We start from the raw sequence: 113,535 nt of genomic DNA on the forward strand, positions 1-113,535 counted from the left end.
GCACAGACCCCGGGCGTCAGAACGACACGGTTTTGCCGTACGCTAATAGCACCGGTCGTGTGCGCGACGCCTTCGCTCACAGTTTTGCCGCCCTGCGAGGCCCTTCGCGCCGATGTGACTAGCGTCCACCGCAGCTCACCCCGCGTTCGTGACGATCGCGATACGCCCCTCTGACAGGGACGAGGTGGCGAAGGAATACGCCAAAGCCGAATTTCGGTAAAGCGGAATATTTTTGCGCGAGCGGATTGACCCGTCGTTTGGGTGTTTTGCCCGTCGGGCAACGCAAGGGATTGAAGCCCGGATGGAGCGAAGCGTAATCCGGGACGCCGTATCCGCGGAACGAATCCCGGATTGCGCTTCGCTCCATCCGGGCTACGGGAGTCACCCCCGCGGCGAGCGCGGAGTCCTGCGTTTGACGGCGTGCCGGCGCGGCGAGCGTGTCACGCGGGGGCGCAGGCGGGTTACCGCGGCTTCACGGCGCGGCTTGGCCTGGACTGGGCCGCGGGCGAGATCCATCAGCATGCGCAGCGCCTCGACCACCGAGCGCTGGCGCACGGCGGAACGGCCGATCGCGCCAAAGCGATGCTCGCGGTGAACGATGCGTCCGTCGCGCGCGGCGGCGGCGAAGTGGACGAGGCCAACCGGCTTGCCAGGCGTGGCACCGCCAGGGCCGGCAATGCCGGTGATGGCGACCGCAAGATCGACGCCGGCACGCTCCAGCGCACCGACCGCCATAGCTGTTGCGGTCTCCTTGCTGACGGCGCCGAAATTCGCAAGCGTGCCGGCCTCGACCCCGAGCATGGCGCGCTTGGCATCGTTGGAATAGGTGACGAAGCCGCGATCGATGACGTCTGACGAACCGGGGATGTCGGTCAGCGCGCCCGCGACGAGACCGCCGGTGCAGGACTCCGCGGTCGCGATCGTCAGCTTGCGCATCCGGCACAGATCGAGCAGCGAGCGGGAGAGGGCGCGTGCGTCGCTGCCAGCCATGGCCTAGACACTCCAGGGCAGACGGATGGTGGCGCTCGCGGTGGCCGCGATGCCTTCCTCGCGACCGGTGAAGCCGAGCCGCTCGCTGGTGGTCGCCTTGACCGCGACGCGGGAGATGTCGACGCCGGAAATCTCGGCGATGCGCGCGCGCATGGTGTCGCGCAAGGGACCGATCTTCGGCCGCTCGCAGATCATGGTGACCTCGAGATTGGAGATGCGGCCGCCGCGCTGGGTGACGCGCTCGATGGCGTATTGCAAAAACTGGTCGGAGGAGGCGCCTTTCCACTTCGCGTCGCTGGGCGGAAAGTGCGATCCGATGTCGCCGTCAGCGAGCGCGCCGAGGATGGCGTCGACCAGCGCATGCAGGCCGACATCGCCGTCGGAATGGGCCAGGAAGCCTCTGGTGTGCGGCACGCGCACGCCGCAAATCATGAGATGGTCGCCCTCGCCGAAGGCGTGCACGTCATAGCCCGTGCCGGTCCTGATGTCGCCGAGCAGGCTGGCCAACCGCGCTTCCTCGCGCACGAAATCCTCGGGAGTGGTGAGCTTCATATTGGCAACATCGCCTTCAAAGGTTGCAACCGTCAATCCCGCCCATTCGGCAATCGCGGCATCGTCGGTGAAATCGCTGCGCCCGTCCTTGGCCGCGCGACGATGCGCTTCGAGGATGACGTCGAAGCGAAAGGATTGCGGCGTCTGTGCGATCCGCAACCGCGCCCGGTCCGGCGTGTCCTCGACATTGCCGTTCTCGCCGGTGACCTTGATGGTGTCGGTGACGGGAACGACGGGGATCGCGGCGCCGGTGCGGCTGGCCGCATCGATCGCGCGGGTGATCACGCCTTCCGAAACGAAAGGGCGCGCGGCGTCATGGATCAGGACGATGTCGGGCTTGTGCCTGGCGAGCGCTTCGAGCCCGGCGAGCACCGAGGCTTGCCGGGTCGCGCCGCCATTGACCGGCGCCTCGTGGCTGAGCCCTGCGACCGCTGCCGTGAACATGGCGCTGTCGTCGGGGTTCACGACCGGTTGAACCGCGAACACGTCCGCATGACGGCTGAAGGCCTCCATGGCGCGATAGATCACCGGTACGCCGCCGATCTCGCGATATTGCTTGGGGCCACCGGCGCCTGCGCGCAGGCCGCGTCCGGCCGCGACGAGAACGACCGCCGTGCGCTGTGATTTCGCCATAGGACTCAAATACTCATTTGATGATGAAGAGAGTCGGGGGTGGGGTGATTGCCGCATGCCTCTAGCACGGCAGGCCCGCAAAAAAAGGGGGTTTCCCCGGATTGTGGGAAACAGCATTTTGCTGCACTGCACTTGAAAGATCGGCAGAACTGTCTAAACTGTAGGCATGACGCTTGACTGCACAAGAATTGTGCGCAAGATAGGTCATGGCAGGCGCGATGAGGCGCTGCCAACGCAACGAGACCCCTGTGACCGGCTCGGCAGTATCTGGCTTTAAGCCATTGAAGATAGGCGATATTGATGTCGCCACCCCGGTCTTCCTGGCGCCGATGTCGGGGGTGACTGACTCGCCCGTCCGCCGGCTGGCCGCGGAGCTCGGCGCCGGTCTCGTCGTCTCCGAAATGACGGCCAGCGACGAACTCGCCAATGGCCATCATATGTCCCGGTTGCGCTGCGAAGCCACGGGTATTGGTCCGCACGTGGTCCAGCTCGCCGGCTGTGAGACGCACTGGATGGCAGAGGGCGCCCGGATCGCTGAAGCCGAAGGCGCAGATATCATCGACATCAACATGGGCTGTCCGGCCCGTCACGTCACCGGCGGCCAGTCCGGTTCCGCCTTGATGCGCGACCTCGACCACGCCGTGAGCCTGATCGAAGCGACGATCGCGGCGGTGAAGGTGCCCGTGACGTTGAAGATGCGGCTCGGCTGGGACGACCGCACCCGCAACGCACCGGAACTGGCGCGGCGCGCACAGGCATCAGGCGTCAAGCTCGTCACCGTGCACGGCCGCACCCGCTGCCAATTCTACAAGGGCGAGGCCGATTGGGACGGGATCCGCGCCGTGCGCGACGCCATCTCCATTCCGCTCGTCGTCAATGGCGATATCACGACTTACGAGAAGGCGCTCGCGGCGTTAGAGGCCTCCGGCGCCGATGCCGTGATGATCGGCCGCGGTGCGCAGGGACAGCCCTGGCTGCCCGGTGAGATCGGCCGGCGCCTGAAGGGCGGGGCGGCGGAAGCCACGCCGTCGCTCGAGACGCAGCTGCATTATGTCCGCACGCTCTATGAAGGCGTCTGCGCGCTCTACGGCCTGCGCGTCGGTCTGCGGCACGCACGAAAACATCTCGGCTGGGCCCTCGACGTCGCGGCCGATGTGAGCCGTGCGCCGGCCGAGAAGCTGAAATCCTGGCGCCAGAAAATCCTCACCTCGGAGGATCCGCGCCTTGTCCACCGGTCACTGCAAGATGCCTTCGACGACTTCGCATGGAGCGCCGCTGCATGAGCTCAGCCGCTGAACATCGTCGGCCGTTTCCGTCCGACAGCGATGCCATCCTGGACGCACTGCCCAATCCGACGCTGATGATCGGGCCGGACGGCAAGATCGTCGCCGCCAACATCGCAACCGAAGCCTTCTTCGATATCTCGACGCAGTTCTTGAAGCGGCAGTCGCTGAAAGAGCTGGTGCCGTTCGGCAGCCCCTTGCTGGCGCTGATTGACCAGGTGCGTTCGTCGAACGCACCGGTCAACGAATACAAGGTCGATCTGGGCACGCCACGCATGGGCGGAGACCGCCAGGTCGATCTGCACGTTGCCCCCGTCACGGAACGGCCCGGCCACATCGTGGTGATGCTCCAGGAGCGCTCCATCGCCGACAAGATGGACCGCCAGCTCACCCATCGCAGCGCCGCGCGCTCGGTGATCGCGCTCGCCGCGATGCTGGCGCATGAAATCAAGAACCCGCTCTCCGGCATCCGCGGCGCGGCGCAGCTCCTGGAGCAGCAGGCCTCCTCGGAAGACCGCATGCTGACGCGGCTGATCTGCGACGAGGCCGACCGCATCGTGACTCTGGTCGACCGCATGGAGGTGTTCGGCGACGAGCGCCCCGTGGTGCGCGGCCCCGTCAACATCCATTCGGTGCTCGATCACGTCAAACGGCTGGCGCAGTCCGGCTTTGCCCGCAACATCCGCTTCGTCGAGGACTACGATCCCTCGCTGCCGCCGGTGCTGGCGAACCAGGACCAGCTCATCCAGGTGTTCCTCAACCTCGTGAAGAACGCCGCCGAAGCGCTGATCGACGTTCCCGACGGCGAAATCCAGCTCACCACCGCGTTTCGTCCCGGCGTGCGCCTGTCAGTCCCCGGTCAAAAATCCCGTGTATCCCTGCCGCTCGAATTCTGCGTGAAGGACAACGGACCAGGCGTGCCGGACGATCTCCTGCCAAATCTGTTCGATCCCTTCGTCACCACCAAGCAGACCGGCTCGGGTCTGGGCCTCGCGCTGGTCGCAAAGATCATCGGGGACCACGGGGGCATCATCGAATGCGAATCTCAGCCGCGGAAGACCACCTTCCGCGTGCTGATGCCGATGTATTCCACATCGGTGAAACATGCCGATCAAAGCAGTCGCGACGGCTCTGCCGGGAAGTCGTCGTCTGCGTCACAGGGGGCAAAATGAGGATTAACGATGCCCGCAGGTAGCATTCTCGTTGCTGATGACGACACCGCCATCCGCACCGTTCTCAATCAGGCACTATCCCGCGCCGGCTACGAAGTGCGGCTGACCGGCAATGCCGCGACGCTGTGGCGCTGGGTCAGCCAGGGGGAGGGCGATCTCGTCATCACCGACGTGGTGATGCCCGACGAGAACGCGTTCGACCTGCTGCCGCGGATCAAGAAGATGCGGCCGAATTTGCCGGTCATCGTCATGAGCGCGCAAAATACCTTCATGACGGCGATCCGGGCCTCCGAGCGCGGCGCCTATGAATATCTGCCGAAGCCCTTCGACCTGAAGGAGCTGATCGCCATCGTCGGCCGTGCGCTGGCCGAGCCCAAGGAGCGGGTCGCGACGCCGAACGACGACGCCGAGATGGAGGCGATCCCGCTGGTCGGCCGCTCGCCGGCGATGCAGGAAATCTATCGCGTGCTGGCGCGGTTGATGCAGACCGACCTCACCGTGATGATCACGGGCGAGTCCGGTACCGGCAAGGAGCTGGTGGCGCGCGCGTTGCACGATTACGGCAAGCGCCGCAACGGCCCGTTCGTCGCGGTCAACATGGCGGCGATCCCGCGTGACTTGATCGAGTCCGAACTGTTCGGCCATGAGCGCGGTGCCTTCACCGGCGCCAACACCCGCGCCTCCGGCCGGTTCGAGCAGGCCGAGGGCGGCACGCTGTTCCTGGATGAGATCGGCGACATGCCGATGGAGGCGCAGACCCGCCTGCTGCGCGTGCTTCAGCAGGGCGAATACACCACGGTCGGCGGCCGCACTCCGATCAAGACCGACGTGCGCATCGTCGCGGCTTCCAACAAGGATCTGCGAGTCCTGATCCAGCAGGGCCTGTTCCGCGAAGATCTGTTCTTCCGCCTCAACGTCGTGCCGCTGCGGCTGCCGCCTTTGCGCGAGCGCATCGAGGATCTTCCGGATCTGATCCGTCATTTCTTCGCGCTGGCCGAGAAGGACGGACTGCCGCCGAAAAAGCTCGACACGCTGGCGCTGGAGCGGATGAAGCAGCACCGCTGGCCGGGCAATGTGCGCGAGCTCGAGAACCTCGCCCGCCGCCTCGCGGCGCTCTATCCGCAGGATGTGATCACCGGCTCCGTCATCGACGGCGAGCTGGCGCCACCCACGGTCAGCCCGGGTGCCGCAGTCCAGCATGGCGTCGACAATCTCGGCGGCGCCGTGGAAGCGTATCTCTCCTCGCACTTCCAGGGCTTCCCGAACGGCGTGCCGCCGCCGGGCCTCTATCACCGCATCTTGAAAGAGATCGAGGTGCCGCTGCTGACGGCCGCGCTCGCGGCGACCCGCGGCAACCAGATCCGTGCCGCCGATCTGCTCGGCCTCAACCGCAACACGCTGCGGAAGAAGATTCGGGATCTCGATATCCAGGTGTATCGGAGCGGGGGCTAGCCTTTCCGCAACGGACGGTGGCTCAGCTCCCCCTACCAAGCGGAGCTGAGCCTGTCCGGATCGCGCTGGCCGTTGTGGCTGACGCGGTGAGCAGAAGTCCCGATCGGACTGAAATGTTCCGCCGGAACATTCAAATGGTCATTCAGCCGCGGGACGCGGCCTCACACCTATCTGACAAATCGGCCTGATACCTGTATCGCGCTGGCGACGTTCGCATTGGGCTCCTGCACCCCGACACCATTGACCAGCAGGTCGGCCGCCACGATCAGCAGCAGCACGGCCGACACCATCATTGCGAGAAAGAACCTGTGCATCCCCGTCAAGCCGCTGGGGCCGGGATGCGTTCCCGCCCTCCGGCATGTCGCTGTGGATGCGCGGGTCAGTCGCGGCGTGGGCGCCGCGGAATTGTCGCAATTCGGCAACAATGTGGTACGAATACATCAGTATCCGCCCGCCGCGGACCCCGTTTTCAGCACCCATTGCCGGAATGACCAGCGCAGACACCTCGGCCGCATCCTTTGACACGGCCCCAGCGGAAGAGCCCCGGCGTTGGTCGGCGCGACGCTGGCTGGCGCCGTTCGCCGTGGCGTTGGCCCTGCTGTCGGCCTGCCTGACGTTCCTGGTCCTGACCGGCCTCACGTCGATCGAACCGACCCCTGCGGTTGTCCGCTCGTTCTATCTGATCAATGCGGCCACGATCCTGCTGCTGGTCGGCATCATCATCCGCGAACTCTGGCAGCTGATCCTGGCGCGACGGCGGGGTAGGGCGGCGGCGCGCCTCCATGTCCAGATCGTCAGCCTGTTCTCGATCGTGGCGGTGCTGCCGGCGGTGCTGGTCGCCGTCGTCGCCAACGTCACCATCGAGCGCGGCCTCGACCGCCTGTTCTCCGGCCCGACCAAGGAGGTGATCCAGAATTCGCTGACGATCGCGCGCGCCTACATGCAGGACCACGCTCAGCTGATCCGGGGCGACATTCTCGGCATGGCCAACGACATCGCCCACGCCCGGCCGCTCTACGACCAGGATCGCCGCTCGTTTCGCGAATTGCTGACCTCCAGCGCCGCCTCGCGCAACCTGCCGGGCGCGATGATCATCGACAAGAACACCAACATTCTCGAATCCGCCGACACCGGCATGCGGCTGGCCTATTCGCCGCCGGCACCGGACTTCCTCAGCAACGTCAACGAATCCGAGCCCGAAATCGCGGTGCTGCCCGATGCGAGCTTCGTCGCCGCGGTGGTCCGCTTGCGCGCCTTCAGCGACACTTTCCTCTACGTCGCGCGGCCGCTCGATCCGAATGTCGTCAACCAGCTCAAGCAGACCGAGGTCAGCGTCGCCGAATACGCCCAGATCGAGTCGCGCCGGCTCGGCATCCAGGTCGCGTTCGCGCTGATGTTCGCGGTGATCGCGCTGACCATCCTGATGGCCTCGGTGCTGATCGGCCTCAACTTCGCCAACTCGCTGGTCTCGCCGATCCGGCGGCTGATGAACGCAGCCCAGACGGTGTCGACGGGCGATCTCCACGTGAAAGTGCCGGTGCACCAGTCGGAAGGCGACCTCGCCCAGCTGGGTGAGACCTTCAACAAGATGACGGAGGAGTTGCGCAGCCAGCGCGACGAGCTCGTCAACGCCAGCGACCTCATCGACAGCCGCCGCCGCTTCATCGAGGCGGTGCTGTCGTCCGCGAGCGCCGGCATCATCGGCGTGGATAATTCAAGCAGCGTCGGCATTCTCAACCGTTCCGCCGAAAAGCTGATCGGGCACTCCGAAGCCGAGACGCTCGGCCATCCGCTCTCCGACGTGCTGCCCGAGCTCGAAGAGATGATGAAGAGCGCGCGGGAAGGGACCCAGCGCCTGGTGCAGGGGCAGATCACGATCACGCGGGACGGGCAGGAACGCAATCTGTCGGTTCGCGTCAGCGCCGAGAAGACCAGCCAGCCGCACGACAGCTACATCATCACGCTCGACGACATCACCGAGCTGGTCTCGGCGCAACGCACCTCGGCCTGGGGCGACGTCGCGCGCCGCATCGCGCATGAGATCAAGAACCCGCTGACCCCGATCCAGCTCTCCGCCGAGCGCATTCGCCGCAAATTCGGCAAGGACATCACCGAGGGCAAGGACAAGCAGATCTTCGAACAGTGCACCGATACCATCGTGCGTCAGGTCGACGATATCCGTCGCATGGTCGACGAGTTCTCGCGCTTTGCGCGGATGCCGAAGCCGGTGATGGAGGGTGAGGACGTCGCCGACGCAGTGCGGCAGGCGGTCTTCCTGATGAAGGTCGCCCACCCCGAGATCGATATCGAGGCCGAGTTCAAGGAAGATCCGCTGCGCGCCCAGTTCGACCGGCGGCTGATCTCGCAGGCGGTCACCAACATTGTCAAGAACGCCACCGAGGCGATCGAGCAGGTCCCCCTGGAGGAGCTCGGCAAAGGCCGGATCGACGTCGTGGTCTCGCGCGAGGGCGAGGACGTTCTAATCGACGTCGTCGACAACGGTATCGGCCTGCCCAAGGTTGCGCGCTCGCGCCTGCTCGAGCCCTATGTGACGACACGCGCCAAGGGCACCGGCCTTGGGCTCGCGATCGTCGGGCGCGTGCTGGAAGACCATGGCGGGCGCATCGAACTGAAGGATGCCTCGGATTTCCGCGAGGGCCAGCGTGGCGCCTGGATGCGGATGCGTTTTGCGATCTCCGGCGCTCCCGCGAAAAGCGAGGGGGCCGAACCGGCAGCCGAGGCAACGGCCAAGCCGGACATCGGCGAAACGGCCACGCAATCCGTCAAGGATCCGGAAACAAAACAGGCGGCCGCCGAAACCAAAGAGCCGGCTGAAAAGACCAATGATTCAACGAAGATCGAAGCCTCAACAGGCAGCTGAGAAAACAGGCGACACATGGCAAGTGAAATTCTGATTGTCGATGATGAGGCCGATATTCGGGATCTCGTTGCGGGCATCCTCGAAGACGAGGGCTTCGTGACCCGGACCGCGCGCGACAGCGATACGGCGCTCGCCGAGATCGCCAACCGCAGGCCGCATCTGGTGTTCCTCGACATCTGGCTGCAGGGCTCTAAGCTCGACGGCTTGCAGCTCTTGGAGCAGGTCAAGAAGGACAACCCCGATCTGCCGGTCGTGATGATTTCCGGCCACGGCAACATCGAGACCGCGGTCGCCGCGATCAAGCGTGGCGCCTACGACTTCATCGAGAAGCCGTTCAAGACCGACCGGCTGATCCTGGTCGCCAACCGTGCACTTGAGAACTCGCGGCTCAAGCGCGAGGTCAAGGAGCTGAAGCAGCTCGCGCCGAGCGCAAGCTCGCTGGTCGGCCGCTCGCCCAGCATGAACCAGCTGCGCCAGACCATCGAGCGTGCGGCCAAGGCCAACAGCCGCATCCTGATCGTTGGCCCCGCCGGCGCCGGCAAGGAATTGACCGCCCGCACGTTGCACACGGCCTCGGGCCGCGCCGACGGCCCCTTCGTCGTCATCAACGCCGCTGCGATCACGCCCGAGCGGATGGAGCACGAGCTGTTCGGCATCGAGCAGTCCAACGGCGAGCACGCGCGCAAGCCCGGCGCGCTCGAAGAGGCCCACGGCGGCACGCTGTTCATCGACGAGATCGCGGACATGCCGCGCGAGACCCAGAACAAGATCTTGCGCGTGCTGGTCGAGCAGTCGTTCCAGCGCGTCGGCGGCAACGGCAAGGTGCAGGTCGACGTCCGCATCATTTCCTCCACCGCGCGCAACCTCGAAGAGGAGATCGCGGCCGGCCATTTCCGCGAGGACCTCTATCATCGGCTCTCGGTGGTGCCGATCCGCGTGCCCGCGCTGTCGGAGCGGCGTGAGGACATTCCGGAATTGATCGACTATTTCATGGAGCAGATCTCCGCGGGCAGCGGCCTGCCCAAGCGGCAGATCGGGCAGGACGCGATGGCGGTGCTGCAGTCGCATGTCTGGCCGGGCAATGTGCGCCAGCTCCGCAACAACGTTGAGAGAGTCATGATTCTGGCCGCGGGCGGGCCGGAGGTCATCATCACGGCCGACATGCTGCCGCAGGACGTCGGCTCCATGGTGCCGGCGATGCCGACCAGCAACAATGGCGAGCACATCATGGGCCTGCCGCTGCGCGAAGCGCGCGAAGTGTTCGAGCGCGACTATTTGATTGCACAGATCAGCCGTTTCTCAGGAAATATTTCTCGCACGGCCGAGTTTGTTGGCATGGAACGCTCGGCACTGCACCGGAAGTTGAAGGCGCTCGGCGTCGGCTAACGCTGCGACGTCGTTCGAATAGGCGAGGAAAATCATCGATTTCCCTAGTTTTTCGGGGCAATACGGCATGGGCTGCCGCGTGAAGCGGCTTGCCTAATAAGCCTACCTGTCCTCTAATTGAACCGCTGTCCCTCCGAGGGGGATCTCATGAGGGACGGCAACCGGACGAGGACCCCGAATTTTCAAAAGAGGGCCGCAACCGGCGCAATAAAAAGAAACTCAAAGCGAGAAAAAAACAATGGCGGCAGACCGCGCACAAAACCTGCAGGACACCTTCCTTAATCACGTTCGCAAAACCAAAACGCCACTGACGATCTTTCTGGTCAACGGAGTGAAGCTCCAGGGCATCGTGACCTGGTTCGACAATTTCTGTTTGCTGCTTCGGCGCGACGGTCACTCGCAGCTCGTCTACAAGCATGCGATCTCGACCATCATGCCGGGCGCTCCGATCCAGTTGTTCGAAGGCGGCGAGGACCAGCCGGCTTGAGAGTGATCTGATTGGAACCCCGGAATTTCGACGGGGATGTCGACCGTCCGCGGTCGGCAGGGGATAAGCAGACGGGGCGGGTGCTTGTCATCGGTCCCTATTTGCGGGTGCGCGCAGGCAATGCCGACGCGCAATCGGAAGCTCATGTCCTGCGTGACGCGGAAGCCCGGCTCGACGAAGCCGCCGGCCTCGCACGCGCGATTGATCTCGTCGTTGCCGACGCAATCATCGCGCCGATCAGCCAGATCCGCCCCACGACCTATATCGGCAAGGGCAAGGTCGAGGAGATCGCCGCGCTCGCCAAGGGCCTGGACGTCGAGCTCGTGGTGATGGATTGCGCGCTTGCGCCGATCCAGCAGCGCAATCTCGAGAAGGAGCTGCAGGCAAAGGTGCTCGACCGCACCGGCCTCATCCTGGAAATCTTCGGCCGCCGCGCCAAGACCAAGGAAGGCTCGCTCCAGGTCGAGCTCGCGCATCTCAACTACCAACGTTCGCGCCTGGTGCGCTCATGGACCCATCTCGAACGCCAGCGCGGCGGCTTTGGATTCATGGGCGGTCCCGGCGAGACCCAGATCGAAGCCGACCGCCGCCTGATCCAGGAGCGCATCTCCAAGCTCGAGGGCGAACTGAAGAAGGTGCAGGCTACACGCCGCCTGCATCGCGCAGGCCGCCAGCGCGTCCCGTATCGCGTGGTCGCACTGGTCGGCTACACCAACGCCGGCAAGTCGACGCTGTTCAACCGCCTGACCCGCGCCGACGTGCAGGCCGCCGACATGCTGTTCGCCACGCTCGATCCGACCCTGCGCGCGCTCACCCTGCCGCATGGCGGCAAGGCGATGCTGTCGGACACCGTCGGTTTCATCTCCAATTTGCCGACGCAGCTCGTCGCCGCCTTCCGCGCCACGCTGGAGGAGGTGCTGGAAGCCGACGTCATCCTGCACGTGCGCGACATCTCGCACGACGACGCCGAGGCGCAGCAGAGCGACGTCGACGCCGTGCTGCGCCAGCTCGGCATCAATCCCGATGATTCAGGCCGCATCATCGAGGTCTGGAACAAGATCGACCGTTATGGTCCCGAACAGCGCGAAGAACTTTTGAACATCGCCGCGCGCAGGCCGGAGGATCATCCGGCGATGCTGGTGTCCGCTGTGTCGGGCGAGGGGGTCGACGCACTGCTCGCCGCAATCGAGGAGCGCTTGGCGGCCAAGCGCATCACGCTCGATCTCTCGATCGATGCCTCCGACGGCGCCGGCATCAGCTGGCTGCATCGGAATTCCGAGGTGCTGGCGAAAGAGCTGCACGACGGCCGCTTCGACATGACGGTACGGGTGGACGAGACCAAGCGGGATATCGTGGTGAACAGGTTCGACGCCGTGCCGCGACTGTCCGCGTAGACGCCGTCGCCCGCCAGTGAGTTGAGCTAACTGCTGCCTCAAGCAACGCTGTCGTCCCGGACAAGCGTAAGCGCAGATCCGGGACCCATAACCACAAGCGGCTGGAATTGGCACGCTGGTAGCTCCAGCGTGGTTCAACAATGTGCATTCGGGGTAATGGGTCCTGGCTTTCGCCAGGACGACGCTCGAGCTAGGAGCGGGCTTGGTTGCTTTTCTCCGCCGGCGCAGCGCTTTTCGCCTCACCTTTCGCCTCATTCCACAGCGCGTCCATCTCCGCGAGCGATGCCTGCTCCAGCGTCCGCCCCTGCGCCTCCAGCGCCCGCTCGATATAGGCAAAACGCCGCTCGAACTTCGCGTTGGTCGCGCGGAGCGCGGCTTCCGGATCTGCATCGACATGGCGGGCGAGATTGACCAGCGCGAACATCAGGTCGCCGGTCTCTTCCGCCAGGCCCTCGCTGTCGTTGCGGTCGAGTGCTGCCTCGATCTCATCGGCTTCCTCGCGGATTTTTGCCAGCACCGCGCGCGGATCGTTCCAGTCGAAGCCGACGGTGGAGGCCTTGCGCTGCAGCTCCATGGCGCGCGTCAGGGCGGGCTGGCCGGCCTTGACGCCCGAGAGCAATGATTTGTGCGGCGGCATTTGTTCCGGCGGCCGGCGCGCGGCGCGCTCGGCTTTCTCCTCGGCCTTGATGCGATCCCAGACTTCCTTGACGTGGGAGGAGGCGAGGTTGCCGTCCTTGTCGGCGAAAACGTGAGGATGGCGCCGGATCATTTTTCGCGTGATGGCCTCGACGACATCGCCAAAAGCAAAGGCGTTCTGCTCCGACGCCATCTGGGCGTGGAAGACGACCTGGAGCAGCAGGTCGCCGAGCTCCTCGCAGAGATCGTCGAGATCGCCGCGGCTGATGGCCTCGACTACCTCATAGGCTTCCTCAATCGTATAGGGCGCGATGGTCGCAAAATTCTGCTCGAGGTCCCAGGGGCAGCCGGTCACCGGCGTGCGCAGCGCCGCCATGATCTCGATCAGGCGGGAAATGTCGCGGGAAGGGGTCATTGCGGGGCAGTCTCCTGGCTCTCAAGCCTTATGCCAAAAGCGAGCCCCCGTTCCCAGCGTAGCGCGGCGGAACAGGGTGATTTCCACCGGTTGGCGGGCCGGATTGGCGAGCCGCGTGCGCAATGCTAAAGCGCGGGCCATGAGCGACGCATTTTCATCCGAAACCGCGCTGGTGCTGTTCTCCGGCGGCCAGGATTCCACCACCTGCCTCGCCTGGGCGCTGAATCGTTTTGCGCGCGTGGAGACGCTGGGGTTCGATTACGGCCAGCGCCACGCCATCGAGCTGGCCTGCCGCGACCGGCTGTTCGACGGCATCAAGGGCCTGCGCGCGGATTGGGCTTCCAGGCTCGGCGAGAGCCACACGCTGTCGATCCCGACGCTGGCGGCCGTGTCCGAGACGGCGCTGACGCGCGACGTCGCGATTGCGATGGGCGCCGACGGCCTGCCGAACACGTTCGTGCCCGGCCGCAACCTGGTGTTCCTGACATTCGCCGCGGCGCTGGCTTACCGGCGCGGCATCAGTCACATCGTCGGCGGCATGTGCGAGACCGACTATTCCGGCTATCCCGATTGCCGCGACGACACCATCCGCGCCATGCAGGCCGCGCTGTCGCTCGGCATGGCCCGCAAATTCGAGCTGCATACCCCGCTGATGTGGATCGACAAGGCCGCGACGTGGAGGCTCGCCCATGACCTCGGCGGCGACGGGCTGGTGGACCTCATCCGCGAGCAGTCGCACACCTGCTATCTCGGCGAACGCGGCGCGCAGCATGATTGGGGCTACGGTTGCGGCGAGTGCCCGGCCTGCAGCCTGCGGGCGAAGGGGTGGCGGGAGTATGTGGCGGGGCGGTGACGCCATAGACTCGGTGTCATCACCCGCGAAAGCGGGTGATCCAGTACTCCGAGACGATAGTGATAATCGCGAGGCCGCGGCGTACTGGATTCCCCGCCTTCGCGGGGAATGACAGTGTTGGTTGGGGTGAGGGTGTACCCAAAGCGACTATTGCGCAAAATCCTCAGCCTTCAGCTCGATCGGCTTGCCGTGCGGGGTGCGATCTGCCGCGTGATCCCACGCGTCGCGGTAGCGATGCAACGTCTCCGCAGACGCAACGCCCTTGCGCGCGACGAGACCCTCCAGCGTGGCGAGCCAATGGAGATAGTAGGTCTCGCCCGTATCGGGATCGCCGGCCGCCTGCGCGCGCTTGATCTCGGAGGCCAGGGCTGCCGCCCATTCGGGCCAGGTGAACACGCCGCGCTCGTGCAGCGTCAGCGCCATCGCGAAGGCGTGCGCCTCCCAGGGTGCGCGGAACACCGGACCGTCATCATCGCGCGGAATGCTCGGGATCGCTGCCGTCGCGGCAGCAGCAGCGGTGCTGCTCATCAGGCTGGGTCCAGATACGGCTCGAACGCATCGATCGAGACTTTCGAGGTTGGATCGCCATCCGCACCCCAGAGATCGCGGCCCTCGAACACGACCGTGTAGAGCCATTGCGGATTCTCGCCGAGCTCCATCGCCGCCGAGTCCGGAAACACGTGGCAGCCATGGTTCAGCTCGACAATTCCGACGTGGCCACGCACATAGCGCGGCAGGCGGGTGTGGGTTGCGGGATGAATGTTCTTCGTACGAACCTTGTCGCCGATCTTGAATTTCGCCGGCGCCGGAGCAGGACGGGCGAACTTGCCGCGCACCATGATGCGCTCGACCTGGCCGAGATCGAATTTGCCGTGCTTGAGCGCCTTGGCCGGCTGCATAGCGTGGCCGGCGGCGACTTCCTCCCGGGTGAGATAGCCTTTCTCGATCAGCATCTCCTCGAGCCCGAGAAACCATTTCTTGTAATAGGAGCTCGAGAGATAGACATGCGGCGGGATCGTCTCGCGATAGAAGCGCGAGGTGTCGATGTTGAAGGCGCCGGCCGCGCCCATCGCACGCACCATGGCGAGAACACGCGACTCCCATTCCTCGTGGAACACCGGCTCGTTCGGCTCGGGCTCGACCTTGCCGAAGCCGTCCATGCCGCCCATGTCGTGCACGCCGTTCATGACGGCGCCCCGGGCGCCTTGGGAAAGCCGGTGCCGATCATGGAATCGCGCGTGACCAGCTCGGCGAGCTGCTCCTCGCTCCAGCCGTCTGTGCCCGCGGGGCGCATCGGCAACACAAGAAAGCGCGTTTCGGCGGTCGAATCCCACACCCGGATTTCAACGTCCTTGGCGACCTGCACGCCGAAATCGGCGAGCACGCCGCGCGGGTCCTTCACCGCGCGTGAGCGATAGGGCGCGGCCTTGTACCAGACCGGCGGCAGCCCCAGCATTTCCCAGGGGTAGCAGGAGCACAGCGTGCACACGACCATGTTGTGACGCTGCGGCGTGTTCTCGACCACGACGAGGTGGTCGCCGACGCGGCTGACATGGCCGAGCGTGCCGATCGCCTTCGAGCCGTCCTCCAGCAGTGCCGTCTTGAACGCCGGATCGCTCCAGGCCTTGGCGACGACGCGCGCGCCGTTATGGGGACCGATCCGGGTCTCATAGGCCTGGATGATGGCGTCGAGCGCGGCCGGCTCGACATAGCCTTTTTCGGTCAGGATCGTCTCGAGCGCGCGCACGCGCAGCTCGGTCTCCGACAGCTCGGAATGGTCGTGATCGTGGTGATGATGATGGTCGCTCATGAGGCAAAGATAGTCCCAGAATCCGGGCGTTGTCGAGGCGAAGACTCTGCTAACATCACACCATGGGCTGGGCTGCAAGAACCGGAATAACCGCCGCAATCGCGGCTCTTGGCGCATTCGCGGCGCAGGATGCGCGCGCCGCGAATGGCGCCTATGCGGTCGATGCCGCCGACATTTCCGAGGTCGGCTCCTGCAAGGTGGAGAGCTGGATGTCGACGGCTTCCAACACGGATTTTTCGGCGGTCGCCAATCCCTCCTGTGTTGTCGACCCCTTCCGGCCGATCGAGCTGAGCCTGCAGACCATCCGGGCCCGCAGCGATGGCGACTGGAGCACGACGGTCGCTCCAAAAGCCAAGACGAATTTCATCCCGACCGGGATCGGCCGGTGGGGATTGTCGGCCTATGGCGGCGGATCGTTCGACGCGGCGACCGGCGATGCGCTATCCGCCTTTGCCGTCGTCCCCGCGACCTTCCGCCTGTCGGAGACCATGCGCATCAACGTCAATGGCGGCTGGCTCTGGGATCGCACGGTGGATCGCCACTACCTGACCTACGGCATCGGCTTCGACTGGAAATTCACCGACACCTTGCAATGGACGATCGAGGCTTACGGGCAAGCCGGCGCCTCCGAGATCGCAAGCGCCGTGCAGCCGCGTTTCCAGACCGGTGTCCGCTACCGACCGAACGAGATATTCTCCGTCGATGTGATCTACGGCCGCAACATCACCGGCGAAAATGCCAACTGGATCACCATCGGCACCACGATCCGGTTTCCGGTCCATGGAAGCGAACCCGAACATCGGCGTACCGGGCATCTGTGAGCGCCAGGAAGACCAAGACCAGGGGAGTTTGCGTTGCCTGACTATGTCAAGATCGAGAAGGGCCTCGGGCCGGAGGGGCGGATTGCGGTGGTGCGGTTCGACCGCGGCGATGGCATCAATGCGCTGTCGCCGGAGGCGCTGCGCCAGCTCACCGCGGCCGCGCGCAGTTTTGAGGATGACGCCGCGACCTCCGTCGTGGTGCTGACAGGCAGCGCGGACGCGTTCAGCGCCGGCTTCGACCTCAAGGATGCCGAAGGCCGCTCGCGCAAGGAGATGGACCTCGGCACGCTGCGGCGGCATCTCAAGCTCGGACCGCGCCTGACCCACGCCTGGCAGGAGATGGAGCAGATCACGATCGCCGCCATCGAGGGCTTTTGCGTCGGCGGTGGCGTGGCGCTGGCCGTCGCGCTCGACTTTCGCGTCATGGGACGCGATGCCCATCTGCGCGTGCCCGAGATCGGGCTCGGCATGAACATGAGCTGGCAAAGCATTCCGCGCATGCTGCATCTGATCGGCCCGGCTCGCACCAAGCAGGCGGTGATCCTGGCCGATCAGCGCATCAGCGCGGATGAGGCCTATGCGTGGGGCCTGGTCGAGCAGGTGGTCGATCCCGGCCATGCGTTCGATGCCGCGATGGAGCTTGCGCGCAAGGTGGCAGCGCAGCCGCCGCTCTCCGTCGCCATGACGAAACTCACGGTCAACCGGCTGGCGCACGCGCTGGATAATCTCGCCAGCCACATGGACGTCGACCAGTTCGCCCTGGCAAGCCTCAGCGAGGACCACAAGGAGGGCGTCGAGGCATTCCTGACGCGACGCAAACCGAAGTTCAGAGGGCGGTAGAAACAGGCTGGGGCCATTGATTGCGCCGCGGACTATCCGTATACGCGGCGCTGGGACAAAATAGGCCCGATCAACGGGCCGGCAAACGACAATGACGATCGAGGGGGAGGGCCCATGACCACTAGCTCGCAGGCGCCTGAGGCGAAAGGGTTTCGCTGGAAGCTGATCGCGCCGCTCGCGGTGTGGCTGGTGATCTATCTGTTTCCGGTGCCGGCAGGGCTCAACGTCAATCAGTGGCACTATTTTGCCGTCTTCGCGGCCGTCATCACCGGGCTCATCCTGGAATCGATGCCGGTGGGCGCGGTCGGCCTGATCGGGCTGACGGTTGCCGGCGTCGGCGGTTATATCGATCCCGACCCGACCAAGTCGCTGCGCTGGATGCTGGCGGGCTTTGCCGAGAGCACGGTGTGGCTGATCGTCGGCGCCTTCGTGTTCTCGATCGGCTATCGCAAGAGCCAGCTGGGCCGGCGTATTGCGCTCGTGCTGGTGCAAAAGCTCGGCAGCAACACGCTTGGCCTCGGCTATGCGGTGGCGATATCGGACTTCTTGCTGGCGCCGGCGACGCCGTCCAACACCGCGCGCAGCGGCGGCATCGTCTATCCCATCATCAGCAACATCCCGCGCATCTACGGCTCCGAGCCTGGACCGACCGCCGGCAAGATCGGCACCTACGTGATGTGGACCGCGTTCGCGTCGACTGCCGTCACCAGCTCGTTGTTTTTCACCGCGCTCGCACCCAATGCGGCGGCGCTGGCCATCGCCAAGAAGACCGTCGGAATCGACGTCAGCTGGGCGCAGTGGTTCTTGGGCTTTGCGCCGCTCGGCCTCCTCCTGATGGTGCTGGTCCCGCTGCTCAGCTACGCGGTCTGCCGCCCGGAGGTGAAGAGCAGCCCGGAAATTTCCGAATGGGCATCGAAGGAGCTCGCGGAGATGGGCCCGATGTCGCGCAACGAATGGATCATGCTGACGCTGATCTTGGTCGCGATGTTCCTGTGGATCGCGGGCTCGAGCCCGGACATCCGCGTGCCGCTTCTGGGCTCGAATTTCGTCAACGCCACCACCGTCGTGTTCATCGTGATCTCGCTGATGCTGGTGACGGGCGTGATCGAGTTTGCCGACATCGTCGCGGAGAAGAGCGCCTGGGAGGTGTTCTTCTACTTCACCTCGCTGCTGACGCTGGCCTCGGGTCTCAACGAGATCGGCTTCATCAAATGGTTCGCCACCGAATATGCAAAGCCGCTCGCCGGGCTGTCGCCGTCGACCGCGATGCTCCTGCTGGTCGCGCTGTTCTTCTGGATCCACTACTTCTTCTCGAGCATCACCTCGCATGCCGCCGCCGTGCTGCCCGTGGTGCTCGCGGTCGGATCCGGTATTCCCGACCTGCCGGTCACGACACTCGCCATGCTCTGCATGTATTCGCTCGGCCTGATGGGCGTGATCTCGCCTTACGCCACGGGGCCGGCGCCGATGTATTTCGGCAGCGGCTATATCGGCAAGGGTCAGTTCTGGGGTTTTGGGCTGATCTTCGGGGTGCTCTATTTCGCGGGGCTCCTGCTGATCGTATGGCCCTGGTTGCGGGTCACCTGAGCCGGGCGGGAGGCCCATACGGCGGCAGATGAATTTTCTTCAGCGGGGAGACATTTGGAAAACTTCGTCCAACTCCCCGCCGATATCTGACATTGCCAGAGAGACCTGAAAGGGCGATGGTGCCCGCTGCGGTGCAGCGCGCTCCAGCCGAGTCCTCATCGCGGTTTCACTCTCCGTCGCTTTTGCGACCGGTTCCCGGATGCCCCAGGGGCAAGCGGAACTATTGTGCATGAAGGCCGCCTCCATGAACGTCCACCCGTCGCTCGCGATCGGACAGCCGATCGAACAGCTCGACGCGATCTCACCTGACACGATCCCACCTGCCGCGACTGCGCCTGACGCGATGGTCCGCTTCGAAGGCATCTCGAAAATCTATCCGGCCTATCGCGGCAAGCCCGGCGTCAATGCCCTGCAAAACATCGACTTCGCGATCCCGCGCGGTTCGATCACCGGCGTCATCGGTCGCTCCGGCGCAGGCAAATCGAGCCTGGTCCGGCTCATCAACGGCCTGGAGAGGCCGACCACGGGCCGCGTCGTCGTGGATAACAGAGTCATCTCGGCGCTCTCGGGCCGGGACTTGCGGCTCGCGCAGCGCTCGATCGGCATGATCTTCCAGCACTTCAACCTGCTGTCCTCACGTACCGCAGCCGCCAACATCGCACTGCCGCTCGAGATCGCCGGCTGGGCCAAGGCCGATATCCGTGCCCGCGTGGCCGAGCTGCTGGCGCTGGTGGGCATCGCCGACAAGCACGACCGCTACCCGTCAGAACTCTCCGGCGGCCAGAAGCAGCGCGTCGGCATTGCCCGTGCGCTCGCGACCCGGCCGAGCGTGCTGCTGTCGGACGAGGCGACCTCGGCGCTCGATCCGCAGACCACGCGGGCGATCCTCGATCTGCTCGCGAACATCAACCGCGAACTTGACGTGACCATTGTGCTGATCACCCATGAGATGTCCGTGGTGCGCCAACTTGCGGGGGATGTCGTGGTGCTCGATGCCGGCCACGTCGTCGAGAGCGGCCATGTCGCCGACATCTTCACCCACCCCAGGCATCCGATCACGCAATCCTTCCTGGCCGAAGTGATCGGAGACAGCCTGCCGGTGTCGCTGGCGAGCCGGATTGTTTCGGAGCCGCCAGCGGGCGGACAGGCCGTGATCCGCGTCCAGGTGCGCGGGGCAGGGGCCGGCGACACGCTGGTGGCGCGGCTCGCGCGCGAACTCGGCCTCGACGTGTCGCTGCTGTCGGCCCGCATCGACGAGATCGGCGGCCAGCATGTGGGCTCGCTGACGCTTGGTATCCCTCTCGGCATGTCCAGCGGCGAGGACGCGACGACGCGCACGCTGGCCTGGCTCTCACAATTTCAATTTCCCGCGGAGCGTCTCGGCTATGTCGCCTGAACTCATCAACCTGATCGTCCAGGCGACCGGCGAGAGCCTGTACATGGTCGGGCTCGCGGCGCTGATCGGCACCGCCTTCGGCCTGCCGCTCGGCGTCTTTCTCGCGACCAGCCGGAAAGGCGAGCTGTTCGCGGCGCCCGTCGTCAATCGCGTACTCGGCATCGTCGTCAACGCGACGCGGTCCACGCCTTTCATCATTCTGGTCGTCGCCATCATCCCGTTCACGCGGCTGGTGGCCGGCACCTCGATCGGATCGACGGCCGCGATCGTGCCGTTGACGATCGCATCGGCGCCGTTCATCGCGCGCCTGGTCGAGGCCGCGATCCGCGAGGTCGATGGCGGCCTGATCGAGACCGCATCCTCGTTCGGGGCCTCGCCGATGCAGATCGTGTTCAAGGTGCTGATCCCCGAAGCGCTGCCAGGTCTTCTGCTGGCGCTGACGCTCGCGGTGGTCAGCCTGCTCGGCTATTCCGCCATGGTCGGCGCCGTCGGAGGCGGGGGCCTGGGCGATCTCGGCATCCGCTACGGCTATCAGCGCTTCATGCCGGAGATGATGCTGGCCGTCGTCGTGGTGCTGATCGCGCTGGTGCAGCTCGTGCAGAGCGCCGGCGATTATCTCGCGCGCCGGGTCAATCGCCGTCTGCGACATCACTGACGCCGTTTTAGACATTTCGAACAAGCAGGTTCTTGTCGGTCTGGAAGCATTCCAGACTTCGAGACACGACTGAGCGCATTCGTCGCACGCGTTGCGCACGCGTCTGGAGAAATTCTAACGCAGTTCCTATCGCACTCCGAAATCGCCTGCGTTAGGGCGAGGCATCAAAAACGGTACCGGCGAAGCCGGCAGTGCGTGGGGCCTCGACGTGACCGACTTCCAACTTGTTTCGCGTTCTGACACGCGTCGTCGACAGATACAGATTCTCTTCCTCGGAGCGGCCAGCACATTTGCTCTCGTCATTCCCTTCGGTGCCGTGGAGGCGCAGACGCAGATCCCCGCCGTCACCGTCGAAGCTCCGGCTCAGCGCGCCCGGCCTGCGGCGGTCGCTTCATCGCGAAGGTCAGGCGCGACACGCACCGCGCGCGCCGATCGTCGCTCTCCCGCGCAGCAAGCCGCGCCAACCCAATCGGCATCCTCGAACGGCGTCACGGGTGAACGCGCCAACGGTCCGGTGCGCGGTTTCGTTGCGACGCGCAGCGGCACCGCGACCAAGACGGATACGCCGCTGATCGAAACCCCGCAGTCCGTCTCCGTCGTCACGACCGACCAGGTCAGGAATCAGGGCGCGGTCTCGATCGGTGAGGCGCTGCGCTACACCGCCGGCGTCAGCGGCGACGTCAATGGCGGCTCCGACACTCGCTTCGGCGCCCTCCAGATTCGCGGCTTCGACACCACCATGTCCGGCCTCTACGTCGACGGCTTGCGGATTCCCTCCAGCAATTACGTGCACTTCAACGGTCTCGATCCCTACGGCGCAGAGCGTCTCGAAGTCCTCAAGGGCCCGTCCTCGGCGATGTATGGCGGCAGCGGCACCGGCGGCATCCTCAACTACGTGACCAAGCTGCCGACGGCGCAGCAGTTCGGCGAAGTCTCGATCTCCGGCGGCAGCTTCAACCGCTACCAGGGCCAGTTCGACGTGGGCGGTCCCGCCAACAAGGACGGCACCGTGCTGTGGCGCCTGACCGGCGTGGTGCGCGACGGCGAGACCCAGGTCGACTTCACCAAGGACAACCGCGTCTTCATCGCGCCGGCCGTCACGTTCAAGCCGAACGAGGACACCACTATCACGATCCTCGCCAACTACCAGCGCGACCGGGCAGGGTGGGGCCTTCAGTTTTTGCCGGCCTCGGGCACGGTTTGGCCGAACAACGGCCGCACCATCCCGGTCTCGTTCTTCGCGGGCGTGCCGAGCTTCAACGCGTTCAACACCGAAATCGCGACCGCCGGCTACCAGCTCTCGCACAATTTCACCGACAACATCACGTTCCGGCAGAATTTGCGCTATGCCTATCAGCACAACGAGGAGAAGGTGTTTTCGGCGGAGCCTATACCGACGAGGCCGCGGGACAGCTCGCGCGTTTCGGCAGCTACAGCAACTCCTACATCAACTCCTTCGCGGTGGACAATCAGCTCCAGGGCAAGTTCACCACCGGCTTCCTCAGCCACACCACGCTGGTCGGAATCGACTACCGCAACACCAGCTTCCGCGACACCGCCTTTGGCGTCACGACATCCGCGCCCGAGATCAACGTCTTCAATCCGGTCTACAGCTACGACTGGACCATGGGCGCCATGAGCGACGATACCGGCGTCAAGCAGTCGCAAGTCGGCCTCTACGCCCAGGACCAGATCAAGCTCGGCCGGCTCTCGTTCCAGCTCAGTGGCCGCCAGGATTTCGTCACGACCCAGGTGGACAGCGGCGTCTTCAACACGTCAGTCGCGAAGGATGCATCGGCCTTCACCGGCCGCGCCGCATTGATGTACAATTTCGACAACGGCATCGCGCCTTATTTCAGCTATTCGGAATCGTTCCTGCCGGTGCTCGCCACCGGCCCGAGCGGACAGCTGCTCAATCCCGAGACCGGCGTGCAGTACGAGGTGGGCGTCAAGTATCAGCCGATCGGCTGGAACGCGCTGTTCACCTTCGCCGCCTTCGACCTGACGCGCGACAACGTCGTTACCTTTGCGCCTCCGCTCAACATTGCCGAACAGACCGGGCAAGTAAAATCGCGCGGCCTTGAGCTCGAAGGCACGATGTCGCTCGCCGACGGCTGGAACTTGCGCGCGGCCTATGCCTATGTCGATGCAATGGTCACGCAGGATCCGGTCAATGTCGGCAAGGCGCCGGTCACCGTGCCGCTCAACCGCGCCTCGCTGTGGAACGACTACACGCTTCAGACCGGGCCGCTCGCGGGCCTGCAGTTCGGCGGCGGCGTCCGCTATGTCGGCGCGACCTGGGGCGATGACGCCAACACGTTCAAGGTCGGATCCTCGACCGTGCTGGACGCGCTGCTCGCCTACACAAGGGACAATTGGCGGCTATCGCTGAACGTCACCAACCTCGCCGACACCCGCTATGTCGCCGCCTGCTACAGCCTGTCGGGCTGCTTCTACGCGGAGGGTCGCAAGGCCATCGGCAAGCTGACCTACCGCTGGTGAGTTGGAACGAGGGCGAACGATGAGAGCGATATTCGGCAGGCTGCATCGCTGGGCGGGACTGCTCACGGCCGGGTTCCTGTTCTTCTCCGGCATCACCGGGGCGATCATCTCCTGGGACCATGAGATCGACGAGGTCCTGAACAGCCATCTGTTCGACGTCAGCAGCAAGGGCCCGGCGATTCCCTCGATTGATCTCGCCAAGATGATCGAGCAGCGCGATCCCCGTGCGCGCGTCGTCTACCTGTTCATGACACCGGAGGAGGGCCACTCGCTGTGGTTCTTTGTCATGCCGCGGATCGATCCCGCGACCGGCAAGCGCTACGCGCTCGACTACAATCAGATCTTCCTCGATCCCAACACCGGCGTCGAGCTCGGCCGCCGCTACTGGGGCGCAGTGTGGCCGGTGACGCGCGAAAACTTCGTCTCGTTCCTCTACAAGCTGCACTACACCATGCACATCCCGGAATTCTGGGGCAGCGACCGCTGGGGTATGCGCCTGCTCGGGATCATCGCGATCATCTGGACCATCGACTGCTTCGTCGGCTTCTACCTGACGCTGCCCTCGCGGCGGCGCGCCAGGGCGGCGCGGGCGCCTCAGGTCACGCGCCAGCTCGAACGCGGCTTCTGGGCGCGCTGGGCGCCGGCATGGACCATCAAGCCGTCAGGCAGCGCCTACCGGATCAATTTCGACATCCACCGCGCTTTCAGCCTGTGGACCTGGGGCGTGCTGTTCATCATCGCCTTCACGGCGTTCTCGCTGAACCTCTATTTCGAGGTGTTCTCGCCGCTGATGAAGATGGTGTCGAACTACACGCCGACGCCCTATGAGCAGCGGCCGTATCGCGATCTCGACGATCCCATCGAGCCCAAGGTGACTTTCGCCGAGATCGCGGCGCGCGCTGCGGCCGACGGCAATGGGCGAGGGTGGACCGTCCCGGTCGGCTCTATCAATTACGGGCCGGCTCATGGCGTCTATGCCGCCGCCTTTTTCCATCCCGGCGACGATCACGGCGCCGGCGGGGTCGGCCCGGCGCAGCTCTATTACGACAGCGAGGACGGCCGTCCGATCGGCGAACGGCTGCCCTGGGTCGGCACCGCCGCCGACATCTTCGTGCAGGCGCAATTCCCGCTGCATTCGGGCCGCATCGTCGGGCTGTTCGGCCGCATCCTGATCTCGATCATGGGGCTGGTGGTGGCGGCACTCTCGGTCACCGGAATCGTGATCTGGTGGCGCAAGCGCCGCGCGCGTGTGCGCGTGCGGGAAACGGCTGCGATGCGGCTGAACCGGCAGCTCACACCGGCGGAGTAGGGCACCCGGCTTGCCGGATGAACCTTCCCGTCCGGCATCGGCACAAAGACAGGAGATCACCCCCAGCCTTTCGGACTTCGAATGAGATCGCTTGCCTTGCTCTGCCTGCTCGTCCTGGCGACGCCCGCTCATGCGGCGACGCCCGAGCAGCACTATCTCGACCTGCGCGATCGCTACATGGCGAAATTCTCGAAGGCTGCGGAAAACGACGAGACCACCAAGCAGCATGACGCGGCGCTCAAGGAGTTGACGGGCGTCCTGCGCGGCCTGGTGGGCCCAGTCGCGATCAAGGGACTGCCGGCCGACGGCAGGACGAACGCGGACACGCTCTTCAAGGGGGACTCCGGCTTCGGCCATCTCGACGGCCTCGGCTTCGCGTCCGAAGGCGACAAGATGCAGGCCGTCGTGACCACCACCGCGCTGCTCAAGCACTGGCTTCGCGAGCACCGCGAGGACGGCATGCCGCAGGAGATTGGCGCCGCGTTCAAGTCGGACCGCTTCTACTATCAGGCGATCCAGGACTCCGCCTTCGCCAAATATGCCGAGCTGCCGATCACGAAGCCCGCGGGCGCAAGCGCGGCGGTTGCTGTACTGGGCGTGCGCGGCAATGGCGATCTGAAGGGACCGCCGCATGAAATCGACGTCGTCGCGATCCAGGGCGACAAGGTCTTCTTTCTCGCCGTCAGCGACGCCGTGAAGACGGCCGAGATGCCGGCCTGCGAGAAAGTCTGGAAGCAGATGATGGCGAGGCCCATCGACAAGAAGGACCCGCGCGGCGACATCACCCGCGAAGACAATGCGATGACCGCGTACACGGCGTGCTTCGCCAAGGAAGCACCGAGCCAGGGCTGGTACGCGACGGCCGTGAAGAAGGCGCAGAGCCAGTTGGAGCTGCTGATGGCGCGGTAGCTGCGCAGCTTCAGGACACTCCGCACCTCATCCTGAGGAGCCCGCAACGCGGGCGTCTCGAAGGATGGCCACTGGCGAGAGCTGGGCCATTCATGGTTCGAGACGCGCGTTCCGCGCTCCTCACCATGAGGGTCTCAGATCAACGTGTGCTTCCACCCAAATTCCAGCCGCGGCCACCCTCGCCAAAAATCTCATATCCCGTCGCCGTCACTGCGACCGTGTCCTCGAGCTTGATGAACCCACGCTTCGGATGCTTCATCGTGGTCTCGATCGACACCACCATGCCTGTTTCGAGCGGCAGCCGGGCGTCGGTGTCGTCGTAGGGAACCGGACCCTTGGCGGTCAGGCGAGGGGCCTCGTGGCTAACGAGGCCCATGCCGTGGGCCAGAAACTCCGTGCAGTCGCGCTGGGTGATTTTCGCCAGCTGCCGCTCGGCCGCGACGTAGATGTCGCCGCCCATGGCGCCGGGCCGCACCGCGGCGAAGGCCGCGCGCTGGACCGCTTCGATCTCGGCCAGACAGTCCTTCAGCTCGGTATCGGGATCACCGAGCACGGCCATGCGCGCGAGGTCGCCGATATAGCCGTGATAATTACCGCCGGAATCGAGCGACAGCACGTCACCTTGCTCCCAGCGCTGCGCCGACGGCGCCCGGTTGTGGCTGTTGCCGCAGGCGAGCAGGCAGTATTCGAAGGTCAGCCCTCGATTGGCTTCGGCGATCCGCAGGGCGTCCGACAATTGCTGCTTGGTCGTGCCCGGCCCGTGCCCGGCGATCACCGCCAGCATCGAGGCGGTCACCAGTTCGGACGCCGTCTTGAGTTTTGCCAGCTCCTCCGCCGACTTGACCGCACGCAGCCGCTCCAGCACCAGCAGCGCGTCCTTGAGCTCGGCACCGGGCAGGGCGTCACTGAGCGCCCGGCCTGCATCCATCGGCAGGAACGCCATCTCGACCCCGACTCGCTTCAGGGGCACGCCGGCGCCGCGGATCAGGCTGACGGCCCGCGTGATCGCATCGACCGAGCCGTTGGACTCGGTCCGGACCTGCGCCACCCAGGGCGGCGCAACAGCGCGCTGATGGGTCTCCAGCCGGTGCCCGATATAGACCGCTTTCTCCGGCGCACCCTTGGGATAGACCAGGACCGGCAGATAGCGGCTGACGCCCAGCGCATCCATGTAGTCGAAGAAGATCGCGCGGTCGGCACCCAGCAGGTACTGCACATTGTGCTTGGAGGTCGCGACCAGAACGTCGAGGCCGGCGGCCTCCATCAGGCGGTCGAGCTTGGCGGCATCGAATGGAATGGCGCGCGAGCGGTCTGCGCGGGCGACGTTCTCCTGCATGACGAACCTCCCATGGTGGCGTGGGCATCAACCGCTGCCGCGGTTTGCCCGGGGCTTGTTTGGCACCAAGTGTGAGCCGAGAGCGGGGTTCTGGGTAGCTGCGGAATGATCTGGCCTGATCTGCACAGCCATATCTACGATTCGCATAAGGTATATTATGGAATATATTTATATATAATCAGATCAGTTGTTTAGCTAGAATTCCTCGCATCGGACCTTCGTTCCTCGTCTCTTCCAGGTCGGCCGTCGCACCTCGCCCCGACTTTCGACCGCTACTGTGCATGGGGTTGTTTTCGCGTTTTTGAATCCGGTCCATGCCTCCGAAAGCCGATATTGCCGTGACGATGTCCGGCTGCAATAAGCGAAGCTTCGTGAGATCGCAGATGACCTTCTGACCGTCCGTCCGTATAGGTTTGCATCTCAGAACAACAACAAACTTTCCGAGGAAGCAGACCCATGAGCTTTTCCCGCCGCACGCTTCTCAAGGCCTCCGCCGCGACCGCGGTCCTGGGCGGCCTCAGTGCGCCCCATGTGGCCCGCGCCCAGAGCGCCGAGTTCACCTACAAATACGCCAACAACCTGCCGGACACCCATCCGCTGAACGTGCGCGCCAAGGAGATGGCGGCGGCGATCAAGGCCGAGACCAGTGGCAAGTTCGACCTCCAGATCTTTCCGAACAACCAGCTCGGGTCCGACACCGACATGCTGAGCCAGATCCGGTCCGGCGGCGTCGAGTTCTTCACGCTGTCGGGGCTGATCCTGTCGACCCTGGTGCCGGCGGCGTCCATCAACGGCATCGGCTTCGCGTTCCCGGACTACGGCACGGTCTGGAAGGCCATGGACGGCGATCTCGGCGCCTTTGTCCGCGGCGAGATCAAGAAGGCCGGGCTCGAGGTCATGGACAAGATCTGGGACAACGGCTTCCGCCAGACCACGTCGTCGAGCAAGCCGATCACCGGTCCGGACGATCTCAAGGGCTTCAAGATCCGCGTGCCGGTGTCGCCGTTGTGGACCTCGATGTTCAAGGCGTTCGATGCGGCGCCCGCCTCGATCAATTTCGCCGAGGTCTATTCCGCGCTGCAGACCAGGATCGTCGAGGGCCAGGAGAACCCGCTGGCGATCATCTCGACCGCCAAGCTCTACGAAGTCCAGAAATACTGCTCGCTCACCAACCACATGTGGGACGGCTTCTGGTTCCTGGCCAATCGCAAGGCCTGGAGCGCGCTGCCGGAGGATATTCGCACGGTCGTCGCCAAGAACATCAATGCGGCCGCGGTCAAGGAGCGTGAGGACACCGCCAAGCTCAATGCCAATCTGCAGCAGGAGCTCGCGGGCAAGGGCCTGACCTTCAACCTGCCCGCCGTTGCGCCGTTCCGCGACAAGCTGCGGTCCGCCGGCTTCTATGCCGAGTGGAAAGGCAAATATGGCGATCAGGCCTGGGACCTGCTGGAAAAGGCCGTCGGCAAGCTGTCGTAACGCGTTGGAGCCGTCATGGCTCATGTTGAGGTCGAAGGGAGCGGAGTGGCGGGCGAGGCGACTGTTCGGTCCCCTCGCCGACCTTCGTTGCTGGCCTCGACGGAGCGCGCACTCGGCCTCCTCGTCGAAATCCCTGCGGCCATTTTGGTGGTCGCCGAGATCGCGATCCTGTTTGCCGGCGTGGTCGCGCGCTACGGCCTGGACCGGCCGCTGATCTGGTCGGACGAGCTCGCCTCGATCCTGTTCCTGTGGCTCGCCATGCTGGGCGCGGCGGTCGCGTTCCGCCGCTCCGAGCACATGCGCATGACTGCGGTCGTCGGCAGCGCCAAGCCGGCCACGCGGGCCTGGCTCGATCTGGTCGCGACCTGCGCGGCGCTGGCCTTCCTGGCGCTGATCGTCTGGCCGTCCTGGGACTACGCCTACGAGGAAAGCTTCATCACCACGCCGGCGCTGCAGATCTCCAATATGTGGCGCGCCGCGGCGCTGCCGGCCGGCATCTGCCTGATGGCGGTGTTCGCGCTGTTGCGGCTGCTGCGCGCAGCCGACTACCGCATGGTGCTGACGGCCGTGGTGTCCGTTGCCATCGTCGTCGGCTTGTTCTGGCTGGCGCAGCCTTATCTGCGACCGCTCGGCAACCTCAACCTCGTCATCTTCTTCGTCGGCGTCGCCGGCTTCTGCGTCTTTGCCGGCGTTCCCATCGCGTTCGGCTTCGGCCTCGCCATCTTCGGCTATCTGGCACTGACCACGCGCACGCCGGTCATGGTGCTGGTCGGGCGGATGGACGAGGGCATGAGCCACCTCATTTTGCTCTCGGTGCCGCTGTTCGTATTCCTGGGGCTCCTGATTGAAATGACCGGCATGGCACGGGCCATGGTGGCGTTCCTAGCGAGCCTGCTCGGCCATGTCCGCGGCGGACTGCATTACGTCCTGGTCGGCGCGATGTACCTGGTCTCCGGCATCTCCGGCGCCAAGGCGGCCGACATGGCCGCGGTCGCGCCCGTGCTGTTCCCGGAGATGAAACAGCGCGGCGCCAAGCCCGGCGATCTCGTCGCGCTTCTGGCGGCGACCGGCGCGCAGACCGAGACCATTCCGCCGAGCCTCGTGCTGATCACGATCGGTTCGGTCACCGGCGTCTCGATCGCCGCTTTGTTCACCGGCGGCCTCTTGCCCGGCGTGGTGCTCGCGATCACGCTGTGCATGCTGGTGTGGTGGCGCTACCGCCACGAGGACATGAGCCATGTCCGCCGCGCCACAGGCGGCGAGATCGGCAAGACCTTCGTCATCGCCCTGCCCGCGCTCGCGCTGCCCTTCGTGATCCGCTACGCCGTGGTCGAAGGCATCGCGACCGCCACCGAAGTCTCCACCATCGGCATCGTCTATGGCGCCCTGGTCGGCCTGCTCGTCTACCGCCGCTTCGACTGGCGGCGGCTGTTTCCGATGCTGGTCGAGACCGCTGCGCTGTCGGGCGCGATCCTGCTGATCATCGGCACGGCCACCGGCATGGCCTGGGGCCTGACGCAATCAGGCTTCTCGCGCTCGCTGGCGTCCGCCATGACCGGATTGCCGGGCGGCGCGGCGACCTTCATCGCCGTCTCGATCCTGGCCTTCACCATCCTCGGCAGTGTGCTGGAGGGCATCCCCGCGATCGTGCTGTTCGGGCCGCTGTTGTTTCCGATTGCGCGTGCGGTCGGCGTGCACGAGGTGCACTATGCCATGGTGATCATTCTCGCCATGGGTATCGGGCTATTCGCCCCGCCCTTTGGGGTTGGCTATTATGCCGCCTGCGCCATTGGACGCGTCGATCCGGCCGAAGGCATCAGGCCGATCTGGGGCTATCTGCTGGCGCTACTGGTAGGATTGATCGTCGTCGCCGTGTTTCCGTGGATCTCCATCGGATTCCTGTAGGCCGGCGCGTGAGGGAGGTGTCGATGAGTGAGCGGCAGAACCAGTACAATATCGGCCTCGACAAGACGCCCGCCAACTACGTGCCGCTGAGCCCGTTGAGCTTCCTCGCACGCAGCGCCGCGGTCTATCCCGATCATGTCAGCACGGTCTACGAGGGGCGCAGCTTCACCTGGCGCGAGACGCATGAGCGCTGCAAGCGCTTTGCTTCGTATCTTGCCGGCAAGGGCATCGGCGTCGGCGACACCGTCGCGGCGATGCTGCCGAACATTCCGGCGATGAACGAGGTGCATTTCGCCGTCCCCATGACGGGTGCCGTGCTCAACGCGCTGAACATTCGGCTCGATGCGCCTTCGATTGCATTTCAGCTCGACCATGGCGGCGCAAAGATCATTCTGGTCGACCCCGAGTTTTCCGGCGTCATCACCGATGCGCTGTCACAGATGAGTGGCCCAAAACCGTTCGTGATCGACGTCGACGACGCTGCCTTCAAGGGCGGCGGGCGCATCGGCGAGATCGAGTATGAGGCCGCGCTCGCGCAAGGCGATCCTGACTTCGCGGCGATCCTGCCGGGCGACGAATGGGACGCGATCGCACTGAGCTATACCTCGGGCACCACGGGCAATCCCAAGGGCGTCGTCACCCATCATCGCGGCGCCTATCTGAATGCCGTCAGCAATATTCTCGCAGGCCAACTCGGCCAGCATCCGGTCTATCTCTGGACGCTACCGATGTTCCACTGCAACGGCTGGTGCTTCCCCTGGACCATTGCGGCGGCTGCCGGCATCAATGTCTGCCTGCGCAAGGTCGAGCCGACGAAGATCTTCGAGCTGATCAAGCAGCACGGCGTCACCCACATGTGCGGCGCGCCGATCGTCTACAACACCCTGATCAACGCGCCCGATGCCCCGAAGGGCGGCGCCGCCCGCCACGTCGTCGGCCTGATCGCCGGTGCCGCGCCGCCGGTCGCGGTGCTCGAGGGCGCCGAGAGCATCGGCATCAAGCTGACGCACGTCTATGGCCTGACCGAGGTCTACGGCCCCGCCTCCGTCTGCGCCGAGCAGCCTGGCTGGGATGATCTGCCCGCAGCCGAGCGCGCCAGCCTGAAGCGACGGCAGGGCGTGCCCTACCCGCTCGAGGAAGCCGTCACCGTCATCGATCCCCAGACCATGAGGCAAGTGCCGCGCGACGGCGAGACCATCGGCGAGGTCATGTTCCGCGGCAACATCGTGATGAAGGGTTATCTCAAGAACGACAAGGCGACGAAGGAAGCCTTCGAAGGCGGCTGGTTTCACACCGGCGATCTTGGCGTGCTCGATGCGCATGGTTACGTCATCATCAAGGATCGCTCCAAGGACATCATCATCTCCGGCGGCGAGAACATTTCCTCCGTCGAGGTCGAGGACATCCTCTACAAGCATCCCGCCGTGCTGTTCGCCGCCGTGGTCGCAAAGCCCGATCCGAAATGGGGCGAAGTGCCTTGCGCCTTCGTCGAGCTGAAGGACGGCGCGAGCGCGAGCGAAGCCGACATCATCGCCTTCTGCCGCTCGCATATGAGCGGCTTCAAGACGCCGAAGGCCGTGGTGTTCGGACCGATCCCGAAAACGTCAACGGGAAAGATCCAGAAATTCCTGCTGCGCAACGAAGCGGGATCGGCGAAGGCGATCTCGGCCTGAGCCGATTCCATGAGTCTGGCAACGCATTGAGAGGTCCCTGCCGTCCTAATTGCTTGATAAAGCTGGACAGGCAAGGCAACGTCCAGCCGGAATCGCCGACATCAATCCGGCGACCGATCCCGCTCAGCCTTCGCCGGTGAAGGCAAAGCTCCCTATCGAGGCTTTATGGCAGCCATCCCCGCCGACAAGTTGAAGCTCTTTCGCATCCGCCGCGCGCCAAAAGGCGGTCGCAAGGCAGCGCCGGGCCCGAACATCGAGGGAAAAATCCTCGATGCGGCAGAGTTCGTCTTTGGGCATTTCGGCTTTCGCGGAGCGACGACGGCCCTGATCGCTAAAAAAGCATCGATCGCGAAACCCCACATTTACTATTATTTCGAAGACAAGGAGGATCTGTATCGCGCGGTGCTGGAACGTGCGATGAACATGTGGGCACGAGACATGGACAGTCTCGACATGACGTCCGATGTCGAGACCATCCTCGTGCGCTACATCAGCAGGAAGATCGATTTCTCGCGAGATCACCCGCATCTGTCGCGCATCTATGCCAACGAAATCATCAGCGGCGCTCAATTCATCGGCAGCTTCATTGAAAAAGTCTCGACCCCGTTGCTGCTCGACAAGGTCAAGACGCTCGACCAATGGACCGCCAGCGGGGCGATTCGGCCGATCAGCGCCGTCGATCTTTTCTTCTGCATCTGGGCGATGACCCAGGCCTATGCCGATTATTCCAGCCAGATGATCATCATGAAAGGTAAGCGACAGCTCGAAGAGGCCGACTACACCGCGGCCAAGGCGACGATCGTCCAGCTGGTTCTCGGCGGACTTGGTCTTTCGGGCCCTGCCGAGGCTGGCGCCTAGCCCTTTGTTCGGCCGTTCGTTTTTCGCCAGCGGCCCTGTTTCCCCCTCTCCGCCATTACGCTCACGTGCGGGACATCCTAGCCAGAACGGAACTGGATTTCCGGTTGCAGCGAGGCGTTTTTGCGCCGGTAGCCGGCGCCAGATCCGAAATTCGTGTTTGTAAAAATATTTTATCGATCGTAAAATGATTTTATCGATCGTTATAAAATGGCATGTCGCTTGCTTCGACCCGATCTTCCGCAAAGTGCGAGCACCCATAGCAGGGACTGCGGCTTCCAACGCCGTTGCCCTGCGCCAGCAAATCCGAGGTAGAGGACATGTCATCCAACAGCGGCGACGTTCCCACGCTGATCATCACCGGCGCCCATCCAAAGCTTTACAATCACGACCTTGCTCCAACCGCGCCTGAGGGCCGAACCTGGGGTGTCTTCAGCCTGTTTGCGATGTGGATGTCGGACGTCCATTCCGTGGGCGGCTACACATTCGCGGCGAGCCTGTTCTTTCTCGGCCTGACAGGCTGGCAGGTGCTGATCTCGATGCTGGTGGGTATCACGGCGGTCTACTTCCTGATGAACCTGATCGGACGGCCCTCGCTACGCTACGGCATTCCGTTCCCGGTCGTGGCCCGCATCTCGTTCGGGGTGATGGGCGCCAATCTCGCCGCCATGGTGCGGGGCGTCGTCGGCATTGTCTGGTACGGCGTGCAGACCTACTTCGCCTCGAAGGCGGTGCAAGTCCTGATCGTCACTCTGATGCCGTCGGCCGCCGATCTCACGCACAACAGCATCGCCGGCCTGTCGACGCTCGCATGGTTCAGCTTCCTTTTCATGTGGCTGTTCCAACTTCTCATCTTCCTCAGCGGGATGGAGCGCATCCGCCGCTTCATCGATTTCTGCGGACCCGTGGTCTACGTCGTCATGTTCGCGTTGGCGACCTGGATGTTATGGCAGGCCGGTTTCTCAAGCCTGTCCCTTCAACTCAGCCCGCCGGCCGCCACAACCGCGGCGACGATTGGCGTGATGGCGAATGCCGCGATGCTGATCGTGGCCTACTTCTCGGCGCTCCTGCTCAATTTCGGCGACTTCGCCCGGTTCGGCAAGGATGAGCGAGCCATGAAAACCGGCAATCTGCTCGGGCTTCCCGTCAATTTCCTGGTCTTCTCGATCATCACAGTGATCGTGACGGCCGGTACGCTGAAGGTGTTTGGCGAGGCGATCATGGATCCAGTGCTGATCGTGGAGAAGATCGGCAATCCGTTCGTCGTCGTTATCGGATCGATCACGTTCATCGTCGCGACGATGGGCATCAACATCGTCGCGAATTTCGTTTCGCCGGCTTACGACATCTCCAACCTGAATCCCCAGCGCATCAATTTCAGGCTGGGAGGCCTCATCACGTCGATCCTGTCGGTACTCGTCTGCCCCTGGCTGTTCGTGGCCAGCCCGTCGGCCATCACGCTGTTCGTCAGCATCTTCGGCTCTGCGCTCGGGCCCATGTTCGGCATCATGATCGCCGACTACTATCTCGTGAAAAAGGAAATCGTCGTGCTGGAGGACCTCTATACAATGTCACCAGCCGGTGAATTCCATTACGACGGCGGCTGGAACTACAAGGCGCTGATTGCACTTGCGGTGTCCGGCACTCTGTCGATCGGACTCTCGCTGGCAGGCGCCTATGGACTGATCTTCAACGTCGGCGACTGGGGTTGGCTCATCGGGGCCACTGCCGGCGGACTGATCTACCGAGCCCTCTCGAAGGAGCAAAGGCCGGTTTCCGTCATTGTCGGGGCGGGCGAATGACGTTCGAAGTTGCGGATCCATCGCCATGTGGGCGGCGGCCCCGCAATACTCTTGGCATGCGCGTTCGGTCGAACGCGCATGCTAGCCAGATACGACGTCGCGATGATCGGTGGCGATATCGTTACCTGCTGCGAGCCCCTTCGCCGGTCTGGACTGGATGCAAGTCTGCAACCGCTTCCTCCAGGATGGTAGCAATCTCCAACAGCGAGATCACCAAGCGCGGCGTGCGCCTCAGCCTGTCGTCGATCGCGGCGGCGAACAGATCGTTCCGCTTCCGGCTACTGAGCAACCGCCATCGTCCAAAGGCGATCTTGTGGACGTTGCCGGAAACAAATCCGACCGAGGCCCATAGTTGCTCGGATTCCAGCAGGAGCTCGCCTGCCATCCGATCCATCACGGTGACGATCGCGAGCAGATCATCGGTCACGGTCGCCAGACCGACCGCGCGGCTACCCGGATTATCGTCATGTGAACTCCACTCGCTTGCGGTCTTCGATATTGGCCTGGCTTGCAATCCAGCGAGTTTGTCCACAAGCGCGGCGAACCGAGAACGGGCCGCGCGGACGACATCTTCCAGGAAAGACAGATTGGTCTGCGCCGACCCCGACATGGCGTGCGGTTTGATCGTCTTAAAATACATCAATGCTCCCCGGAGGCAACCAACGTGAAAGTTGAACAGTTGCCTAGATCTAAGGTCATCCGACCCGAGGTGCTTGAACGTCCTGAGCCACGATTGATCGAAACCGGCCTGCAAGGAAATCAGGCAAGGGCATCAAAACCGAACGCAGAGTGGGTCGGTCGCGTTCGGCCGCGCATTGGAGACACATCATGAGCGATGATGGCCTCTACGGCGACCGGCTAGCGAAGCTATTTCCAATGATCAGCGAGCCGAGCTCGGGCCTCGTCAAGTCGCTACAAAAGGGAACATTCGCCGCGGTGCGAATGGCATATTCCGGACCGGTCGGCGATCCGACGCTGCCATCGCCTCCGGACGAGGCCTTCGCACTTTGCCTTCGGCTGCAGTATCAGAGAGCCGAGTCGTGGCTGGATGGTCGATCCGCACCCAAGGGCGCGTTGAAGGACGAGACGAGTATCTACGATCTGCGATGTGAAACGGTCGTTCACTTCCGCGATCCCTTTGACTTTCTCTACCTGTATCTGCCGCACGGCACGCTAAATGAATTGGCGAACCAGCTTGATCTTGGCCGCGTTGAATATGACGTTGGCGCGGGCGCGAACTTCATGGATCCAGTCATGGCTCATCTGGGTGCTTGCCTTCTGCCGGCGCTCGAAAGTCCGCATGAGGCCAACGAGCTTTTCGTGGGCCACGTCGCGATGGCGCTCAACACGCATTTTCTCAAGACCTATGCCGTCGGCCAACCTCGCAATCGCTCTCACCGCAGCGGATTGGCGCCATGGCAACTTCGGACCGCGAAGGCACTCCTTCGCGCAAATCTCGATGGCGAGATCGCGTTGGCCCGAATTGCCGCTGAGTGTGGCGTGTCAGCCGCCCACTTCGCCCGAGCATTCAGAGTCAGCACGGGAACACCGCCGCATCGATGGTTGATGAATCAGCGTATCGAGCAAAGCAAGAGCCTGCTGGCAAGCTCGCCGCTATCGCTCACGGAAATCGCCATCAAATGCGGCTTCGCGGATCAGAGCCATTTTACCAGAGCGTTCTCAGCAGCAACGGGTGCCACGCCAGGACGCTGGCGACTGGTCCGCAAAGCTTAATCCCGGATGACCATGTCCAGGAACGCAGCGGCCGTGTCGCCGGTGCGAGGTTTTCGGCTCCGCTCCCCGGAGCGCTCCCACCAGCAAGGCCGTGCTGCGTTACGCCTGGTGATCTTGCCTGGTAGACAATTGCCGCTGATACGGGAGAGACCTTCCGCTCGCGTCGCGAAAGCGAACGGAAGATATTCCTGCCCTCACATCTTCTTGTAGGCGTCAACCAAAGCCTGGCCGTCGGCTCCCGCCTTCTTGAGCCAGTCGGCGGTGAGCTGTTCGCCGATCTTCTGGAAGCCGGCCTTCAGGGCCGGGCTCGGCGGCTCGACCGTCATGCCCTTAGCCTTGAGCTGATCGATGTACCAGGTGCTCTTGTCCTGCCAAGCCTTCCAGCCGCGGGTTTCCGCGGTCGCGGCGGCCTTGAGGATGGCCTCCTGGGTCGGCTTGTCGAGCGCCTCGAACGCAGCCTTGTTGACGAAGGTGTAGTCCTTCGGGATCCAGGCTTGCACGTCATAGAAGTACTTCAGCGACTCCCATGCCTTCGCATCGTAGCCTGTGCCGCCTGACGACATGAAGGAGTTCACGACGCCGGTCGCAAGTGCCTGCGGCAGCTCGGCGGCCTGAATGGTGACGGACTGCGCACCGACCAGTTCGCCGATGCGCGCAGTTCCAACGTTATAAGCCCGCCATTTCAGGCCCTTCATGTCTTCGATGGTCGCAAGCGGCTTGCTGACATAGACGCCCTGCGGCGCCCACGGCACGACAAACAGGAGCTTGAGCCCCTGCGCCTCCAGCTTCTTCGTAATCAGCGGCTTCGACGCCTGGTACAGCTTCATGGCGTCCGGGAAGCTGGTCGCCAGAAACGGCACGACGTCGACCCCGAATACCGGATCCTCGTTCTCGTGGATCGACAGCAAGACTTCGCCCATCTGCGCCTGCCCGGTCATCACCGCGCGCTTGATGTCGGGCGCCTTGAACAGTGAGGCGCCCGGATGGACCGTGATCTGGAGCTTGCCGGACGTGGCGGCTTCGACGTCCTTGGCGAAGGCAACGAGGTTCTCGGAGTGCGGATTGTCGGCCGGATACGCCGCCGGCAGATTCCATTTGGTCTGAGCCAAAGCGGGTGTCGCGGCCAGCACGGCGCCGGCGATCAGGGATGCGCGGAATAAACGAGACATCATCGGGCTTCTCCTCACAGTCAATTCAAACGGTACGCTCAGTCTGGGAAAGCGAGCTTGGGCAAGAACATCACGATCTGCGGATATTCCGTGATGATGAACACGGCCGCGAGCAGCAGCACGAAGAACGGGAACGCCGCCCGCGCGACGGTCAAGGTATCACGCCCACTCATGTTCTGGAGCACGAACAGATTGAAACCGACCGGCGGCGTGATCTGCGCCATCTCGACGTGGATGATGAGATAGACGCCGAACCAGACCAGGTCGAGACCGGCCTGCTTGACCATCGGCAGCACGATCACGGCGGTCAGGACGATCATCGAGATGCCGTCGATCAGGCATCCCAGGATGATGTACATGATGCTCAGATACAGCGCGAGCATGCCCGGCGTGAGCTGCTGGCCCTGGACCCAGGTGGCGAGAGCCGCCGGAATGCCCGTATAGGCCATCGCTGCGGTCGTGTAGGCAGCGCCCGCCAGGATCAGCATGATCATGCAGGTCAGGCGCGTCGCGCTCATGATGCTCTCGAGGAAGTTCTTGCGCGTGAGCGTGCGGCTCCACCACGCCAGCAGCAGCGCGCCCGAAACGCCCCAGGCGGCGCATTCGGTCGCCGTCGCAAAGCCGAGCACGAGCGAGAGGAAGACCGCCAGGATCAGCAACAGGCAGGGCGCAAGCCTGGCCGACTCGCGCAGCTTCTGGCGAAACGGCATCGGGGGATCGCGCGGCGGAATCTTCTTCGGGTTCAGCAGCGACCAGATGATGATGTAGCCGGAATAGAGCACCATCACGAGCACGCCGGGCAGAAAGCCGCCGAGGAACACCTGAAGCACGGAGACATTCGCCGTGACCGCATAGACCACCATCGGGATCGACGGAGGGATCAGCAGGCCGAGCGTGCCGGAGCCAGCGAGCGAGCCGAGACTGAGGCCCTTGTCGTAACCGCGCTTGTCCAGTTCGGGCAGCGCGATCTTGCCGATGGTTGCACAGGTCGCCGCCGATGAGCCCGACACCGCCGCGAAGATGCCGCAGCCGATCACGTTGACATGGGTCAGACGCCCCGGCAGCCACTGCACCCAGGGCGACAGGCCTCGAAACATCTCCTCGGATAATTTAGTGCGGAAGAGGATATCGCCCATCCAGATGAACAGCGGCAGCGCGGCGAGCGTCCATGACGAGCTTGCGCTCCATGTCGTGGTCGCAAGCACCGAGCCGAGCGGCAGGCTCGTGGTCAGCGCCATCGCTACGAAGCCGACGAGGCCGAGCGAGACCGCGATCCAGATGCCGCTTCCCAGCAGCACGATCATGACGCCGAGCAGAATGAACGACAGTTCGATCATGCCGAGATTGGCCATCGTCAACCTCCGCCGCCCTGTGAGATGCGTTCGATGAATTCGTCCGGGGTCTCGTCCGGCGAGCCCTTCTCGTAGCTCGGCCGGTTGCCGCTGACGACACTGACCATTTCATCAATGAGCGCGATCGACAGGATCACGAGTCCGCCGGAAAACCCGAGCTGCGGAATCCAGAGCGGAAGCGCGACGACGCCCTGCGCCACGTCGTTGAAGCGCCAGGAATCGTAGGTCATCTGCACGGCATGCCGGGTGAAATAGAGGATGAAAGCAGCGGCAATGCCGAGGGCCACGACCTCCGCAACCTGTTTGGAGCGCCCATGCAAACGCTCCAGCAGCAGGCCGACCCGGATCATCTCGCCGCGCTTGAAGGTGTGAGCGAGGCCGAGGAATGCCATCGCGGCCATGCACCAGGAGGCGAAATCATCGCCGGCGGGAATGTTGACCGCAAACTGGCGCCCGATCGACATGATCATCATGATTGCAAAGATCGCAACCATGAAGGCGCCGGCGGCGTAGCCCGCACCGAGATAAAGGAGATCCAGCGCGCGTCGCACCGGTCCCCGGCTCGTGACATCGTCCCCTGCCAACGCGATCCCCATCCTCACACGAGGCGATTCAGACGGTCCCGGCGATCGCACGTCGCGCGCCGGTCCTGCATGAATATCGCCCCTGCCCAGCGCCCTGTCTTTCAGACGTTAGATCAACATGATGGGGCCAGCGCAAGCAAGGAGTATGCCGGCTCTCGCCGGAATTTCCACCGCAGGTTCAGCGGGTCTCGAGCCGCAGCCCGTCATACGCGGGCACCACTCCCGCCGGCAGCGACTGCCGGATCACCTCATAATCGACGTCGGCCGTCATGTTGGTGATGACGGCGCGCTTCGGCTTGAAGCGCTCGATCCAGGACAACGCGTCGTTGATGCTGAAATGGCTGACATGGCTGGTGTAGCGCAGGCCATCGACGATCCAGAGATCCAGATTTTCCAGGGCGCCCCAGCTCTCGCGCGGGATGTCGTTGAGGTCGGGTGTGTAGGCGGCATCGCCGATGCGATAGCCCAGCGCAGGAATGTTGCCATGCTGCACCAGGAAGGCGGTCATCGTCACCGGGCCGCCCTTCCCCTGGATGGTCTGGCTTTCACCAGCCTCGATCGACTGCGCCGTCAGGATCGGCGGGTAATCGCTGCCCGCCGGCGAGACGAAGCAATAGGAGAACCGCGACATGATGTCGTTCGCAGTCGTCTGGTTGAGATACGTCGGAATCCGCCGGCGCATGTGCATCACCACCGAACGCAGATCGTCCATGCCATGGGTCTGATCGGCGTGCTCGTGGGTCAGGAACACTGCATCGATGTGGTCGACATTGGTCGAGAGCAATTGCTCGCGCAGGTCCGGCGAGGTGTCGATCACGATACGCGTGGTGCCCTCGTCCGATGTCTGCTCGACCAGCAGCGAACAGCGGCGACGGCGGTTCTTGGGATTGTTGGGATCGCAGGCACCCCAGCCGAGTGCCGGGCGCGGCACGCCGGCGGAGGAGCCGCAGCCCAGGATCGTCAGCGTCAGCGTCATGCGGCTCCCAGTTCTAAGCTTTCACCCTGGAGAACAGGCGAAAGAAGTTTTCGCTTGTCTGGCGCGAGATCTCGTCAAACGACACGCCGCGTGTTTCGGCGAGCACTTTTGCGACCTCGACCACGTAGGCCGGTTCGTTGCGCTTGCCCCGGAACTTGCCCGGCGCAAGATAGGGCGAATCCGTTTCAACCAGAATACGGTCGGACGGGAGTTCGGCCGCAAGCGCGCGCAAGGCCTCGGACTTCTTGAAGGTCAGGATGCCCGTGAAGCCGATATAGAGCCCGAGCGAGACCGCCTTCAGCGCCAGCTCGCGCCCGCCGGTGTAACAATGCAACACCGCGCGAAACGATCCCTTTGCCGTCTCCTCTTCCAGGATACGGCCGCAATCCTCATCCGCCTCGCGGGTGTGGATCACCAGCGGCAAGCCGGTGGCGCGGGCGGCGGCGATGTGGGCACGAAAGCCCCTCGCCTGCGCCTCCGGCGAGCCGTTGTCGTAGAAATAGTCGAGCCCGGCTTCGCCGAGCGCGACGACCTTGGGGTGCTGCGTCAGTGCGATCAGCTCGTCCGGCGCGATGCCGTCTTCCTCGTCCGCGTTGTGCGGATGGGTGCCGACCGAGCAATAGACGTCGTCGTAGCGCTCGGCGATGGCCAGAAGCTGGTTCAGCTTTCTCACCCGCGTCGAAATGGTGACCATGCGGCCGATACCAGCCGCTCGCGCCCGCGACACGATCCCGTCGAGATCCTCCGCAAAGTCCGGAAAATCCAAATGGCAGTGGCTGTCGACCAACATGGTGCGAACGCCCTCAGGCTGCCGGCTCGATGTAGCGCGGGAAGGCCGGCGTCGGCGCGGGCAGCGTCGTACCTGGCGCGATGCGCGTTGCGCCGCCGAGCGCAGCGAAGTTGCGCTCCCCTTCGGGGATCCCGAGGCTGTTCAGCAGCAATCCCGAGGCCGTCGGCATCGCCGGCTGGGCCAGGATCGCGATCTGGCGCACGACTTCGGCGGTGACATAGAGCACCGTCCTCTGCCTGACAGGATCGGTCTTGGCGAGCGCCCACGGCGCTTCGCCCGCGAAATAGCGGTTGGCTTCGGCGACCACAGCCCATACGGCATTGAGCCAGTGATGGATTTGCTGCGTCGCCATCGCTTCGCGAGACGCCGCGAGCATGCCGTCAGCTTGTGACAGGATCGCCTTGTCGTTGTCGCTGAACTCGCCGGGCTCCGGGAGCACGCCGCCGAGCTGCTTGGCGATCATCGACAGCGAGCGCTGCGCGAGGTTGCCGAGATCGTTGGCGAGATCGGCATTGATGCGCGCGACGATGGCCTCGTGATTGTAGTTGCCGTCCTGGCCGAACGGGACCTCGCGCAGAAAGAAATAGCGCATCTGGTCGACGCCGTACTGGTCGGCGAGGTTGAAGGGATCAACCACGTTGCCGACCGACTTCGACATCTTCTCGCCCCTGCTGAACAGGAAACCATGGGCATAGACCCGCTTCGGAAGCGGGATCCCGGCCGACAGCAGGAAAGCCGGCCAGTACACCGCATGGAAGCGGATGATGTCCTTGCCGATGATGTGCACGTCGGCAGGCCAATAACGCCAGTTCTTGTCGCTCTCGTCGGGGAAACCGACGCCAGTGATGTAGTTGGTGAGCGCGTCGACCCAGACATACATCACGTGCTCTTCGTCGCCGGGCACCTTGACGCCCCAGTCGAACGTCGTGCGCGAGATCGACAGATCGCGCAGGCCGCCCTTGACGAAGCTCACCACCTCGTTCTTGCGGGAGTCGGGGCCGATGAAATTGGGCTGCGTCTCGTACAGCTTGAGCAGCCTGTCCTGATAGGCCGACAGGCGGAAGAAGTAGCTCTTCTCCTCGACCCATTCGACCGGGGTGCCCTGCGGCCCGAGCCGCACGCCGTCGTCGTTCAGGCGCGTCTCGTCCTCCGCGTAATAGGCTTCGTCGCGCACGGAATACCAGCCGGCATAGATGTCGGCATAGATATCCCCGTTCGCTTCCATGCGCCGCCATATCTCCTGGCTGGAGCGATGATGCTGTTCCTCGGTGGTGCGGATGAAACGGTCGAACGACACGTCGAGGCGCTCGTCCATCTGCTTGAAGCGGCCGGCATTGCGGGCTGCTAGCTCCGAGACGGACATTTTTTCGCTGGCCGCGGTCTGAACCATCTTCTGGCCGTGCTCGTCGGTGCCGGTCAGGAAGAACACGTCCTTGCCGTCGAGCCGCGCGAACCGCGCCAACGTATCGGTCGCGATCGCCTCGTAGGCGTGGCCGATATGTGGGCTGCCATTGGGATAGGCGATGGCGGTCGTGATGTAGAAGACGTTGTCGCGCGCGGGGACGGCCATGGGCGTGTTGGCCTGCGGCGCTGCGATGGACTTCGGCGCGCGCGGAGCCTTGGGCTTCGAGACATTGGGCTTCGGCGGCGCGGCGACAGGAGCTGGTGTGGCGGTCACGGCAGGCGTAGCCACCTTTGCCGTCTTGGCTATCTTCTTCGCCGAAGCCTCTTTTTTTGCCGAGGCCTTGGCTAGCTTTTTGGTCGCTGTCTTCACCGGCTTCTTTGCAACGACCTGCTTCTTCGCCGTCTTCGCGGCGCTCTTCCTCCCGCTTTTCTTGGCGGCTGTCTTTTTGGTCTTCGTGGCTTTCTTGACCTTTTTGGCAGCTTTGGGTGTGCGCGCCTTCACGGCCTTCTTCGCGGCTTTCTTGACGGCCTTCGTGGCAGCCTTCTTCTTGCTGCTCTTGCCCTTGGCGGTTTTCTTAGCTCGCGCTGCCACGACGAATTCCTTTACCGGCTTCTCGAAATTTGGAAACGAACCTGCGTTAGTTTATCGTCTTGAGCATGGCCCCATCGGAAAACCGCTGCACAGTTTTCCGGATCATGCTCTAGCGCGTCGCGTCCGCCAGCCAGCCGAACACCGAGAAAACCAAGGGCTTTCGCTCCAGATTGTAGGTTTCGGTGTCGCGCGCGGCCCGGACGATCTTTTCCCATACCTCAGCTAGGCGCGCAAGGCGCGGCAGATTCTGGTTGGCATTCGCCTCGTCGGCGTGCAGGCGTTCCGCGATCCAGCGATCGATGCCGTCGATGAAGGCGGCAAGCGCAACGCGGTCGCTGGTGCCGAGCGATTCGCCGAGCGTGTGCAATTCGCGCGGATCGACCTGCGGCAGCCGCGCCAGCAGCGCGGCCGTGCGCTGCTGGAGCTTCAGGGCGTCACCGCCGAGCAGCGTCAGCGCCCGCGCGACGCTGCCCTCGGACGCCTCCGCCGCCTCGCGCAACGCCGGATCATTCGGGTCGAGATCGGCAGCTGTTGCGGCTGCAGCAATCACGTCGTCGGTTGCGAGCGCGCGCAGGCGCAGCTTGCGGCAGCGCGACTGGATTGTGGCGAGCACACGCGCCGGCGCGTGGCTCACCAGCAGGAACAGCGATTGCTGCGGCGGCTCCTCGAGAATTTTCAGCAGCGCGTTGGCGGCATTCGGATTGAGCTCGTCGACGGTGTCGACGATGCAGACACGCCAGCCTTCGGCCGCTGCGGTCGAGCCGAAGAAGCCGATCGTCTCGCGCGTCTCGTCCACGGTGATCACGGTGCGCATCACGCCGCGATCATTGGCGGTGCGCTCCAGCGTCAGCAGGCCACCATGCGAGCTCGCCGCCACCTGCCGCGCCACGGCGTCATCACGATTGATGGCGAGGTCTTCGGCGCGCTGCACGAAGGGAGCGGACGGCTGGCCGTGAGCGAGCACGAAGCGCGCCATCCGATATGCCAGCGTCGCCTTGCCGATGCCTTGCGGCCCGCCAATCAGCCAGGCATGCGGGATGCGCCCGCTGCGATAGGCGGCCAGCAGCGCGGTCTCGGCCTCGCGATGGCCGAACAGAACGCTCGTCTCGCGCGGATGAGACATGGCAGTTTCGCGCTCGGTCTGACGCGGGCTCATATGGACACCACCGATGCCGGCGTCGGAAGCAGGCGATCGCGCAGCGCGGTCCAGACGCGCCCGGCAACCGTGTCGGGGTCAGAATTGGCGTCGATCAGCACGCAGCGCGCAGGATCGTCCGCTGCGATCTTGCGATAGGCCTCGCGCAGGCCCTGATGGAAACCGAGCTTCTCGGCCTCGAACCTGTCTGGCGTGCCGCTGCCGCGGCGAGCGGCCGCGCGCTGCAAGCCGATCTCGACCGGCAGGTCCAGAATGATGGTGAGGTCCGGTTTGAGATCGCCGATCGTGACCCGCTGCATCGCGTTGATCAGCGCCGCCGGCACCTGGCCGAGGCTGCCCTGATAGGCCCGCGTCGAATCGGCGAAGCGGTCGCAGAGCACCCAGGTGCCCTGGTTGAGCGCAGGCTGGATCACGGTGCGGACATGGTCGTCGCGGGCCGCCGCGAACAGCAGCGTCTCGGCCTCGGGTCCGAGCAGCTTGCCCATGCCTGACAGCACGAGGTGGCGCATGATCTCCGCGCCGGGCGAGCCCCCCGGCTCGCGGGTGACGAGGATGCGCATCCTGGCCGCCTTGAGACGGTCGGCGAGCTTCTTGATCTGGGTCGACTTGCCCGTGCCCTCGCCGCCTTCAAAGGTGACGAAACGCCCGCGTCCGGACGGCCACTTGACCGCGCTTTCACTCATGATCAGAGCTTCTCGGCGCCCGCACGGAACATGCCGATCACGAGCTCGCTGGCGCCGTCGATTGCACGCCGTACGGTCGAGCCGGTGCCGATCGCGTCAGCGGCATAGACCGGCGTCTCCACCGCGATGTTGCCGCTGCGCCAGACCCTGACCAGCCCGACCTTCTGCCCAGCCTCGACCGGCGCGCGCACCGGACCGCTATAGACGACGCGCGCGATCAGCTTGTCGGTGCCGTTCTTGTGCACCATCACTTTCACGGGCGTCTTGGCGACCAGTTTCACCGAGCGGCTCTCGCCGCCGAACACCTTGGCGTAGCCGACGGGCTGATCGGCCGCGATCAGGGTGCGGGTCTCGAAATTGCGAAAACCCCATTCCAGCATCTTCTTGGCTTCGGTGGCGCGATCTTCGGGGTCTTCCAGCCCGTTGACGACGACGATCAGCCGCGTGCCGTTCTGCACCGCCGAGCCGACCATGCCGTAGCCGCCTTCCTTGGTGTAGCCGGTCTTCAGTCCGTCGGCGCCTTCCATCGAATTGAGCAGCGGATTGCGGTTGGGCTGGCGGATCTTGTTCCAGGTGTATTCCTTCTCGCCGAACAGTTTGTAGAATTCGGGGAAGTCGAGGATGATGTGCCGGGCGAGGATGCCGAGCTCGCGCACCGTCATCTTGTTGGCGGGGTCGGGCAAGCCGTTGGAATTGCCGAAGGTCGACTTCGTCAGGCCAAGCTCGCGGGCGCGCTTGGTCATGAAGTCGGCGGCGAAAATCCGTTCGTTACCTGCCATGGCTTCGGCCAGCGCAATGCAGGCATCGTTGCCGCTCTGGATGATCGCCCCGTGCAGGAGATCGTCGACCGTGACCTTGCTGTTGATCGCGGCGAACATGGTCGACCCGCCGGAGGGTGCGCCGCCCCTGCGCCAGGCGTTCTCGCTGATCCGGTATTCGTCGGTCAGCTTGATGTCGCCCTTCTTGATGGCGTTGAAGACGACCTCCGCGGTCATCAGCTTCATCATGCTGGAGGGGGCGCGCAGTTCGTCGGCGTTCTTCTCGAACAGCACGCTGCCGCTGGAGGCCTCGATCAGGATCGCGGTCGGGGCGTCGCCGTCGAAGCCGGCATCATCTGTTTTCTTGGCGCCCTGGACGCTCTGGTTGGCGGCGTAGAGCGCCCCGCCCCAGCCGATGGTCGCCACCAGAGCCGTCGCGATCAGCCCGCGCGCCAGCGCTCCGGCGGTGAACCGGGTGCGCCCAAACGAGGAAAGATGAAATTCCATGGCCAAGCCCTGAGAGCGGCGTTCTAACAGTTGGAGCGGGTGCGAACAACACGGGGTGGCCGCTTGTCCCGAGATTGCACGATTCTCGTCCCGCCCCTATCGTGGCACCTCAGATTTTCTGACCAAACCCCTGAAACAAGGCGGAAAAGCGATGTCCTCCACCCGCGTGATCAAGGCCAACGGCATCGATCTGTTCATCCGTGAAGCCGGTCAGGGTCCGCTGGTGGTGCTGTGCCACGGCTGGCCGGAACTCTCCTATTCCTGGCGCCACCAGATCCCGGCGCTGGCGCAGGCCGGGTTTCGCGTCGTCGCCCCTGACATGCGCGGCTACGGCCAAAGCTCAGCGCCGCCCGAGGCGACGGCCTATTCGATCTTCGACACGGTCGGCGACATCGTCGGCCTCGTGCAGGCGCTCGGCGAGAGCAAAGCGATGGTGGTCGGTCACGACTGGGGTGCTCCGGTGGCCTGGCACACGGCGCTGTTCCGGCCCGACATCTTCACGGCGGTCGCCGGCCTGAGCGTGCCGCCGCCGTTCCGCGGCCGCGGCAAGCCGCTTGACCTCCTGCGCCAGGGCGGCATCACCAATTTCTATTGGCAGTATTTCCAGGCGCCCGGCGTTGCCGAAGCCGAGTTCGAGCGTGACGTCGCGCGCACCATGCGCATCGTGCTCGGCGGGCGCGGCCTTGCCGATCCCACCGCAGCCATGTTCGTGCTGGACGGCAAGGGATTCCTCGGCCACTGCAACCCGGAGGAGCCTCTGCCGGCCTGGCTCAGCGAGACTGACCTTGCCTATTTCACCGAAACCTTCCGCAAGTCCGGTTTTCGTGGCGGGTTGAACTGGTATCGCAACCTCGACCGCAATTGGGAGCTGACGGCGCCCTGGCAGGATGCGCAGATCCATCAGCCCTCGCTCTTCATTGCCGGTTCGAAAGACGCCGTCATCACCGGCCTGATCGGAGCCAAGCGCATCAACGAGCTCGAGCGCGTGCTGCCCAATCTGAAACGAAAGCTGATCATCGAGGGCGCCGGCCATTGGGTCCAGCAGGAGCGGCCCGATGAGGTGAATGCGGCGCTGGTGAGTTTCCTGAAGGAAAGCGCCGCTCAGTAGAGGCCGCGGCCGCTCAGGATGCCGCGGGCCTCGGCAGCGCCGTCCGAGGCGTAGGCGCCGGACGGTGTGCTCTCGGTGGCATAGCGGCCGTCCCCGTCATAGGACACGGCGCGGGCGTTCTGGAGCGCCCGGCCCCGGTTGCGGCTCGAGGCCGACATTTCCGAGGTCGCACTGAGTGAAGCCATGTCGGCGGAGGTGTTGCCGAGATTGTAGGGCCGTCCCTCCGGCGTCGGAACTTCGCCGCGCATGGCACCGCGGTTCGACGACGGCAGCTCCGGCACGAACGGCCTCGCCGAGGCGACACGGACCATCGAGGGCGACGGCGCCGGGGTCCCGGTGCGCAAGGTGGCCATCAGCTGGCGGTCGTCGGAGCCTTCCAGCGGCGCCCGCCCGACATATTCGACACGAACCTTGGCGATCCCATTGCCTTTGAATTCAAGCAGTTCGGCGGCCTTGTTCGAGACGTCGATGAGCCGGTTGCCGTGATAGGGCCCGCGGTCATTGACGCGGACGATCAGCGACTTGCCGTTCGAAACGTTGGTCACCCGCGCATAGGAGGGCATCGGCAGGGTCGGATGCGCCGCCGTCAGCGAGCCCATGTCGAACACTTCGCCATTGGCGGTCAGGCGGCCGTGGAAATCGTCGCCGTACCAGGACGCCATTCCCTCGGCGCGGTAGTTGACGTCCTCTTCGGGAACATAGGTCCGGCCACCCACCACATAGGGCTTGCCGACGCGGTAGGCGCCGCCGCCCTTCGGGACCGGATCACCCAAAGCCACGACCCGGGGGCTCGAGGACACGCCGTATTTCGGATCGACCCGGCTGGCGAATTTGTTGGAGGATGCGCAATTGGCAAGCGCAAGGCAGGTCGCGACCGCCGCAACACCGCGCGCGGCCCGCAAAACCGAATCTGACCGTCGGATCCCCATTCGCCCCAAATACCACTTTGCCGGAGGCGTACCTAACCCGCTTTGACTACGGGCAGCGCTGTCCGGTCCTTTGCTCCAAGGCGGCCCACCACCGCGTCGGAAGTGGTAACGATAACGCAACCCGAACACGGCGGAAATGGGGAGCCCACAACGATCCCGCCGGGATGGTAAACGGGGCGTATGCGTTCGCCCCGTTGAACTACGGGGCGCGGGCGCCCTGCTCTGTGCCACGGCTGGACATTCTGTTGCGCCAAATCCTCACTCCACCCCCATTGTCGCGCCGCTCCCTGGAATTCTTTTGACTGTGCAAGGCCGCCCGCGTTTTCTCGCGTGCAGGGCGGAATGGAATGAGACGATGATCGAGACGGTTTCGGCACTGATGGGTTTGGTAAGCGCGGGGATCTTCCTGGCCCACGCGTTTGAAGGTTACCGCACGAGGGCCTGAGGCACTCGCGCGGACGGCAAGCATCACCCTTTCAAGACGGCGCGTTCGGACATTTTTAATCGATCCGATCGAGCATCGCAGACGAGAGCGGCAGGTGTCCCATGCGCAACCATGACCTCGTATCCGATGGCTTCCTGGCATTGACCGCCGGCGGTTTGGTCTTGCTGTGCTCCAGCCTCGTGGCATTGGCCTTCGCCTGAGCACCCAGCACGAAAAATACGCTTACCGCAGTCCAAGCAGCGAACGCCGATAGAGGCTGTCGCGGGCTTCGCTCAAGCAGACGAAGCTGCCGGTAAAACCCTGGCCGTACCGCTTCTGGCTTTTGCCGTAGTAGACACCTTTGCTGAAATCGAGCCAGACGACCCGGTCGTGCGGGCAATGACGCTGCGCCTGCGCCTCGTAGCGAAATGGCGTCAGCGGTGTGGCCGATACCTCAGCGCCGCCGCAGCCGACCAGGATTGCAGCAGCGAGCGCGATCGCGCCGGGCCATTTGCCGAAGCTGCTGCTAGATACTCCGCAAGATAGTCCGCAAGCCACCACCCGCCTCCCGATCCTGGCCGTCGCACGAAGGCCGCTCGGGCACGATAGCACGAAACAGCACGGTCCTCGGAAAGCGACAGGCGCCTCACGTCTTCCGCGGGCCATCTTGTCGGGTTACAGGAAGCGGGATGATCTTGGTGCGAGGATGCTGCTGAATGTCGGTTGAGCCTGGACCCGAACTCCGCACCGAACCGCGCCTGCCCTTGCCGCGCCTGGGCTTGATCGCGATGATCATCTTCGGCTCGCGCTGGCTGCAGCTGCCGCTCTATTTCGGTCTGATCGTGGCGCAATGCGTCTACATCGTGCTGTTCCTGAAGGAGCTCTGGCATCTGTCCTGGCACGCGATTGATCTCACCGAGCAGCAGATCATGATGAGCGTGCTGGCGCTGATCGACGTTGTGATGATCTCCAACCTGCTCGTGATGGTCATTGTCGGCGGCTACGAGACCTTCGTCTCGCGGCTCGACCTTCAGGGTCATCCGGACGAGCCGGAATGGCTCGGCCACGTCAACGCGAGCGTGCTGAAGATCAAGCTCGCCATGGCCATCATCGGCATCTCCTCGATCGCGCTCCTGCGCACCTTTATCGAGGCCGGCAATCTCGGGTCGAACCGCGCCGGATTCACCGAGACTGGCGTGATGTGGCAGGTGCTGATCCACCTCACCTTCATCGTCTCGGCCCTAGGCATAGCCTACGTCGACAAGCTCAGCGACTCCGGAATGCGCAAACATGCCGAGTAATGACCGCCCGCGCTCCGCCGATGGAGAGCTGTCTTTCAGGGCGGCACGCGCGGACGATGCGAAAGCGGTGTTCGACATCACCAAGGCTTCAATCGCAGGTCTGGCGCACGGATGCTATTCGCCGGCGCAGATCGAGAACTGGATGGGTGAGCGCACGCCCCGCTTCTACCAAGAGCTCATCGCCAGGGGACGCATGACCGTCTGCCTTCGCAACGGCGTCATCGTCGGCTTCGTCGACGCCGAGCCGGGCGAGGTCGCCCGATTGTTCGTACTGCCCGAGGCCGCCGGCTCCGGGCTTGGCCAGCGATTGCTCGACATCGGCGTCGCCCAGGCGCGTGACGGACATAGCGGACCAATCCGTCTCGAAGCCACGATCAATGCCGAAGTCTTCTACCAACGATACGGCTTCAGAAGCACTGGCAGAGGGCAATTCTCTCACGGCCTCGGCGGCGAGCCGATCGAGATCGTCTACATGGAGCTGTGAGCGCCGACGGCGCGCCGTTCAGGATTTTGCCGCGAGCTGCTGAACCGCCTGTTGCAGGCATTCCTGGAACTTCTGGCCGACCTGTTCGCGCGATACGCCCCTGGCGGCAAGATCGGCCGAGACTTTGCCCACGACGTCGTCCATCGACTGGTTCTCCAGATGGTCCGTCACCAACGCCGTCGCGTAGCTGGCCGCGGCATCGCCGCTGAGGCCGAGCTGGGTGGCGGCCCAGAGCCCGAGCAGCTTGTTGGACCGGGCCGTGGCCTTGAACATGAGTTCCTCGTCGTGGACGAATTGGGCCTCGAAGCCCTGCTCGCGCTTGTCGAACGTGGTCATGGTCAGCTCCATTTCGGTTTTCGCTGATCGGGGTCGGACTGGCTGGAAGCGAACGTCTCCGTGGTTCAAATCTGGATCGTTGGAAGCTTCCGGCGGAAGCCAAACGCCGTCAAGCCCGCTGGGCGTGCCCAGACCGGGTGTGTGCAGGTCACCCACCAGCTCTACGCCAGCCAACCCGGCTAGGCAGAGATGTTTACCATTGATTAAGCAGACTCAGCGCCCCATGGCCCGGAGACATCGAGAGCTGACGCATGAACAAAGAACTGCGGGAGTTTCGACGGCTTGAACGGGTCTGCCTTGAGCAGGCAGCCCTCTCCACCATGGACCTGGCGCGAAGCGGGTTGCTCAAGGTCGCCGACGATTGTCGCGTCGCAGCCGAAGCGATCGAGGCGCAATCGCCTCGCAGATCTTTCGCAACCGCCGTTCAGGCGCTGAAGCAGGCGTTGAGCGTGACGCGCGTCCCTCACCGGCACTGAGGCCGGCGCTCGCAGGCAAGGACATCTTTGACGGGGCGACAGCGCGCGGTCAGCCCTTGGCTTCCGTCTGTTCACGTGCCAACCGTTCGGCTCTCAGCCGCTCCTTGTTGGCATAAAACGCCTTCTGCGCCGCTTCATGATCGCGCATGGCTTTTTCGGCTTCGATACGGCGTGTCGCATCGCGCGCCTGCCGCTGTTCGGGGGTCAAGGGCTTGCGCCGGTAGGAAATGTCTTCCGTCATGGCCAGATAACGCGGGGGTCAGGAAAGGGTTCCCCTTGGTCCCGCCGGGCGGCAGCGTGGGCCGACTGCACAAATGTGCGAAAACAACCCCATGCACAGTAGCCAAGTCCTTCTGCAGAAAGAACTTTTCTATCGCGCTTAAGACGCGTTTGACCCGCCGGCGATCTCGATGTCTGCAATAACGGGCAAATGGTCTGAGTAAGCCCGCGCCCCTTCGTCGGTCCAAACCTTCCCGATCGGGCTGTCGGAGGTCGCATAGATCCGGTCAAGCCGCAGCAGGGGTAAATGCGACGGGAAAGTTCGCAGCCGCGTACGGTTTGGGCAGGCCTGCGCGAGCACGCGCCGCACCGATTTGATCCAGAACCAATCGTTGAAATCCCCGAGGACGACGGTCCTTCCGGGCTTCATCAGGCTCACCAGCGCGTGAGCCTGCGCATGGCGCTCGTGGATGCTCAAGCCGAGATGCGTGGCCACCACGCGGACATCGCCGACCGGCGTCAGCAGTCCCGCCGCGATCGCCCGGCGCGGCTCGCGCTCACGATACGACACGTCGACGATCTCGGGCGGGCCGGAGAATGGGAAGCGGCTCAGGAGCGTCTGGCCGTATTCGCCATCCGCCGTGACGATCGACTTGGCGTGAACACGGTGATCGCCGACGACACTCGCCAGCTTCGCAAACGGATCGTCAGATCGCGATCGCGAATCCACCTCCTGAAGCGCGACGACATCGGGAGCCCATTTGCGAATGATGGAACAGATACCTTCCAGATCGAACTTCGGATTGAGATTGAAGGTGCCATGCACATTCCACGTCATGAAGCGCATCGGCGCCATCATCGCCTCCCGGCGAGCCACGTCGCGACGAATTGCGCGCCGGCGCAGATCGCGAGCCAGCCCAGGAACGCCAGTGCGAGCAGCAATATGTTGACCCAGGACGCATTCCTGGCGAGATCTGCGATCTGAGCACCCAAAACTGCCATGGCGAGAATGCCCGGCGTCATGCCGAGCAGCGTTCCGACCAGGAAGTCACGCAGCGGCAGCGTGCTCGCGCCAGCCACGACATTCACCACCGAGAACGGCGCGATCGGAATCATCCGGATGACGACGACGGCCAGAATGCCCTTGCCGACAACACGCTCCTGGATGCGCGCGGTACGTCGTCCGAGCAAACGCTGCAGGCGCTCGCGGCCGAGTGCCCGTCCGATCGCAAACAGGACAAAGGCGCTGAGCACGACCCCCGTCATGGCGGTGACGAAGCCTAGCCATGGTCCGAGTGCGGCAGCAGTTGCCGCAATGAGCACGAGAACCGGAAACACGACCAGCCCGCCGACGACGAAAGCTGCAATCGCGAATGGCGGCCCCCAGACGGACTGCGAATAGGCGGACAGAAGCGACGACATCCGGCCCGCGTCGGCAAAATCGCTCAAGGACGTGTACGACCAGGCCATTGCGAGTCCGCAAAGCGCCACGGCTATCGAGACCATCCCGATGATCGTCTTCGTGCTCCACATGCGCGATGCCGCCCGCTCCAGATGAAGAGGCCGCTCAGGGTCCGCCACCGGCTGAACCATCGTGGCCAGAGCGCTGGTCAGGACCGAAGATTCCACGTCGCGCAGCGCCTTCGTCCCACCTTCTCTTGAGACGTCGTCCAGGAGCGCAAAAAGACGATCGTCGTTCTGCGCGACGGTCTGTTCATCGAGGCCGCAGAAATGGGCGATCAGGCGACGGCGGACCGAAGCGATGAAATTTCGATGCTCGTCCGATGTGGCTTCAAAGATCAGGTCACATTCGCTGTCGGCGCCCATCGATCGATTGTTTAGATTGGCCGAACCGATCCTCAAGATGAGATCGTCGACGATCATGAGCTTGCTGTGCACCATCACGGCCGCTTCCGTGTCCCCGTTCCCCGATACCGGATAGACGAAGCGGATGCGATCGGCGACGCCGGCCGAACTGAAGCAGTCGATGAAGGCGCCGCGGCCGTTCTGCATGGCCTGGGATTCCAGCCACGAGGAATGCAGTTTTGGCGTGACGACCACAACCCGAAGCGAAGGCACGCGCCGCATCTGCTCCGCCAATTCGCGCGCGATCTTGGTGGCGCTGGTGAACTGGTTCTCGATGTACACGAAGCTCGTCGCGGACCGGATCGCTGCGATCAACGAACGTTCGACCTCCCGGAGCGTCGAACCTGCCGGACAAACCACTTCGGTCCTGGCGATGCCCACCGGCATATGCTCAGCCTCGACCGGAACATTCGCCGGCCAGCGCAAGCTTTTCAGCGGGCGCCGATCGTCAATCTGTTGGCCTGCCGCGCGCCAGCGTTCCTCCGCGAGGTCGAACAGCCACGCCGCCGCATCCCCGTCGACCAGGCATTGAACATCATGAAACGGCAGGTATGGCTTGCCCTGGGGATCACAGCGCGACGCGTGATCGGCGCGATGATCACTCGTGTCCCAGCGCCTGATCGTCAGATCGAGCCCGCCGACGAACGCCAGTGAGCCGTCGACACAGACGATCTTCTGGTGTTGGGCCGACCCAAATGGAAGTGTGGAATCAAGATAAAACCGGACGCGGCCATCTGTGTCGGCGGTGAATTTCGCCGCGGAATTCCATTCCCTCTCGGAAGCGTAGAACGAGACAAAGTCCCAGATGAGAATGTTGATGCGCAAGGTGGGACGTCGCTGGACCAGCGCGCGCAGGAACGGGCCGAGCTGTTCCGGCAAGCCATCATCCGCTCGCCCGGACTCGCCGACCAGCCTGGTTTCACTATGGATATCCCAACCGACGATATAAACGAGGTCCTGCGCCTGCAGCAGGGCCTCCCGCAGGGCCGCGAAATAAGCGGCAGCATCGTTGAGAACCGCCACACGCCGCGCCTCGCACCGCCGCCAGACGGTGTCGCCGGGGATCAGGGTCGATGAGCTCTGAAGCAGGGAGGCCTCGCAATTTGCGTTCGCGTTGAAACGCGCTGAACGCGGAAGGGGTTCCCCAACCAGAACCAGGCTGACCGTTCGGCGTGTGCGGATTCCAGCGCCACAGTCTCCCCTCGCCGCTACTTGGTTCGGACAGTCTTTGCACCTGCGCCTTTCAAGGCGTCCGCAATCTTCTCGGGCGCATCGCCGTGAAAGTCCACGGAGACCTCGATTGGACCTTCCAGCTTCTGGTGCCCCTCCGGCGCAGGCGCGGCCTTGGCGTCAGGACCGGCGGTGCGTGTCCCCGACGTGTTCGCGCCACCGGCGGCCTGGACGAAGACGTCGCTTCGCGGCACGCCGCATTCCTGCACGACATGCTCAATCGCAAGCTCGGCGCCGCGGCGCGTGTCGAATTCTCCGATGATCGTACTTTCCAAGGGCGCCCTCCGTAGCTGGACGAGAGTGCGAACAACAGGCCAACCTGGGCCAGGTTCCTGAACGCGATTGCGTTCCTGGCAGCGTTTTAGGACGCGCGAACAAGAACCAATCCAAGAACCAATCCAAGAACCAATCATTGCGCGGGACGTTGAGTCCGCGATGTCAGACGCTTTTGATTATTTCCGGGCGCACGCGGTCCGGGCCCTTTGCAAGGCCCGGGCGATGCCGCGCGGACGAATGAAGCATCTCCAAACCGTCGTGGCCCGGATCTACCACCTGCTGACCAAAGAGGCTGCCTACGGGCCGAACCTGCAGCATATGGACGACTTCCGCGCAGCCCAGAAGCTCGAGAAATCGATCGACTGAACTGCAATGACGGTGAGGCTGCGTTCAGCTTCCCTTACGAGCTGTCCCTGCCTGCGACCCGCCAAGCCCGGGATTGATGGCGAGCGACGCACCGGCGGCGCCGCCGGCTTCATAGGCCGTCATCGATACCATCCGGCTGGCGCTGCGCTGGGTCCGCATCTTCAGGTCGAGTTTGTCGAACTCCGCATCGACCACCGAGGTCTTGAGAACCACCAGCCCGCGGCCGGCGCTTTCGTTGACCTGATCGCGACTGGCCTTGATCGCCACCAGCCTCTGCGCGATTGAGGCCACCATGCCGAGCGCGAAGGAAGCATTGGCCAGGTGCCGCTGCTGGTGCCGGAACCTGCTGTAGTCGATCGAAGTCTTGAAACGGCCGAGCTCGGCGCGCACGGCGCCGTCGATCAATTCAGCCAGATAATGCGCGACCTCGATATCCGCGCCGAGACCGAAGAACACATAGTGGTTCTCGCCGGCCGCGTTCTTCTCGCGCCAGACCCGACAATCGCAGAAATGAGCGATCGCGCCGATGCAGTCGTCCAGGGGAATACGCTTCTTGCGATGGGTCTCGTAAACCTTCCGTTCGCACGGTGACGCCCGCAGTTCGACGTCGGAGAGCGACAGATCATGGCGATCCAGCAGCTCGGCGACCTTGGCGGCCGCCGACAGCGCCTCGTCCTCGGTGCAGCCATTGGCGATCGTCTTGGCACGCAACGCCTGAATGCGGAGCTTCAGCTTGTCGAGCACGGCCGGATTGGATGTTGGATTCACGGATCACCTGCCCCGGAAAGCCTGACCGATAGACCCCCGGTCGGATCGACTGGCGGAAGGGGTGGGATTCGAACCCACGGTACCCTTGCGGGCACGCCGGTTTTCAAGACCGGTGCCTTAAACCACTCGGCCACCCTTCCGGAGCAACAATTTCAGAGGGTTAGCAGCGGCGCGAGCTGAACGAAAAAAGGCCGTTACTACCGCTTTACTACCCAACGTGGTCAGTGAGTGCTCTTTACGGTGAGACCCATAGCGCCGTCAACGCTCGACCCTTCGGACTGGCACCAAGTAAGACCTACAGGGGCTTCTGTTCCGGGAACTTGCCGAGCCACTCGCCGACTTCGTCAGGCGCGCATGACGTCCAGAAGTCAACGAAATCGTGCGTTTGAGATCGATCGATCGAGCATTCGGTCGCATAATTGCCGTCGAGGTTTCCAGATGAGCGAGCCACACGCCACCGGTGGGAAATCGGCCAGCAAAGGCGCCTATGGTGCGCATCTGGCAGCCAGTTTCCGTTTGCCCGAACCTCCCACCCATGTCCGTCGTACCTTGCAGCGAGGGACCATCGCTGTCTCGGTGCTGAGAGGAGGAGCCACAGGAAAGCCAAGCGGCTCGCTCGGTTTTCTCGACGCCTATCAGGTGATCGTTCCACTCAAAAGTATTCGGCAGGAATTCTGGCAAGGCAGTCGGTTCGTCTCATCCGATCCCGTGCAAGGTGGAACAACCTACATCATCGATCTTAGAGAAGATCCTCGGGTCCTTTGTCGGAATCCCGGCGGCACTGTGCACTTTTACATGCCGATTTCGACCATGAAGGCCTACGCCGAACAGAATGACTTACCGGCATTCGCGGATTTCATCCATCGGCCGACGACCGGCCATGACGATCCTGTCATGCGTCATCTCTCCGAGACGGCTCTTGCGGCCTTGGACCGGCCCCACGCGACGACCGGACTTCTGCTCGATTCGATCCTTGATGCTGCGTGCATCAACGTGCTCGGACAATATGCGACGTTGAATGGCGCAAACAAAACTCGAACATACGGGCTGGCAGCATGGCAGGAACGTCGTGCGAAAGACCTAATAAACAGCCAGCTCGACGTCTCCATGGCCGAACTCGCCCGGGAATGCCGCATTTCGGTCGCCCATTTCGGTCGGGCCTTCAAGCGCACCACCGGAATGTCACCTCATCAGTGGCAGCTCGGTCGTCGCATGCAGCGGGCACAAGCAATGCTGTCAGGGTCGACGCTTTCGATAGCCGAGATTGCCCTTGCGTGCGGATTTTCCAGCCAAAGCCATTTCACCAATTCCTTCACGGAGAATGTGGGTGTCGGCCCCGGGCGTTGGCGTCGATCAGGTGACCAACCAGAGACCATCGATAACGGCTAAGGCCGGCGCCCTTCGACCAATGGATAGCCCGGGCGGATCAGTTTTCCGCAACCTGCGTCACAATTCTGGAAGATTTTACCTGCGATTCTGGAAGATTTCGCCTGCGCCCTGCGCACGATATTTATCGACCGGGGAAAGGGAGTCGCAGGTGGCAGTTCATGCGAAGGTTCGAGCCGAAGCCCCCTCGCCCTTATCGCCCCAGCGCGACAACGATCTTCATTCAGGAGAAACGACGACGTCGTTCGGAAACTTCCGCCTGGACCGCGCGCGCCGCTTGCTGACCAAGGACGGAAAGCCGGTGCGGATCGGCTCTCGCGCGCTCGACCTGTTGATCGTCCTGATTGATCGCGCCGGCGAGGTCGTCAGTCGGCGCGAGTTGGTCGATCTCGCATGGCGAGGCGTGGCCGTCGACGATGCGGGTGTCAGAGTACACATTGCATCGCTTCGCCGCGTTTTGGGAGACGGTCGCGACGGTGCACGCTACATCGTCAATGTCAGCGGTGTAGGTTACAGCTTCGTCGCATCCGTCACGCGAGAGGCCACCGAGGCGCCGTCTCTGCCGACCGCATCCCCGGCGCCCCGGCTCACGGGCCGCGTGCCGCCACCACCCCGGTTGCTGGTCGGCCGCGACGATGTTGTCAACAGCCTGGTCGAACTTCTCCTTGAACGTCGGTTCGTAAGTATCGTCGGCTCCGGAGGCATCGGGAAAACTACAACCGCGACAGCCGTTGCGGACCGTTTGCGAGCGGAGTTTGGTGACGACAATATTGCTTTTGTCGATCTCGGCGCCGTCTCTGACCCCGAACGGATACCCGAGGCTATCATCTCGGCAATTGGCTGCCGGATCGGAGGCGCCGATCCCGTTGAGGAGATTTTGAACTTCCTCACCGGCAGACGCGTGCTGATCATCTTTGATAGTTGCGAGCATCTCCTCGATTCAACATCCGGTCTGGCCGCGCGCTTGTTTCAACAAGCTCCAGCTGTCCATCTGCTGACGACGTCGCGAGAAGCGCTGCGTGTCGACGGCGAGACGATCCATTTGCTAAGCCCTCTCGCCTGCCCGATGGAGGAGTGCCCCACCGCAGCGCAGGCGCTGGCCACGCCAGCCGTGCAACTCTTCCTGGATCGCGCCAAGTTTAGCGGATTCAATGGCGAGCTGAGCGATATCGAGGCGCCGATCGTCTCCGGAATATGCCGAAGAACCGACGGAATTGCACTGGCAATCGAAATGGCGGCCAGCAGGGTTGGCACCTACGGTATTTCTGGGGTCGCCAACCTGATTGTCGGTAACGTTGACCTCGGCCTGGTTGGTCGCCGCGACGCGGCTCCCCGACATCGAACGCTCGAATCGATGCTCGACTGGAGCTTCAGGCTTCTCAATCGAGAGGAACAGCGCGTCCTATCCGCCCTCTCCATGCTCGTCGGTCTGTTCACAATGGACGCCGCGTGTTCGATCACGAACAATGGCGACCATGATAGCGCCAACGTCTCCAGAACGATCATGAGCTTGATCGACCGGTCTCTCGTCTGGGTTCATCGGGAAGGTGACACCGTCTTCTATCGGCTTCCCGACACGACTCGGGCATACGCGGCCGCCAAGCTGGCCGAGACCGAACAGACTGAATCGATTGCCGCGCGCCACGCGCTCTATTTTTCGAAGCTGTTCAAGGCCACCGCGCTCGAGCACGGCACCTATGCTGATATTGGACGTCACGCGCCGCATGTCGGAAATTTGCGAAAGGCACTCGAATGGACATTTTCCAACGAGAAGTCCCGCCCGCTTGGCGTTCAGCTTGCGGCCGACACCGCCCCGCTCTTTCTCGGTCTCTGGTTGTTGAACGAATGCCGGCACTGGTCACAACTGGCATTAAGCTTTAAAGACGACCTCGGCGAAATTCCCGAGAGCGAAGCGCGCCTGCAGGAAGCGCTGGCGGTGTCCACGATGTACACCCTCGGAAATACGCCGGAGGTTCGGAATGCCCTGGAGCGTGGGTTGGTTCTCTCCGAGGCTCTCGGGCAAGCGCCCCAACAGCTTCGCCTTCTGGGCGACCTGGCCCTCTTCTTCAACCGAACTGGCGATTTCGGAGCGGCGCTGGCCGCCGTGAAGCGCAGCGGAGCCATCGCAGAACGCAGCGATTCTCCTGAAGATCGCATCAATGCTGAATGGCTGATGGCAGCTTCCAGTCATATGGCAGGCGACCAACTGGCAACGATCGCCCACTACGAGCGCGGTTCCAGGCTTGAAGCCACGACCGGCCGCGCGAAAATCAATCTGTTCGGATACGACGATCGCCTGAGGGCCCAGATCTCGCTGGCACGCTGCGTCTGGCTCCGCGGATCCCCCGATAGCGCCTGCAAGCTGGCCATCAAGGCCATGGACGATGCGGCGGAGATATCTCTGCCAAGCAACTACACCATGGCGATCACCCACTCCGTACCTGTCTTGCTTTGGAGCGGCAACACCGTTGAGTCGGCCCTGTATATCGAGCGCTTGCTTGTACACGCCGAACGTTTATCGATCAAAACTCACACGTCTGCCGCATTGGCGCTGAGGGGAGAATGGCTCTTGATGACCGGAGACTTCTCGACCGGAGTTGAGACATTGCGACAAGCGCTCGAACGGCTTAGCCGCGAGCGCCTGCACATGCTCACTCCAACAGCGTCGATAGCTCTGGCGGATGGGCTATCCCAGTGCGGAAATCATGACGAGGCGCGCGCGACGATCGACGGCGCCCTGTCATCGGCCCGGGAAATGAATCAGCAATTCTACCTTCCGAGCCTTCTGCGCACACAAGGCCAAATTATCTTGAGAAGCCCCCAACCGGACTTCGAATCCGCCGAGTCATCCTTGCGCAAGTCCATTGAAATTGCGGGAATGCAGGCCTCCCCTGGTTGGGAATTAAAGGCTGCCGTGCCGCTGGCACGCTTGTTGATACAAACTCGCCGCATCCACGAAGCCCTCGCCCTCATCGGCCCAATCTATCGCGCGCATTCGGAGAAAACGGGCTCGACCGATCTCGTCGCCGCCGCAAGCATTCTGGAGGCGCCGTGCGACTTCCACGTCTGATCGGGTCGACCTCCCAGCCCGCCGTCCGTCTTGACGATCTCTCATCGGCAGATAACGGGGCCACGCAAATAGCGAGACCCCGGTTTGATTTCAAGGAGTCCGCACAGCCGTTGCGGGCAGCTAGATCGCCATGCCGCCCGAGACCTCGATTCGCTGGGCGTTGATCCAGCGGTTGTCCTCGGACAGCAGCGAAGCAATCATCGGCCCGACGTCGTCCGGGACACCAGGACGTCCGAGCGCAGTCATATCGGCGACACGTTTGTTAAGTGCTGGATTGTCGCGCACAATACCACCGCTGAAGTCGGTCTGCATTGCGCCGGGGGCCACAGCATTCACGGCGATCCCACGCGGGCCCAGTTCTTTGGCTTGATAACGCGTAAGGACCTCAATGGCGCCCTTCAACGCGCCGTACGGCGCGCTGCCGGGAATGATGATCCGGGCGAGGCCGCTGGAGATGTTCACGATCCTGCCGCCGTCTCTGATGAGCGGAAGCAATTTCTGCGTCAGGAAAAACACGCCCTTGAAATTCACCCTGTAGAGGGCATCGAGTTCGTCCTCAGTCGTCATTTCAAACGAATTGTGATGTGAAATGCCGGCATTGTTGACCAGATAATCGAAATGCGTTGCTCCGAGGCAAGCCAGGGCTTCCCGCACCTGCGCGACAAAGCCGCCAAATGCGCTCACGTCGCCGACATCCAGCTGCAAAGGTATGGCGCGGGATTCCATCTCTCTAACTTGCGCAGTCACCATGTCAGCTTCATTGCGTGCCGACTTGTATGTGAAGATGGTATCGACACCTCTGCGGGCAAGGCTGACCATCGTGTTACGCCCAAGACCGCGGCTGCCCCCCGTGACGATGGCGATTCGTCTACGCTGTTCCATCTGAATTCTCCTTGATCCTCGCGGCCCTTATCCTAAATGCCACGAGGTCAAGATAGCGATGGGGCACCCTCCCGCGCGTTGTGAATTGCTAAGAATTGCTAAGACGACCAATGCACCTCAATGGAGCAACGTGACGCCACACTCTCCGTTCGACAGTGACTGCCTCTTTCGAGATATAGCAATATTTTGCAATCGATAACCCATATCGATCCGCCTTCAGACGTATCTTTCCCTTTATCGCACATGTTGAGGTTTCACGATCGCAATGGCCGCGAAACCCGGAAAGAACGGATGATGTCCATCGGCACACAAGTGGAGCGATCGTTCAATCGTCGAGACTGTCCCTTGCGAGATGAAAGTCTACTCGAAACGGAGGGCCTCTACCAGGAACAGTCCTGGCGTCGAGTCCACCCCGGCGTCGTCGCCAGAGACATCGTAATCTCGCGCTGGACCAACCTGCAGGATGCCACACTGCGTGCCGAAGCGACGACACCACCCGATCAATATTTTTTGGGAATCGCGCTCAAGGCGTCCCGCCTGACATTCGCCGGCGATGGGCAGGCGATCTTCGATGGCAACATGCCGGCAGGCACGCTGTACGTCTCGGCGCCGTCGAAGCGAATCATCGCGCAATTTCACTCGCCGTGTGACTTCCTGCACTTCCGCGTTTCTGCCGACTACATGATTTCACAGCAATCGACGCGACAGTTACTCGCGGCCGAAAGCATGAATGAACTGGTATTGTTGCGTGATCCTCTCGTCGATCAACTTGCAAAGGTGCTGACCGGGTATGGGGACACGACCAACAGGGAGTTTGCACGTTGCATAGGCCGGACCCTCGCCATGCATGTGGCTCGGCTCGAAGGCCCACAGATCAAGGTCAATGGCTTGCCCAAGTGGCGTCTGCGTCGTGTCGAAGAGTACGTCAAAGCGCATTTCGACCGCGACATCGGTCTTTCCGACCTCGCAAACATCGCCGGTCTCTCTCGCATGCACTTCGCGGCGCAATTCCGAATTGCGACTGGCTACCGTCCGCATGAATATCTCCAGCATCAGCGCATCGAACGTGCCAAGTCACTATTATCAAACACCGAAACGCCGCTGGTCGAGGTCGCGCTTGCCGTTGGCTTCTGCACGCAGGCGCATTTTTCCACGGTGTTCAAACGCACGACAGGCGAAACGCCTGCGCGCTGGAGATCAGAAAGCAAGAATGCTTTCTCTTCGGTTCAAAAAGCTGCGCGGTGTGAGCACGCGGGACGCGCAGCCACCCAGACCGCAGCCGCGAGGCCATGCGAATCGGGAAATGGCTCGCATTCGCGAAACATGTTCCCGGCCGCGAAGCCCGGTTTGGTGTCGCTTCCGTTTCCAGGCCTCATTTGCCGCCCTCAAAAGCGAAACGGCGCCCCGTAAGGAGCGCCGCTTGAATTTTTCGTAGCTTCGCCGGCTCAGTACCCGCAGGACGCGCAGCCCATCTGCACCGGGGCGTAATAGGAATAGCCCGGCTGGACCATCTCGACGCGTTGGCGCGTGGCGTATTGGGGCGGGATGCGTTCGTACTGGACGCTGGGCGGCGCCACCATCACGGTCTGCGGCACCATCACGGTGCGGTACTGCGCCGGCGCGCGGTGCGCCACGACGGCGCCTGGCGACACCATCACGGTCTCGTCGACGGTGCGGTATTGCGGCTGCACATATTGCTGCTGGTAGCAGGTCGTGCACGGCGGCGGCGTGTAGCAATTGTAGCAGCCGGCGGAGGCCGCGCTCGTCATGGAAATCGCAGCGACGACGGTCGAGAAAACGACAGCGAGAGTGCGAGACATTATTGTGGTGCCCCAATTGCCCGAAATGGATTTGCGAAGGTCGCTGCAGTATACGCCGCAAAACCTTGCTTTGCCGAAGTTCGTCGGGGCATCCTTAATGCAAACGGCCGGCTTGCGCCGGCCGTTCAGAACTTGTTGACCATGCGCGATGCGCGAAAGTTGCATCACGCCCGCACGAGACGCTGTTACCTCGAGCGCCGCTTCACTTCGCGCACCGCGCCGCGCGCGGCGCTGGTGGTGAGCGCGGCGTAGGCCTGAAGCGCGGTCGAGACGTTGCGCTTGCGGCCGATCGCCTGCCAGGCGGTGTCGCCCTTCGCTTCTTCCGCGGCGCGGCGCTTGGCCAGCTCCTCGTCGGAGACATCGAGGGTGATGCTGCGGTTCGGGATGTCGATGGCGATGCGATCGCCGGTCCTGACGAGACCGATGTTGCCGCCTTCGGCCGCTTCCGGCGACAGATGGCCGATCGACAGGCCCGACGAGCCGCCCGAGAAGCGTCCGTCGGTGACGAGCGCGCAGGCTTTGCCCAGCCCCATCGATTTCAGATAGCTGGTCGGATACAGCATCTCCTGCATGCCGGGGCCGCCGCGCGGGCCTTCATAGATGATGACCACGACCTCGCCGGCGACGACCTTGCCGCCCAGAATGCCTTCGACGGCCGCGTCCTGGCTCTCGAACACGCGGGCGGGGCCGGAGAATTTCAGGATCGAGGCGTCGACGCCGGCGGTCTTCACGATGCAGCCGTCCTGCGCGAGATTGCCGTAGAGCACGGCAAGACCGCCGTCCTTGCTGAAGGCGTGCTCGAGGTTGCGGACGACGCCCTTCTCGCGGTCGGAATCGAGCTCGTCGTAACGACGCTCCTGGCTGAACGCGACCTGCGTCGGGATGCCGCCGGGCGAGGCCCGGAAGAAGGTGCGGACAGACTCGCTCTTCGAGCGCTTGATGTCCCAGCGCTCCAGCGCGTCCCTCATGGTCGGCGCGTGCACGGTCGAGACCGAGGTGTCGATCAGGCCGGCGCGATCGAGCTCGCCCAGGATGCCCATGATGCCGCCGGCGCGATGGACGTCCTCGACATGCACGTCGGCGACCGACGGTGCGACCTTGCACAGCACGGGCACGCGCCGCGAGAGACGGTCGATGTCCTGCATGGTGAACTTGACCTCGCCTTCATGGGCGGCGGCGAGCAGATGCAGCACGGTGTTGGTCGAGCCGCCCATCGCGATGTCCAGCGTCATCGCGTTCTCGAACGCCTTGAAGTTCGCGACATTGCGCGGCAGCACCGAGGCGTCGTCCTGCTCGTAGTGGCGGCGCACGATGTCGACGATGGTGTGGCCGGCCTCGACGAACAGGCGTTTGCGATCGGCGTGGGTTGCGACCACCGTGCCGTTGCCGGGGAGCGCAAGGCCAAGGGCTTCCGTGAGGCAGTTCATCGAATTGGCCGTGAACATGCCCGAGCACGAACCGCAGGTCGGGCATGCCGAGCGCTCGATCACCTTGACGTCCTCGTCGCTGACCTTGGAGTCGGCGGCTGCGACCATGGCATCGATCAGGTCGACCGCCTTGGTCTTGCCCTGCAGCGTGACCTTGCCGGCCTCCATCGGTCCGCCCGAGACGAACACCGCGGGGATGTTGAGCCGCAGCGCCGCCATCAGCATGCCGGGCGTGATCTTGTCGCAATTGGAGATGCAGACCATGCCGTCGGCGCAATGGGCATTGACCATGTACTCGACGCTGTCGGCGATCAGCTCGCGCGATGGCAGGCTGTAGAGCATGCCGTCGTGGCCCATGGCGATGCCGTCGTCGACCGCGATGGTGTTGAACTCTTTCGCCACGCCGCCGGCCTGCTCGATCTCGCGGGCGACGAGCTGGCCGAGGTCCTTGAGATGGACGTGGCCGGGCACGAACTGGGTGAAGGAATTGACCACCGCGATGATCGGCTTGCCGAAATCGCCATCCTTCATGCCGGTTGCGCGCCAGAGGCCGCGGGCGCCCGCCATGTTGCGGCCGTGGGTGGTGGTGCGGGAGCGATAGGCTGGCATGGCGGTTTCCGTCCTCGGGTTTGGCCGGCCGGGCGGGGCAAATTTTCGAAGCCGCTCAGGCCTTTCCGGCCGGATAGCGCACGGGGGGAACGCGCGCAACGGGAACTTGAGCCGGACAGGGCTCCCCTGCTCCCGGCGCGGGCTCTTCGTAGCTCGGATGGAGCGCAGCGCAATCCGGGGCAAGTGCGCGCCGGGGGCGAGACCGGCCCCCGCGATTACGCTTCGCTCCATCCAGGCTACAAGAGCGCCCTTGGCTCTATTGCAGCTCGGGATCGAGCCGGTCGCGCAGCCAGTCGCCGATCACGGAGACCGCCAGCGTGGTCACCACGATGGTGGTGGCCGGCGCCAGCATGATCCAGGGTGCCCGGGTCAGGTACTCGCGGCCGTAGCCCACCATGTTGCCGAGGCTGGTCATCGGCGGCTGCACGCCGAGGCCGAGAAACGACAGGCCCGACTCCATCAGGATCACCTCGGGAAAGACCAGCGTGGTCGACACGATCAGGGTCGAGGCGATGTTGGGCAGGATATGCCGGAGGTAAATCCGCGCCGGCGTCGCGCCGAGCTGCCGGACCGCCGCCGCATAGCCTTGGGCATTGGCGGAAATGGCAAGGCCGCGCGCGATCCGGGCGTAGCGCTCCCAGCCGAAAAATCCCATCAAGCCGATCAGGAGCGGCAGCGAATTGCCGAAGAAGGCCAGCACCGCGAGCGCCATGATCAGGAAGGGCATGCTGGCCTGGAAGTCGGACAACATCAGCACCAGCTGCTCGACGGGCCCGCGGAAATGCGCGGCGAGGAAACCGAGCGTGGTGCCGACGATGGCCGAGATCGCCGTGGCGCCAAACGCGATCAGGAGCGAGATGCGGATCGAGACGAGCAGCCGCGATAGCACGTCGCGGCCGAGCTCGTCGGTACCGAGCCAGTGCGCGACATTGCCGGGTGTAGCGAGACGATTGCGCAGGTCGAGCTGGGTATAGCCGTAGGGGGCGATCTTCTCGGCGTAGGCCGCGATCACCAGCATCGCGACGATCCAGCCGATCGCGATGGCGACCGAGACCGGGATCGCCGGGAGACTGATGCGGCGGCGGACAGACGTGTCCTTCAGCGTGGTGTCAGTCATGCGTGCGCCCCCTTGGCGCGCAGCCGCGGGTCGAGGAAGCCGTAGAGGAAGTCGACGATCAGGTTCGAGGTGACCATCGTCATCGCCACCAGCAACAGGATGCACTGCACGACGGCGAGGTCGCGGTTGGCGACGGCGACGACGAGCAAGCGCCCCACCCCCGGCCACGAAAACACGCTCTCGACCACGACCGCGCCCGCGATCAGCGTGCCCACCATGAAGCCCAGAATGGTGACGGTCGGGATCGCCGCGTTCGGCAGTGCGTGCGATGTCACGACTTTTCGCCACGGCACGCCCTTCGCCGAGGCGGTGCGGATATAGGGCTGGCCCAGGACCTCCAACATGGCGCTGCGGGTGAAGCGCGCCAGCACCGCGGCGCCGCCAAGGCTGAGTGTCACGATCGGCAGGATGGCGTGACGCCAGCTGTCCTGCCCGCCCGAGGGCAGCCATCCGAGCTGCACGGCGAAGACGAGCACGAGCAGCAGCGCCAGCACGAAGCTCGGCACGGTGAAGCCGGCGACCGCCGTCATCATCACCGCGCGGTCGATTCCCGAGCCACGGTGCAGCGCCGCGTAGATGCCGGCGGGAATGCCGAGCGCGACCTTGAATGCGAAGGCCGGCAGCGTCAGCGCCAGGGTTGCCGGAATCCGCTCCAGCACAAGCTCGATCGCAGGCCGGCCGTCACGCATGGAACGGCCGAGCTCGCCTTTGGCGATCGCGCCAAAATAGTCGAGATACTGAAACCAGATGGGATCATCGAGCCCCCACGCCTTGCGGAAGGCGGCGAGGACTTCCGGCGGCGCTTCCGGTCCCAAAATCATCAGCGCGGGATCGCCCGAGAGACGCAGCACCACGAAGGCGAAGGTGACGACAAGCACGATCGTCAACGCCGCGCGTCCGATCCGAATGGCGAAATAGCGTCCCATCAGGCCGCGTCCCGCGTCTCGACTTGCGGCCCGGTCACGAGATGACAGGCGACCTGCCTGTTGCCGCCGACGTTGGACAGCGCTGGTACCTCGCTTGCACAACGCGTGATCGTGCGCGGGCAGCGCGGATGGAAGGCGCAGCCTTGAGGACGGGCCGCCGGGTTCGGCGGATCGCCTGCCAGCACAATGCGGCCTGCGCTGCGGCGGCCCGGCGCGGGCGATGCCGAGACCAGTGCTTGCGTGTACGGGTGCTCCGGCCGCGCGAACAGATCATCGGCGCACCCGATCTCGACGATGCGGCCGAGATACATCACGGCCACCACATTGCTGATCTGCCGGACGACCCGCAAATCGTGGCTGATGAAGAGCAAGGTCAGCGCAAGCTGCGCCTGGAGATCGGCGAGCAGATTCACCACCTGCGCCTGGATCGAGACGTCGAGCGCGCTGACCGGCTCGTCACAGACCAGGAAATCCGGCTTTGTCGCCAGCGCCCGCGCCAGCACGATGCGCTGGCGCTGTCCGCCGGAGAGCGCACCCGGATAGCGCGCACCATGTGCGGGTGTCAGTTCGACCGCGCGCAGCAATTCGCGGACCCGCTCCTCGCGCTCGAGGGGCGTCCCGAGACCGTGAATGTCCAGAGGCTCACGGATTTGGGCGGCGACCGGCAACCGCCGGTCCAGCGCCCCCAGCGGATCCTGGAAGATCATCTGCATGTGCGCGCGTTGCGCACGCCATGCGGTCGTTCCGGGCGTTGCCATCGGCTTGTCGTCGAACCGCACCTCGCCGTGATCCGGCGGCTCGAGGCCGAGCACGATGCGGCCGGTGGTCGACTTTCCCGAGCCGGACTCGCCGACGAGGCCCAGCGTCTCGCCCCTGGGAATCGTCAGCGACACGCCATGGACTGCATGAATGGCGGCACTTCGGCCGAACATCCCGGAGCGCATGCTATAACTGCGCGAAATCGAGGACACTTCGACGAGCGGACGGCTCATTCGGCGGCGATCCCGAGCAGTGCGCGACGCGAAGCCTCGGCGCGGATGCAGGCCACGGCGCGATCCTCCGCGATCGGCGCGAGGCTTGGAGCCACAATGCCGCACGGCGCTTCTGCCAGCGCACAACGCGGCGCGAAGGCACAGCCATCAGGCATGCTCGCGGGATCGGGCACCGTTCCGGGAATGGCGGTCAGGCGGCGCCTCGGTCCGTCGAGCGGCGGCAGCGCACCGATCAGGCCCTGCGCATAGGGATGGACGGGATCGGCGAATAGCTGGTTCGCCGGCGCCTCCTCGACAATGCGGCCCGCATACATCACGGCCACGCGGTCGCAGTTTTCCGCGACCACGCCGAGATCGTGGCTGATCAGGACCATCGCCATGCCCATCTCGCGGCGGATAGTCGAGAGCAGTTCTAAAATCTGCGCCTGAATCGTGGCGTCGAGCGCCGTAGTCGGCTCATCCGCGATCAGCAGGTCTGGATTTCCGGCGAGCGCCATCGCGATCATGATGCGCTGGACCTGGCCGCCGGAAAATTCGTGCGGATAGGCTTCGAGCCTGCGCGTCGCGTCGGGAATGCCGACCAGATCGAGCAGCCGCCGCGCTTCCGCTTTCACCGCGCCACCCGAGATATCGCGATGCAGCGCCAAGGACTCGCAGAGCTGCTTGCGGATGGTCAGCACGGGATTGAGTGCGCTCGCGGGATCCTGGAAGATCATGGCGACGCGCCCGCCCCTGATACGGTCGAGCTCGGCGGCGGGCGCACCGAGGATCTCGCGACTGTCGAGACGAACGGAGCCCGAGACGCGGGCATTCCGCGGCAACAGGCCGAGGGCCGCAAGCCACGTCACCGACTTACCCGATCCGGACTCGCCGACGAGGCCAAGCGCCTCGCCCTTGTGCAAGGCGAGATCGACACCGCGCAGGACTGGCACGCCGTGGAAGGCGACGCTGAGGTCCTTGATGCTGATCAGCGGCGCCACCGATCAGGCCTCGAAATTGCCGGCGCGGAAATCCATCGCGAAGGCGGGCGACGCCTTCCACTTGATCGACTTCGGCTTGGCCGTGAAGGTCGCGTTCTGGTGCAGCACCGTATAGGCCGGGTCTTCGCGCTCGGCGATCTCCAGCATGCGGCGGAACGCCTTCTTGCGGGCGGCACGATCGATCGAGGTTTCCAGGAACTCCGAGAGCGTGTTCAGCTCGGCATTTGTCCACTCGCCGATCTGCTGCTGCTGGCCGTTGGGGCCGTGCTGGGCAACCAGCGACGATACGGGATCGTTGAAGGCGGCCGAGTTCGACCAGTCGCGGACCGCGCGCGTCGGCGCACGTTCCATGATCTGCGACCAGTTCTCCTTGGTTTCGATCTGGACGTTGAGACCGACCGACTTCCACATCTCGACCAGCACTTGCGCGGTCGCGACCTGGTTGGTGTAGTAATTGTTGAGCAGGCGATACGGAATAGGGTCGCCCTTGTAGTTGGCCTGCTTCAGCAGCTCCTGCGCCAGCTTGGGATCGTAGGCCGGCACGTTCCAATCGGCATTGAACATGTCGCCGTAGAACTCCCACTGCAGGCCCTTCGGGACGCGGGTGCGACCGGCCCACAGGCTGTCGACGATCGCCTGGCGGTCGATCGCATGGGTGAAGGCGCGCCTTACAAGCGGATTGGCGAGCTGGGCGTGGTTCTTGTCGAATACGGTCAGACGATGATTGAGGATGGTGCCGCCCTGCACTTCGAAGGTCGCGTTCTTCTCGATGCCCGCGATCTGGTCCGGTGGGATGTCGCAGGCGAACTGGTACTCGCCCGACAGCAGCCCGTTGATGCGGCTCGCGACCTCCGGGACCTCGAGGAAGCGAATGCGCTTGAGCGGTGGACGGCCGCCCCAATATTCGTCGTGGGCTTCCAGCGTCAGCGACACGTCGGGCTTGAGTTCGACAACCTTGTAGGGCCCGGTGGTAACAGGCTTGCGCGCCCAGTCGAGATAGCTCGCGGATTCAGCCCAGGCGCGGCGGTTCGCGATATCTGAGCCGTAGCGCGACAGCCGACCCTCGATCGTGACGTCGGGCGTCGCGTTGTAGAAGCGCACGGTGTATTTATCGACGGCATCGACGCGGACGAGATCCGGCCAGATCCGGCGTGCAACCGCCGGAACGTCCGGCGGCAGTTCCTTGCCCGGCCGCGGCGTCGGAATTTTCTCAAAGGCCTGGATGGTGCTGCGGCTCTTGGCCTCGGTCTCACCGAACATGCGCTCGCGGCTGAACGTGAAGACGACGTCCTCCGCCGTCAGCTCGTCGCCATTGTGGAATTTGACGCCCTGGCGCAGCTTCACCTCGACGGTCTGGTCGTCGATACGGCGCCACTCGGTGGCAAGCCCCGGCACGGCCTCAAGGCTGCCGCGCCAGTTCTTGGAGATCAGGCCTTCCCAGATCGAGGAGAAGAACACCCGCTCGCCGACATTGGACTGCTCGCGCAGCACGTCGAGCACGTTCGAATTCGTCACCTTCTGCACCGCGATGGTGACCGAGGGACGGTTGTCGGCCTGCCCGATCGCAAAGCGCGGCAGCAGCAGCGTGCCTGCGGCAATGCTGCCGGACTTCAGGATGGTACGGCGCGTGAGCTTGCTCATGATGATAACCCCTGCCGGTTTTTTTGTCGGCTATTCGGCGAGACCGAGCGCGGCCAGATGGGCTGCGCCAGCGCGGACGTCGTCGTGGTTGCGAAGTTCGAGGATCAGTCGGGGGTTTGAGGTCAGCCGGCCCAGCGCGCGGAACACGGCGATCCACGGGATGTTGCCCTCGCCCGGCGCCCAATGCCGGTCAGCAAAGCCGTCGGTATCCTGGAGATGCACATGCGCCAGCATGTCGCCGGCGGTCTCGACATAGTAGTCGACCGGCGGCGCGCCGGTGGAGATGTGCGCGTAGTTGGCGTGGCCGGTGTCGAGGGAGACGCGCACCTTGCTGCTTTCGAGCGCCTTGGCGAGACGCACGCGATCGCGCGGATCCTTGTCCTCGATGTTCTCGATGACGATCTCGCAGCCGATGGTTTCGGCGCGCACGATCACCTCGGCGAGTGTCGCCTTGACGCGTTCGACGAGATTGCCGCGATTATCTGGATAGAGGTCGAGGTTGTTGTGGTCCCAGGTCGTGAATGGCGAATGGATCACCATCTGCGTCGCGCCGAGAAACTCGGCGGCTTCGAGGCCCTGAAGCAGGCGTTTCGTCACGACTTGGCGGATCATCGGGTCGTGGCTACCGATCGCGAAGCCCCAGAACGGTCCGTGGATGCCGAGCCGGCCGGTGTGACCTGAGAGCATCTGCTTAATTTCGCTAGCAGCACTTCGCCAGTCGCCGTCGAGCAAGTCCGCGCGAAAAAAATCCTGAATTTCGAGATCGCGCTGCCGTTCGAGAAGCCAGTCGCGATGCGCAGGGATCGATTTGATGGACAATGCGGCGCCCAGTACCGGCTTCGACATGGCTTGCTCCTCGGCCGTCAACAATGACGGGAGCAGCGCTAGACCAGTTCAATGACAGGCCGGTGAAATGCAGGTTCCGCAGCGCTGAGGAGATGTGGACATCCCCGCGATCGCGTGCATCGAATTCAGGCAGCGGCGAGTGCAGACGCATGCATCCGCGCTCGGATCAAGTGCGATGAAATCCGTAGTGATCCGGAATGGAATCCTATTCTGATGTCGCGTACATCGCGGGACATCGATCGGCGGCCTTCCAAGGGCATCACCCTCTGATCGCGCAACATGGGGTTGGGGGACCACATGGGGCGGGGGGATCAAAGGCTGGGGCAAGGTTACGAGGTCCGGACTCCTAGGCACTCCGGACCTCGGGACTTTCTAGATTGAACGTGATTTCGCGCCGCCGGCTTGATCAGCCGTGCGGCGCGAAGTCGTTTTGGCGTCGTTATGCCGACACGGGCGCTAGCGCGTCTGGGGCTCGATCGTCACCGTGCAGTCGCCCTGCCCTTGCGTCGCCACCACGATGTTGCCCGCGGGAGCGCCGAGGGCGATCGGCGCGGACGAGCCGCCGCCGGGCATCTGGACAGTCACGCTCAGAGAATCGGTTCGCGCGGTCGAGCCTACGGTCGAGGGCTCTGCCTGGGCCACATTGCCCGAGGCGTCACGCCGCATGATCTGGCAGTTCACATTGCTGCCCCCGGCCGCGCTCCCTCCTGCCGCAGCCATGCCCGATGAGGTGCCGCCGCTCATTTGCGCACGTGCTCGCGACGGATCGCGGGGCACCTGGCTCACGATGCGATGCGTCCGCGGCTCCACAATGACGACGTCATCGCCGGTCGCAAAATATTCGTAGTCGCGATATTCGGGCTCGATCGAGACGATCTCGGGCGGAAGCCTGTGAAGGCGCACGCGCGAGGGAATGGTCTCGCCGACCCGGATCGAAATGTTCAGATTGCGCTCCGGCTCCGCCAGGCGTGCACGGCTCACCGTTTCAGAAATCCGCACCTGCTTCTCGGAGGTTACCTGCGCCTGCTGATTGGCTTGCGTGTTGGTCTGCGTGGTCTGGTTGGCTTGGTTGGTCTGCGTGCCCGAACTGGCAGGTGCGCTCTGCGCATTGTTGGTCGGGGCCGTCCGGTTCGTGTCGGTCGCGGTGGCCGGCCGGTTGTTCTGCTGCGCCGGCGGCTGCTGCTCGGCCGCGTTGCGCGGCGGCTGGGTCTGGTTGCGCTCGTTCTGGTTGGCTGCGGCACCCGTGCGCTCGTTCTGCTGGCTAGACGTGCCTGACTTGGACTTCTCGGACTCTGCCGTTGATTTCTGCTGCGCGGATTTGTCCTGCTTCGTCTCAGCACTGCTCTTGCTGTCGCGTCCGGGTTTCGTGCTCTCGGCATCGCGGTTGCGATCGCGCGAGGGCTCGCGGGATTCTTGCGCCTGATCCTTCGATTTCGGCTGGTTGCGCTCGGCAGAACTGGCCGGCTGGCGCTTATCGTCACTCGCGTCCTGCCTGGCAGCGCCGCCCTTCTCCTCGCGGCCCGCGCCCTGCAATCGTTCCTGGGCGCCCTGCGCGCGCTCTTGAGCACGCTCCTGAACACGCTCTTGGCCGCCGCCGTGTTGCGGTGCGGCGCCTTTCGCCGGCTCCTCGGTCCGTCTCGGCTCGTCCCTTCGCTCACCGGGCGCCTGGGCGTAGGCGAAGCCGGAAGCAAGCATCAGTCCGATAGCTGCGGTCGATAACATCAAGTGCTTGCGCATGGTCCCTCTCCTCGGAAATTCGCAACAACAGACGCGAACGTTCTGTGGGTGCGAAGGTTCCTGATCAGGAACGAGGGCTGATCACGCGGTCTCACATCTCAGGCGGGTCTCACATCGGGTCCTTCAGCGTGAGCCGCGCCGTGAATGTCACGCTGGTCTTGCCAACCAGCGCCATGCCTTCGACCTCGGCGCCGTCGGCGGAGTAGTCGCCCGAAAAGCCGCAGGTCACTTCCCTGCCGCCGAACGCGAGTGGCTTGCCGACGGCCTCGGTGTGCTGATTGACGGTCATGTCGCCGCGCCATTTCCCGTTCCGGAAGGTGTAGCTGCCGGTGTAATAGAAATAGCTGTCACCGCCCATGATGCGGCCATCGCAGAGCACGACGACGCCTTTGGCCTGGCCGCGCTTGCCGTCGCGCATCTCAATCTCAAAGATGTAGAGGCCGTTGAGGACCTTCTGTGGGTTGGCGCCCTGCTCGGGCTCATCGCCGGCCGACATCGCTCATCTCCCGTTCAAACCGGCACATTCCGTTCGAGATCTTCAAGCCACGCCGCCGCGCTCGAATCCGACGGCGCGCGCCAGTCACCGCGCGGCGACAATGAGCCGCCGGCCGAAACCTTGGGGCCGTTCGGCATCGCCGAGCGCTTGAACTGGCTGAAAGCGAAGAAGCGGCGCAGAAACACCTCCAGCCAGCGGCGTATCTCGGGAAGGTCATAGGCCTTGCGCTTATCGGTCGGGAATGCCGGCGGCCATTCGCCCTGAGCAACGTCTTTCCAGGCCTGCAGCGCCATGAACGCGATCTTGGATGGCCGCATGCCGAACCGCAGCGTGTAGAACAGGTTGAAATCCTGGAGCTCGTAGGGACCGACGGAAGCTTCCGTGCTCTGTGGCTTCTCGCCCGGCTCGGCCGGAACCAGCTCCGGCGAGATTTCCGCCGACAGGATCGATCCAAGCGTTTGGTTGACGTCGTCGCTGAACTGCTTGGAAGCAATCACCCAGCGGATCAGATGCTGAATCAGCGTCTTCGGCACCCCGGCATTGACGTTATAATGCGCCATCTGGTCGCCGACGCCGTAGGTGCACCAGCCCAGCGCGAGCTCGGAGAGATCGCCGGTGCCAATCACGATGCCGCCGTGATGATTGGCGAGCCGGAACAGATAGTCCGTGCGCAGGCCCGCCTGCACATTCTCGAAGGTGACGTCGTAGACCTTCTCGCCCTTGCCGAAGGGATGGCCGATGTCCTTCAGCATTTGCGTCGCCGTGGTGCGAATGTCGAGCTCCTGCCAACTCGTCTGCAACGCCTTCATCAGCGCCAGCGCATTGGTCTTGCTCTCGCTGCCGGTGGCAAAGCCCGGCATGGTGTAGGCGAGAATGTTTTCGCGCGGCAGGCCAAGCAAATCGACCGCCTTGCCGGCGACGATCAAAGCGTGGGTGGAATCGAGCCCGCCCGAGACGCCGATGACGACGCGCTTGGTGCCTGTCGCGCGCATACGCTGGACCAGGCCCGCGACCTGAATGTTGTAGGCCTCATAGCAGTCCTGCTCGAGCAGGCTCTCGTCGCTCGGCACGAACGGAAAGCGCTCGACCTTGCGCAGGAAGCCGATATCGGCGGCCGGCGGCTTCAGGGTAAAAGTCACTTTCCGGAAGAAGGCCTCGCGCTGCCGGCGGTTGTCGTCGAAGGTTCCCATCAGTGCGCGCTCCTGCCTGAGCAGGTCAAGATCGACGTCGGCCAGCGTGATCTGGCCGCCCTGGCGGAACCGCTCGCCCTCGGTCAGTAGCACGCCGTTCTCGTAGATCGAGGTCTGGCCGTCCCAGGCAAGATCCGTGGTCGATTCCCCTGCCCCCGCCGCGGAATAGACATAGGCCGCGAGGCAGCGGGCCGAAGTCGATTGACACAAGAGCGCGCGCGAGCGGGCGCGGCCGATCGTGATCGGGCTGCCCGAGAGATTGATCAGCACGCTCGCGCCCGCGAGCGCGAGCTCGGAAGCCGGCGTCACCGGGATCCACATGTCCTCGCAGATCTCGACGCCGATGGTCAGGCCCGGGACGTCCTCGGCCGCGAACAGCAGGTCGACGCCGAAAGGGGCATGCAGCCCGCCAAAGGCGACCATCTCTTCGACGATGCCGGCGCCGGAGGCGAAATGCCGTCCCTCGTAGAATTCGCGATAGGTCGGCAGGTAACTCTTGGGCACGACGCCGAGGACTTTGCCGCGATGGATGACGACCGCGCAATTGTAGATGCGATTGCCAAAGCGCAACGGCGCGCCGACGATCAGGATGGTCATCAGGGCCGAGGATGCCTCAACGATGGCCACAAGCCCGCGCTCGACCGCATCGAGCAGCGGATCCTGCTTCACAAGATCTTCGATCGCATAGCCGGACAGACACAGCTCCGGAAACACGGCAACCGCCACTGACTGTTCGTGGCAGTCCTTCGCCGCCGCCAGAACCGCCGTCGCGTTGGCCGTGGGATCGGCCACATGAGAGGTGGTGACGCAGGCCGCCACGCGCGCAAATCCGTGGGCATAGATCGAGTGGAAACTCATCGAGCACAGTCCCTTTGTCTCGTCGCGACCGGCCTCCGCCAGCTCTGGACTCCATTTAACCCATCGACATGGCCCCGTGCAGGCCATTCGACGGCATGCATAACGGATTTGCAGCTTCGCTGCCCGGCGCCCGGCCCTTGGAGGCGGTGTCAGGCTCTGCGCACCAGCATGCCGGGCAGATCGTCGCACAGCCATTCGGCGATCCGGGGCCAGGCATGGCCATGGGTCCGCGCCCCCATGAACAGGCCAAGATGGTTGCTGGGCTCGGAGGCCGCCGCAACGAAGGCCGGCGGTGTGCCGAGCAAACCGGCGGTGGCGAGCGCCTGCGCAGCCGGCACGACGTCGTCATCGAGCCCGGCCAGCAGGAAGACCGGCGCCTTGACGTCCTTCAGATCAATCACGCGGCCGAGTGCCGTGAATTGGCCGCGCGCGATCCGGTTCTCTCGGAAGATCCAGTTGACGATCTCGAGATAATAGGTGCCGGGCAGATTGAGAGGCTCGGCGTTCCAGCGCTCGAAGCGTGCCAGCAGCGCCGCACCTTCCTCGCCGGAGAGGTCGCTCTGCAGCGCCGTCGCGATGTCGTCGCAGCTCGGCGCCTTCGACCAGACACGCAGCATCTCCTCGCCGCTGACATTGCCGCCGCCGCGGGCGACGAGCTGGTCATAGACCATCTCCGGCGCGTTGCGGGCGAGCTGCGACAGCCTGGACTCGATCGAGAGGTCGACGGGCGCGCCTGCCAGCACCAGCCGCCGCACCTTGGCGGGAAAGCGCGCCGCATAGAGCAGCGACAGCCAGCCACCCTGGCACAGGCCGACGAGATCGACCGGGGCGCCGATCTCGTCGACGGCGACGTTGAGATCGCCGAGATAGCTGTCGATCGAGAGATAGCGCATGTCGGGTGCGGCCGAGCGCCAGTCGGTGAGATAGACCCGGTCGATGCCGCCATTTTGCAGGGACTGCACCACGCTGTGGCCGGGCGCGAAGTCGGCGATCAGGGCCCGGTGCAGCGCATAGGGCGCGCAGACCAGTGCCGGGAGGCCGGAGCCCGTTCGCGTGCAATCGCGCAGGCGCATGGTCGCAAGCTCCAGCGCGACGGAGTTGGGCGTGGTCCACGGCAGACTGCTGTCGGCCTGCTCCGGCGGACCGCGGTCGAGCCATCCGAAGCAGGCGTCCATGGCAAGCCGAGCTGCTGCGAACGGCCACAGCAGCGGGTCATCCGGGACCGGGCCCGGTGCGCGCTGCTGTTTGCCGGTCTTCTCCGCCATGGCTATCTCACGGTCCTCACAGGAAGGCCTCGAAGCTGACGAGCGAAATACCGCGCTCCCGAAAACTCTGATGGGTCGCGGCCACCGAGCCGTCGAGATCGATGCCGCGGCAGGCGTCCTCGATGACTGCGACCTCGAACCCCGCCTTGCGGGCATCCTCCGCCGAGAAGCGGACGCAGAAATCGAACGCGAGGCCGGCGACGAAGACGGTGTTCAACTCGCGTTCGCGCAAATATCCGAGCAGGCCGGTCGGCGTTTTCCTGTCGTTCTCGAACAGCGCCGAATAGGAATCGATGCCGCGCCGAAACCCCTTCCGCACCACGAGATTTGCGCGAGTGGCGTCGAGATCGCGATGAAATTCAGCGCCGGCCGTGCCCTGCACGCAATGGCTCGGCCAGAGCACCTGGACGCCATAGTCAAGCGCAATGGTCTCGAACGGCTGTTTGCCCGTATGGTTCGGGGCAAAGGAGACATGATCGCGGGGATGCCAGTCCTGGGTCAGCACCACATTGGCGAATTTTTGGGCGATCCGATTGATGGCGGGGACAACCTTCTCGCCGCCGGGCACGGCGAGCGCCCCGCCCGTGCAAAAATCGTTCTGCACGTCGATGACCAGGAGCACGTCGCGGTCGGAAATCTTCATCGCAAGGTCCATTCCAGGCCATCCCGCGCGACCGGCGCCGAAGGCCACGCCGCCAGTGTCGATCTTCCCGCGCTGCTTCGCAACCACCGACAAGGTGCGGCGATATGCGCGAATGCACCCCGTCGGGACCGGGATGCAACGGTTTGGGCTGATACGTGTTGACTAGATCCACCCGGGGACGGATTCTGACAGCCGTTCGCGTCTTGCGATCGGATAGAGCGGAGGAAGCGGTTCCCGCAGCCGGAAGGGCTGCGGCAGCCATACGCACATGACCATCGGCAAGACAGGACAGATTCTTCTCGCCGATATCGGCGGCACCAATGCGCGCTTCGCGCTCAGTCAGGGCGACCAGACCGGACCGATCGACTACGTCAAAGTGGCAGACTTCCCGACCGTCCGGGAAGCCATTGCCGATGTTCTCGCGCGTCGCTGCCACGGCCTACCGCCCCCAAGGGCCGTGCTGGCCGTGGCGGGCCCGGTGACCAACAACCGCTGCGTCATGACCAACAGCCCCTGGGTCATCGACGGCAACGAGCTCCAGCCGGCCTTCGGCTTCGACAGCGTCCATGTGCTCAACGATTTCGAGGTGGTGGCCTGGTCCCTGCCCGCCCTGCAGCCCGCCGACCTGATCCCGCTCGGCAGACAAGATGGCCTTCCCGGAGAGCCGTTGCTGGTGGTTGGCCCCGGAACCGGCTTTGGCGTTTCCTGCCTGGTCGAGCGCCATGGCGCACGACTGGCTGTCGTCACCGAGGCCGGCCACGCGACCCTGCCGGCGGAGGACGAGCGCGAGGAACGCGTCATCGCCTGCATGCGCCGACGCCTCGGCCATGTCTCCATCGAGCGTGGCGCGTTGTCCGGTTCCGGCCTGCAAAGCCTCTACGAGGCGCTGGCCGAGATTGACGGCGCTCAGGTGCCGCATCGCGATGCTGCCGCCATCACGAAGGCCGCCCTGGAAGGCAGTTGCGAGCTCAGCCGCAAGACGCTGGAGATGTTTTGCGCCATTCTCGGCTCGGTCGCGGGCAATCTCGCGGTGACCTTCGGCGCACGCGGCGGCGTCTATATCGCCGGCGGAATCGTGCCGCGCTTTCCCGACTTCCTTGCAGCTTCCGCATTCCGGGCGCGCTTCGAAGCCAAGGGACGCTTCCAGGATTATCTGCGCAACATCCCGACCCGGCTGGTCACCAAACCCGATGCGAGTTTCCTCGGCCTCAAGATGTTCGCCGAGCACAACCAGCCTTAACGGCGCGCGCCTCCGTTCGCGCCCAGTAATTCACAGCTGATTAACGAGCACGCGCGCGCGACGCGGGATCGTGCTTGCGCGCACGTCCCGGATGAGAAACAATCCTGGCTTGTGTGTGGCGTAGTTGCGGGGGCGTGACATGCGTAAGCAGGATCTGGGTTTCGACTATCACCGCTATCACCGCCTGCTGCTCGAGGCGGACGACGATGGCAAGCGGCTGGCCCTGATCGAGCTCTTGATCGAGGAAAAGGCGCGTGACCGCCTCGCCGCCCAGCGCGCTTCGGACCGCGCCGCCATGACGGCCCACACCATCGCTACCGTGCTAAAGAACGGGCGCCAGTGAAACGAGTGATTGCGCTACGGTGCCCGCAAACGCGGCATCAATTGCCATTTCGTTAACGATCCCTCGAAAGCTCGCGTCAAACTTTTTGCTCTAGGAGTCCCCCCACCTGATCCAATTCAGGGGCAACAAAGGGGGGAATGAACATGAGCATGATTTCGATCGCCGCGATGCCGGCCACCATCGAAACCCGTTTGGCCGATTCTTCATTCAAGACCATCTTGCTGTTTTGCTGCACGGGCCTGGTCGCCTCGTTCGGCCTGATGGCGCGCGGCATCGATCTCGGCGCCGGCCTGATGTGAGACCGCGACGGATTCCGTCGCGAAGTGGCCGCCCCTGACGGGCGGCCATTTTTGTTTTGGTCTCAGTGCGGCGTCTTAGCTGCCGCTTCCGGAAACATCGAATCGATCATCGCCCTGAGCTGATCGATCGAAATCGGCTTGCGCAGGATCGGCCGCCGTCGGAGCAAGGACGGCAGCAGCTCCGGACCGTAGCCCGTGGCGAACAAAAACGGCTTGCCGCGACGCTCGATCAGGTCGGCGACCGGATCGACGTAGACGCCCTTGAGATTGATGTCGAGGATCGCAAGATCGTACTGCGCGGTCATGGCGAAAGCACTGGCGTCCCGCACATTGTCCGCTTCCGCGGCGACGTGGTGGCCGAGTTCCTCCACCATGTCCGCCATCATCATCCGGATCAACGTCTCGTCTTCGACCAGGAAAACGGAGAGTCCGTCCGCCATATCAACCCCGCCATCAGCTTCCGAAGCTAATCATAACCGAATCGCGAAGAGGATTCACGAATTCGTGGCGGGGGCCGTTAATTCGGACACGCCCGATCCGATTCAACTTGATCAATCCAGTCCTCGTTCGTGGCTGAGCCGCACCATCTCCTGTACGAAGACCTGCTTCTGCTTGTCATCGAGGCTCGAATAGAGGGGTTCGGCGGCGTCGGCGACATTGCGCTGGTCGGCAGCGCGGTCGATGAGAAATTGGGCCTCGTTGCGCATCTGCTCGACGATGTCGTCGGGAGGATCCCGCTTGGCGCGCGCAACCCGCAGGTTGAGCCGCTCAGCACCGTTATGCCCGAGGTAGTGCATGGCGCTCGAGAATCCGTACCAGTGCTTCTCCTGCTCGGGCGTGAGGTTCAGTTCGGTCTTGATCCGCTCAATATAGGAGTCGCTGTTGGTGACGATCTGGTCGGCGGTCAATTGCGGCGCGCCGGTCTGGGTCAGGACCGTGACATCCTGCGGAGCGTTCTTCGCCTCCTTGCTCGCCTTGGCGCCCTTGCCCGCCTTGGCGCTCTTGGCATCCTTGTCCTTGCCGGCGCCCTGCTTGGCGTCCTTGGCCGCATCCTTGCTTGCGTCCTTGCTCGCATCCTTGGCTGCAGGCGCCTGATTGCCATTATTGCCAACGCCGAGCACGCCGGTGAAAACGCCGACCACACCGCCGATCGCGCCGCCAAGCACGCCGCCGACCGGACCTGCCGCCTTGTTCCCGGCCGCCGCTCCTTCCTGAACCCCTTTGACCAGGCCTTGAGCGTTCGCCACCGCGGCTGCGCCGAGCAGCAACACGAAAACGGACCCCAGCGCGAACCATCGTCGCAGGTTAAGCCGCGCGAGCGGCGCCGGGTTTATCATTCTGGTCTCCATCTCGATCTGATTAGGCTGTTGGGGGTGAGAACCACTCGCCAGTTGCAACTCTATCGTTTTCACCGCTTCGAGGTCTAGCCACCGACAATTGCTATCCACGCCCGAAAAGTGTTTGGCCCGAGGCGCTTATGCAGGCTTATTCGAAACTGCGGCGTAATTGCGCATGCATCGGCCGGGCAGGTCGGCGCAAAGTGTGCGTCGCAAAATGACCGATCGTGGTTCATGGCCTGCGCAGGACATCGAGGGCACTGCCACCTTCCCGGACACAACGTTAGTTCTAGGCGCAAGTCGTTCGGTTTTCTCGACAGACGCAATCAATCATGATCTGATCGCGCTACCAATTTGCCTTCGAAGCCGACGGCATCAATAAGAAACGTCGAACAAGAAACTTTCAAAAAGAACGCAGAACTCGGAAGAGTTCAGAGGAAACGCCAGAACAATAAAACACCCAAGCGAGGAAACGAGATGTCACGCAAGACACTGACGCGACGTCAATTTGTGGCTGCCACTGCAATGTCCTCCACGGCGCTGATCGCGGCGCCCTATGTCCGGGGCGCTTACGCTGCCGGCAAACTTTCGATCGGCTTCTGGGACCACTGGGTGCCCGGCGCCAACGATGCCTCGACCGCTCTCGTCAAGGAATGGGGCGAGAAGGAGAAGGTCGAGGTTTCGATCGACTACATCACCAGCAACAACAAGAAGATCGAGCTGACCGCAGCGGCCGAAGCCCAGGCCAAGTCCGGTCACGATATTCTCCAGATGCCGAGCTGGTGGCCGCACGCTTATTCCGAGAATCTCGAGCCGCTCAACGACGTCATGGAGCCGCTCATCAAGCAGAACGGTGAGGTGAACGACACCGTCAAATATCTCGGGCGGTCGGGCGGCAAATGGCTCGCAGTGCCCGCGACGCCGGGAAGCCAGATCAAAGGCCCCTGCTCCCGCATAGATCTGATGAAGAAACACGCCGGCATCGACGTGCAGGAGATGTATCCGGTCGGCGCTCCGCCGAAGGCGGACAACTGGACCATGGAGACGTTCCTGAAGGCGGCCGAGGCCTGCCACAAGGCCGGCTTCCCCTTCGGCATCGGTCTCGGCGAGACCACCGACAGCGTCGACACTGCCGGCGCGATCTTCCAGTCGTTCGGCGCCGAGCTCGTCAACGCCAAGGGCGATATCACCGTCAAGACCGACGCGGTGCGGCAGGCGCTCGAATTCTACAAGAAGCTGATCGCCGTCCTGCCCACCGACGCGCCGTCCTGGGACGATGCCTCCAACAACAAATGGCTGATCTCAGGCCGCGGCGCGATGATCCTGAATCCGCCGAGCGCCTGGGCGGTCGCCAAGCGCGACGCACCGCAAGTCGCCGAACAGTGCTGGACGCACGGCTTCCCGTCCGGTCCGAAGGGCCGTTTTGCGCCCTTCCTGCCATACTTCTGGGGCGTCTGGGCCTTTGGCAAGAACAAGGAAGCGGCCAAGAGCTTGCTCGTTCACCTGTCCTCGCCAGCGGCGATCGAGAAGTTCGTCGCGGCGAGCGGCGGGTACGATCTCCCGGCCTACGCGAACATGACGAAGTTCAAGACTTGGGCCGAGGAAGGGCCGCCGAAGGGCACACTCTTCCACTATCCGGATCCCTACAAGCAGCAGACGATGTCGATCGCCGCGTCTCCGGCGCCGCCGAAGATCGCCCAGCAGATCTACTTCCAGGCGACGCTGACCAAGATGGCGCTGCGCTTTGCACAAGGAGAGAAGTTGGAAACCGCGCTCGCCTGGGCCGAGGGCGAGTGCGAAGGCTTCATGCGGACCTGAGCCGGGTATGTGCCATGGCGGTTCACGCTTCGGGCGTGGGCCGCCGAGGCACCCCTCGCTCGATCCGCTTGCCGAATGAAGCCGACGGCTGCGCCGGCTTCGCCGTTCCAGATATCCTGCTAGGTGTCCTGCAAAGAGGCTAAATTCATGGCCGATGTCGTCGTTGAGCAAGGCCGTCCCGCTCGAGCTGCGAGCCCGCGCAAACGGGCGAGCCTGCGCAATGCAATGGGACGGAAATCGACCGTAGCGTTCTTCCTGACGCTGCCGCTGATCCTCCTGATCGCCCTGCTCGTACTTTATCCCGCCTTCTACTCGGTCTACCTGGCGACGCTGAACAAGGCGATGACAAAATTCGTCGGCCTCACCAACTTCACCTTTCTGTTCAAGCGCGAAACGTTCTGGATGGTGGTGAGACAGTCCTGCATTTTTGCGATCACCGCCGTGGTCTTCAAAGCGCTGATCGGCTTCATCGTCGCGCATTTCGTCCACAACATTCCCGGCAAGAAGCAACGTAAATGGCGCGGCATGCTGCTGGTGCCCTGGGTGATCCCGCCGGCGATGAGCACGCTGGCATGGCTGTGGCTGTTCGACCCCTCCTACAGCGCCTTCAACTATACGCTCTCGTTCTTCGGCATCGGTCCCATCCCGTGGCTCGGTGATACCTTCTGGGCGCGTTTCTCCGTCATCCTCGTCAACGTCTGGTACGGCGCGCCGTTCTTCCTGATCATGTACCTGGCCGCGTTGAAATCCGTACCCGATCAGCTCTACGAAGCCGCAGCAATCGACGGCGCCAATTGGTGGCAGAAGATCTGGCACATCACCTTGCCGATGATGCGCAACATCATCGCCATCACCACGCTGTTCTCGCTGATCGTCACTTTCGCCAATTTCGACATCGTGCGCATCCTCACCTCCGGCGGTCCGCTCGACCGGACGCACCTGTTCGCCACCTGGGCGTTCCAGGTCGGCATCCAGAGCAGCGACATTCCGCTCGGCGCCTGCGTCTCGCTGTTCATGGTGCCGATCCTCGCCGTCGCAGCGGTCTTCATCCTGCGCGATGTCAACAAACGTGGGAACGAAGCCTGATGAGCACGCTCGCAATCGACAAGGCCGGACCGACACGCAAGGTCAAGCTTCGAAGCATGAGCCGCGACCGCACCTGGGCGCTGCGCTGGTCCTACTTTTTCCTGGTGCTGTTTGCGATCTTCTTCCTGATCCCGCCGATCTACATGCTGATCACCTCGCTCAAGAGCAGCGCGGAGATCTCGGCCGCCACCAATCCGTGGTGGGTATTTCATCCGACCCTCTCGAATTATGTCGAGCTACTGACCTCGAACCAGTTCCTGCGATTCTTCTGGAATTCGTCGATGATCTCGATCGTGGTCGTGATCGTGACGATGTTGATCAGCATTCCGGCGGCGTTTGCATTGGCGCGGATGAAGTTCTGGGGCTCGGCGACGCTCGCGACCGGCGTGTTCCTGACCTATCTCATTCCGGACAGCCTTCTGTTCATTCCGCTGTTCAAGGTGCTCGCGACCGTCCAGGAGTTCACCGGCATCCCCCTGCTCAACCGGTGGTACGTGCTGGTGTTCATCTATCCGACGCTGACCGTGCCGTTCTGCACCTGGATCATGATCGGTTATTTCGCCTCGATCCCGAAGGAGCTGGACGAGGCGGCTCTGATCGACGGCGCCTCCTGGCTGCAGACCCTGACGCGGATTTTCATCCCCGTTGCCCTGCCCGGCCTGATCGCAGCGACCATCTTCGCCTTCACCGTGTCCTGGGCGCAGTTCCTCTATCCGCTGGTGTTCACGACATCCATCGACCAGCTCGTGCTGCCGGTCGGCATCACCACCACGCTGATCAAGGGCGACGTCTTCAACTGGGGTCAGATCATGACCGGCGCGCTGCTTGGCGCTGCCCCGCCGCTGGTCATCTACGCCTTCCTGATGGACTATTACATTGCCGGCCTGACCGCCGGCGCGACAAAGGGTTGATGTCTTATGGCTGAGGTTGCGCTGCGGAAGGTGGTCAAGCGTTACGACGACGTCGAGGCGGTGCGCGGCATCGATCTCGACATCTCCGATCATGAGTTCATCGTGCTCGTCGGCCCCTCCGGCTGCGGCAAGTCGACGACGTTGCGGATGATCGCAGGGCTCGAGGACATCACCGACGGCGACATCATGATCGGCGGGGACGTCGTCAACGACGTGCCGCCGAAGGACCGCGACATCGCAATGGTGTTTCAGAACTATGCGCTCTATCCGCATATGACGGTTGCGGAGAACATGTCATTCGGGCTGCGGCTCAAGCACTATCCCAAGGCCGAGATCAAGGCGCGGGTGACCGAGGCCGCCCGCCTCCTCGACATCACCGACCTGATCGACCGCAAGCCGAAGCAGCTCTCCGGCGGCCAGCGCCAGCGCGTCGCCATGGGGCGGGCCATCGTGCGCAACCCGAAAGTCTTCCTGTTCGACGAGCCGCTGTCCAATCTCGACGCCAAGCTGCGCGTGCAGATGCGGATCGAGATCAAGAAGGTGCACCAGAAGGTCCGAACCACGACGGTCTACGTCACCCACGACCAGGTCGAGGCGATGACGCTGGCCGATCGCGTGGTGGTGATGAACAAGGGTCGGATCGAGCAGATCGGCACGCCGAACGAGCTCTACCACAAGCCGGCGACGCGCTTCGTCGCGGGCTTCATCGGCTCGCCGGCGATGAACTTCATTCCGTGCCGGCTCGAGGAGGTCGGCGGCAAGCTCAACATCCGCCTGACGGACCGCATCTCATTCCCGTTGCCGCCGGCCCGCGCCGCCCGTTACAGCGCACTGCCTCGATCTGAAAACCTGTTGCTCGGCATCCGTCCCGAACATCTCACGGAATCGCATGCGCATCTGGAGCCGGGTGTCGAGACCTTCGACACCGTGCTTGACGTCACCGAGCCGATGGGGATGGAGACGCTGGTCTATTTCGGACTGGAAGGCACGCCCGTCTGCGGCCGCGTCGATCCCAATGCGGGCGCCAAGGACGGGGCACCCATGCGTTTGGCAATGGACCTCAACAATATGCACCTGCTAAACGAGGCGACCGGCGTCGTCTTGTGACGGCCGGCCAAGAAACTCGCGCAGGTAGGGACGATGTCGACCAACAAGAAGAAAATCTTTGTCACGCAAACTTTGTCGCAAGGCGCCCGCGCCCTCCTCACCCAGCGAGATGACATCGAGCTCATCGAGTTTCCGAACCTGATCTCCGCCAAGGACTTCGAAGCGCTGCTGAAGAGCCACGCGCCGGTCCATGGCGTGGCGCTCGGCGCCACCGCTTTCGGCGAGACCGAGCTCGAAGCTTCAAAGGACATGAAGGTGGTGACCCGGATCGGCGTCGGTTACGACGCCGTCGACGTCCCAGCCCTTTCCCGCCGCAAGGTGCCGCTGATGGTCGCGGGCAGCGCGAACTCGCCCTCGGTCGCCGAGCAGGCGCTGTTCATGATGCTGACACTGGCCAAACGCGCGCAGGAGATGCACGCCTGCGTCAAGGACGGCAAATGGGCCGAGCGCCTCGGCATGCTGCCGTTCGATCTGTACGGCAAGACCGTCCTCATCGTCGGCTTCGGCCGCATCGGCACCCGCACCGCCAAGCGCTGCCTGGCGATGGACATGAATGTGCAGGTCTATGATCCCTACAAGGGAGCCGCGGAGATCAAGGCAGCCGGCTGCGAGCCGGTCGCCGATCTCGATGCCGCACTGCCGCACGCCGATTTCGTCACCATCCACTGCCCGAAGACGCCGGAGACCGTCGGCCTGTTCGATGCTGACAGGATCGGCCGGATGAAGCCGAAATCCTATCTCATCAACACCGCGCGCGGCGGCATCGTGAAGGAAGCGGCGCTGTATGACGCACTGGTCTCGGGCAAGCTCGCCGGTGCCGGCATCGACGTGTTCGAGGTCGAGCCGCCGCCGGTCAGCAACGCGCTGTTCGCGCTGCCCAACGTCATCATGGCCCCGCATGTCGCCGGCGTCACGGTCGAGGCGGTGAGCCGGATGAGCGAGCAGACCGCGCGCAACATCCTGAGTGTGCTGGACGGCGATCCCATCCGGCAGAACATCATCAATCAGGATGTCCTGGGCTGAGCTGGTCTTCCGGGCGGTTCTTCTGGGCGGACGATCAGTCCGCCCGCCTTCGGAACGCCAGAATGAGTCCCATTTTGGTGCAGATCGAGCCCTCACTCAGCCTTAATCAAACCCGCGTAATAGGTCCGGCCGCGGCGGCAGTGGGACAGACTTGCCGGCCGCGTCGAGCTGGAGGATGGACCCTTGTCAGAGATCGACCCGACCGACCACGCGTTGGCGACCATTGCCAGCATCCTGGAGCACCCTGAACCCGTCCTCGTCGTGCGCGAGACCGAGACCGTGCGCGAAACCGAGACCGTCACCGTGACCGAAATGGTGGTTGCCGGTGAGCATGGGGTCGCGGACGAGCACGCGTTCGTCGACGAGCACCTGACGGTCGATGAGCATCCGGTGGTCGAGGAGCAGCCCCTGGTGCCGGAGCACACCGATGCCGACGGCTACAGCAAGGTCGGCCCCGGGCCGATGGTGGCCATCCGTCTGAAATGGACGGTCCATCGCGGCGATGACGGCCAGTTCTACGTCCACGAGACCATCGGCGAGCAGTCCGTGCCCGTGGTCAGCGGCCCGATGACCGGCGAAGCCGCGGTGCATTTCGTCGACGCGCACGAGGACGAGGCCCATCGGCGCTTCGAAGAGCTGCGCAGCGAAATCGCCGGCCGCAGCTCGCTCGCCGATTACGAGCGCAAGGGCGAAGCCTAGCGCGTTTTCGCGCGACGTGGATGCCGGTTCGGCCTATCGTCGTCCGAGATAATCCTTCTTCACGAGCTCGACGCCTGCGTGCCGCAACAGGTCGTAGGCTGTCGTGACGTGAAAGAAGAACTGCGGGACGCTGAAGGTCAGCAGCAGCGTCCGCCCGGTGAACGGCAACTCGGTCCCGTTCTTCAGCCTGAAGAAGACGTTCCGTTCCGCCGCAGCATCGATCTCCGCGCGCGGCAGGCTTTCGATGAACTCGATTGACGTCGCAATGCGGGCCTGGAGCCCGGCCATGTCGTGCTCCAGCACCGGCAGCGTCACCGGCTCCTGCTCGGCCAGCAAGGCCGCGGCGACCGTGGCGTGGCGGCAGGCCTCACCGATCTGTTGCGCCAGATCGTACATGTCGGGTGCCATGCGCATGCCGAGCAGGACGGCCGGATTGAACTTCCGCGCTTCGGCATAGGCAACGCCCTTGTCGAGCAGTGCGGACAGGTTGCGCAGATACGGCACGAAGAGTCCGACCGAGGCGTCATACATCGAGATCGTCACTTCAAAATTCCCTTCACTTCCGCCTCGCCAGCGACGGGCATCTGGTCTAAATCCAAGCCTCAAGACAGGCATCGAGAGCTGCACAATGACAGCTTGGGCATGGGTGGAAAAGAGATGATCGTTCGAATGACCAGTCGAATTCTGGCGACTTTGGCCGTGGTCCTGCTGGCAAACCTTTCGGCCCAGGCACAGCAGGCGGCGCCGTCCCGCCTCGACGAGATCGTCAAGCGCGGCACTTTGCGCGTCGGCATGACCGGCGACTACAAGCCCTTCACCTATCTCGACAAGACGACGCAGCAGTTCAACGGCTTCGATGTCGACATGGCGGAGGCGCTCGGCAAGGCGCTCGGCGTCAAGGTCGAATTCGTGCCGACGGCCTGGCCGAAGCTGATGAAGGATTTCGAGGCCGATCAGTTCGACATCGCCATGGGCGGCGTCTCGGTCACGCTGGACCGGCAGAAGAAGGGCTTCTTCTCCACGCCGATCATGCGCGAGGGCAAGACGCCGATCGCGCGCTGTGCCGATGTCGGCAAATACCAGAGCATCACCGACATCGACAAGAAGGGCACCCGCGTCATCGTCAATCCCGGCGGCACCAACGAGCGCTTCGCGCGTGCCAACATCAAGGACGCCGACATCACAGTCTTCCCGGACAATACCGTGATCTTCGACGAGATCGCCAAGGGCAATGCCGACCTGATGATGACGGACGCCTCCGAGACGCGCTACCAGCAAAAGCAGCATCAAGGCGTGCTCTGCGCGGTGCATCCCGAAAATCCGTTCGATTTCTCCGAGAAGGCCTATTGGCTCCAGCGCGACATGGCGCTGAAGGCGTTCGTCGATCAATGGCTGCACATTTCGATGCAGGACGGCAGCTACAAGAAGATCTACGCCACCTGGTTCGATTAGGGCCGCGTCCTCCAGTCGCTTGTGCCGGCCAAACTTTGGACCGGCTCCGGTGCTATTGAACCCGAAACGGAGAAAGCACGACTCATACCGTGACAGTGATCTAGGTCACTTTTTGCGATCAAACCGGGGCGTAAGCGTCGGTTTGGGGACCACCTGTTTCAGGAGATGCGAAATGAGGAAGCTGTTGGCCACGGCCGCATTCCTTTTGGCGAGCACCGCTGCGCAGGCGCAGTACACCTTCGACTATGGCGGGCACACCATCCGCATCGATCCCGACCGCGGCACGGTGCAAATCCCCGGCGTCTACGACAACACCGGCCAGGGCAAGGCGAAGAAGGCCAAGACCGATGCCAAGGGGGCTCCGAAAGCGGACCCGCAGGCACCGCAACAAGCCAAGGTTGACCCGCAGCCGCCGGCCAATCCAGCACTGGTCACCGCGCCCCCGGCGGCCGAGCAGGCCCCTGTCCAAGCTCCCGTCCAAGCTCCCGTGGCCGTCGCGCCTCCTGCCCCGCCGGCACCTCCCGCCACCACGGCAAACAATGCTCCGGCGGAAGACGCGCTTGTGCCGCCGCCTCAGCCGGCCCCAAGTGCTGCCCCGACGGTGGCCGCAGTACCGCCCGCACCGCCTCCACCGCCCGCCCCGACCGTCGCAGCCGCGCCTCCGGCGCCGTCTCCGCCTCCCGTTCCGCCGCCTGCGCCTGCTCAGTCGGCTGCCGTCGCGCCGCCGGCTCCTGCAACCGCACCCACGCGCGATCTCAATTCACCGCTCGGCGTCTGGCTCACCGAGGAGAAGGAAGGCAAGGTCCGGATCGAGCAATGCGGCAGCAATCTGTGCGGCTATTCGGTCGATTCGAAATCGAACCAGAATGGCGAGCAGGTTCTGATCAACATGAAGCCCGGCAAGGACCAGAACAAGGACCCAAAATGGTCCGGCCGCATCCTCGATCCGAACTCCGGCTCGACCTACGATTCAACCATCGCGCTGAAGGGCACCGATCGCCTGCGCGTGCAGGGCTGCGCCTTCGGCGGCATGTTCTGCGGCGGCCAGACCTGGACGCGGGTGAACTGACTTCGGGGCGACACTCTGACCGACGCAAGGGGGCCCGCAGCGCGGGTCCCTTTTGCTTTTGTCGTCAAATCGATTGCGACGTGCGCGACATCACAGAGCCCGTCGCGCGCGTGACAACCCTCACATCGCCGGTTCCGCGTCCGTGACACGATCCCGCATGATCAACCCTAGGGGCGTGTCATGAACGGATTTCGCAAGGCTCTCTTCGCCACAATCATCGTCATCGCGTTGCCGGCCGCGCAGGCCAGCGCCAGCACTTTCGACGGCGCATGGAATGTCCGCATCTCGTCGTCGAGCGAGACCTGCGGTAACGGCTCGACCGTCGCCATCGGCATCAACAACGGTCAGATCGCCTCGAGCAGCGCAATGGTGACGGCGTCAGGCCGCGTCGCAGATGCCGGCAGCATCAACGTTACCTTGAGCACCGGCATCAAGCGCGCCGTCGGCTTCGGCCGGCTCAGCGGCACTTCGGGCTCCGGCACCTGGCGCGGCAGCATGTGCACGGGCACGTGGACGGCGGAGCGGATGTAGGGTGCTGTGTCCCGGACGCGGTGCAGCGTGCAACGCTGCTCCGCAGAGCCGGGACCCAACGTTCTTCGTGGGTCCCAAATCTCTGGGTCCCGGATCGACGCCGCATCGCCTTGTAGCGATGCGTCTTGTCCGGGAGGCTAGCCGACGGCCGCCCCATACTCCGCGTCGGTCACCGGCTCCAACCAGGTCGAGAACACGCCGTCGAGCGCTTCCTGCATGGCGATGTGGGTCATGCCGTTCGTCGGCGACCCGCCGTGCCAGTGCAGCTCGCCCGGTGGAATCCAGACGGTGTCGCCGGGACGGATCTCCCTGATCGGCCCGCCCTTGGACTGGACCCGGCCGACTCCCGAAATCACATAGAGCGTCTGCCCGAGCGGATGGTGGTGCCAGTTGGTGCGCGCGCCCGGTTCGAACGAGACGCGCGAGCAGTTCAGCCGCGCCGGGGCGGGCGCCATGATCACGGGGTCCTGCCACACGGTGCCGGTGAAGTGTTCCCCGGGCGCACGGCGTGTCGGCCGCGTGCCTGCTACAGTGATGTCCATTGGATTTACCTCGTTTCCTTACCGATTACTTCTTGCTTGCGGCGTAGCGCGCCTTGGTCTCGGCGTTCATGGGATAGAGGCCCGGGAGCACCGCGCCATTGTTCACCTCGTTGACGATCCAGGCTTCCATCCGCTCCTGCTCGACGCCCTCATTGAGCACGTGTTCGAGCATCGCCTGCGGGATCAGCACGCAGCCGTCCTGGTCGGCGACCACGATGTCGTTCGGGAACACCGCAACGCCGCCGCAGCCGATCGGCTCGCCCCAGCCGACGAAGGTCAGGCCGGCAACCGACGGCGGCGCGGCATAGCCGTCGCACCAGACCGGCAGATTAGTGCCGAGCACGCCCTCGACGTCACGCACGACACCGTCGGTGACGAGTGCGGTGACGCCGCGCTTCATCATGCGCGCGCACAGGATGTCGCCGAAGATGCCGGCGTCGGTGATGCCCATGGCATCGACCACGGCGATGCAGCCCTCCGGCATCGCCTCGATCGCGGTGCGGGTCGAGATCGGCGACGACCAGGATTCCGGCGTCGCCAGATCCTCGCGCGCCGGCACGAAGCGCAGCGTGAAGGCCGGTCCCACCAGGCGCGGCAGACCCGGGCGCAGCGGACGCGCGCCGCGCATCCAGATGTTGCGCAGGCCCTTCTTCAGCAGGACCGTGGTGATGGTAGCAGTGGTGATGCCGGCGAGGGTCTTGCGGGCTTCGGGGGACAGCGACATGGAAACAGACGAGCTCCGGGATGGGCGGGAAAGAACGCGCGCATCTTGCGGGGTGCGGGCCTTGCGTCAAGGGCCAACAAGCTACCAATCATGCAGGGCCGCAGCGCAGTTATGCGTCGCGATAACAAGGCTTTATCGCCTCCCCCTGCATTAATTTATTGGACTTGCGGGCGCATTTACGCGAAGCAGGAACAAGCGGAGCTCAAGGCCGAGCCCGCGTATCTCCAGAAGCCCGATTTCGACAGCCCATGTCCGCGACGCTTCCCCCGCCCCGCCTTCTGTCCAGTGGCGACAGCGCCGTCACGGTCGAGTTCAGCCGTACCATCGACGACGACGCGAACCAGCGCGTGCTGGCGCTCGACAAGGCGCTCGCAGCAAGCCCGATCGATGGCATCACGGAGTCCGTGCCGACCTATCGCTCGCTGCTGGTGCATTACGATCCCGGCAGGATCGGCTTCGACGCACTTGGCGAAAAGCTGCTCGCGCTCGCCAGCCAGCCGCTGCCGCCGGCCACCAGGGCGCGCCGCTGGCGCATTCCCGTCGCCTATGGCGGCGAGCACGGCATCGACCTCGAGGACGTCGCGAAGACGCTGAACACCACACCCGACGACATCGTCGCGCGCCACGTCGCCGGCGACTATAAGGTCGCCATGATCGGCTTCACGCCGGGCTGGTCCTATCTCAGCGGCCTCGACAAATCCCTGCAGATGTCGCGACGGCAGAATCCGCGGCTGCTGACGCCTGCCGGCACCATCTCGATCGGCGGCATCCAGGCCGGAATCCAGTGCCTGGCAGCCCCGAGCGGCTGGCACCTGCTCGGCCGCACGCCGGTGCGGACCTATCAGCTCCACCGCAATCCGACCTTCCTCACCGAACCCGGCGATCGCGTGACGTTTTTCGCCATCGACCACAAGACGTTCGAGGAACAGGACCGCGCCGCCGAGGCCGGCGAGATCATTGCCGAGCAGGTGATCGCATGAGCCGGCTCGTGATCGCCAGCATCGGGCCCGCAAGCTCGGTCCAGGACGGCGGACGCCATGGCGCGCAACGCTATGGCCTGACGGTCAGCGGAGCGATGGACCGCCTCTCGCTCGCGGCAGCGAACACGCTTGTCGGCAACGAACCGTTTGCAGCCGCTGTCGAGGTCGGCCCGTTCGGCGCCTCGTTCACCGCGCGCGACGGTGCCGTGCGCGTCGCGATCTCAGGCGCGCCGCGCAATGCGGACGTCGCCGGCAGTCCAGTCGCCATGGACACATCGGTGACGCTGAAGGACGGCGAGACGCTGACGCTGGGTTTTGCTCGCGGCGGTGCGTTCACTTATCTGGCGATCGAAGGCGGGATCAAGGGCGAGCCGGTGTTCGGCAGTCTCGCGGTCAACGCCCGTGCCGGTCTCGGCAGCCCCTACCCGCGCCCGTTGCAGGCCGGCGACGAATTCACCGTCGATGCCGCAAGCGGTGCACCGGAACTGCGTATCGAATTGCCGAAGCCATCGAGCGGTCCGATTCGCGTACTGCTCGGACCGCAGGACGACGAATTCGACGACGCCAACAAGGCGCTGTTCCTCGACAGCGAGTGGAAGATCTCGGCGACGTCAGATCGCATGGGCTACCGGCTGGAAGGTCCCGCGATCAAGCATCTGCACGGCCACAACATCGTCTCCGACGGCACGGTCAACGGCAGCATCCAGGTGCCCGGCAACGGCGCGCCGATCGCGCTGATGATGGATCGCGGCACCTCCGGCGGCTACCCAAAGATCGCGACCGTGATCACGGCCGATGTCGGCCGTCTCGCGCAGACCTCCGCAGGAACGGCGTTCCGCTTCAAGGCCGTCAGCATGGCCGAGGCGCAGGACGAGGCAAGGAAATTCTCGCAACTGATCCGCAACCTGTCCGATCGCCTGCGCTCCGCCGACACCGTCGCGCTCAACATCGAAGCGCTCAGCGATGCCAACGTCGCGGGCTATGCTGTCAGTGCCGTCGACGCCGGGACCTGGCAGGTCGCAGCCGAGCCGTAAACGACAAGACGACCAGAGATGGAGAGCAGCCCATGAAGACGATCGATCTCAATTGCGATCTCGGCGAAGGTTTTGGCGCGTGGGAGATGGGCAACGATGCCGCGATGATCGAACTGGCGAGCTCAGTCAACGTCGCCTGCGGCTTCCACGCCGGCGATCCCGATATCATGCGCCGGACGGTCGAGCTGGCGAAGGCGCGCGGCGTCTCGGTCGGCGCGCATCCTGGATATCGCGACCTGCATGGCTTCGGCCGCCATCCGATCGCGGGCCTGAAGGCCTCCGAGATCGAGAACCTCGTCGCCTACCAGATCGGCGCGCTGCAGGCGATCGCGACCGCAGCCGGCCACAAGGTCACGCATGTGAAGGCGCATGGCGCACTCTCCAACGTCGCCTGCGAGGACGATATGACCGCGAAGGCGATCGCGGCCGGCATCAAGGCGGTCGATCCCGGCTTGATCTTTGTCGTGCTCGCCAATTCGAAGCTGGTGAAGGCCGGCGAAGCCGCCAATCTGCCGATGGTGCATGAGGTGTTCGCCGACCGCGCCTATGAGGACGACGGCAATCTCGTCTCGCGCAAGAAGGAGGGCGCGGTGCTGCATGACGCCAAGGCGATCGCCGACCGCGTGGTGCGCATGGTGCAGGACGGTGCGGTGGTTTCGGTCACGGGCAAGGTCATCAAGATGCGAACCGACACGGTGTGCATCCACGGCGATACGCCCGGCGCGGTCGAGATCGCGCGCGGTCTGCGGCAGGCTTTGAAGGACGCAGGGATCGAGGTCGCGCCGTTCAGGCGCGGGGCGTGAGGTTGGTCCGGGTGGGTTAGCGAAGCGTAACCCACCCTGGCTCAGCGCATGCGGAACGAAGTTGGTAGGTTACGCCTTCGGCTAACCCACCCTACGCGGGTCATCAGAACGGGTGCACCGAGAGCGTGCCGAACACGATGGCGGCGATGACCGCGAAGGCGCTGTACATCGCGGCATGATGCACACTCGCCCCGGTCCGCCGCGAGAGCGAGCGCGCGTAGAAGTGCAGCCTGGCTTCCGCCGATAGCTCGCGCATGGTCGATCTCCAACGCCCCATTTGCGGGATTATGAGGGATCAACCGGGGTGGCGGGCAAGAGTCCCGCGGAAATAGCGATGCAGGTTCTCTGAAGACCCCGCAGCGCAGGAGCAAATTCTCCCTGCGTGCAGGTTCCGAGAATCTTATTCGTTCAAATCCGAGCCAGTTGGAACTGACTCGGATGACGGTGAGATGACAGCTAGTAGACGTCAGCCTGGAACCGGCCCGTCTTCTTGAGCTCGGCGACAAAACTGACGGCTTCGTCGGTCGAACGCGCCCCGAACTGGGCGACGATATCGACCAGCGCGCGCTCGACGTCCTTGGCCATGCGCTTGGCATCGCCGCAGATGTAGAGATGCGCCCCCTCGGCAAGCCACGTCCACAGCTCGCGGCCGACCTCGCGCATGCGGTCCTGCACGTAGAACTTCTTCTCGCCGTCGCGCGACCACGCCAGCGACATGCGCGTGAGCAGGCCCGAGGTCTTCATCGCGTTGAGCTCCTCCTGGTAGAAGAAGTCGCAATCGCTGCGCTGATGGCCGAAGAACAGCCAGTTCTTGCCGGGCGCACCGGTCGCCTTGCGGTCGAACAGAAAGGCGCGGAACGGTGCAATGCCGGTGCCGGGGCCGATCATGATGATCGGCGTCTTCGGATCCTGCGGCAGGCCGAAATTATGCGCCTTCTGCACATAGACCTTGAGCTTCTCGCCCTCCGCGATGCGCTCGCCGAGGAAAGTCGAGGCGACGCCGATACGCTTGCGCTTGCCGATCACGTAGCGCACGGAATCGACCGTTAGCGACAGCTTTCCAGGCGTCGCATTGTGCGACGACGAGATCGAATAGAGCCGCGGCTGCAGCGGTTCCAGCGCCTCCACGAAGGCTTCGGGATGCGGCCGCGTGCCCGAGAACTTCTGCAGCGCCGCCATGACGTCGAGTGTGGCGGCATCCCCATCGGGATCCTCGCCCTGCGCCAGTGCCCGCGCCCTCTCGCGCTGCGCGCCGCCAGTGATGAAGGAGATCAGTTCGAACAGCGTGTCGGGCGCCGGCGACAGCGAGACGTCGTCGATCAGCACCTCGCGCAGCGTCTTGCCGTTGACCTCAGTGGTGTGGGAGGCGCCGAGCAACGCGATGACCTGGTCGACGAGGCCGAGCTCGTTGCGCGCGAACACGCCAAAACTGTCACCGACGACATAGTCGAGCTTGCTCTCGGAGAGATCGAACTCGACGTGATAGGTTTCTTTCTCCGACTTTCCCTTGTTGAGAAGACGGCGCGACAGGAAGGTCGCCGCAACAGGGTTGTCGCGCGAGCGGCCGGGCTCGGCGATCGTCACGGTCACGGCGGGGGCCGCCACAGCGTCTTGCTTGTCAGCCGGCTTGGCCGCCGGCGCCTTGTCCAGCTCTTCATGTAGTGACTTCAGCATCCGCGCGGTTTCCTTGCCGCCGGGGACACAAAGGTTGAGCCGCGCTTCACTGCGGCTCGCGATCGCCTCCGAATAGTCGTGGCAATTGTAGCCGCACTGCCCGCAATCCTGCTGCGCCATCGCCGCCATCATCTTGCGCCGCACGGGACGGCCTTCGGCGAGCTTCATCCGATCGGCGATCGGCATGGTCTGGTCGTGCCAAGGCGCTTCACCGTCGTCACCATCACCAGCCTGCATGACGGCGGCGCCCTGCTCCGCCGACAGCGGCGTGGCCGCGTCAGGCGACAGCAGCCCGGCAAAGAAGCCGTTCAGCCAGGAGCGTTGCGCGTCGGAGAACGGGGCACTCGTGGGAATGATGTCGAGTTTGGGTGGAGGGCTGATCTGGTTCATGAAGACACCTCGGCATCGGCAAGCTTGCGCAGCGTCTCGCCGTCGTGGCGGCGCGCAAAGGACAGGAACGTCTCGTCGGGAGACGAGCGATGGGCGATATAGGCCTTGAGCAACCCTTCGACCGTCTTCGGCGCGTCTTCGGCCTTGAGGTCGTGGTAGACCTCCTGCCCGACGTCGGCGTCAGGACCGAACCCGCCGCCGGTGAAGAGATGATAGCCCTCGACAGTGTCCTCGTCGTTCACCGGCACGCGCGCCCCGATCAGGCCGATGTCGCTGATGTAGTGCTGGGCACAGGAATGGTGGCAGCCGGTGACGTGGATGTTGACCGGCTTGTCCATCTCGACGCGCGGCTCGCACCAGTCGCCGATCTCGGCAGCGTGGCGTTTGGTGTTGGAGGCGGCAAAGCGGCAACCGGCGTTGCCGGTGCAGGCGATCAGGCCGGCGCGGATATGCGAGGCCTCGACCGCAAGCCCGATCTGCTTGATCGCCGCGATGGCGAGTTCGACATTCTCGTCGCGCACCCCTGATATCAGCAGGTTTTGCCAGACGGTCAGACGGATCTCGCCGTCGCCGAGGTCCCGCGCCACCTTGGCGAGGCCCCGCATCTGATCGCAGCTGATCTTGCCGAGCGTCAGCGACACGCCGATCCAGTTCAAGCCGTTCTGCTTCTGCTTGTGCACGCCGATATGCGCCATGCGGTCCGCGGCCGGTCGCGGCGCAAACGCCTCTTCCGGCACGCGCGTGAATGGCGTCTTCAGCCGCTCTTCGACGAGCTTGAGGAAACCGTCATGGCCCATGGCGTCGAGCACGTATTTCAACCGCGCCTTGTTGCGGTTGGTGCGGTCGCCATGCTCGATGAAGACGCGCACGATGGCGTCGGCAACGGCGGTCGCGTTTTCAGGCTTCACGACGATGCCGGAATATTTGGCAAAGTCCTTGTGGCCGGTGATGCCGCCGAGGCCGAGGCGGAACCAGGTCCCGGGCTCGACGCCGAAGCCGTCCTTCACCTCGACCGCCGTGAAAGCGATGTCGTTGGTCTCCTCGAGCACGGCGATCCTGCCGGCACCGTCGAAGGCGACGTTGAACTTGCGCGGCAAGCCATACAACGAGCGATCGTTCAGGATGTGGTAGTGCCACTCGCGCGCATAAGGCCGTGTGTCGATCAGCTCCTGCGGATCGATGCCCGCCGTCGGCGTTCCCGTCACGTTGCGGATGTTGTCGGCGCCGGAGCCGCGCGAGCACAGGCCGAGGTCCTGAATGCCCTCGATCAGCTTCACGGCGTTCTTCGGCGGGATCTCGCGAAGCTGCAGGTTGGCGCGCGTCGTGACGTGGCTGTAGGGACCGCACGTTTCATCGGCGAGATCGGCAAGGCCGGTCAGCTGCCAATGCTTCATGATGCCGTTCGGAATGCGCAGACGGCACATGTAGGAGTCCTGCGTCGGCGCGACGTAGAAGATGCCGTAATAGCGCCAGCGGAAATTGTCCGCCGGGCTCGGCGGCGTATTGTCGAGCGCCTGCTGGCGGAGACGCGGATACGCATCGAAGGGATGCTCGTCGCGCTTGACCTTCTCCTGGTCGGCGAGCTTCTTGCCCGCGGCGATGACCTTGTCCTGCGCCTTGATGTGCACGGCATCGGGACCGGTCGGCTCGGCGTTCGCCTTGCCGGCGCCGCCGCCGAGACCGCGACCGACGCGACTGATCTGCAGACCGGTCGTGAAGCCTTCGAGATAGCGTTTCTGGTCGTCGGTAAAGTCGACTGAGACGGTGTCGAGTTTCATGGTCAGTAACGAAGCTCCTGCGGCCACCTGGGTGGTATCGACGGAAAGTGCACGACCCGCGAGGAGCTCGGCTGGCTCGAGAGCCGGCTGTGCACCCAACGGTCCGATCAGCTTCGTTGCTGGGGACTGGCGCAGCAGGCATCTGTGACAGGCTGGCCGCACTGCAACATTCAAGTTGCGTGCCAGCTTCGACGAAATGAAAATGTGTGTCGTATCAAGCAATTAAGAGCGCAAAAGGGAACTCAGGGCTCTGGAGCTCTTACGAAATTCGAGCAGTCGGCCTAAAATTTAGACTCGGATCTCCGGCGCTCAAAAACGGTGCAGGCCCGAATCACACCTTCCAGCGGCCTACCGCGAAGGCTTCGAGATGCCCCCGAATATTGGCGGGATCGAAGGCGGGGCCGGCGAATGCGCCGAATGCCGCGGGGGCTTGAGCGGGCGGCCGGCGGCCGAGGGCGCCGTCGTAGAGGTCGGGCCTGAAGACGGCCATAGCCGTCTTGACCCCATCGGGCGTCAGCGTCGTTTGCCCCCAGCGCACCATCTGGGCATAGAGCCAGGCGGCCTGGACCGGATCGGGACGCCCTGCTTCTTCGCGTCCCACCAGAAGGTAGCTGCCGCTCTCGCGAAAGGTGCCGTCGGGCGAAATCTTGAGGCGTCCCGTGAGGGTGCGCTGAATGACTTCGGCATCGACACCGATCCGCTCGGGCTGCGCCAGGATCTGCGCCGCTTCGGTCCGGTTTTCCGGATGCTCGATGAACTCGGCGGCTTTCACCGCCGCGCGCACCAGGCTGGCGACCACGTCCGGATTCTTGTCGGCCCAGACCTGGCGGAGCGCCAGCACCTTCTCCGCCGCATGGGCCAGGATGTCGGAGACGAAATGCAGGATGTGGCCGATCCCGAGATCGACCGCGATCGAATTCCAAGGTGCGCCGACGCAGAACGCATCGACATGCCCATTGGCGAGACTGTCGACCATATAGGGCGGCGGCAGCACCACCAGCCGCACGTCCTCGTCGGGATCGACGCCGGCCGCCGCCATCCAGAACCGCAATTGGTAATTGTGGGTCGAGAACGGGAAGGTCATGCCGAAGGTCAACGGGTCGGCCCCCGCTTTGCGCCGCTTGGCGACCACACGCGCCAACGCTTTTGCCGTGGCGAGCGGATCGAAGCGGTCGCCGTCGATCTCCTCCATCAGTGCCGCATGAAGCGCCGGCGAGACCGTGATCGCGTTGCCGTTGATGCCGAGATTGAAGGGCGCCGCGATCGGCACCTTGACATGCCCGAGACCGAGCGAGGACGCGATCGCGACGGGCGCGAGCAGGTGCGCGGCGTCGAACAAGCCGATATTGAGCTTGTCGCGGACGTTGGACCAGGAGACCTCGCGGACCAGTTCGACCTCGAGCCCTTCGGCCGCGGCAAATCCCTTGTCGACGGCAACGATCAGCGCTGCGGCATCGACCAGCGGAATGAACCCGATGCGGAGGGGAGTGGTCATTTCAGCATCTCCGACGCGGTGATGATCGACTGGGCGATCTCGCCGATTTTCTTCTTCTCGCGCATCGCGGTGGAGCGCAGCAGCACATAGGCCTCGTCCTCGGTCAGGCCCTTCACCTTCATCAGGATGCCCTTGGCCTTCTCGATGACCTTGCGATCCTCGAGCTGCGACTTGGTACGCTCCAGCTCCTCCTGGAGTTTCGCGAAGGCATTGAAGCGCGACACGCAGAGGTCGAGGATCGGCTTGATGCGCTCCTTCCTCAGCCCGTCGACGATGTAGGCGGAGACCCCCGCCTCGACCGAGGCCTGGATCGAGGATGAATCGCTCTGGTCGACGAACATCGCGATCGGCCGCTTCACGGCGCGGCTGACCTGGAACATCGCTTCCAGCACGTCGCGGCTGGGGTTTTCCAGGTCGATCAGGATGATGTCGGGGTCGACCGCATAAATACGGGCGAGCAGGCTTTGCATCTCGCTGATATGAACGATCTGCGTGAATCCGGCCTCCCGCAACCCTTCCTCGAGGATCGCAGCCCGGATCGGGCTTTCGTCGACGATCACGATTTTGGGCGACTGTTCGGCGCTCATTGCTCACTCACCACCAGTGATTCATCCATAGCATGCCCGCCGGCCATGCAAAGGGTTGTAATTATGGGCAATTGGGACTAGCTCAACCCTGTCAATCAGGCAGATTTGGATATGGATCAGACGGCTGCGCCGAAGGTCAGCTTCGTGTCGCTCGGGTGCCCCAAGGCTTTGGTGGATTCCGAGCGCATCATCACGCGCCTGCGCGCCGAGGGCTATGAGCTCGCCCGCAAGCATGACGGGGCCGACATCGTCATCGTCAACACCTGCGGCTTCCTCGACAGCGCCAAGCAGGAATCGCTCTCGGCGATCGGCGAGGCCATGGCCGAGAACGGCAAGGTGATCGTGACGGGCTGCATGGGCGCGGAACCCGAGCAGATCGAGCAGGCCTATCCCGGCGTGCTCTCCATCACCGGCCCGCAGCAATATGAGAGCGTGCTGGACGCCGTGCATCGCGCGCTGCCGCCCGCCCACAATCCGCATCTCGATCTGGTGCCGCCGCAGGGCATCAAGCTGACGCCGCGGCACTACGCCTATTTGAAGATCTCCGAGGGCTGCAACAACCGCTGCACCTTCTGCATCATTCCGAAGCTGCGCGGCGACCTGGTCTCGCGTCCGGCCAACGACGTGCTGCGCGAGGCCGAGCGCCTGGTCGACGCCGGCGTCAAGGAGCTGCTGGTGATCTCGCAGGACACCTCGGCCTACGGCGTCGATCTGAAATACGCCGAGAGCCCGTGGAAGGATCGCCAGGTCCGCGCCAAATTTATCGACCTCGCGCGCGAGCTCGGCGAATTAGGGGCCTGGGTCCGCTTGCAATATGTCTACCCCTACCCGCATGTCGACGAGGTCATCGCGCTGATGAACGAGGGCAAGGTGCTGCCCTATCTCGACATCCCGTTCCAGCACGCAAGCCCCGAGGTGCTGAAGGCGATGAAGCGCCCGGCGGCGCAGGACAAGACGCTGGCGCGCATCAAGCGCTGGCACGAGCAATGTCCCGATCTCGCTCTGCGCTCGACCTTCATCGTCGGCTTCCCCGGCGAAACCGACGCGGACTTTGCCTATCTGCTCGACTGGCTGGACGAAGCCGAGATCGATCGGCTCGGCTGCTTCAAGTACGAGCCGGTCGCCGGCGCGACCGCGAACGCGATCGAGAACCCCGTGCCGGAAGAGATCAAGCAGGAGCGCTACAACGCGCTGATGGCGCGCCAGCAGAAAATCTCCGCGCGCAGGCTGAAGCGCAAGGTGGGCACCCGCCAGCAGATCATCATCGACGAGGTCGGCCCGACCGTCTCAAAGGGCCGCTCCAAGGCCGATGCGCCGGAGATCGACGGCGCCGTCTACCTGTCGAGCCGCCGCCCCTTGCGCGTCGGCGAGATCGTCACCGCCAAGATCGAACGCGCCGACCAATACGACCTGCACGGCAGCGTCGCGGGATTCTGATCTTCCGCTGTCGCGGTCAGTGCAGCGACGAACTCTCCGCTCCCTCTCCCGCAAGCGGGAGAGGGAGCGAGCCGTCGCTAAGCTACGGCAACATCACGCCCGCCGTTCGCTTCTCCCGACGCCTGCTGTTCGTCACGTGCGGCGAACACTTCCTTGGCTGCGAACAGCCCGTTCAGCGCCGCCGGGAAGCCCGCATAGACGGCCATCTGCATGATGACCTCCACGATCTCGTCGCGAGACAGCCCGACGTTCAGACCCGCCTCGAGATGCACCTTGAGCTGAGGCGCGGCATTTCCGAGGGCCGTCAGCGCGGCGATCGTCGCGATCTCGCGATCGCGCAGGCCGAGGCCCGGGCGGCCGTAAATGTCGCCGAACGGAAACTCGATCACGTATCGTGCGAAATCCGGAGCAATGTCGGCGAGTGAGGCGACGACCGCTTCACCAGCTCTGCCGTCAATGCGTAACAGGGCCCGCTGTCCGCGATCGAAGCGGCTTTCGTCTTGCGTTTGGGCGTGCGTCATTTTCCTTCGTCCTCTGTTCGTCGCTGGCATAGCCGGCGATCTTGGTATCAAGGACGAGCAGGCATTCCTGGAGTTCGGCAATCTGCGTGCGCACCTGTTCGCGGTGGACTTCCAGGATCTGCCGCCGGCTTGAGCCGGTAGCGTCGCCTTCGTCACGAAGCGCCGCGTAACGCAACATGTCCCGGATCGGCATTCCCGTGGTCTTGAGCCGACCGAGGAATTCGATCCATGTGAGGATCGATGCGTCAAAGTCACGCTGGCCGGAGCGATCCCGGTCGGCGTATGGCAGCAGCCCGATGCGCTCGTAGTAGCGCAGCGTGTGCGTCGACAGGCCGGTTCGTTTTGCGAGGTCGCCGATCTTCATGTGTGCCCGTTCTCGTACTGACGCGCCTACAGATACCCCTTCGAGCGCGCTCTAAGTCAAGGGGGATCGAAGGTGCAAAGATTTCGGCGCGCCGGCGGGGCGGCAGCGTCGCGGCAATCCGGGCTTCAAGATTCCGCCAGCCATTTCGGCACCCAGCGCTCCGGCCGCGGCGCGCGGGCAAGATCGGCTTGCGCCTCCGACAGCTTCGCAGGCTCGCCGTCGATGGTCGGGCGCACATCGTATTCGAAGTTGGGCATGACGCGGCCGTCGGCATAGAGGCCGAATTTCATCGCGTACCACAGCCCGAGTTCGGGCTGGGCGCGGCGCATCTCCTCGCGCAGATCGCGCAGCAGGGACTCGATCGAGGCGGCTTCCTCGAACGGTTGCGGTCCGCCCGTCAGGACACGCGCCTGGTATTGCCTGCCGACGATCGCGATCTCGAAGCTCGTCCTATCCCAGGGCTTCTTGCCCTTCGGTAGATGCGCGGCGAGGCGCCAGCCGAGTTCGGCCATCAAGCGATGATTGGCCCAGTAGTCTTCGCGATCCCGGCTCCATTTTTCCATGAAACCGCGAAAGTCGGGCAGCTCCGACGGATCGTCATCGGGCGCCGCCATCTCCCCGCTCAGCCGTCCGGTGAGCCATTGCGCAAGCTCGACCGTCTGGCATTCGACTTCGTCGTGCGGCTTCAGATCGCTCCAGGCCTTGTCGAATTGTTGCGACGTCAGTTTTGCGAGCAGGCCATCGAGGCTCGGTGCCAGCAGCTCGTAATCGCCCTCGGACCCAAGCCCCACGATCGGCGGATTGTCACGGTCGAGACCCGCGCCATACCAGCCGCCAACAGCCGAGCCATCCGGCAACCGCATGAACAGCGAAAACCTGTCGCGCAAGGGACTGCCGTCGACAATCGGAGCGTGATCGGAGAATTGGCCTTGCAAGGAGAAGCAGCCGACGCTGCCCCAGGGGCGCCCCTCCAACCAGCCGGCGAAGTCCAGCAACAGCGACGGCGCCTCGATGCCCGGCGGAAACGCGCCGCGAATGCTGTCGAGGTCGATCGGATAAGGCGTGTCGGACAAGGTTTAAAACTATCTGGTTGGTCCCGCCCCTCTTGGTCCGAACCGTCATGCGTTCGGTTCGAGCCAATTCGCGTCCTGTGATCACAAACGCGCTAGAGACATAATGGTTTCCAGGCGCGCATCTCTCACCTGCCCCATGCACGCTGCGCGTGTGGTTTGTAAAGCGCCCGCTTGACAAGCCCCACCTTTCGCATGTATTGCCGCGCACCATGATCAACGCTCGGACCCATCAGCGCACCGAAATGCTCCGCCGTCGCTCCCGCGACGATGAGAGGGTGCGCCATGTCCGACGACGCCGCTGAAGCACTGAATTCAGCGTAAGTTTTCGAGAAGGCCGCACCCGCAAGGTGCGGCCTTTTTGCTGTTCGCGCGCCCTTTTCCCCCGCCTCCAGAGGAGTTCGACATGACCAACGCCACCCATCCGTATGACGCGTTGATGGACATCACCGCTCGGCCCAAGGCCGTGTTCGTCCGTGGCGCCGGCTCCTACCTCTGGGACGACAACCGCAAGCGCTATCTCGATTTCGTGCAGGGCTGGGCCGTCAACTGCCTCGGCCACTCCCCGCCCGCGATCGCCGACGCGCTTGCCGCGCAGGCCAAGCGGCTGCTGACGCCGAGCCCGGCCTTCTACAACGAGCCCAGCCTGAAGCTCGCGCAGGCACTGGTCGCAAACAGCGCGTTCGACCAGGTGTTCTTCGCCAATTCCGGCGCGGAAGCCAACGAGGGCGCGATCAAGCTCGCGCGCAAATATGGCGGCATCCACAGAGGTGGCGCATTCGAGATCATCAGCTTCGAAGGCAGCTTTCACGGCCGCACGCTGGCGACGATGTCGGCCTCGGGCAAGAAGGCCTTTGAGCCGCTGTTCGAGCCGAAGGTCGCCGGCTTCAAGAAGGCGAAGCTCAACGACATCGCGTCGGTCGAAAAGCTGATCAACGACAACACCGTCGCTGTGATGCTCGAGCCTATCCAGGGTGAATCAGGCGTGTGGCCGGCGACCGATCAGTTCTTGCAGGAGTTGCGCGCCCTCACCGACGCGCACGGCCTCCTCCTGATCTTCGACGAGATCCAGACCGGCATGGGCCGGACCGGCAAGCTCTTCCACTACGAGCACACCGGCATCGCCCCCGACATCATGACGCTCGGCAAGGGCATCGGCGGCGGCGTGCCGCTCGCGGCGCTGCTCGCGACCGACCGCGCCGCCTGCTTCGAGCACGGCGACCAGGGTGGCACGTTCAACGGCAACCCGATCATGTGCGCGGTGGGGCTCGCGGTGCTCGACGAGGTCAACAAGCCGGAGTTCCTGAAGACGGCGACCGAAACCGGGCTGCTGCTCGAAAGCGAATTGCAGAAGGTCTCGGCGCGGCATGGGCTCGGCGAAGTGCGTGGCCGCGGCCTCCTGCTCGCGCTCGACCTCAAGCTGCCGATCGCGCCCGGCATCGTCGCGCAGGCGTTCGAGGCCGGCGTGCTGCTGAACGCGCCGCAGGTCGACACGTTGCGCTTCATGCCGGCGCTGAACGTCACGCGGGCCGAGATCGCCGAGATGATCGATTGTCTGGACGGGATTTTGACCAGGGCAGGCGCGGCACGGCGCGTGGCGTGACGCGTTCGTCGTTGCGAGGAGCGAAGCGACGAAGCAATCCAGACTGCCTCAATGGAAAGATTCTGGATTGCTTCGCTTCGCTCGCAATGACGGCGAGCTACGGCTTCAAGATCGACGCGCCGGTGGTCTTGCGGCTTTCGAGATCGATATGCGCCTTGGCGGCGTCCTTGAGCGCGTAGGCATGGTTGATCGGCACGTGCAGCTTGCCGTTGATGACGGCGGCGAACAGCGTGTCGGCGCCTTCCAGCAATTCCTTGCGCGTGCCGATATAGTCGTTGAGCTTGGGCCGGGTCGCAAACAGCGAGCCGTGAGTGTTGAGCTCGGCGATCGAGAATGGCGGCACCGGGCCTGAGGCATTGCCGAAGGAGACGAACATCCCGCGCGGCTTCAGGCAGGACAGCGAGCCCGGGAACGTCGCCTTGCCGACACCGTCATAAACCACGTCGCAGCCCTCGTTGCGGCTGATCTGTTTGACGCGCGCGACGAAGTCTTCCTCGTTGTAGAGGATGACATGGTCGCAGCCATTGGCCTCGGCAAGCGCAGCCTTCTCGCGCGAGCCGACGGTGCCGATGACGTGGGCGCCCATTGCCCTCGCCCATTGGCAGGCGAGCAGGCCGATGCCGCCCGCCGCGGCATGGATCAGCACGCGATGATGGGGCTCGACCTTGAAGGTCTTGTGCAGGAGATACCAGACCGTCAACCCCTTCAGCATCAGCACGGCGCCCTGCTCGTGGGTGATGTGGTCGGGCAGCTTGACCAGCCGCTCCCAGGGGATGTTGCGCTCCCCGGTATAGGCGCCGAGATTGTGGTAGTAGGCGACGCGGTCGCCCGGATGGAAATTCGTCACGCCCGGCCCGACTGCGAGAACCTCGCCCGAGGCCTCGTTGCCGGCGATGAAGGGCAGCCCCGGCGCCTTGTAGAGGCCGGTGCGGTAATAGACGTCGATGAAGTTCAGGCCGACGGCATGCTGGCGGATGCGCACCTCGCCGGGGCCCGGCGCCGGAACATCGACGCTCTCATAGACCAGGGCTTCGGGGCCTCCGACCTTGTGCACACGGACGGCTTTGGTCATCACCTGACCTCCTCTTCTGGCGGGCCAGCGAAAGACATCGCGCTCGCCTTGTCAACTCGACGCCGGCTGGAATGCCTAGACCGACGGCTTGGCCGTTTTCCTGCGGTTGCGTTTCGCCAGCACGTTGAAGAACTCGACCGCCGCCGAGAACGCAATCGCGAAATAGATGTAGCCGCGCGGGATGTGGAATTGGAATCCGTCCGCAACCAGCGCGACGCCGATCAGCACCAGGAAGGCCAGCGCCAGCATTTTCGTGGTCGGGTGCTCCGCGACGAATCGCGACACCGGCCCCGACGAAATGTACATGATCAGGCAGGCTATCACGACGGCCGCGATCATGATCTCGAGGTCCTGCGCCATGCCGATCGCGGTGATGATCGAGTCCAGCGAGAACACCATGTCGATGATCACGATCTGGACGATGACCCAGAAGAAAGCGTTACGAGGGGACTTTTCGTCGCCCTCGCCGTCATCGGCTTCGACCTCGCCATGAATCTCGTGCGTCGCCTTCGCGATCAGGAACAGGCCGCCGCCGATCAGGATGAGGTCGCGCCAGGAGAAGCCGTAACCCGAAAACGAAAACACCGGCGCGGTCAGGCCGATCAGCCAGACCAGGAGGCTGAGCAGGATGATGCGGAAGATCAGCGCCAGCGCCAGCCCGATCTGGCGGGCGCGGTGCGCCTGCTTCTCGGGAATGCGCGAGACGATCACCGACAGGAAGATGACGTTGTCGATGCCGAGTACGATCTCGAGCGCGGTCAGGGTGAGGAGCGCGGCCCAGGCTTCGGGGCTGGTCAACAGGTGCATCATGCGAAGGATCTTGTCAGCCGTATCAATGCGTCGCTAAAGCTGATCCAGAGCGCGATCGCGCAGAGCGCGACAGTCACGCCGGTGCCGACGCGAAAGTCCATCTGCAGCGTGTAGAAGGAGAGCAGAGCCCAGATCGCGATCAGCGACATCGTCAGCCAACGCAGCCGCACGACGCGCACGGGATGCAGCACGTGGAACGGCACGAAGGTCAGCACCACCAGGGCCGCGACCAGCAGCGTCGAGAGCAGCGGCGACCAGTGCAGCAGGAACAGATAGAACGCCGCCGCATTCCACAGCGCCGGAAAACCGCGGAAATGATTGTCCTCCGCCTTCATGCGCAGATCGGCGAAATATAATGCGCTGGTGACGATGATGGCGACGCCGAGCAAGGGTGCTGCGACCGGCAGCAGCAAGCCGCTGGCCACGATCGCATAGGCCGGCACGAAGACGTAGGTGACGAAATCGACCACGAGATCGAGCACGTCGCCCGACCAGTTCGGCTGCACGTCCTTGACGTTGAGCCGCCGCGCGATCGGCCCATCGATCGCGTCGATGATGAGGGCGACGCCCAGCCATTGAAACATCGCCGCCCAGTGCTCGCGCACGGCCTCAAGCATCGCCAGCAGCGCGATCGCCGCACCGAACGCGGTGAAGATGTGCACCGAGAAGGCAGCGGCGCGGATCGCGGGCCTGGGCTTCAGGGAATCCTCTTGGCTTTCCATGGCTTCTGCTATCAGAATGACACCGGTTTGCACATAAGCCATTGCGTCGCCCGGTCGCACAATTCGTCATAAAATCAGGGAAATATCAGTGGGCTTGAATTTGCCGCGGGGCGTGTCAAATGTCGTTCCATGACAGATGCATCGACACTTTTTGACGCGGCCGTGATCGGCGGCGGACCGGCGGGACTTGGCGCAGCCATCGCATTGGCGCAGGCAGGCGCACGGACCGCACTGGTGGCGCGTCGCGTGCCCTATGCCGACAATCGCACCACGGCGCTACTCGGTGCCTCCGTCGATCTGCTGGAGAGCCTCGACGTCTGGCCGCGCTGCAAGGACAAGGCGGCCGCGCTTGAAATCATGCGGCTCGTCGACGACACCGGCCGGCTGTTTCGCAGCCCCGAGGTCCGGTTCTCCTGCCACGAAATCGGCCTCGATGCCTTCGGTTACAATATCGACAACCGCTCGCTGATGCTGGCGCTGGAGGCGCGCGCGGCCGAACTGCCCGATGTCGTCCGTTTCGACGACGAGGCCGAAACTGTCGTCATCGAAGCCGATGACGTCGCGATCCGCACCGCGGCTGCGCAATTTCTCTCGGCCCGCCTCGTGGTCGGCGCCGACGGCCGGCATTCGCTGTGCCGCCAAGCCTCCGGCATCGCGGTGACGCGGCGCGAGCTGACCCAGACGGCGCTGACCTTCAATGTCGGCCACGCGCGGCCCCATCGCAACGTCTCGACCGAGTTCCACACCCCGCATGGCCCTTGCGTGTTCGTGCCTCTGCCCGGCGATCGCTCCAGCATCGTCTGGGTCTCGGCGCCTGCGGACGCAGAGCGACTTCGCGGCCTGAGCGACGAGGAATTGTCCACCGCGATCGAGAAGCAGTCGCATTCGATCCTCGGACGCATGACGGTCGAGCCGGGCCGCCATCTGTTCCCGCTGGCGATCGAACGTCCAAAATCCTTTGGTCGCGACCGCATCGCGCTGGTCGGCGAAGCCGCCCATGTGGTTCCCCCGATCGGCGCCCAGGGCCTCAATCTCGGCCTTCGCGATGCCGCCGACATTGCGAGGCTCGCAGGCGAGGCCATCGCATCGGGCCAGGATCCCGGCGCGCCCGACGTGCTCAAGCGTTACGACCGGGCCCGGCGCCCGGACATCCTGAGCCGGACCTTTGCGATCGACATCGCCAACCGCTCGCTGCTCAACGATTTCCTGCCGCTCCAGCCTGTCCGCGCGGTCGGCATGCACCTGCTTGGCGCGATCGGCCCGCTGCGCCGCTTCGCCATGCGCGAGGGGCTGACGCCGACTTGGCGGAAGTAACCGCCGCTCAAGGAAACGCCAGCCGCCCGGTCTGGATCGCCCACATCACGCTGGTCAGCGTGACAACGGACGCAAAGGTCCCAAGGAGCACTGCGACGGAGGCGGATTCGATCCAGGCGTCGTTCTGCCGGGCGATGACGAACACGTTCAACGCCGGCGGCAGCGAGGCCATCAGCACGGCGGTCGCGGCCCAGGGCTGCGCGAACGGGCCGAACGCCAGCATCAGGCCGAAAGCTGCGAGCGGGTGGATCAGGAGCTTGATCGCGATCACGCCCGGCACTTCCCACGGGACCCGATCGAACGGACGGAGCGCCACGGTCACGCCGAGCACGAACAGCGCGGTCGGGGCGGCTGCGTTCTGGAGGAAGGTGATGGTGCGATCGAGCGCGACCGGCATCTCGATATGCAGCGATGCGAAGGCCGCGCCAAAACAGGCTGACATGATCAACGGGTTGAGCACGATCTGCTTCAGCACGACGCCGAAGGCATGCACGATCGAGGGATGATCGCGGTCGGAGAGCTCAATCAGCAGCGGCACGATCGTGAACAGAAAGATGCTGTCGCAGCAGAAGATCAGCGCAGTCGGCGCCGAGGCCTTCGGCCCGAGCACGGCGAGCGCCAGGCCCGGTCCCATGTAGCCGATATTGCCATAGCCGCCGGAGAGCCCGGCGAGCGTCGCCTCGCGCAGCGTCAGCCCGCCGAGAACCTTGCCGACGACCAGCGCGAGTGTGAACGAAGCAACGGTCGACAGCGTGGTCGCGACCAGGAATGGCGGGTTGTTCAATTCCGAGAACGGCGTCTTCGACATGATCGCAAACAGCAGTGCCGGCAGCGACACATAGAGCAGGAAGAAGTTCATCCAGGCGAGGCCCGATTCCGGAAGCGATTTGACCTTGCCACAGGCGAATCCAACGAAGATTAAGCCGAAATAAGGTAGAGCCAGATTGAGGATATCGACCATTGATGAAGTGTTTTCTGAAGATTGGGGGGTTATCTGCCCCGCAACCGCGGGTTAATTCCAGATCAGGGCACTAGCATCGGCCACAATCCTGGTCTATCGACGGGGAATGATTAAAGCGCGGACCGCCAAATTCCAGATCGGACAGGTCGTGCGCCACCGGATCTTCTCGTTCCGGGGCGTGATCTTCGACATCGATCCGGAATTCAACAACACCGAGGAGTGGTGGCTGTCGATCCCCGAGGAGGTGCGGCCCCACAAGGACCAGCCGTTCTATCACCTGCTCGCGGAGAACTCGGAGTCGGAATACGTCGCCTATGTCTCCGAACAGAATCTCGTGCCGGACGATTCCGGCGAGCCGGTCCGGCATTCCCAGGTCGCCGAGATCTTCGTCAAGGACAAGACCGGCGGTTACCGCCCGCGGAATCCATCGCTGAACTGAGTTTCGCCGCCACCAACTGGCCAGCAAAAAAGGCGCTCGAACCGAGCGCCTTTTTCATGTGCGGGATTGATCGCTGATTACTTCTGTCCGGCCGGAGCGGCGCCAGGCGCTTGCTGCTGCTTCTTCTGCAGCTCTTCAGCCTTCTTCTGGAGCTCTTCCTGCAGCTTCCTCTGGGTTTCCTCGAACACCTTCGGATCGGTCGGCGGACCGTCATAGGCCTTCTGGAATTCGCCGGCGAGCGGCAGCGGCAGCGTCAGCGGCGCGCCGTTGGCATTGATCGCCTGAACAACGAGGTTCTGGCCCTTCTTCATGTTGTTGATGAACTCGGGCGTGGCTTCGTAGTCGGACATGCAGCCGTTCTGGAAGCAGATCACATACGGGCTCTGCAACGGCGGATTGTTGTCCACGATGATGCGGGTGCCGTGCACCAGCTGCATGCCGAGCGGCAGCGTCACGCGCAGGATCTTCTTCGGCTCGCCTTCGGGCTCGATGATGACGGCCGCGATGACCGGCTGGCCCGACTCGATACGGCCATCCTTGCCGGTGAAGCAGACCTGCTTGGCGTTGGCGTCCTGGCCCTTGAGGCAGAACTTGGTCCAGGGGGCATAGATCAGCTGGATCTGCTGATCGGCCGGCTGGGCCGCGCCCTGCTGCGCCGGAGCGCCTTGGGCGGGTGCCGGTTGGGCGGGTGCCTGAGCGGCCGGCGCCGGCGCTTTTGGGGCAGCCTTCGGAGCGGCCTTCGGAGCCGCCTTGGGCGCGGGCGCGCCCGGAGCTGGCGCCTGAGCCTCGGCGGCAAACGGCACGGCCAACGCCGTCGCCGTCAACAAGGCGAGAAGTCGCCCGCGCGGCCGGACGGACGCGGCCAAGTAACGGAAATTCATTGCGGAAAACCCTTTCTAAACGGGAAGTGCCCGAACCGCTTCGACGCACCGAACCTGGCCGCCTTGGGCGCGGCTCTCTCCCCGTCAAATGAGGCGGATAAGTGACGGCTCGGCGCTCGTGCGCGATTGCGTGCCTTCTTAACGTGGCCGACGAAAAGATCAATGCCGACAAGCGTCTTTGGCCGCGCGCCGGCGTGCGCCCCCGGGAAAATCCCTGTGATAGGATTCAGGCCCGCGGTCCTCGAATCAACGTGTGCAGATGTTCATGTTCCAGCGCCTTCTCGAGGGCCGCCCTGAAGGTCTTTGCGTCCGCCTCTGCACCCTGGCTTTCGGCTTGGGGGTCTCATTCGCCTTGGGGCTCCCGGCAAGCGGCGCGGGGGCAGAGGAGGCCCACGCCATCGCGATGCACGGCAAGCCGGCGATGCCTGCCGATTTCACCCACATGCCTTACGTCAATCCTGATGCCCCCAAAGGCGGCCGGCTGACCTGGGGCGTTCTTGGCACCTTCGACAGCCTCAATCCCTTCATCGTCAAGGGACTGGCCGTGCAGCAGATGCGGAACTACGTGATCGAGAGCCTGCTCGCGCGCGGCAATGACGAGCCGTTCACGCTCTACGGCCTGCTCGCCAGATCGGTCGAGACCGATGACGAGCGGAGCTTTGTCACGTTCCACATCGATCCCCGCGCCCGCTTCTCCGACGGCAAGCCGGTCCGCGCCGAGGACGTGCTGTTCTCCTGGCAGCTGCTGCGCGACCACGGCCGCCCCAACCACCGGCAATATTACGGCAAGGTCGCAAGCGCCGAGGCGCCGGATCCCCTCACCGTCCGCTTCGACCTTGCGGGGGCCAATGACCGCGAACTGCCGCTGATCCTCGGCTTGATGCCGATCCTGCCGAAACACGCGGTCGACGTCGCGGCTTTCGAGGAGACGACGCTGACGGGTCCGGTCGGCTCCGGCCCCTATCGCGTCACCGCGGTGAGGCCCGGTGCCAGCGTGACGCTCACCCGCAATCCCGACTATTGGGGCCGTGACCTC

General features: G+C 64.0%; 107 protein-coding genes, 1 tRNA gene and 1 pseudogene (1 of these 109 only partly in view). 50 read left to right on the forward strand and 59 right to left on the reverse strand.

The genetic code is table 11. The features are described from left to right. Positions 1–381 precede the first annotated feature (381 nt). Both FXB41_RS29530 and FXB41_RS29535 read right to left on the reverse strand, forming a co-directional pair. Positions 382–990: a CinA family protein gene (locus tag FXB41_RS29530; RefSeq protein ID WP_219684280.1), complete on the reverse strand. Its 609-nt coding sequence runs from the start codon at positions 988–990 to the stop codon at positions 382–384. Between the two features lie 3 nt (positions 991–993). Next, positions 994–2,175 (reverse strand): bifunctional 2-C-methyl-D-erythritol 4-phosphate cytidylyltransferase/2-C-methyl-D-erythritol 2,4-cyclodiphosphate synthase, encoded by a 1,182-nt coding sequence (locus tag FXB41_RS29535; RefSeq protein WP_219684281.1) that lies wholly within the window; start codon positions 2,173–2,175, stop codon positions 994–996. A gap of 281 nt (positions 2,176–2,456) precedes the next feature. On the opposite strand from FXB41_RS29535, the gene dusB reads away from it, so the two are divergent. Genes dusB through ntrC form a run of 3 tightly spaced genes read left to right on the forward strand, consistent with a single transcriptional unit; the run spans position 2,457 to position 6,082 of the window. Further along, positions 2,457–3,458, forward strand: a complete 1,002-nt coding sequence (dusB, locus tag FXB41_RS29540) for a tRNA dihydrouridine synthase DusB (RefSeq protein ID WP_219684284.1) — start codon at positions 2,457–2,459, stop codon at positions 3,456–3,458. Further along, positions 3,455–4,630: a two-component system sensor histidine kinase NtrB gene (locus tag FXB41_RS29545; protein WP_007591135.1), complete on the forward strand. Its 1,176-nt coding sequence runs from the start codon at positions 3,455–3,457 to the stop codon at positions 4,628–4,630. Before dusB ends, FXB41_RS29545 begins: the two co-directional genes overlap by 4 nt. Positions 4,631–4,639: 9 nt before the next feature. Continuing rightward, positions 4,640–6,082, forward strand: a complete 1,443-nt coding sequence (gene ntrC, locus FXB41_RS29550) for a nitrogen regulation protein NR(I) (RefSeq protein ID WP_007591133.1) — start codon at positions 4,640–4,642, stop codon at positions 6,080–6,082. 167 nt (positions 6,083–6,249) lie between these two features. Here ntrC and FXB41_RS29555 read toward each other — a convergent pair whose 3' ends face one another. Further along, the gene (locus tag FXB41_RS29555) at positions 6,250–6,396 is read right to left on the reverse strand and encodes a hypothetical protein (RefSeq protein WP_219684372.1); all 147 of its coding nucleotides are present in this window, start codon (positions 6,394–6,396) and stop codon (positions 6,250–6,252) included. A 173-nt stretch (positions 6,397–6,569) separates the two neighbouring features. Between FXB41_RS29555 and FXB41_RS29560 the strand changes: the two genes are divergently transcribed. From FXB41_RS29560 to hflX, 4 genes are all read left to right on the forward strand, one after another. Further along, on the forward strand, positions 6,570–8,963 hold the full coding sequence (locus tag FXB41_RS29560) for a sensor histidine kinase (protein WP_219684285.1): 2,394 nt from the start codon (positions 6,570–6,572) through the stop codon (positions 8,961–8,963). A 15-nt stretch (positions 8,964–8,978) separates the two neighbouring features. Then, positions 8,979–10,349 (forward strand): nitrogen assimilation response regulator NtrX, encoded by a 1,371-nt coding sequence (ntrX, locus tag FXB41_RS29565; protein WP_007591127.1) that lies wholly within the window; start codon positions 8,979–8,981, stop codon positions 10,347–10,349. Positions 10,350–10,587: 238 nt separating this feature from the next. Beyond that, positions 10,588–10,836: an RNA chaperone Hfq gene (hfq, locus tag FXB41_RS29570; protein WP_007591126.1), complete on the forward strand. Its 249-nt coding sequence runs from the start codon at positions 10,588–10,590 to the stop codon at positions 10,834–10,836. Between the two features lie 11 nt (positions 10,837–10,847). Then, positions 10,848–12,230: a GTPase HflX gene (hflX, locus tag FXB41_RS29575; protein ID WP_219684287.1), complete on the forward strand. Its 1,383-nt coding sequence runs from the start codon at positions 10,848–10,850 to the stop codon at positions 12,228–12,230. A gap of 190 nt (positions 12,231–12,420) precedes the next feature. Here the strand turns inward: hflX and mazG are convergent, their stop codons facing one another. Next, complete coding sequence (gene mazG, locus FXB41_RS29580) at positions 12,421–13,281, reverse strand: nucleoside triphosphate pyrophosphohydrolase (protein ID WP_007591123.1); 861 nt, start codon at positions 13,279–13,281, stop codon at positions 12,421–12,423. 139 nt (positions 13,282–13,420) lie between these two features. Here mazG and queC point away from each other — a divergent pair, with 139 nt between their 5' ends. Then, on the forward strand, positions 13,421–14,134 hold the full coding sequence (gene queC / locus FXB41_RS29585) for a 7-cyano-7-deazaguanine synthase QueC (protein WP_219684288.1): 714 nt from the start codon (positions 13,421–13,423) through the stop codon (positions 14,132–14,134). Positions 14,135–14,281: 147 nt separating this feature from the next. Here the strand turns inward: queC and FXB41_RS29590 are convergent, their stop codons facing one another. Genes FXB41_RS29590 through nthA form a run of 3 tightly spaced genes read right to left on the reverse strand, consistent with a single transcriptional unit; the run spans position 14,282 to position 15,944 of the window. Beyond that, complete coding sequence (locus FXB41_RS29590) at positions 14,282–14,662, reverse strand: nitrile hydratase accessory protein (RefSeq protein WP_007591121.1); 381 nt, start codon at positions 14,660–14,662, stop codon at positions 14,282–14,284. Then, positions 14,662–15,321 (reverse strand): nitrile hydratase subunit beta, encoded by a 660-nt coding sequence (gene nthB, locus FXB41_RS29595; RefSeq protein ID WP_007591120.1) that lies wholly within the window; start codon positions 15,319–15,321, stop codon positions 14,662–14,664. Before nthB ends, FXB41_RS29590 begins: the two co-directional genes overlap by 1 nt. Then, on the reverse strand, positions 15,318–15,944 hold the full coding sequence (nthA, locus tag FXB41_RS29600) for a nitrile hydratase subunit alpha (RefSeq protein ID WP_007591118.1): 627 nt from the start codon (positions 15,942–15,944) through the stop codon (positions 15,318–15,320). The genes nthB and nthA overlap by 4 nt, the downstream gene beginning before the upstream one ends. A gap of 62 nt (positions 15,945–16,006) precedes the next feature. Here nthA and FXB41_RS29605 point away from each other — a divergent pair, with 62 nt between their 5' ends. From FXB41_RS29605 to FXB41_RS29640, 8 genes and pseudogenes are all read left to right on the forward strand, one after another. Next, entirely contained in the window at positions 16,007–16,765 is a 759-nt protein-coding gene (locus tag FXB41_RS29605; RefSeq protein ID WP_219684289.1) for a PA4824 family protein, read from the forward strand. 33 nt (positions 16,766–16,798) lie between these two features. Next, on the forward strand, positions 16,799–17,605 hold the full coding sequence (locus tag FXB41_RS29610; RefSeq protein WP_007591115.1) for an enoyl-CoA hydratase/isomerase family protein: 807 nt from the start codon (positions 16,799–16,801) through the stop codon (positions 17,603–17,605). A 114-nt stretch (positions 17,606–17,719) separates the two neighbouring features. Continuing rightward, positions 17,720–19,192 (forward strand): DASS family sodium-coupled anion symporter, encoded by a 1,473-nt coding sequence (locus tag FXB41_RS29615; protein WP_219684290.1) that lies wholly within the window; start codon positions 17,720–17,722, stop codon positions 19,190–19,192. 229 nt (positions 19,193–19,421) lie between these two features. Next, positions 19,422–20,588, forward strand: a complete 1,167-nt coding sequence (locus tag FXB41_RS29620; protein WP_219684291.1) for a methionine ABC transporter ATP-binding protein — start codon at positions 19,422–19,424, stop codon at positions 20,586–20,588. Further along, complete coding sequence (locus FXB41_RS29625; RefSeq protein ID WP_219684292.1) at positions 20,578–21,243, forward strand: methionine ABC transporter permease; 666 nt, start codon at positions 20,578–20,580, stop codon at positions 21,241–21,243. The genes FXB41_RS29620 and FXB41_RS29625 overlap by 11 nt, the downstream gene beginning before the upstream one ends. Positions 21,244–21,757: 514 nt before the next feature. Beyond that, positions 21,758–23,745: pseudogene (locus FXB41_RS29630) on the forward strand (TonB-dependent siderophore receptor). 19 nt (positions 23,746–23,764) lie between these two features. Continuing rightward, positions 23,765–25,054: a siderophore utilization protein FsrB gene (fsrB, locus tag FXB41_RS29635; RefSeq protein WP_219684293.1), complete on the forward strand. Its 1,290-nt coding sequence runs from the start codon at positions 23,765–23,767 to the stop codon at positions 25,052–25,054. A gap of 81 nt (positions 25,055–25,135) precedes the next feature. Continuing rightward, entirely contained in the window at positions 25,136–25,963 is an 828-nt protein-coding gene (locus FXB41_RS29640) for a hypothetical protein (protein WP_219684295.1), read from the forward strand. A 139-nt stretch (positions 25,964–26,102) separates the two neighbouring features. Here the strand turns inward: FXB41_RS29640 and FXB41_RS29645 are convergent, their stop codons facing one another. Beyond that, positions 26,103–27,299: a M24 family metallopeptidase gene (locus FXB41_RS29645; RefSeq protein WP_219684297.1), complete on the reverse strand. Its 1,197-nt coding sequence runs from the start codon at positions 27,297–27,299 to the stop codon at positions 26,103–26,105. Positions 27,300–27,755: 456 nt separating this feature from the next. On the opposite strand from FXB41_RS29645, the gene FXB41_RS29650 reads away from it, so the two are divergent. The 5 genes from FXB41_RS29650 to FXB41_RS29670 all read left to right on the forward strand — a co-directional run bounded on the left by FXB41_RS29650 (position 27,756) and on the right by FXB41_RS29670 (position 35,010). Then, positions 27,756–28,775, forward strand: coding sequence for a TRAP transporter substrate-binding protein (locus FXB41_RS29650; RefSeq protein WP_219684298.1), 1,020 nt, complete (start codon positions 27,756–27,758; stop codon positions 28,773–28,775). A gap of 15 nt (positions 28,776–28,790) precedes the next feature. Next, positions 28,791–30,680 carry a TRAP transporter large permease gene (locus FXB41_RS29655; protein ID WP_219684300.1) on the forward strand — a complete coding sequence of 630 codons (1,890 nt, stop codon included), beginning with the start codon at positions 28,791–28,793 and terminating at the stop codon, positions 30,678–30,680. Between the two features lie 23 nt (positions 30,681–30,703). Then, a complete protein-coding gene (locus tag FXB41_RS29660) occupies positions 30,704–32,353 on the forward strand; it encodes an acyl-CoA synthetase (protein WP_219684302.1) in 1,650 nt (549 codons plus the stop codon). A gap of 165 nt (positions 32,354–32,518) precedes the next feature. Further along, positions 32,519–33,211 (forward strand): TetR/AcrR family transcriptional regulator, encoded by a 693-nt coding sequence (locus FXB41_RS29665; protein ID WP_219684304.1) that lies wholly within the window; start codon positions 32,519–32,521, stop codon positions 33,209–33,211. 317 nt (positions 33,212–33,528) lie between these two features. Then, positions 33,529–35,010 (forward strand): NCS1 family nucleobase:cation symporter-1, encoded by a 1,482-nt coding sequence (locus FXB41_RS29670; protein WP_219684306.1) that lies wholly within the window; start codon positions 33,529–33,531, stop codon positions 35,008–35,010. 121 nt (positions 35,011–35,131) lie between these two features. Here the strand turns inward: FXB41_RS29670 and FXB41_RS29675 are convergent, their stop codons facing one another. Then, the gene (locus tag FXB41_RS29675) at positions 35,132–35,764 is read right to left on the reverse strand and encodes a hypothetical protein (RefSeq protein WP_219684307.1); all 633 of its coding nucleotides are present in this window, start codon (positions 35,762–35,764) and stop codon (positions 35,132–35,134) included. A gap of 74 nt (positions 35,765–35,838) precedes the next feature. On the opposite strand from FXB41_RS29675, the gene FXB41_RS29680 reads away from it, so the two are divergent. After that, positions 35,839–36,744, forward strand: coding sequence for a helix-turn-helix domain-containing protein (locus FXB41_RS29680; protein ID WP_007591094.1), 906 nt, complete (start codon positions 35,839–35,841; stop codon positions 36,742–36,744). Positions 36,745–36,938: 194 nt separating this feature from the next. Here the strand turns inward: FXB41_RS29680 and FXB41_RS29685 are convergent, their stop codons facing one another. The 9 genes from FXB41_RS29685 to FXB41_RS29725 all read right to left on the reverse strand — a co-directional run bounded on the left by FXB41_RS29685 (position 36,939) and on the right by FXB41_RS29725 (position 46,715). Continuing rightward, the gene (locus tag FXB41_RS29685; protein WP_007591093.1) at positions 36,939–37,916 is read right to left on the reverse strand and encodes a TRAP transporter substrate-binding protein; all 978 of its coding nucleotides are present in this window, start codon (positions 37,914–37,916) and stop codon (positions 36,939–36,941) included. A 35-nt stretch (positions 37,917–37,951) separates the two neighbouring features. Continuing rightward, on the reverse strand, positions 37,952–39,265 hold the full coding sequence (locus tag FXB41_RS29690) for a TRAP transporter large permease (protein ID WP_219684309.1): 1,314 nt from the start codon (positions 39,263–39,265) through the stop codon (positions 37,952–37,954). 2 nt (positions 39,266–39,267) lie between these two features. After that, positions 39,268–39,861: a TRAP transporter small permease gene (locus FXB41_RS29695; RefSeq protein ID WP_007591089.1), complete on the reverse strand. Its 594-nt coding sequence runs from the start codon at positions 39,859–39,861 to the stop codon at positions 39,268–39,270. 166 nt (positions 39,862–40,027) lie between these two features. Beyond that, positions 40,028–40,825 (reverse strand): MBL fold metallo-hydrolase, encoded by a 798-nt coding sequence (locus tag FXB41_RS29700; RefSeq protein ID WP_007591086.1) that lies wholly within the window; start codon positions 40,823–40,825, stop codon positions 40,028–40,030. A 13-nt stretch (positions 40,826–40,838) separates the two neighbouring features. Continuing rightward, positions 40,839–41,615 carry a TatD family hydrolase gene (locus tag FXB41_RS29705; protein ID WP_219684310.1) on the reverse strand — a complete coding sequence of 259 codons (777 nt, stop codon included), beginning with the start codon at positions 41,613–41,615 and terminating at the stop codon, positions 40,839–40,841. A 13-nt stretch (positions 41,616–41,628) separates the two neighbouring features. Beyond that, on the reverse strand, positions 41,629–43,611 hold the full coding sequence (metG, locus tag FXB41_RS29710) for a methionine--tRNA ligase (RefSeq protein ID WP_219684311.1): 1,983 nt from the start codon (positions 43,609–43,611) through the stop codon (positions 41,629–41,631). A 109-nt stretch (positions 43,612–43,720) separates the two neighbouring features. Next, a complete protein-coding gene (locus FXB41_RS29715; protein WP_007591080.1) occupies positions 43,721–44,767 on the reverse strand; it encodes a DNA polymerase III subunit delta' in 1,047 nt (348 codons plus the stop codon). Beyond that, positions 44,764–45,450, reverse strand: coding sequence for a dTMP kinase (gene tmk, locus FXB41_RS29720; protein WP_007591078.1), 687 nt, complete (start codon positions 45,448–45,450; stop codon positions 44,764–44,766). The genes FXB41_RS29715 and tmk overlap by 4 nt, the downstream gene beginning before the upstream one ends. A 2-nt stretch (positions 45,451–45,452) precedes the next feature. Next, the gene (locus FXB41_RS29725; protein ID WP_219684313.1) at positions 45,453–46,715 is read right to left on the reverse strand and encodes a D-alanyl-D-alanine carboxypeptidase family protein; all 1,263 of its coding nucleotides are present in this window, start codon (positions 46,713–46,715) and stop codon (positions 45,453–45,455) included. A gap of 151 nt (positions 46,716–46,866) precedes the next feature. Between FXB41_RS29725 and FXB41_RS29730 the strand changes: the two genes are divergently transcribed. Next, positions 46,867–47,823 carry an alpha/beta fold hydrolase gene (locus FXB41_RS29730; protein ID WP_219684315.1) on the forward strand — a complete coding sequence of 319 codons (957 nt, stop codon included), beginning with the start codon at positions 46,867–46,869 and terminating at the stop codon, positions 47,821–47,823. Here FXB41_RS29730 and FXB41_RS29735 read toward each other — a convergent pair. Both FXB41_RS29735 and FXB41_RS29740 read right to left on the reverse strand, forming a co-directional pair. Further along, positions 47,817–48,752 carry a septal ring lytic transglycosylase RlpA family protein gene (locus tag FXB41_RS29735; RefSeq protein WP_219684316.1) on the reverse strand — a complete coding sequence of 312 codons (936 nt, stop codon included), beginning with the start codon at positions 48,750–48,752 and terminating at the stop codon, positions 47,817–47,819. The two genes, FXB41_RS29730 and FXB41_RS29735, sit on opposite strands and share 7 nt — an antisense overlap. A 667-nt stretch (positions 48,753–49,419) precedes the next feature. Beyond that, a complete protein-coding gene (locus tag FXB41_RS29740) occupies positions 49,420–49,734 on the reverse strand; it encodes a hypothetical protein (protein ID WP_219684317.1) in 315 nt (104 codons plus the stop codon). A gap of 158 nt (positions 49,735–49,892) precedes the next feature. On the opposite strand from FXB41_RS29740, the gene FXB41_RS29745 reads away from it, so the two are divergent. Both FXB41_RS29745 and FXB41_RS29750 read left to right on the forward strand, forming a co-directional pair. Beyond that, positions 49,893–50,477 (forward strand): TIGR00645 family protein, encoded by a 585-nt coding sequence (locus FXB41_RS29745; protein WP_007591065.1) that lies wholly within the window; start codon positions 49,893–49,895, stop codon positions 50,475–50,477. Then, on the forward strand, positions 50,467–50,961 hold the full coding sequence (locus FXB41_RS29750; protein ID WP_219684319.1) for a GNAT family N-acetyltransferase: 495 nt from the start codon (positions 50,467–50,469) through the stop codon (positions 50,959–50,961). The genes FXB41_RS29745 and FXB41_RS29750 overlap by 11 nt, the downstream gene beginning before the upstream one ends. An 18-nt stretch (positions 50,962–50,979) precedes the next feature. Here FXB41_RS29750 and FXB41_RS29755 read toward each other — a convergent pair whose 3' ends face one another. Further along, positions 50,980–51,297 (reverse strand): DUF1476 domain-containing protein, encoded by a 318-nt coding sequence (locus FXB41_RS29755; RefSeq protein WP_007591062.1) that lies wholly within the window; start codon positions 51,295–51,297, stop codon positions 50,980–50,982. Between the two features lie 251 nt (positions 51,298–51,548). Here FXB41_RS29755 and FXB41_RS29760 point away from each other — a divergent pair, with 251 nt between their 5' ends. Further along, complete coding sequence (locus FXB41_RS29760) at positions 51,549–51,773, forward strand: hypothetical protein (protein ID WP_007591061.1); 225 nt, start codon at positions 51,549–51,551, stop codon at positions 51,771–51,773. A gap of 49 nt (positions 51,774–51,822) precedes the next feature. Here the strand turns inward: FXB41_RS29760 and FXB41_RS29765 are convergent, their stop codons facing one another. The 4 genes from FXB41_RS29765 to FXB41_RS29780 form a co-directional block, all read right to left on the reverse strand. Next, positions 51,823–52,014, reverse strand: coding sequence for a hypothetical protein (locus tag FXB41_RS29765; protein WP_007591059.1), 192 nt, complete (start codon positions 52,012–52,014; stop codon positions 51,823–51,825). Positions 52,015–52,152: 138 nt separating this feature from the next. Beyond that, entirely contained in the window at positions 52,153–52,848 is a 696-nt protein-coding gene (locus FXB41_RS29770; RefSeq protein ID WP_219684320.1) for an endonuclease/exonuclease/phosphatase family protein, read from the reverse strand. Beyond that, complete coding sequence (locus tag FXB41_RS29775) at positions 52,848–54,881, reverse strand: VTT domain-containing protein (protein ID WP_219684321.1); 2,034 nt, start codon at positions 54,879–54,881, stop codon at positions 52,848–52,850. The genes FXB41_RS29770 and FXB41_RS29775 overlap by 1 nt, the downstream gene beginning before the upstream one ends. 185 nt (positions 54,882–55,066) lie before the next feature. Next, positions 55,067–55,363: a hypothetical protein gene (locus FXB41_RS29780; protein WP_219684322.1), complete on the reverse strand. Its 297-nt coding sequence runs from the start codon at positions 55,361–55,363 to the stop codon at positions 55,067–55,069. 160 nt (positions 55,364–55,523) lie between these two features. Between FXB41_RS29780 and FXB41_RS41805 the strand changes: the two genes are divergently transcribed. Then, complete coding sequence (locus FXB41_RS41805) at positions 55,524–55,730, forward strand: hypothetical protein (protein WP_007591053.1); 207 nt, start codon at positions 55,524–55,526, stop codon at positions 55,728–55,730. Positions 55,731–55,754: 24 nt separating this feature from the next. Here FXB41_RS41805 and FXB41_RS29790 read toward each other — a convergent pair whose 3' ends face one another. After that, the gene (locus FXB41_RS29790) at positions 55,755–56,498 is read right to left on the reverse strand and encodes a DUF7168 domain-containing protein (protein WP_219684323.1); all 744 of its coding nucleotides are present in this window, start codon (positions 56,496–56,498) and stop codon (positions 55,755–55,757) included. A 50-nt stretch (positions 56,499–56,548) separates the two neighbouring features. Next, positions 56,549–56,638: transfer RNA gene (locus tag FXB41_RS29795), tRNA-Ser, on the reverse strand. A 298-nt stretch (positions 56,639–56,936) separates the two neighbouring features. Between FXB41_RS29795 and FXB41_RS29800 the strand changes: the two genes are divergently transcribed. Both FXB41_RS29800 and FXB41_RS29805 read left to right on the forward strand, forming a co-directional pair. After that, positions 56,937–57,887, forward strand: a complete 951-nt coding sequence (locus tag FXB41_RS29800) for a helix-turn-helix domain-containing protein (RefSeq protein ID WP_219684324.1) — start codon at positions 56,937–56,939, stop codon at positions 57,885–57,887. Positions 57,888–58,035: 148 nt separating this feature from the next. Further along, positions 58,036–60,954 (forward strand): ATP-binding protein, encoded by a 2,919-nt coding sequence (locus FXB41_RS29805; protein ID WP_219684325.1) that lies wholly within the window; start codon positions 58,036–58,038, stop codon positions 60,952–60,954. 120 nt (positions 60,955–61,074) lie between these two features. On the opposite strand, the gene FXB41_RS29810 is transcribed toward FXB41_RS29805, so the two are convergent. Beyond that, entirely contained in the window at positions 61,075–61,836 is a 762-nt protein-coding gene (locus tag FXB41_RS29810) for an SDR family NAD(P)-dependent oxidoreductase (RefSeq protein WP_219684327.1), read from the reverse strand. A gap of 294 nt (positions 61,837–62,130) precedes the next feature. On the opposite strand from FXB41_RS29810, the gene FXB41_RS29815 reads away from it, so the two are divergent. Further along, on the forward strand, positions 62,131–63,246 hold the full coding sequence (locus FXB41_RS29815) for a helix-turn-helix domain-containing protein (RefSeq protein WP_219684369.1): 1,116 nt from the start codon (positions 62,131–62,133) through the stop codon (positions 63,244–63,246). Between the two features lie 35 nt (positions 63,247–63,281). Here FXB41_RS29815 and FXB41_RS29820 read toward each other — a convergent pair whose 3' ends face one another. The 13 genes from FXB41_RS29820 to pncA all read right to left on the reverse strand — a co-directional run bounded on the left by FXB41_RS29820 (position 63,282) and on the right by pncA (position 78,395). Further along, positions 63,282–63,605, reverse strand: coding sequence for a hypothetical protein (locus tag FXB41_RS29820; protein WP_219684370.1), 324 nt, complete (start codon positions 63,603–63,605; stop codon positions 63,282–63,284). A gap of 236 nt (positions 63,606–63,841) precedes the next feature. Continuing rightward, complete coding sequence (gene ilvD / locus FXB41_RS29825) at positions 63,842–65,692, reverse strand: dihydroxy-acid dehydratase (RefSeq protein ID WP_219684328.1); 1,851 nt, start codon at positions 65,690–65,692, stop codon at positions 63,842–63,844. A 256-nt stretch (positions 65,693–65,948) separates the two neighbouring features. Next, positions 65,949–66,809: an ABC transporter permease gene (locus tag FXB41_RS29830; protein ID WP_219684330.1), complete on the reverse strand. Its 861-nt coding sequence runs from the start codon at positions 66,807–66,809 to the stop codon at positions 65,949–65,951. Continuing rightward, a complete protein-coding gene (locus FXB41_RS29835) occupies positions 66,806–67,735 on the reverse strand; it encodes an ABC transporter permease (RefSeq protein WP_219684331.1) in 930 nt (309 codons plus the stop codon). Before FXB41_RS29835 ends, FXB41_RS29830 begins: the two co-directional genes overlap by 4 nt. After that, a complete protein-coding gene (locus tag FXB41_RS29840) occupies positions 67,735–68,727 on the reverse strand; it encodes an ABC transporter ATP-binding protein (protein ID WP_219684333.1) in 993 nt (330 codons plus the stop codon). The genes FXB41_RS29835 and FXB41_RS29840 overlap by 1 nt, the downstream gene beginning before the upstream one ends. After that, on the reverse strand, positions 68,724–69,707 hold the full coding sequence (locus tag FXB41_RS29845) for an ABC transporter ATP-binding protein (RefSeq protein WP_007590957.1): 984 nt from the start codon (positions 69,705–69,707) through the stop codon (positions 68,724–68,726). Before FXB41_RS29845 ends, FXB41_RS29840 begins: the two co-directional genes overlap by 4 nt. A gap of 3 nt (positions 69,708–69,710) precedes the next feature. Continuing rightward, positions 69,711–71,348 carry an ABC transporter substrate-binding protein gene (locus tag FXB41_RS29850; RefSeq protein WP_007590955.1) on the reverse strand — a complete coding sequence of 546 codons (1,638 nt, stop codon included), beginning with the start codon at positions 71,346–71,348 and terminating at the stop codon, positions 69,711–69,713. A gap of 30 nt (positions 71,349–71,378) precedes the next feature. Beyond that, positions 71,379–72,194 carry a sugar phosphate isomerase/epimerase family protein gene (locus FXB41_RS29855; RefSeq protein WP_007590953.1) on the reverse strand — a complete coding sequence of 272 codons (816 nt, stop codon included), beginning with the start codon at positions 72,192–72,194 and terminating at the stop codon, positions 71,379–71,381. A gap of 456 nt (positions 72,195–72,650) precedes the next feature. After that, positions 72,651–73,931, reverse strand: coding sequence for a DUF1236 domain-containing protein (locus tag FXB41_RS29860; RefSeq protein ID WP_007590951.1), 1,281 nt, complete (start codon positions 73,929–73,931; stop codon positions 72,651–72,653). 109 nt (positions 73,932–74,040) lie between these two features. Next, positions 74,041–74,427: a GrlR family regulatory protein gene (locus tag FXB41_RS29865; RefSeq protein WP_007590950.1), complete on the reverse strand. Its 387-nt coding sequence runs from the start codon at positions 74,425–74,427 to the stop codon at positions 74,041–74,043. A gap of 14 nt (positions 74,428–74,441) precedes the next feature. Then, positions 74,442–76,475 carry an NAD(+) synthase gene (locus tag FXB41_RS29870; protein WP_219684334.1) on the reverse strand — a complete coding sequence of 678 codons (2,034 nt, stop codon included), beginning with the start codon at positions 76,473–76,475 and terminating at the stop codon, positions 74,442–74,444. A gap of 149 nt (positions 76,476–76,624) precedes the next feature. Continuing rightward, positions 76,625–77,740: an alpha/beta fold hydrolase gene (locus tag FXB41_RS29875; RefSeq protein WP_219684336.1), complete on the reverse strand. Its 1,116-nt coding sequence runs from the start codon at positions 77,738–77,740 to the stop codon at positions 76,625–76,627. 16 nt (positions 77,741–77,756) lie between these two features. Next, the gene (gene pncA, locus FXB41_RS29880) at positions 77,757–78,395 is read right to left on the reverse strand and encodes a bifunctional nicotinamidase/pyrazinamidase (protein WP_219684337.1); all 639 of its coding nucleotides are present in this window, start codon (positions 78,393–78,395) and stop codon (positions 77,757–77,759) included. A gap of 256 nt (positions 78,396–78,651) precedes the next feature. Between pncA and glk the strand changes: the two genes are divergently transcribed. From glk to FXB41_RS29895, 3 genes are all read left to right on the forward strand, one after another. Continuing rightward, a complete protein-coding gene (gene glk, locus FXB41_RS29885) occupies positions 78,652–79,623 on the forward strand; it encodes a glucokinase (RefSeq protein WP_219684339.1) in 972 nt (323 codons plus the stop codon). Between the two features lie 139 nt (positions 79,624–79,762). Continuing rightward, positions 79,763–79,966: a hypothetical protein gene (locus FXB41_RS29890; protein WP_007590943.1), complete on the forward strand. Its 204-nt coding sequence runs from the start codon at positions 79,763–79,765 to the stop codon at positions 79,964–79,966. A 143-nt stretch (positions 79,967–80,109) separates the two neighbouring features. After that, positions 80,110–80,265, forward strand: a complete 156-nt coding sequence (locus tag FXB41_RS29895; RefSeq protein WP_007590942.1) for a hypothetical protein — start codon at positions 80,110–80,112, stop codon at positions 80,263–80,265. A gap of 62 nt (positions 80,266–80,327) precedes the next feature. Here the strand turns inward: FXB41_RS29895 and FXB41_RS29900 are convergent, their stop codons facing one another. Together FXB41_RS29900 and FXB41_RS29905 are read right to left on the reverse strand one after the other, a co-directional pair. After that, a complete protein-coding gene (locus FXB41_RS29900) occupies positions 80,328–80,705 on the reverse strand; it encodes a response regulator (protein ID WP_007590941.1) in 378 nt (125 codons plus the stop codon). Between the two features lie 111 nt (positions 80,706–80,816). Further along, positions 80,817–81,602, reverse strand: coding sequence for a Spy/CpxP family protein refolding chaperone (locus tag FXB41_RS29905; protein ID WP_007590931.1), 786 nt, complete (start codon positions 81,600–81,602; stop codon positions 80,817–80,819). A 477-nt stretch (positions 81,603–82,079) separates the two neighbouring features. On the opposite strand from FXB41_RS29905, the gene FXB41_RS29910 reads away from it, so the two are divergent. The 6 genes from FXB41_RS29910 (at position 82,080) to FXB41_RS29935 (ending at position 88,246) form a co-directional block, all read left to right on the forward strand. Beyond that, on the forward strand, positions 82,080–83,420 hold the full coding sequence (locus FXB41_RS29910) for an ABC transporter substrate-binding protein (RefSeq protein ID WP_007590930.1): 1,341 nt from the start codon (positions 82,080–82,082) through the stop codon (positions 83,418–83,420). A gap of 147 nt (positions 83,421–83,567) precedes the next feature. Further along, complete coding sequence (locus tag FXB41_RS29915; RefSeq protein ID WP_219684341.1) at positions 83,568–84,506, forward strand: carbohydrate ABC transporter permease; 939 nt, start codon at positions 83,568–83,570, stop codon at positions 84,504–84,506. Beyond that, a complete protein-coding gene (locus tag FXB41_RS29920; RefSeq protein ID WP_219684342.1) occupies positions 84,506–85,417 on the forward strand; it encodes a carbohydrate ABC transporter permease in 912 nt (303 codons plus the stop codon). Before FXB41_RS29915 ends, FXB41_RS29920 begins: the two co-directional genes overlap by 1 nt. A 6-nt stretch (positions 85,418–85,423) precedes the next feature. Then, positions 85,424–86,524, forward strand: a complete 1,101-nt coding sequence (locus FXB41_RS29925; RefSeq protein WP_219684344.1) for an ABC transporter ATP-binding protein — start codon at positions 85,424–85,426, stop codon at positions 86,522–86,524. A gap of 33 nt (positions 86,525–86,557) precedes the next feature. Continuing rightward, positions 86,558–87,547 carry a hydroxyacid dehydrogenase gene (locus tag FXB41_RS29930; protein ID WP_219684345.1) on the forward strand — a complete coding sequence of 330 codons (990 nt, stop codon included), beginning with the start codon at positions 86,558–86,560 and terminating at the stop codon, positions 87,545–87,547. 183 nt (positions 87,548–87,730) lie between these two features. After that, a complete protein-coding gene (locus tag FXB41_RS29935) occupies positions 87,731–88,246 on the forward strand; it encodes a hypothetical protein (protein WP_007590921.1) in 516 nt (171 codons plus the stop codon). Between the two features lie 33 nt (positions 88,247–88,279). Here FXB41_RS29935 and FXB41_RS29940 read toward each other — a convergent pair whose 3' ends face one another. Beyond that, on the reverse strand, positions 88,280–88,777 hold the full coding sequence (locus FXB41_RS29940; RefSeq protein ID WP_007590920.1) for a DUF1993 domain-containing protein: 498 nt from the start codon (positions 88,775–88,777) through the stop codon (positions 88,280–88,282). Positions 88,778–88,915: 138 nt separating this feature from the next. Here FXB41_RS29940 and FXB41_RS29945 point away from each other — a divergent pair, with 138 nt between their 5' ends. The 3 genes from FXB41_RS29945 (at position 88,916) to FXB41_RS29955 (ending at position 91,298) form a co-directional block, all read left to right on the forward strand. Then, complete coding sequence (locus FXB41_RS29945) at positions 88,916–89,698, forward strand: transporter substrate-binding domain-containing protein (protein WP_219684347.1); 783 nt, start codon at positions 88,916–88,918, stop codon at positions 89,696–89,698. Between the two features lie 172 nt (positions 89,699–89,870). Continuing rightward, positions 89,871–90,767, forward strand: coding sequence for a DUF2147 domain-containing protein (locus FXB41_RS29950; protein ID WP_219684348.1), 897 nt, complete (start codon positions 89,871–89,873; stop codon positions 90,765–90,767). Between the two features lie 180 nt (positions 90,768–90,947). Further along, complete coding sequence (locus FXB41_RS29955) at positions 90,948–91,298, forward strand: hypothetical protein (protein WP_007590916.1); 351 nt, start codon at positions 90,948–90,950, stop codon at positions 91,296–91,298. 137 nt (positions 91,299–91,435) lie between these two features. Here FXB41_RS29955 and FXB41_RS29960 read toward each other — a convergent pair whose 3' ends face one another. Both FXB41_RS29960 and FXB41_RS29965 read right to left on the reverse strand, forming a co-directional pair. Continuing rightward, positions 91,436–91,840: a (R)-mandelonitrile lyase gene (locus FXB41_RS29960; RefSeq protein WP_007590914.1), complete on the reverse strand. Its 405-nt coding sequence runs from the start codon at positions 91,838–91,840 to the stop codon at positions 91,436–91,438. 25 nt (positions 91,841–91,865) lie between these two features. Beyond that, complete coding sequence (locus FXB41_RS29965) at positions 91,866–92,564, reverse strand: ribonuclease activity regulator RraA (protein ID WP_007590912.1); 699 nt, start codon at positions 92,562–92,564, stop codon at positions 91,866–91,868. A gap of 248 nt (positions 92,565–92,812) precedes the next feature. Here FXB41_RS29965 and pxpB point away from each other — a divergent pair, with 248 nt between their 5' ends. From pxpB to FXB41_RS29980, 3 genes are read left to right on the forward strand one after another with little or no spacing between them, the layout of a single operon-like run. Further along, complete coding sequence (gene pxpB / locus FXB41_RS29970; RefSeq protein ID WP_219684350.1) at positions 92,813–93,544, forward strand: 5-oxoprolinase subunit PxpB; 732 nt, start codon at positions 92,813–92,815, stop codon at positions 93,542–93,544. Beyond that, positions 93,541–94,578, forward strand: coding sequence for a 5-oxoprolinase subunit C family protein (locus tag FXB41_RS29975; RefSeq protein WP_219684352.1), 1,038 nt, complete (start codon positions 93,541–93,543; stop codon positions 94,576–94,578). The genes pxpB and FXB41_RS29975 overlap by 4 nt, the downstream gene beginning before the upstream one ends. 32 nt (positions 94,579–94,610) lie before the next feature. Then, positions 94,611–95,381, forward strand: a complete 771-nt coding sequence (locus FXB41_RS29980; RefSeq protein ID WP_219684353.1) for a LamB/YcsF family protein — start codon at positions 94,611–94,613, stop codon at positions 95,379–95,381. A 103-nt stretch (positions 95,382–95,484) separates the two neighbouring features. On the opposite strand, the gene FXB41_RS29985 is transcribed toward FXB41_RS29980, so the two are convergent. The 5 genes from FXB41_RS29985 to FXB41_RS30005 form a co-directional block, all read right to left on the reverse strand. Further along, on the reverse strand, positions 95,485–95,637 hold the full coding sequence (locus tag FXB41_RS29985; RefSeq protein ID WP_007590908.1) for a hypothetical protein: 153 nt from the start codon (positions 95,635–95,637) through the stop codon (positions 95,485–95,487). A gap of 200 nt (positions 95,638–95,837) precedes the next feature. After that, a complete protein-coding gene (locus tag FXB41_RS29990; RefSeq protein WP_219684355.1) occupies positions 95,838–97,445 on the reverse strand; it encodes a sulfite reductase subunit alpha in 1,608 nt (535 codons plus the stop codon). Next, positions 97,442–99,223 (reverse strand): NirA family protein, encoded by a 1,782-nt coding sequence (locus FXB41_RS29995; RefSeq protein ID WP_219684356.1) that lies wholly within the window; start codon positions 99,221–99,223, stop codon positions 97,442–97,444. Before FXB41_RS29995 ends, FXB41_RS29990 begins: the two co-directional genes overlap by 4 nt. A gap of 331 nt (positions 99,224–99,554) precedes the next feature. Continuing rightward, entirely contained in the window at positions 99,555–100,718 is a 1,164-nt protein-coding gene (locus FXB41_RS30000) for a CmpA/NrtA family ABC transporter substrate-binding protein (protein ID WP_219684357.1), read from the reverse strand. Beyond that, positions 100,715–101,305: an ANTAR domain-containing response regulator gene (locus tag FXB41_RS30005; protein WP_007610503.1), complete on the reverse strand. Its 591-nt coding sequence runs from the start codon at positions 101,303–101,305 to the stop codon at positions 100,715–100,717. The genes FXB41_RS30000 and FXB41_RS30005 overlap by 4 nt, the downstream gene beginning before the upstream one ends. A 111-nt stretch (positions 101,306–101,416) precedes the next feature. On the opposite strand from FXB41_RS30005, the gene rimO reads away from it, so the two are divergent. After that, positions 101,417–102,742 carry a 30S ribosomal protein S12 methylthiotransferase RimO gene (gene rimO / locus FXB41_RS30010; protein ID WP_219684358.1) on the forward strand — a complete coding sequence of 442 codons (1,326 nt, stop codon included), beginning with the start codon at positions 101,417–101,419 and terminating at the stop codon, positions 102,740–102,742. Between the two features lie 77 nt (positions 102,743–102,819). On the opposite strand, the gene FXB41_RS30015 is transcribed toward rimO, so the two are convergent. The 3 genes from FXB41_RS30015 to FXB41_RS30025 all read right to left on the reverse strand — a co-directional run bounded on the left by FXB41_RS30015 (position 102,820) and on the right by FXB41_RS30025 (position 104,700). Further along, positions 102,820–103,263, reverse strand: a complete 444-nt coding sequence (locus FXB41_RS30015) for a carboxymuconolactone decarboxylase family protein (protein WP_219684359.1) — start codon at positions 103,261–103,263, stop codon at positions 102,820–102,822. Then, positions 103,196–103,627 (reverse strand): MerR family transcriptional regulator, encoded by a 432-nt coding sequence (locus tag FXB41_RS30020; RefSeq protein WP_219684360.1) that lies wholly within the window; start codon positions 103,625–103,627, stop codon positions 103,196–103,198. The genes FXB41_RS30015 and FXB41_RS30020 overlap by 68 nt, the downstream gene beginning before the upstream one ends. A gap of 125 nt (positions 103,628–103,752) precedes the next feature. Next, positions 103,753–104,700, reverse strand: coding sequence for a hypothetical protein (locus FXB41_RS30025; RefSeq protein ID WP_219684361.1), 948 nt, complete (start codon positions 104,698–104,700; stop codon positions 103,753–103,755). Between the two features lie 403 nt (positions 104,701–105,103). Here FXB41_RS30025 and FXB41_RS30030 point away from each other — a divergent pair, with 403 nt between their 5' ends. Then, positions 105,104–106,300, forward strand: coding sequence for an acetylornithine transaminase (locus tag FXB41_RS30030; RefSeq protein ID WP_219684362.1), 1,197 nt, complete (start codon positions 105,104–105,106; stop codon positions 106,298–106,300). 97 nt (positions 106,301–106,397) lie between these two features. Here FXB41_RS30030 and FXB41_RS30035 read toward each other — a convergent pair whose 3' ends face one another. The 3 genes from FXB41_RS30035 to pcsA all read right to left on the reverse strand — a co-directional run bounded on the left by FXB41_RS30035 (position 106,398) and on the right by pcsA (position 108,946). Further along, positions 106,398–107,372, reverse strand: a complete 975-nt coding sequence (locus tag FXB41_RS30035; RefSeq protein WP_007590887.1) for a quinone oxidoreductase family protein — start codon at positions 107,370–107,372, stop codon at positions 106,398–106,400. A gap of 75 nt (positions 107,373–107,447) precedes the next feature. Continuing rightward, entirely contained in the window at positions 107,448–108,182 is a 735-nt protein-coding gene (locus FXB41_RS30040; protein ID WP_219684363.1) for a TerC family protein, read from the reverse strand. Then, positions 108,179–108,946, reverse strand: a complete 768-nt coding sequence (gene pcsA / locus FXB41_RS30045) for a phosphatidylcholine synthase (protein WP_219684364.1) — start codon at positions 108,944–108,946, stop codon at positions 108,179–108,181. Before pcsA ends, FXB41_RS30040 begins: the two co-directional genes overlap by 4 nt. Positions 108,947–109,033: 87 nt before the next feature. On the opposite strand from pcsA, the gene FXB41_RS30050 reads away from it, so the two are divergent. After that, positions 109,034–110,218: a UbiH/UbiF family hydroxylase gene (locus FXB41_RS30050; RefSeq protein ID WP_219684365.1), complete on the forward strand. Its 1,185-nt coding sequence runs from the start codon at positions 109,034–109,036 to the stop codon at positions 110,216–110,218. Between the two features lie 7 nt (positions 110,219–110,225). Here the strand turns inward: FXB41_RS30050 and FXB41_RS30055 are convergent, their stop codons facing one another. Then, complete coding sequence (locus FXB41_RS30055; protein ID WP_219684366.1) at positions 110,226–111,179, reverse strand: AEC family transporter; 954 nt, start codon at positions 111,177–111,179, stop codon at positions 110,226–110,228. Between the two features lie 106 nt (positions 111,180–111,285). Here FXB41_RS30055 and hspQ point away from each other — a divergent pair, with 106 nt between their 5' ends. Beyond that, entirely contained in the window at positions 111,286–111,618 is a 333-nt protein-coding gene (gene hspQ / locus FXB41_RS30060) for a heat shock protein HspQ (RefSeq protein ID WP_007590865.1), read from the forward strand. Positions 111,619–111,695: 77 nt separating this feature from the next. Here hspQ and FXB41_RS30065 read toward each other — a convergent pair whose 3' ends face one another. Beyond that, complete coding sequence (locus FXB41_RS30065) at positions 111,696–112,499, reverse strand: invasion associated locus B family protein (protein ID WP_219684367.1); 804 nt, start codon at positions 112,497–112,499, stop codon at positions 111,696–111,698. Positions 112,500–112,758: 259 nt separating this feature from the next. Here FXB41_RS30065 and FXB41_RS30070 point away from each other — a divergent pair, with 259 nt between their 5' ends. Further along, positions 112,759–113,535, forward strand: the start of a protein-coding gene (locus FXB41_RS30070; RefSeq protein WP_219684371.1) for an extracellular solute-binding protein. It continues 1,092 nt past the right edge of the window; only the first 777 of its 1,869 coding nucleotides appear in the window; it begins with the start codon at positions 112,759–112,761; the stop codon falls past the right edge of the window.

This window comes from Bradyrhizobium canariense, from assembly GCF_019402665.1.
GTDB classification, from domain to species: domain Bacteria; phylum Pseudomonadota; class Alphaproteobacteria; order Rhizobiales; family Xanthobacteraceae; genus Bradyrhizobium; species Bradyrhizobium canariense.

Bases quoted from the DNA above. Each gene is read 5' to 3' on its own strand.
- FXB41_RS29530 (WP_219684280.1), bottom strand. From the start codon at position 990: ATGGCTGGCAGCGACGCACGCGCCCTCTCCCGCTCGCTGCTCGATCTG.
- FXB41_RS29535 (WP_219684281.1), bottom strand. From the start codon at position 2,175: ATGGCGAAATCACAGCGCACGGCGGTCGTTCTCGTCGCGGCCGGACGC.
- FXB41_RS29545 (WP_007591135.1), top strand. From the start codon at position 3,455: ATGAGCTCAGCCGCTGAACATCGTCGGCCGTTTCCGTCCGACAGCGAT.
- ntrC (WP_007591133.1), top strand. From the start codon at position 4,640: ATGCCCGCAGGTAGCATTCTCGTTGCTGATGACGACACCGCCATCCGC.
- FXB41_RS29555 (WP_219684372.1), bottom strand. From the start codon at position 6,396: ATGCACAGGTTCTTTCTCGCAATGATGGTGTCGGCCGTGCTGCTGCTG.
- FXB41_RS29560 (WP_219684285.1), top strand. From the start codon at position 6,570: ATGACCAGCGCAGACACCTCGGCCGCATCCTTTGACACGGCCCCAGCG.
- ntrX (WP_007591127.1), top strand. From the start codon at position 8,979: ATGGCAAGTGAAATTCTGATTGTCGATGATGAGGCCGATATTCGGGAT.
- hfq (WP_007591126.1), top strand. From the start codon at position 10,588: ATGGCGGCAGACCGCGCACAAAACCTGCAGGACACCTTCCTTAATCAC.
- mazG (WP_007591123.1), bottom strand. From the start codon at position 13,281: ATGACCCCTTCCCGCGACATTTCCCGCCTGATCGAGATCATGGCGGCG.
- queC (WP_219684288.1), top strand. From the start codon at position 13,421: ATGAGCGACGCATTTTCATCCGAAACCGCGCTGGTGCTGTTCTCCGGC.
- FXB41_RS29590 (WP_007591121.1), bottom strand. From the start codon at position 14,662: ATGAGCAGCACCGCTGCTGCTGCCGCGACGGCAGCGATCCCGAGCATT.
- nthB (WP_007591120.1), bottom strand. From the start codon at position 15,321: ATGAACGGCGTGCACGACATGGGCGGCATGGACGGCTTCGGCAAGGTC.
- nthA (WP_007591118.1), bottom strand. From the start codon at position 15,944: ATGAGCGACCATCATCATCACCACGATCACGACCATTCCGAGCTGTCG.
- FXB41_RS29605 (WP_219684289.1), top strand. From the start codon at position 16,007: ATGGGCTGGGCTGCAAGAACCGGAATAACCGCCGCAATCGCGGCTCTT.
- FXB41_RS29615 (WP_219684290.1), top strand. From the start codon at position 17,720: ATGACCACTAGCTCGCAGGCGCCTGAGGCGAAAGGGTTTCGCTGGAAG.
- FXB41_RS29620 (WP_219684291.1), top strand. From the start codon at position 19,422: ATGAAGGCCGCCTCCATGAACGTCCACCCGTCGCTCGCGATCGGACAG.
- FXB41_RS29625 (WP_219684292.1), top strand. From the start codon at position 20,578: ATGTCGCCTGAACTCATCAACCTGATCGTCCAGGCGACCGGCGAGAGC.
- fsrB (WP_219684293.1), top strand. From the start codon at position 23,765: ATGAGAGCGATATTCGGCAGGCTGCATCGCTGGGCGGGACTGCTCACG.
- FXB41_RS29640 (WP_219684295.1), top strand. From the start codon at position 25,136: ATGAGATCGCTTGCCTTGCTCTGCCTGCTCGTCCTGGCGACGCCCGCT.
- FXB41_RS29645 (WP_219684297.1), bottom strand. From the start codon at position 27,299: ATGCAGGAGAACGTCGCCCGCGCAGACCGCTCGCGCGCCATTCCATTC.
- FXB41_RS29650 (WP_219684298.1), top strand. From the start codon at position 27,756: ATGAGCTTTTCCCGCCGCACGCTTCTCAAGGCCTCCGCCGCGACCGCG.
- FXB41_RS29655 (WP_219684300.1), top strand. From the start codon at position 28,791: ATGGCTCATGTTGAGGTCGAAGGGAGCGGAGTGGCGGGCGAGGCGACT.
- FXB41_RS29660 (WP_219684302.1), top strand. From the start codon at position 30,704: ATGAGTGAGCGGCAGAACCAGTACAATATCGGCCTCGACAAGACGCCC.
- FXB41_RS29665 (WP_219684304.1), top strand. From the start codon at position 32,519: ATGGCAGCCATCCCCGCCGACAAGTTGAAGCTCTTTCGCATCCGCCGC.
- FXB41_RS29670 (WP_219684306.1), top strand. From the start codon at position 33,529: ATGTCATCCAACAGCGGCGACGTTCCCACGCTGATCATCACCGGCGCC.
- FXB41_RS29680 (WP_007591094.1), top strand. From the start codon at position 35,839: ATGAGCGATGATGGCCTCTACGGCGACCGGCTAGCGAAGCTATTTCCA.
- FXB41_RS29685 (WP_007591093.1), bottom strand. From the start codon at position 37,916: ATGATGTCTCGTTTATTCCGCGCATCCCTGATCGCCGGCGCCGTGCTG.
- FXB41_RS29690 (WP_219684309.1), bottom strand. From the start codon at position 39,265: ATGGCCAATCTCGGCATGATCGAACTGTCGTTCATTCTGCTCGGCGTC.
- FXB41_RS29695 (WP_007591089.1), bottom strand. From the start codon at position 39,861: ATGGGGATCGCGTTGGCAGGGGACGATGTCACGAGCCGGGGACCGGTG.
- FXB41_RS29700 (WP_007591086.1), bottom strand. From the start codon at position 40,825: ATGACGCTGACGCTGACGATCCTGGGCTGCGGCTCCTCCGCCGGCGTG.
- FXB41_RS29705 (WP_219684310.1), bottom strand. From the start codon at position 41,615: ATGTTGGTCGACAGCCACTGCCATTTGGATTTTCCGGACTTTGCGGAG.
- FXB41_RS29715 (WP_007591080.1), bottom strand. From the start codon at position 44,767: ATGAGCCCGCGTCAGACCGAGCGCGAAACTGCCATGTCTCATCCGCGC.
- tmk (WP_007591078.1), bottom strand. From the start codon at position 45,450: ATGAGTGAAAGCGCGGTCAAGTGGCCGTCCGGACGCGGGCGTTTCGTC.
- FXB41_RS29725 (WP_219684313.1), bottom strand. From the start codon at position 46,715: ATGGAATTTCATCTTTCCTCGTTTGGGCGCACCCGGTTCACCGCCGGA.
- FXB41_RS29730 (WP_219684315.1), top strand. From the start codon at position 46,867: ATGTCCTCCACCCGCGTGATCAAGGCCAACGGCATCGATCTGTTCATC.
- FXB41_RS29735 (WP_219684316.1), bottom strand. From the start codon at position 48,752: ATGGGGATCCGACGGTCAGATTCGGTTTTGCGGGCCGCGCGCGGTGTT.
- FXB41_RS29745 (WP_007591065.1), top strand. From the start codon at position 49,893: ATGTCGGTTGAGCCTGGACCCGAACTCCGCACCGAACCGCGCCTGCCC.
- FXB41_RS29750 (WP_219684319.1), top strand. From the start codon at position 50,467: ATGCCGAGTAATGACCGCCCGCGCTCCGCCGATGGAGAGCTGTCTTTC.
- FXB41_RS29755 (WP_007591062.1), bottom strand. From the start codon at position 51,297: ATGACCACGTTCGACAAGCGCGAGCAGGGCTTCGAGGCCCAATTCGTC.
- FXB41_RS29760 (WP_007591061.1), top strand. From the start codon at position 51,549: ATGAACAAAGAACTGCGGGAGTTTCGACGGCTTGAACGGGTCTGCCTT.
- FXB41_RS29765 (WP_007591059.1), bottom strand. From the start codon at position 52,014: ATGACGGAAGACATTTCCTACCGGCGCAAGCCCTTGACCCCCGAACAG.
- FXB41_RS29770 (WP_219684320.1), bottom strand. From the start codon at position 52,848: ATGGCGCCGATGCGCTTCATGACGTGGAATGTGCATGGCACCTTCAAT.
- FXB41_RS41805 (WP_007591053.1), top strand. From the start codon at position 55,524: ATGTCAGACGCTTTTGATTATTTCCGGGCGCACGCGGTCCGGGCCCTT.
- FXB41_RS29800 (WP_219684324.1), top strand. From the start codon at position 56,937: ATGAGCGAGCCACACGCCACCGGTGGGAAATCGGCCAGCAAAGGCGCC.
- FXB41_RS29810 (WP_219684327.1), bottom strand. From the start codon at position 61,836: ATGGAACAGCGTAGACGAATCGCCATCGTCACGGGGGGCAGCCGCGGT.
- FXB41_RS29815 (WP_219684369.1), top strand. From the start codon at position 62,131: ATGTCCATCGGCACACAAGTGGAGCGATCGTTCAATCGTCGAGACTGT.
- FXB41_RS29820 (WP_219684370.1), bottom strand. From the start codon at position 63,605: ATGACGAGCGCGGCCTCCGCCGGCTGCTACAATTGCTACACGCCGCCG.
- ilvD (WP_219684328.1), bottom strand. From the start codon at position 65,692: ATGCCAGCCTATCGCTCCCGCACCACCACCCACGGCCGCAACATGGCG.
- FXB41_RS29830 (WP_219684330.1), bottom strand. From the start codon at position 66,809: ATGACTGACACCACGCTGAAGGACACGTCTGTCCGCCGCCGCATCAGT.
- FXB41_RS29835 (WP_219684331.1), bottom strand. From the start codon at position 67,735: ATGGGACGCTATTTCGCCATTCGGATCGGACGCGCGGCGTTGACGATC.
- FXB41_RS29840 (WP_219684333.1), bottom strand. From the start codon at position 68,727: ATGAGCCGTCCGCTCGTCGAAGTGTCCTCGATTTCGCGCAGTTATAGC.
- FXB41_RS29850 (WP_007590955.1), bottom strand. From the start codon at position 71,348: ATGAGCAAGCTCACGCGCCGTACCATCCTGAAGTCCGGCAGCATTGCC.
- FXB41_RS29855 (WP_007590953.1), bottom strand. From the start codon at position 72,194: ATGTCGAAGCCGGTACTGGGCGCCGCATTGTCCATCAAATCGATCCCT.
- FXB41_RS29860 (WP_007590951.1), bottom strand. From the start codon at position 73,931: ATGCGCAAGCACTTGATGTTATCGACCGCAGCTATCGGACTGATGCTT.
- FXB41_RS29865 (WP_007590950.1), bottom strand. From the start codon at position 74,427: ATGTCGGCCGGCGATGAGCCCGAGCAGGGCGCCAACCCACAGAAGGTC.
- FXB41_RS29870 (WP_219684334.1), bottom strand. From the start codon at position 76,475: ATGAGTTTCCACTCGATCTATGCCCACGGATTTGCGCGCGTGGCGGCC.
- FXB41_RS29875 (WP_219684336.1), bottom strand. From the start codon at position 77,740: ATGGCGGAGAAGACCGGCAAACAGCAGCGCGCACCGGGCCCGGTCCCG.
- pncA (WP_219684337.1), bottom strand. From the start codon at position 78,395: ATGGACCTTGCGATGAAGATTTCCGACCGCGACGTGCTCCTGGTCATC.
- glk (WP_219684339.1), top strand. From the start codon at position 78,652: ATGACCATCGGCAAGACAGGACAGATTCTTCTCGCCGATATCGGCGGC.
- FXB41_RS29890 (WP_007590943.1), top strand. From the start codon at position 79,763: ATGCGTAAGCAGGATCTGGGTTTCGACTATCACCGCTATCACCGCCTG.
- FXB41_RS29895 (WP_007590942.1), top strand. From the start codon at position 80,110: ATGAGCATGATTTCGATCGCCGCGATGCCGGCCACCATCGAAACCCGT.
- FXB41_RS29900 (WP_007590941.1), bottom strand. From the start codon at position 80,705: ATGGCGGACGGACTCTCCGTTTTCCTGGTCGAAGACGAGACGTTGATC.
- FXB41_RS29905 (WP_007590931.1), bottom strand. From the start codon at position 81,602: ATGATAAACCCGGCGCCGCTCGCGCGGCTTAACCTGCGACGATGGTTC.
- FXB41_RS29910 (WP_007590930.1), top strand. From the start codon at position 82,080: ATGTCACGCAAGACACTGACGCGACGTCAATTTGTGGCTGCCACTGCA.
- FXB41_RS29915 (WP_219684341.1), top strand. From the start codon at position 83,568: ATGGCCGATGTCGTCGTTGAGCAAGGCCGTCCCGCTCGAGCTGCGAGC.
- FXB41_RS29920 (WP_219684342.1), top strand. From the start codon at position 84,506: ATGAGCACGCTCGCAATCGACAAGGCCGGACCGACACGCAAGGTCAAG.
- FXB41_RS29925 (WP_219684344.1), top strand. From the start codon at position 85,424: ATGGCTGAGGTTGCGCTGCGGAAGGTGGTCAAGCGTTACGACGACGTC.
- FXB41_RS29930 (WP_219684345.1), top strand. From the start codon at position 86,558: ATGTCGACCAACAAGAAGAAAATCTTTGTCACGCAAACTTTGTCGCAA.
- FXB41_RS29940 (WP_007590920.1), bottom strand. From the start codon at position 88,777: ATGTATGACGCCTCGGTCGGACTCTTCGTGCCGTATCTGCGCAACCTG.
- FXB41_RS29945 (WP_219684347.1), top strand. From the start codon at position 88,916: ATGACCAGTCGAATTCTGGCGACTTTGGCCGTGGTCCTGCTGGCAAAC.
- FXB41_RS29950 (WP_219684348.1), top strand. From the start codon at position 89,871: ATGAGGAAGCTGTTGGCCACGGCCGCATTCCTTTTGGCGAGCACCGCT.
- FXB41_RS29955 (WP_007590916.1), top strand. From the start codon at position 90,948: ATGAACGGATTTCGCAAGGCTCTCTTCGCCACAATCATCGTCATCGCG.
- FXB41_RS29960 (WP_007590914.1), bottom strand. From the start codon at position 91,840: ATGGACATCACTGTAGCAGGCACGCGGCCGACACGCCGTGCGCCCGGG.
- FXB41_RS29965 (WP_007590912.1), bottom strand. From the start codon at position 92,564: ATGTCGCTGTCCCCCGAAGCCCGCAAGACCCTCGCCGGCATCACCACT.
- pxpB (WP_219684350.1), top strand. From the start codon at position 92,813: ATGTCCGCGACGCTTCCCCCGCCCCGCCTTCTGTCCAGTGGCGACAGC.
- FXB41_RS29975 (WP_219684352.1), top strand. From the start codon at position 93,541: ATGAGCCGGCTCGTGATCGCCAGCATCGGGCCCGCAAGCTCGGTCCAG.
- FXB41_RS29980 (WP_219684353.1), top strand. From the start codon at position 94,611: ATGAAGACGATCGATCTCAATTGCGATCTCGGCGAAGGTTTTGGCGCG.
- FXB41_RS29985 (WP_007590908.1), bottom strand. From the start codon at position 95,637: ATGCGCGAGCTATCGGCGGAAGCCAGGCTGCACTTCTACGCGCGCTCG.
- FXB41_RS29990 (WP_219684355.1), bottom strand. From the start codon at position 97,445: ATGAACCAGATCAGCCCTCCACCCAAACTCGACATCATTCCCACGAGT.
- FXB41_RS29995 (WP_219684356.1), bottom strand. From the start codon at position 99,223: ATGAAACTCGACACCGTCTCAGTCGACTTTACCGACGACCAGAAACGC.
- FXB41_RS30000 (WP_219684357.1), bottom strand. From the start codon at position 100,718: ATGACCACTCCCCTCCGCATCGGGTTCATTCCGCTGGTCGATGCCGCA.
- FXB41_RS30005 (WP_007610503.1), bottom strand. From the start codon at position 101,305: ATGAGCGCCGAACAGTCGCCCAAAATCGTGATCGTCGACGAAAGCCCG.
- rimO (WP_219684358.1), top strand. From the start codon at position 101,417: ATGGATCAGACGGCTGCGCCGAAGGTCAGCTTCGTGTCGCTCGGGTGC.
- FXB41_RS30015 (WP_219684359.1), bottom strand. From the start codon at position 103,263: ATGACGCACGCCCAAACGCAAGACGAAAGCCGCTTCGATCGCGGACAG.
- FXB41_RS30020 (WP_219684360.1), bottom strand. From the start codon at position 103,627: ATGAAGATCGGCGACCTCGCAAAACGAACCGGCCTGTCGACGCACACG.
- FXB41_RS30030 (WP_219684362.1), top strand. From the start codon at position 105,104: ATGACCAACGCCACCCATCCGTATGACGCGTTGATGGACATCACCGCT.
- FXB41_RS30035 (WP_007590887.1), bottom strand. From the start codon at position 107,372: ATGACCAAAGCCGTCCGTGTGCACAAGGTCGGAGGCCCCGAAGCCCTG.
- FXB41_RS30040 (WP_219684363.1), bottom strand. From the start codon at position 108,182: ATGATGCACCTGTTGACCAGCCCCGAAGCCTGGGCCGCGCTCCTCACC.
- pcsA (WP_219684364.1), bottom strand. From the start codon at position 108,946: ATGGCTTATGTGCAAACCGGTGTCATTCTGATAGCAGAAGCCATGGAA.
- FXB41_RS30050 (WP_219684365.1), top strand. From the start codon at position 109,034: ATGACAGATGCATCGACACTTTTTGACGCGGCCGTGATCGGCGGCGGA.
- FXB41_RS30055 (WP_219684366.1), bottom strand. From the start codon at position 111,179: ATGGTCGATATCCTCAATCTGGCTCTACCTTATTTCGGCTTAATCTTC.
- hspQ (WP_007590865.1), top strand. From the start codon at position 111,286: ATGATTAAAGCGCGGACCGCCAAATTCCAGATCGGACAGGTCGTGCGC.
- FXB41_RS30065 (WP_219684367.1), bottom strand. From the start codon at position 112,499: ATGAATTTCCGTTACTTGGCCGCGTCCGTCCGGCCGCGCGGGCGACTT.